This is a genomic window from Shewanella intestini, assembly GCF_018221465.1.
GTDB classification, from domain to species: Bacteria; Pseudomonadota; Gammaproteobacteria; order Enterobacterales; family Shewanellaceae; genus Shewanella; species Shewanella intestini.
In genome coordinates this window covers 31,911-147,253 of the sequence record NZ_JAAIKR010000007.1, presented here as the reverse complement: position 1 = coordinate 147,253, position 115,343 = coordinate 31,911, and the positions used below count along the sequence as shown (strand labels likewise).

93 protein-coding genes, 1 other RNA gene and 2 pseudogenes (1 of these 96 only partly in view) are annotated in these 115,343 nt (G+C 41.5%); 49 read left to right on the top strand and 47 right to left on the bottom strand.

From position 1 onward, the window contains the following. Positions 1-955 carry the end of an EAL domain-containing protein gene (locus G3R48_RS09320; RefSeq protein WP_153664657.1) on the top strand. Its footprint begins 3,569 nt before the window's first position, so 955 of the gene's 4,524 nt are visible here — the last part of the coding sequence; its start codon lies beyond the left edge, outside the window; it ends in the stop codon at positions 953-955. 167 nt (positions 956-1,122) lie between these two features. On the opposite strand, the gene G3R48_RS09315 is transcribed toward G3R48_RS09320, so the two are convergent. Continuing rightward, a complete protein-coding gene (locus G3R48_RS09315; protein WP_153664655.1) occupies positions 1,123-2,217 on the bottom strand; it encodes a branched-chain amino acid aminotransferase in 1,095 nt (364 codons plus the stop codon). A gap of 487 nt (positions 2,218-2,704) precedes the next feature. On the opposite strand from G3R48_RS09315, the gene G3R48_RS09310 reads away from it, so the two are divergent. Then, entirely contained in the window at positions 2,705-2,905 is a 201-nt protein-coding gene (locus G3R48_RS09310) for a cell division protein ZapB (protein WP_153664653.1), read from the top strand. Here the strand turns inward: G3R48_RS09310 and G3R48_RS09305 are convergent. From G3R48_RS09305 to G3R48_RS09275, 7 genes are all read right to left on the bottom strand, one after another. Further along, positions 2,902-3,114, bottom strand: a complete 213-nt coding sequence (locus G3R48_RS09305; RefSeq protein WP_153664651.1) for a DUF1107 domain-containing protein — start codon at positions 3,112-3,114, stop codon at positions 2,902-2,904. The two genes, G3R48_RS09310 and G3R48_RS09305, sit on opposite strands and share 4 nt — an antisense overlap. Positions 3,115-3,534: 420 nt before the next feature. Beyond that, positions 3,535-4,146, bottom strand: a complete 612-nt coding sequence (locus G3R48_RS09300; RefSeq protein ID WP_153664649.1) for a thiol:disulfide interchange protein DsbA/DsbL — start codon at positions 4,144-4,146, stop codon at positions 3,535-3,537. A gap of 158 nt (positions 4,147-4,304) precedes the next feature. After that, on the bottom strand, positions 4,305-5,432 hold the full coding sequence (locus G3R48_RS09295) for a serine/threonine protein kinase (protein WP_153664647.1): 1,128 nt from the start codon (positions 5,430-5,432) through the stop codon (positions 4,305-4,307). Then, complete coding sequence (locus tag G3R48_RS09290; protein ID WP_153664645.1) at positions 5,432-5,740, bottom strand: DUF3630 family protein; 309 nt, start codon at positions 5,738-5,740, stop codon at positions 5,432-5,434. The genes G3R48_RS09295 and G3R48_RS09290 overlap by 1 nt, the downstream gene beginning before the upstream one ends. Positions 5,741-5,912: 172 nt before the next feature. Beyond that, the gene (locus tag G3R48_RS09285) at positions 5,913-7,358 is read right to left on the bottom strand and encodes a protein adenylyltransferase SelO (protein ID WP_153664713.1); all 1,446 of its coding nucleotides are present in this window, start codon (positions 7,356-7,358) and stop codon (positions 5,913-5,915) included. Continuing rightward, positions 7,348-7,689: a hypothetical protein gene (locus tag G3R48_RS09280; RefSeq protein WP_153664643.1), complete on the bottom strand. Its 342-nt coding sequence runs from the start codon at positions 7,687-7,689 to the stop codon at positions 7,348-7,350. The genes G3R48_RS09285 and G3R48_RS09280 overlap by 11 nt, the downstream gene beginning before the upstream one ends. A 191-nt stretch (positions 7,690-7,880) precedes the next feature. Continuing rightward, a complete protein-coding gene (locus tag G3R48_RS09275; RefSeq protein WP_212593295.1) occupies positions 7,881-8,756 on the bottom strand; it encodes a hypothetical protein in 876 nt (291 codons plus the stop codon). 364 nt (positions 8,757-9,120) lie between these two features. Between G3R48_RS09275 and G3R48_RS09270 the strand changes: the two genes are divergently transcribed. Both G3R48_RS09270 and G3R48_RS09265 read left to right on the top strand, forming a co-directional pair. Beyond that, positions 9,121-9,516: a nitrous oxide-stimulated promoter family protein gene (locus tag G3R48_RS09270; RefSeq protein ID WP_153664639.1), complete on the top strand. Its 396-nt coding sequence runs from the start codon at positions 9,121-9,123 to the stop codon at positions 9,514-9,516. A gap of 209 nt (positions 9,517-9,725) precedes the next feature. After that, complete coding sequence (locus G3R48_RS09265; protein WP_228497455.1) at positions 9,726-10,259, top strand: lipid-binding SYLF domain-containing protein; 534 nt, start codon at positions 9,726-9,728, stop codon at positions 10,257-10,259. Position 10,260: 1 nt separating this feature from the next. Here G3R48_RS09265 and G3R48_RS17345 read toward each other — a convergent pair whose 3' ends face one another. The 4 genes from G3R48_RS17345 to G3R48_RS09250 all read right to left on the bottom strand — a co-directional run bounded on the left by G3R48_RS17345 (position 10,261) and on the right by G3R48_RS09250 (position 14,993). Continuing rightward, positions 10,261-10,389, bottom strand: coding sequence for a hypothetical protein (locus G3R48_RS17345; RefSeq protein ID WP_267253698.1), 129 nt, complete (start codon positions 10,387-10,389; stop codon positions 10,261-10,263). A 38-nt stretch (positions 10,390-10,427) separates the two neighbouring features. Then, positions 10,428-11,015: a hypothetical protein gene (locus G3R48_RS09260; protein ID WP_153664635.1), complete on the bottom strand. Its 588-nt coding sequence runs from the start codon at positions 11,013-11,015 to the stop codon at positions 10,428-10,430. Between the two features lie 234 nt (positions 11,016-11,249). Next, the gene (locus tag G3R48_RS09255; protein WP_153664633.1) at positions 11,250-14,288 is read right to left on the bottom strand and encodes a molybdopterin dinucleotide binding domain-containing protein; all 3,039 of its coding nucleotides are present in this window, start codon (positions 14,286-14,288) and stop codon (positions 11,250-11,252) included. A 9-nt stretch (positions 14,289-14,297) separates the two neighbouring features. Further along, entirely contained in the window at positions 14,298-14,993 is a 696-nt protein-coding gene (locus G3R48_RS09250) for a 4Fe-4S dicluster domain-containing protein (RefSeq protein WP_153664631.1), read from the bottom strand. A gap of 851 nt (positions 14,994-15,844) precedes the next feature. Here G3R48_RS09250 and G3R48_RS09245 point away from each other — a divergent pair. The 5 genes from G3R48_RS09245 to G3R48_RS09225 all read left to right on the top strand — a co-directional run bounded on the left by G3R48_RS09245 (position 15,845) and on the right by G3R48_RS09225 (position 21,649). Then, a complete protein-coding gene (locus G3R48_RS09245; RefSeq protein ID WP_153664629.1) occupies positions 15,845-18,064 on the top strand; it encodes a molybdopterin-dependent oxidoreductase in 2,220 nt (739 codons plus the stop codon). A gap of 10 nt (positions 18,065-18,074) precedes the next feature. Continuing rightward, on the top strand, positions 18,075-18,620 hold the full coding sequence (locus G3R48_RS09240; protein ID WP_153664627.1) for a 4Fe-4S dicluster domain-containing protein: 546 nt from the start codon (positions 18,075-18,077) through the stop codon (positions 18,618-18,620). Further along, on the top strand, positions 18,620-19,207 hold the full coding sequence (locus G3R48_RS09235) for a TorD/DmsD family molecular chaperone (RefSeq protein ID WP_153664625.1): 588 nt from the start codon (positions 18,620-18,622) through the stop codon (positions 19,205-19,207). Before G3R48_RS09240 ends, G3R48_RS09235 begins: the two co-directional genes overlap by 1 nt. A 114-nt stretch (positions 19,208-19,321) precedes the next feature. Further along, positions 19,322-20,392 carry a formate dehydrogenase subunit gamma gene (locus G3R48_RS09230; RefSeq protein WP_153664623.1) on the top strand — a complete coding sequence of 357 codons (1,071 nt, stop codon included), beginning with the start codon at positions 19,322-19,324 and terminating at the stop codon, positions 20,390-20,392. Between the two features lie 147 nt (positions 20,393-20,539). Then, positions 20,540-21,649, top strand: coding sequence for a porin (locus G3R48_RS09225; RefSeq protein WP_153664621.1), 1,110 nt, complete (start codon positions 20,540-20,542; stop codon positions 21,647-21,649). A gap of 87 nt (positions 21,650-21,736) precedes the next feature. On the opposite strand, the gene G3R48_RS09220 is transcribed toward G3R48_RS09225, so the two are convergent. After that, on the bottom strand, positions 21,737-24,121 hold the full coding sequence (locus G3R48_RS09220) for a YgiQ family radical SAM protein (RefSeq protein WP_153664619.1): 2,385 nt from the start codon (positions 24,119-24,121) through the stop codon (positions 21,737-21,739). A 208-nt stretch (positions 24,122-24,329) separates the two neighbouring features. Beyond that, positions 24,330-24,725, bottom strand: coding sequence for an MAPEG family protein (locus G3R48_RS09215; protein WP_153664617.1), 396 nt, complete (start codon positions 24,723-24,725; stop codon positions 24,330-24,332). A 181-nt stretch (positions 24,726-24,906) separates the two neighbouring features. On the opposite strand from G3R48_RS09215, the gene G3R48_RS09210 reads away from it, so the two are divergent. The 12 genes from G3R48_RS09210 to G3R48_RS09155 all read left to right on the top strand — a co-directional run bounded on the left by G3R48_RS09210 (position 24,907) and on the right by G3R48_RS09155 (position 44,536). Continuing rightward, complete coding sequence (locus G3R48_RS09210; RefSeq protein ID WP_212593294.1) at positions 24,907-26,127, top strand: threonine/serine exporter family protein; 1,221 nt, start codon at positions 24,907-24,909, stop codon at positions 26,125-26,127. A gap of 164 nt (positions 26,128-26,291) precedes the next feature. Beyond that, entirely contained in the window at positions 26,292-27,959 is a 1,668-nt protein-coding gene (locus tag G3R48_RS09205) for a ShlB/FhaC/HecB family hemolysin secretion/activation protein (RefSeq protein ID WP_194823895.1), read from the top strand. Positions 27,960-28,391: 432 nt separating this feature from the next. Beyond that, the gene (locus tag G3R48_RS09200) at positions 28,392-29,651 is read left to right on the top strand and encodes a YeeE/YedE family protein (protein WP_212593293.1); all 1,260 of its coding nucleotides are present in this window, start codon (positions 28,392-28,394) and stop codon (positions 29,649-29,651) included. A gap of 1,071 nt (positions 29,652-30,722) precedes the next feature. Further along, on the top strand, positions 30,723-31,412 hold the full coding sequence (locus G3R48_RS09195; RefSeq protein WP_153664615.1) for a 4Fe-4S dicluster domain-containing protein: 690 nt from the start codon (positions 30,723-30,725) through the stop codon (positions 31,410-31,412). Continuing rightward, entirely contained in the window at positions 31,400-34,438 is a 3,039-nt protein-coding gene (locus G3R48_RS09190) for a molybdopterin dinucleotide binding domain-containing protein (RefSeq protein WP_153664613.1), read from the top strand. Before G3R48_RS09195 ends, G3R48_RS09190 begins: the two co-directional genes overlap by 13 nt. 20 nt (positions 34,439-34,458) lie before the next feature. Next, the gene (locus G3R48_RS09185) at positions 34,459-35,436 is read left to right on the top strand and encodes a porin (RefSeq protein ID WP_153664611.1); all 978 of its coding nucleotides are present in this window, start codon (positions 34,459-34,461) and stop codon (positions 35,434-35,436) included. 602 nt (positions 35,437-36,038) lie between these two features. Then, entirely contained in the window at positions 36,039-36,506 is a 468-nt protein-coding gene (locus G3R48_RS09180) for a Fur family transcriptional regulator (RefSeq protein ID WP_153664609.1), read from the top strand. Positions 36,507-37,240: 734 nt separating this feature from the next. Continuing rightward, positions 37,241-37,963, top strand: a complete 723-nt coding sequence (locus G3R48_RS09175) for an ABC transporter ATP-binding protein (RefSeq protein WP_153664607.1) — start codon at positions 37,241-37,243, stop codon at positions 37,961-37,963. Then, positions 37,960-39,393 (top strand): DUF3526 domain-containing protein, encoded by a 1,434-nt coding sequence (locus tag G3R48_RS09170; RefSeq protein ID WP_153664605.1) that lies wholly within the window; start codon positions 37,960-37,962, stop codon positions 39,391-39,393. Before G3R48_RS09175 ends, G3R48_RS09170 begins: the two co-directional genes overlap by 4 nt. Next, complete coding sequence (locus G3R48_RS09165; protein ID WP_153664603.1) at positions 39,394-40,692, top strand: DUF3526 domain-containing protein; 1,299 nt, start codon at positions 39,394-39,396, stop codon at positions 40,690-40,692. It begins immediately after the preceding gene. A gap of 1 nt (position 40,693) precedes the next feature. Next, on the top strand, positions 40,694-42,832 hold the full coding sequence (locus G3R48_RS09160; RefSeq protein ID WP_194823894.1) for a TonB-dependent siderophore receptor: 2,139 nt from the start codon (positions 40,694-40,696) through the stop codon (positions 42,830-42,832). 432 nt (positions 42,833-43,264) lie between these two features. Further along, positions 43,265-44,536: a carbohydrate porin gene (locus G3R48_RS09155; RefSeq protein ID WP_153664599.1), complete on the top strand. Its 1,272-nt coding sequence runs from the start codon at positions 43,265-43,267 to the stop codon at positions 44,534-44,536. 473 nt (positions 44,537-45,009) lie between these two features. On the opposite strand, the gene G3R48_RS09150 is transcribed toward G3R48_RS09155, so the two are convergent. After that, positions 45,010-45,759 (bottom strand): cupin domain-containing protein, encoded by a 750-nt coding sequence (locus G3R48_RS09150; RefSeq protein WP_153664597.1) that lies wholly within the window; start codon positions 45,757-45,759, stop codon positions 45,010-45,012. A gap of 939 nt (positions 45,760-46,698) precedes the next feature. Next, positions 46,699-47,472, bottom strand: coding sequence for a TetR/AcrR family transcriptional regulator (locus G3R48_RS09145; RefSeq protein WP_153664595.1), 774 nt, complete (start codon positions 47,470-47,472; stop codon positions 46,699-46,701). Positions 47,473-47,810: 338 nt separating this feature from the next. On the opposite strand from G3R48_RS09145, the gene G3R48_RS09140 reads away from it, so the two are divergent. The 4 genes and pseudogenes from G3R48_RS09140 to G3R48_RS09125 form a co-directional block, all read left to right on the top strand. Further along, positions 47,811-49,334: a flavocytochrome c gene (locus G3R48_RS09140; RefSeq protein WP_153664593.1), complete on the top strand. Its 1,524-nt coding sequence runs from the start codon at positions 47,811-47,813 to the stop codon at positions 49,332-49,334. Further along, on the top strand, positions 49,334-49,702 hold the full coding sequence (locus G3R48_RS09135) for a cytochrome c3 family protein (protein WP_153664591.1): 369 nt from the start codon (positions 49,334-49,336) through the stop codon (positions 49,700-49,702). Before G3R48_RS09140 ends, G3R48_RS09135 begins: the two co-directional genes overlap by 1 nt. A gap of 58 nt (positions 49,703-49,760) precedes the next feature. Then, on the top strand, positions 49,761-50,888 hold the full coding sequence (locus G3R48_RS09130) for a porin family protein (protein WP_153664589.1): 1,128 nt from the start codon (positions 49,761-49,763) through the stop codon (positions 50,886-50,888). Between the two features lie 186 nt (positions 50,889-51,074). Beyond that, positions 51,075-51,395: pseudogene (locus tag G3R48_RS09125) on the top strand (transposase); the annotation flags it as partial. Here G3R48_RS09125 and G3R48_RS09120 read toward each other — a convergent pair. From G3R48_RS09120 to rsmI, 3 genes are all read right to left on the bottom strand, one after another. After that, positions 51,375-52,052: a DUF6538 domain-containing protein gene (locus G3R48_RS09120; protein WP_153664587.1), complete on the bottom strand. Its 678-nt coding sequence runs from the start codon at positions 52,050-52,052 to the stop codon at positions 51,375-51,377. The pseudogene G3R48_RS09125 and the gene G3R48_RS09120 overlap by 21 nt on opposite strands. A 67-nt stretch (positions 52,053-52,119) precedes the next feature. Next, positions 52,120-52,463: RNase P RNA component class A (gene rnpB / locus G3R48_RS09115), an RNA gene on the bottom strand. A 47-nt stretch (positions 52,464-52,510) separates the two neighbouring features. Further along, a complete protein-coding gene (gene rsmI / locus G3R48_RS09110; protein ID WP_153664585.1) occupies positions 52,511-53,353 on the bottom strand; it encodes a 16S rRNA (cytidine(1402)-2'-O)-methyltransferase in 843 nt (280 codons plus the stop codon). A gap of 88 nt (positions 53,354-53,441) precedes the next feature. Between rsmI and G3R48_RS09105 the strand changes: the two genes are divergently transcribed. The 4 genes from G3R48_RS09105 to dolP all read left to right on the top strand — a co-directional run bounded on the left by G3R48_RS09105 (position 53,442) and on the right by dolP (position 56,953). Beyond that, positions 53,442-55,265 (top strand): penicillin-binding protein activator, encoded by a 1,824-nt coding sequence (locus G3R48_RS09105; RefSeq protein WP_212593292.1) that lies wholly within the window; start codon positions 53,442-53,444, stop codon positions 55,263-55,265. A 104-nt stretch (positions 55,266-55,369) separates the two neighbouring features. Continuing rightward, a complete protein-coding gene (locus G3R48_RS09100) occupies positions 55,370-55,696 on the top strand; it encodes a YraN family protein (RefSeq protein ID WP_153664582.1) in 327 nt (108 codons plus the stop codon). Positions 55,697-55,796: 100 nt separating this feature from the next. Beyond that, complete coding sequence (locus G3R48_RS09095) at positions 55,797-56,390, top strand: phosphoheptose isomerase (protein WP_153664581.1); 594 nt, start codon at positions 55,797-55,799, stop codon at positions 56,388-56,390. Then, on the top strand, positions 56,387-56,953 hold the full coding sequence (dolP, locus tag G3R48_RS09090; RefSeq protein WP_153664580.1) for a division/outer membrane stress-associated lipid-binding lipoprotein: 567 nt from the start codon (positions 56,387-56,389) through the stop codon (positions 56,951-56,953). Before G3R48_RS09095 ends, dolP begins: the two co-directional genes overlap by 4 nt. A 31-nt stretch (positions 56,954-56,984) precedes the next feature. Here the strand turns inward: dolP and G3R48_RS09085 are convergent, their stop codons facing one another. Beyond that, positions 56,985-57,881 (bottom strand): DMT family transporter, encoded by an 897-nt coding sequence (locus tag G3R48_RS09085; protein ID WP_153664579.1) that lies wholly within the window; start codon positions 57,879-57,881, stop codon positions 56,985-56,987. Positions 57,882-58,017: 136 nt separating this feature from the next. On the opposite strand from G3R48_RS09085, the gene G3R48_RS09080 reads away from it, so the two are divergent. Continuing rightward, positions 58,018-58,917 carry a LysR substrate-binding domain-containing protein gene (locus tag G3R48_RS09080; protein WP_153664578.1) on the top strand — a complete coding sequence of 300 codons (900 nt, stop codon included), beginning with the start codon at positions 58,018-58,020 and terminating at the stop codon, positions 58,915-58,917. A gap of 37 nt (positions 58,918-58,954) precedes the next feature. On the opposite strand, the gene trpS is transcribed toward G3R48_RS09080, so the two are convergent. The 3 genes from trpS to rpe all read right to left on the bottom strand — a co-directional run bounded on the left by trpS (position 58,955) and on the right by rpe (position 61,438). After that, a complete protein-coding gene (gene trpS / locus G3R48_RS09075; RefSeq protein WP_153664577.1) occupies positions 58,955-59,953 on the bottom strand; it encodes a tryptophan--tRNA ligase in 999 nt (332 codons plus the stop codon). 21 nt (positions 59,954-59,974) lie between these two features. After that, positions 59,975-60,664 carry a phosphoglycolate phosphatase gene (locus G3R48_RS09070; protein WP_153664576.1) on the bottom strand — a complete coding sequence of 230 codons (690 nt, stop codon included), beginning with the start codon at positions 60,662-60,664 and terminating at the stop codon, positions 59,975-59,977. A 99-nt stretch (positions 60,665-60,763) separates the two neighbouring features. Then, positions 60,764-61,438, bottom strand: a complete 675-nt coding sequence (gene rpe / locus G3R48_RS09065; RefSeq protein ID WP_153664575.1) for a ribulose-phosphate 3-epimerase — start codon at positions 61,436-61,438, stop codon at positions 60,764-60,766. 559 nt (positions 61,439-61,997) lie between these two features. Here rpe and G3R48_RS09060 point away from each other — a divergent pair. Further along, positions 61,998-62,255: a hypothetical protein gene (locus tag G3R48_RS09060; RefSeq protein ID WP_323741265.1), complete on the top strand. Its 258-nt coding sequence runs from the start codon at positions 61,998-62,000 to the stop codon at positions 62,253-62,255. A 9-nt stretch (positions 62,256-62,264) separates the two neighbouring features. Beyond that, positions 62,265-62,444: a DUF2970 domain-containing protein gene (locus tag G3R48_RS09055; RefSeq protein ID WP_153664573.1), complete on the top strand. Its 180-nt coding sequence runs from the start codon at positions 62,265-62,267 to the stop codon at positions 62,442-62,444. 9 nt (positions 62,445-62,453) lie between these two features. Here the strand turns inward: G3R48_RS09055 and G3R48_RS09050 are convergent, their stop codons facing one another. The 9 genes from G3R48_RS09050 to G3R48_RS09010 form a co-directional block, all read right to left on the bottom strand. Next, positions 62,454-63,293 (bottom strand): Dam family site-specific DNA-(adenine-N6)-methyltransferase, encoded by an 840-nt coding sequence (locus G3R48_RS09050; protein ID WP_153664572.1) that lies wholly within the window; start codon positions 63,291-63,293, stop codon positions 62,454-62,456. Between the two features lie 91 nt (positions 63,294-63,384). Next, positions 63,385-64,950, bottom strand: coding sequence for an AAA family ATPase (locus G3R48_RS09045; RefSeq protein ID WP_194823893.1), 1,566 nt, complete (start codon positions 64,948-64,950; stop codon positions 63,385-63,387). 17 nt (positions 64,951-64,967) lie between these two features. Next, the gene (gene aroB, locus G3R48_RS09040) at positions 64,968-66,044 is read right to left on the bottom strand and encodes a 3-dehydroquinate synthase (protein ID WP_153664571.1); all 1,077 of its coding nucleotides are present in this window, start codon (positions 66,042-66,044) and stop codon (positions 64,968-64,970) included. 8 nt (positions 66,045-66,052) lie between these two features. Then, positions 66,053-66,568: a shikimate kinase AroK gene (gene aroK, locus G3R48_RS09035; protein WP_153664570.1), complete on the bottom strand. Its 516-nt coding sequence runs from the start codon at positions 66,566-66,568 to the stop codon at positions 66,053-66,055. 268 nt (positions 66,569-66,836) lie between these two features. Beyond that, positions 66,837-68,885 carry a type IV pilus secretin PilQ gene (locus G3R48_RS09030; RefSeq protein WP_153664568.1) on the bottom strand — a complete coding sequence of 683 codons (2,049 nt, stop codon included), beginning with the start codon at positions 68,883-68,885 and terminating at the stop codon, positions 66,837-66,839. Between the two features lie 21 nt (positions 68,886-68,906). Beyond that, positions 68,907-69,425, bottom strand: a complete 519-nt coding sequence (locus G3R48_RS09025) for a pilus assembly protein PilP (protein WP_153664566.1) — start codon at positions 69,423-69,425, stop codon at positions 68,907-68,909. Next, complete coding sequence (locus tag G3R48_RS09020) at positions 69,425-70,042, bottom strand: type IV pilus inner membrane component PilO (protein WP_153664564.1); 618 nt, start codon at positions 70,040-70,042, stop codon at positions 69,425-69,427. Before G3R48_RS09020 ends, G3R48_RS09025 begins: the two co-directional genes overlap by 1 nt. Continuing rightward, positions 70,039-70,623 carry a PilN domain-containing protein gene (locus G3R48_RS09015; protein ID WP_153664562.1) on the bottom strand — a complete coding sequence of 195 codons (585 nt, stop codon included), beginning with the start codon at positions 70,621-70,623 and terminating at the stop codon, positions 70,039-70,041. The genes G3R48_RS09020 and G3R48_RS09015 overlap by 4 nt, the downstream gene beginning before the upstream one ends. Beyond that, the gene (locus G3R48_RS09010) at positions 70,611-71,690 is read right to left on the bottom strand and encodes a pilus assembly protein PilM (protein ID WP_153664560.1); all 1,080 of its coding nucleotides are present in this window, start codon (positions 71,688-71,690) and stop codon (positions 70,611-70,613) included. The genes G3R48_RS09015 and G3R48_RS09010 overlap by 13 nt, the downstream gene beginning before the upstream one ends. A gap of 185 nt (positions 71,691-71,875) precedes the next feature. Between G3R48_RS09010 and G3R48_RS09005 the strand changes: the two genes are divergently transcribed. Next, positions 71,876-74,464, top strand: coding sequence for a penicillin-binding protein 1A (locus G3R48_RS09005; protein ID WP_212593291.1), 2,589 nt, complete (start codon positions 71,876-71,878; stop codon positions 74,462-74,464). Positions 74,465-74,560: 96 nt separating this feature from the next. On the opposite strand, the gene yjjG is transcribed toward G3R48_RS09005, so the two are convergent. From yjjG to G3R48_RS08990, 3 genes are all read right to left on the bottom strand, one after another. Next, entirely contained in the window at positions 74,561-75,250 is a 690-nt protein-coding gene (gene yjjG / locus G3R48_RS09000) for a pyrimidine 5'-nucleotidase (protein WP_153664558.1), read from the bottom strand. Between the two features lie 4 nt (positions 75,251-75,254). After that, positions 75,255-76,316: a phosphotransferase enzyme family protein gene (locus G3R48_RS08995; protein WP_212593297.1), complete on the bottom strand. Its 1,062-nt coding sequence runs from the start codon at positions 76,314-76,316 to the stop codon at positions 75,255-75,257. A gap of 66 nt (positions 76,317-76,382) precedes the next feature. Further along, positions 76,383-77,549, bottom strand: coding sequence for a hypothetical protein (locus G3R48_RS08990; RefSeq protein ID WP_153664554.1), 1,167 nt, complete (start codon positions 77,547-77,549; stop codon positions 76,383-76,385). Between the two features lie 282 nt (positions 77,550-77,831). Here G3R48_RS08990 and gmk point away from each other — a divergent pair, with 282 nt between their 5' ends. The 7 genes from gmk (at position 77,832) to G3R48_RS08955 (ending at position 86,711) form a co-directional block, all read left to right on the top strand. Then, positions 77,832-78,455 (top strand): guanylate kinase, encoded by a 624-nt coding sequence (gene gmk / locus G3R48_RS08985; protein ID WP_153664552.1) that lies wholly within the window; start codon positions 77,832-77,834, stop codon positions 78,453-78,455. A 62-nt stretch (positions 78,456-78,517) separates the two neighbouring features. Further along, positions 78,518-78,796 carry a DNA-directed RNA polymerase subunit omega gene (gene rpoZ / locus G3R48_RS08980; RefSeq protein WP_153664550.1) on the top strand — a complete coding sequence of 93 codons (279 nt, stop codon included), beginning with the start codon at positions 78,518-78,520 and terminating at the stop codon, positions 78,794-78,796. A gap of 13 nt (positions 78,797-78,809) precedes the next feature. Further along, complete coding sequence (gene spoT, locus G3R48_RS08975; RefSeq protein WP_153664548.1) at positions 78,810-80,915, top strand: bifunctional GTP diphosphokinase/guanosine-3',5'-bis pyrophosphate 3'-pyrophosphohydrolase; 2,106 nt, start codon at positions 78,810-78,812, stop codon at positions 80,913-80,915. A gap of 104 nt (positions 80,916-81,019) precedes the next feature. Then, positions 81,020-81,403, top strand: coding sequence for a RidA family protein (locus tag G3R48_RS08970; RefSeq protein ID WP_153664546.1), 384 nt, complete (start codon positions 81,020-81,022; stop codon positions 81,401-81,403). Positions 81,404-81,645: 242 nt separating this feature from the next. Next, positions 81,646-83,301: an AMP-binding protein gene (locus tag G3R48_RS08965; protein ID WP_153664544.1), complete on the top strand. Its 1,656-nt coding sequence runs from the start codon at positions 81,646-81,648 to the stop codon at positions 83,299-83,301. A gap of 315 nt (positions 83,302-83,616) precedes the next feature. Beyond that, positions 83,617-85,674 carry an ATP-dependent DNA helicase RecG gene (gene recG, locus G3R48_RS08960; protein WP_380714211.1) on the top strand — a complete coding sequence of 686 codons (2,058 nt, stop codon included), beginning with the start codon at positions 83,617-83,619 and terminating at the stop codon, positions 85,672-85,674. A 146-nt stretch (positions 85,675-85,820) separates the two neighbouring features. Further along, on the top strand, positions 85,821-86,711 hold the full coding sequence (locus G3R48_RS08955) for a DUF3014 domain-containing protein (RefSeq protein WP_153664540.1): 891 nt from the start codon (positions 85,821-85,823) through the stop codon (positions 86,709-86,711). A 139-nt stretch (positions 86,712-86,850) separates the two neighbouring features. Here the strand turns inward: G3R48_RS08955 and G3R48_RS08950 are convergent, their stop codons facing one another. The 4 genes from G3R48_RS08950 to G3R48_RS08935 form a co-directional block, all read right to left on the bottom strand. Next, positions 86,851-87,297 (bottom strand): thioesterase domain-containing protein, encoded by a 447-nt coding sequence (locus G3R48_RS08950; RefSeq protein WP_153664538.1) that lies wholly within the window; start codon positions 87,295-87,297, stop codon positions 86,851-86,853. Between the two features lie 8 nt (positions 87,298-87,305). Continuing rightward, entirely contained in the window at positions 87,306-87,788 is a 483-nt protein-coding gene (gene dtd, locus G3R48_RS08945; protein ID WP_153664536.1) for a D-aminoacyl-tRNA deacylase, read from the bottom strand. 10 nt (positions 87,789-87,798) lie between these two features. Further along, complete coding sequence (locus tag G3R48_RS08940) at positions 87,799-88,371, bottom strand: hypothetical protein (RefSeq protein WP_153664534.1); 573 nt, start codon at positions 88,369-88,371, stop codon at positions 87,799-87,801. 124 nt (positions 88,372-88,495) lie between these two features. Next, positions 88,496-89,470 carry a virulence factor BrkB family protein gene (locus tag G3R48_RS08935; RefSeq protein WP_153664532.1) on the bottom strand — a complete coding sequence of 325 codons (975 nt, stop codon included), beginning with the start codon at positions 89,468-89,470 and terminating at the stop codon, positions 88,496-88,498. Positions 89,471-89,573: 103 nt separating this feature from the next. On the opposite strand from G3R48_RS08935, the gene G3R48_RS08930 reads away from it, so the two are divergent. Together G3R48_RS08930 and G3R48_RS08925 are read left to right on the top strand one after the other, a co-directional pair. Continuing rightward, entirely contained in the window at positions 89,574-89,804 is a 231-nt protein-coding gene (locus G3R48_RS08930; protein WP_153664530.1) for a hypothetical protein, read from the top strand. Between the two features lie 17 nt (positions 89,805-89,821). Further along, the gene (locus G3R48_RS08925; protein ID WP_153664528.1) at positions 89,822-90,475 is read left to right on the top strand and encodes a DUF2959 domain-containing protein; all 654 of its coding nucleotides are present in this window, start codon (positions 89,822-89,824) and stop codon (positions 90,473-90,475) included. A gap of 339 nt (positions 90,476-90,814) precedes the next feature. On the opposite strand, the gene glnA is transcribed toward G3R48_RS08925, so the two are convergent. After that, the gene (glnA, locus tag G3R48_RS08920; protein ID WP_153664526.1) at positions 90,815-92,224 is read right to left on the bottom strand and encodes a glutamate--ammonia ligase; all 1,410 of its coding nucleotides are present in this window, start codon (positions 92,222-92,224) and stop codon (positions 90,815-90,817) included. Positions 92,225-92,697: 473 nt separating this feature from the next. Here glnA and typA point away from each other — a divergent pair, with 473 nt between their 5' ends. From typA to G3R48_RS08895, 5 genes are all read left to right on the top strand, one after another. Further along, the gene (gene typA, locus G3R48_RS08915) at positions 92,698-94,512 is read left to right on the top strand and encodes a translational GTPase TypA (protein WP_212593290.1); all 1,815 of its coding nucleotides are present in this window, start codon (positions 92,698-92,700) and stop codon (positions 94,510-94,512) included. A 164-nt stretch (positions 94,513-94,676) separates the two neighbouring features. After that, positions 94,677-95,180, top strand: coding sequence for a DUF4124 domain-containing protein (locus G3R48_RS08910; protein ID WP_153664522.1), 504 nt, complete (start codon positions 94,677-94,679; stop codon positions 95,178-95,180). Between the two features lie 173 nt (positions 95,181-95,353). Beyond that, a complete protein-coding gene (gene glnL, locus G3R48_RS08905) occupies positions 95,354-96,394 on the top strand; it encodes a nitrogen regulation protein NR(II) (RefSeq protein WP_153664520.1) in 1,041 nt (346 codons plus the stop codon). Between the two features lie 50 nt (positions 96,395-96,444). Then, entirely contained in the window at positions 96,445-97,866 is a 1,422-nt protein-coding gene (gene glnG / locus G3R48_RS08900; protein ID WP_153664518.1) for a nitrogen regulation protein NR(I), read from the top strand. Between the two features lie 2 nt (positions 97,867-97,868). After that, a complete protein-coding gene (locus G3R48_RS08895; RefSeq protein ID WP_212593289.1) occupies positions 97,869-98,387 on the top strand; it encodes a gluconokinase in 519 nt (172 codons plus the stop codon). A 131-nt stretch (positions 98,388-98,518) separates the two neighbouring features. On the opposite strand, the gene G3R48_RS08890 is transcribed toward G3R48_RS08895, so the two are convergent. From G3R48_RS08890 to plsB, 3 genes are all read right to left on the bottom strand, one after another. Continuing rightward, on the bottom strand, positions 98,519-99,304 hold the full coding sequence (locus tag G3R48_RS08890) for a VOC family protein (RefSeq protein ID WP_153664516.1): 786 nt from the start codon (positions 99,302-99,304) through the stop codon (positions 98,519-98,521). Positions 99,305-99,628: 324 nt separating this feature from the next. Further along, positions 99,629-100,885 (bottom strand): tryptophan permease, encoded by a 1,257-nt coding sequence (gene mtr, locus G3R48_RS08885; RefSeq protein WP_153664514.1) that lies wholly within the window; start codon positions 100,883-100,885, stop codon positions 99,629-99,631. Beyond that, a complete protein-coding gene (gene plsB, locus G3R48_RS08880) occupies positions 100,885-103,311 on the bottom strand; it encodes a glycerol-3-phosphate 1-O-acyltransferase PlsB (RefSeq protein WP_153664512.1) in 2,427 nt (808 codons plus the stop codon). Before plsB ends, mtr begins: the two co-directional genes overlap by 1 nt. 455 nt (positions 103,312-103,766) lie before the next feature. Between plsB and G3R48_RS08875 the strand changes: the two genes are divergently transcribed. Together G3R48_RS08875 and G3R48_RS08870 are read left to right on the top strand one after the other, a co-directional pair. Beyond that, positions 103,767-103,967 (top strand): hypothetical protein, encoded by a 201-nt coding sequence (locus G3R48_RS08875; RefSeq protein ID WP_212593288.1) that lies wholly within the window; start codon positions 103,767-103,769, stop codon positions 103,965-103,967. Positions 103,968-104,021: 54 nt separating this feature from the next. Beyond that, complete coding sequence (locus tag G3R48_RS08870) at positions 104,022-105,224, top strand: SVAGG family GlyGly-CTERM protein (RefSeq protein ID WP_153664707.1); 1,203 nt, start codon at positions 104,022-104,024, stop codon at positions 105,222-105,224. Positions 105,225-105,691: 467 nt separating this feature from the next. Here the strand turns inward: G3R48_RS08870 and G3R48_RS08865 are convergent, their stop codons facing one another. The 4 genes and pseudogenes from G3R48_RS08865 to G3R48_RS08850 form a co-directional block, all read right to left on the bottom strand. Continuing rightward, a complete protein-coding gene (locus tag G3R48_RS08865) occupies positions 105,692-106,663 on the bottom strand; it encodes a transposase (RefSeq protein WP_153664508.1) in 972 nt (323 codons plus the stop codon). 109 nt (positions 106,664-106,772) lie between these two features. After that, positions 106,773-107,231 (bottom strand): annotated as a pseudogene (locus G3R48_RS08860) (transposase); the annotation flags it as partial. 683 nt (positions 107,232-107,914) lie between these two features. Beyond that, positions 107,915-108,298, bottom strand: a complete 384-nt coding sequence (locus tag G3R48_RS08855) for a hypothetical protein (RefSeq protein ID WP_153664506.1) — start codon at positions 108,296-108,298, stop codon at positions 107,915-107,917. 26 nt (positions 108,299-108,324) lie between these two features. Then, on the bottom strand, positions 108,325-115,343 hold a 7,019-nt coding region (locus tag G3R48_RS08850), incomplete at its 5' end, for an RHS repeat-associated core domain-containing protein (protein ID WP_212593287.1).

Below are 115,343 nucleotides of genomic sequence, written 5' to 3'. Positions count from 1 at the left end.
CCTGACAATTTCGCCTTCAATTGGGATCAGTTTGTACCCTAACGATGCGACCGACACCACTAACTTAACAAAATACGCCGATACCGCGATGTATCACGCCAAATCTTTAGGACGCAATAACTTCCAATTTTATACCGAGAAACTCAACCACTATGCCACTCGCCATGTTCAGCTCGAAACAGGATTAAAACAAGCCATGCAGGCTGAGCAGCTCTATTTAGTTTATCAACCTAAATATGACGTTAAGACCCAAACAATTGTCGGTGTCGAGGCGCTTATTCGTTGGGAAAGCCCAGAGCTAGGGATCATCTCACCCACTGAATTTATCCCATTAGCCGAAGAAACTGGCATGATTAACCAAATTGGTCACTGGGCCATTAACCAAGCTTGTAGCCAACTTGCACAATGGCATCAACAAGGTTTTAATCAAATTTCCGTGGCGGTAAACCTTTCAGCAAGGCAGCTTAAAGCCGATATTATCTCAACAGTAGAAGTGGCTCTTGCAGTATCAGGATTACCTGCAAATGCGGTAGAACTAGAATTAACTGAATCAATGATCATGGGCAACCCACAAGATTCGGTAAATATTCTGTCGCAAATAAAAGAGTTGGGATTATCCATTGCCATTGACGACTTTGGTACGGGGTATTCAAGCTTGAGTTACTTAAGGCGCTTCCCCATTGATACCTTGAAAATTGACCGAGAGTTTGTGCGAGACATTACCGAAGATCCAGATGATGCCGCGATCACCAGCGCCATTATTACTTTAGCTCATAGCCTTGATTTAAACGTGATTGCAGAAGGGGTTGAAACCCCCGAGCAATTGTCATTCTTAAAAGAAGATGGCTGTGACCAAGTGCAAGGCTTCTTATTAAGTAAGCCTTTGTCTGCTGAAGAATGTTTAACGCTGCTTAATGCTGAAAGACTAAAAAAATTGACCTTACCACAGCATTAATGTGTCACATAAAAATGAACCGCAACACCGGGTAATAAACACAAACCATGCAATGAAACTAAAGGCTAAATGGATTACACAATCGCTTTGCGTTTTAAAAAGAAAACCGTTTGTATCAGCCACAAAAAAAGCGCCATTGAGGCGCTTTTATTTTTTCAGTTAAGGGTTTATGGTGCAACCCTAGCAACTTGCTGTACCCAACCTTCAGGAGCAGCTAACAATCCTTTTTGCATATCAGTATAAACCTGATAAATGCGTTTGATATTAGGCCCAACACTGCCATCTCCAACCGTGACAATACGACCATCTTCAAAAATATATGAGCTCACTGGCGAAACGACAGCAGCAGTACCAAAACCACCGGCTTCTACAATTTCACCGGCTTCAATATCAGCGATAAACTTATCTAACATCACCGTTTCTTGACGAATTTCACAACCTAAATGCTCACCTAATTCCATGATAGATTGTGACGTGATCGACTTTAAAATCGTGTCGGTAAATTTAGGAATGATCACCGTGCCATCTTTAAGAATGTGGAAGTGGTTCATTGCCCCTACTTCTTCAATTTGGGTATTAGTTGAATCAAGATACAACACTTGTGCAGCGCCATATTCAGCCGCCGCTTTACCCGCACGCAAAGAAGCCGCGTAGTTACCCGCCGCTTTTGATGCGCCTGTTCCGCCAGATACCGCACGATGGAACTCAGTGCTAATCAATAAACGAATACCTTTATTGACACCGCTTGCCGAGTAATATGCCCCTGATGGGCTTAACATTACGCAAAAGGTGTACTGCTCACTCGGGCTCACTGACAAACGATCTTCAGTGGCAAAAATAAAGGGCCGAATATACAAACAAGCTCCCTCTTGATCAGGGAACCATAATCGATCAACATCAATTAATGCGTTAATCGCATCCAGCTGCATTTGCTCATCAATATTAGGAATACACACAATATCTGCTGAGCGATTCATACGCTCAGCATTCTTATTTAAACGGAACGTGTAGATTTCACCATCTTGGTGCTTAAATGCTTTGGCACCTTCAAAAATAGATTGGCCGTAATGCAACGTCATCGCCCCTGGCGCCATTTCAAACGGACCATAAGGCACAACGCGAGGATCACGCCATTGACCATCTCGGTAATCCATCAAAAACATATGGTCGGTTCTATGCTTACCAAACCCGACATTACCCTCTGGTGTAAACTGCTCAGAACGGCGCTCTGAGGCGGGTTTTAAATTATATTTTATATCCATTGCATACCACCTTAAAAACAGAGCTTGCAGACTATGGACGCTTGAATCCAAAGTCAAGTTGTTGCGAAAAATCCTCACCTAAAATACGTCAATTGAATTGAACAAGCATTAACAAATTCACATCTCATCTAGGGTTTGTGAAGCAGCTTACGCTATTGGGTGTGATGACGCCTATGTGACTCGCCTTTCATCGCACGAAGACAATACCGAGGCGTTAATAAAATACCACCTTTCAAACCAATGCTGACTTGAAAAATGTTGATAGCATCTATTTTGGCTACCAAACATCAGTGCTGAGGGATAAATCATGCGAGTTGTTAACTTTTTAACGAGTACATTTTAACCCTCAAACTAACAAAGCAGAACAAATATACTGATTAGCTAATGAATTTAGGTTATTTTATCGCCACTTAGCTTTTATTGCTGTTCCAAGTACCGTAGACGCTGATAGAATCGGTATTCCATCCAGAAACTAATAGGACACCCCATGAGCCTTGAATTATTGTCCCAACTGGAAAACAAAATCCAGGCGACGCTAGAAAGTATTGAGCTACTAAAAATGGAGCTTGATGAAGAGAAGCAAAAAAATGAAGCGTTAACAGAAAAGAACCAACAATTACAGCAAGACCTTAACTCATGGAATGATAAGGTCAACGGCCTTGTTGGTTTATTGAATAATGAAGCTTAAGCTTGATTAACCTCGAGTCGTTGCGACTCGATTAAGGTATTAAGTTCTGCAATCGCCTTCCTTACTTTAGGGAGGCTTTTTTTTGGCATTAAAAAACGCCCGTTAGTAAACTCCAATTGACCAATGTCTTTTATCCAAATCACCCCAGTTAAAAAAATTCTTACGTGCTTTACAATCAACTTAGGAGCATAAACAGGAAATTCGCGCATATTGCCTCCAGCAAACTATTGCTAAAACATATCGAAAAAGTAGCTAATAATCATCCAACAAAAATTAGACCTAAGGTAGCTAAAAGAGGTTCAATTATTCTACAACTTTTTTATGAAAATCCTCTAAAAATCTCAGTGTCAGCATAACGACACTTGCTTGAAAATTGACGCGCTGATAGTATTTTTATCGTTACTCAGGGTAAAAACGAGTCCATTGACTCAATTCCGTTCTGCTTCGGCAAGCGGTTTTTTTTTGCCTTAAAATTAGTATGAATAAGGCATAAAAAAAGGAGCCCAAGGCTCCTTTTTAGCAATATGGTTACTGTCGTCAATAACCGCGTGTTTCATTTAAATTAGCCGCGACATGTGTTGTTGGGCTAATTTAACGATATTGCACTAGTTTATTTCTTTTGCGCTAGTTTATTTCTTTTGCGCTAAATAGTAAGCAATCTTAACCAGATCATCATATGACTTGATTGAACTGTTTTCAATGCGATATTTACCGTTAACAACAATTGAAGGTACGCCAGTTAACTGAGCATTTTCAGTATCACGTTTCATTTTTGACATTTGCGCGTTCACCATAAATGAATCAGCAGCTGCATCAAAATCTTTACCATCTACACCATTAGCAATGAACACTTTACGGATATCGTCACGGCTAACAAAATGTTGTTTTTTCTCATGGATAGCAGAGAAAAGCGCTTTTTCTATTTTAGCATCAACATTCAATTGATGCGCAACAGCAAAGGCACGAGACATTTCAACGCCCATTTCACGACCAATAAACTCAACATGCGCTTGATTAAACGTCACACCTTTAGGTAAATTTTTAACTAAGTTAGGCACAACCTCTTTTGAAAAATGGTAACAATGAGGGCAGAAAAATGAAAAGAACTCAGTAATTTCAGGCTTACTCGTACCAGGGCCGTTATTAATGACTGTGTAGTTAACACCTTCTTTATATTCAGCCGCATTGGCAGCCATTGGCGCAAGAAGCAATGCCGCAATAACCAATAAAACGTTTTTCATTTCGATTCCTTTTTTTGTGCAAAAATACAATGATTAACATGCATTAAGTGTTGCTATCATAATCTAGCCAGCCTATAGAGCTCAATGGCTTATTGCGAATATTTCTAACAAATAAGCTAAACGGGTTGAAGTAAATTTTTGTTCATCCCACTCTGTCACTAAAACAACGTCAGGCTAGGCTCATTTAAAGCACTGAGTTGTTCTTTAAACGCTAAGGTTTGCTGCTCCCAATATTTGACATCACCAAACCATGGAAAGTTCATCGGAAATGCCGGATCTTGCCAGCGCTTAGCTAACCAAGCGTTATAATGCAGCATTCGTAGTGCCCTTAATGGTTCAATTAAGGCCAATTGACGCTTATCAAAGTCAGCAAATTCTTCATACGCTTCAATCAAGATATCTAATTGTAATGTTTGTTGCTGCCTGTCTCCGGTAAGCATCATCCAAATATCTTGTATCGCTGGGCCTTGTTTGGCGTCATCTAAATCAACAAAACCTGGACCATCTGGAGTCCACAAAATATTACCTGGATGCAAATCACCATGCAGGCGAATTGAGGTAAATTCAACCTTATCCCAAATGGCTTTTGTGGCCGCTAATACTTGCTCAGCAACCGTAAAAAATGCTTGCTGCATGCTCGGTGCAACCCTATTAGACTGCTTCAAGTACATTAACGATGCATCACCTAAAATTGCCGGTGTTAATGCTTCACGATGCGCAAAAGGCTGCTGTTGGCCGAATTGATGGATACGGCCAATAAAGCGACCTGTAGACGCTAACTGTTCAAGGTTATCAACCTCAAAAGCACGTCCACCAATAGAGGGAAACAAGGCAAAGCGATAACCTTGATAAACATGTAAGGTGCGTTGTTCAATATTCACTGGCACGGCAATTGGCACTTCTTGCTCAGCCAATGCTAATGCATAATCATGTTCTTCTTGGATTTGTAAGTTCGTCCACCGCTCTGGTCGATAGAACTTCACCACATATCGTTGGCCACGATCACAACGAAATTGATACACCCTATTTTCGTAACTGTTTAACGCTAATAAACCAGTTTCAGGGTAAATGCCCACCGACTCGATGGCATCAAGAATGAGGTCTGGGGTTAACGCTTTATAATGAAATTGCGCGCCATTGTCGGCAGCGACCTGCTCATTATCACTATGCTGATGGCTAGTATCATGTCCACCATCAGCTTCATCATCTATACGATTGCCAAAATTAGCATTATCGTATTGTTCATCATCTAACCTTGCTTGGTCATTAGGAGTATGATTTTGCATTACGCCCTCGCTTGCGCTAATGGTTTAATTAACGCGGCTAAATACTCTATTACTTCACCGTCTTGTGGACGCTCTGGCTTTATCCAACAAATATTACCGTAAAACTCATAATGCATGACTAATCCAGTCCCTTCAAACATGAGTCGCCATTGATGTCTATCCGCTCCCCATTGACGTTCTTTAATCTCACAATCCATGGCCAGGGCTAATGGCTCAGCAAACTGTTCAAAGTGGTCAAAATCCACCTCGGCTTCAATCAATAAACTACTGTCGCTGTTATCAAATTTAACTGAAAAAATCTTTAACATGATTGGAGTTGTATTTCCTACGTGTATTACCGCCATAATCTAATGACTTTTTGGCTGTGCTGATTAGCGCTTACTGCGCGCTTTATTTTGGCGATGTTTATGGTGAGCGTAACCTTGACTGAGTACTTAAAGCTTTCTGAATGCTTTTTGGATTTACGCCCGACATCATAGCTTAGCTACTACAAGACATAATCAACCCTTGTCCCCATTCAGGTGGCCTTTTGGCAAAGTCCTCAAATTCAGCATGCTCAGCAAACGGCTGGGCTAATACTGATTGTATTTGTTTAAGCTTACGGTTATCACCACGCTCTTCAATATCAATTATCGCCTCTTGAGCCAAGTAATTACGCAGCACATACTTAGGATTAACTCCGTTACGCTGAGCTTGCCATTGCCTCATATCTGCCACATTACCGACACGTTGTTGATAACGGCTAAACCACTGGTCAAAACCGTCAACATCTATCATGTTGTCTCTTAAACTCGAATGCTGACTATGGATGTCAATTTGGCCAAACTGGCGCAATGACTGAGTGTAATCAAGCTGATTGGCTTCAAGTAAAGTGGTTAACTGGCCAATTAGAGTTAAATCTTGTTGATGCTGACTCACTTGATAATCAAACCCCAACTTTTGCGCCATGAGTTCAACATAATGGGCAACTAAATGGGTTTGATAACGGTTTAGCGCCGCCACAAGATCATCTGAGGCAATTACTGGCGATAACGCTTGGGCTAAACATTGTAAATTCCATAAACCAATGCCAGGTTGCTGGCCAAAGGCATAGCGGCCTTGGTGATCGGAATGATTACAAATGAAATCTTCTTTGAAGGTATCAATGAACGCAAACGGACCAAAGTCAAAGCTGTCACCGAGAATCGACATATTGTCAGTGTTCATGACCCCATGCGCAAAACCAATACTTTGCCAATGAGCAATCATTTTTGCGGTGCTTTCGACCACTTCATTAAACCACTGCACATAACCTGCTTTGTCAGCGCTAAGGTGCGGAAAATGCTGGGCTAACGTAAAGTTGACTAATTGAGTCAACTTTTCAGTTCGCCCTTGCTCGCTATGGCAAAAATACTCAAAATGCCCAAAGCGAATATGGCTTTTAGCAAGCCTTACAGTAATGGCGGCCTGTTCTTGGGTTTCACGCCACACAGGTAAATCAGAGCCAATAACAGCTAACGCTCTTGAGGTGGGAACATCAAGCGCCGCTAATGCTTCAGAAATTAAAAATTCACGCACGGCTGAGCGCATCACCGCACGGCCATCACCTTGTCTTGAGTAAGGAGTTGGGCCCGCGCCTTTTAAAGCAACATCCCAAGCTCCATGTGGACCCGTGGCCTCCCCCATGATAATTGAGCGACCATCTCCTAGCCTCGGAGTGTAACCACCAAATTGATGGCCGCTATACACTTGCGCGTAATAACTGGCATCAGGGGCGGCGATATTACCCGACAACTGCATAAGCAGTTCATCATTAGGCTGAGTTAAACCAATTAGCTTGGCAGCGTCATCACTCCAACCTAACCAATGTGGCTGGGTAATTGGCGTGGGATAAACCTGAGAATAAAACCCACTAAGCTGTTCAAAAAAATCTTGTTTAAAGTTCATCATGCTTTGAGCCCGGGATTAAGTTTTGACACGCAATCTCTCCCGTTTTTTCATCGGCAACACACATTTGACCACAAATATAAGCCTGTTGTGGTTCAACAGAGCTGGCATTTAATTTCAACAAGCCCCGACCTTTCGCTTGGCAGTGCTCAATAGAGTCATAATAGCCTTTAATAAATTGCTGTTTCACCATTTGAGTTGGCATTGGCTGCTGATCAGCAACGTAAAACAAGGTCCAATTAGGTGTTTGAATACAAGCGGTCAAGGCGCTGACAACACCAATTGCAAGGGCGAATTTAATGATGGCAGAACGAGATAATAAAGACTTCATAACGTTACTCAAACCTTTGTCGATGACGTGAATACGAATAAAAAAGCATAAAAAAACGCGAACCAGATGTCCGCGTTAAATCGGGTTAAGCGATATCATACCTTAACAGTCAACTATTGTGACTAAAAACAGTACGCTAATGAGTGAGTATCCGCTGCAATCAAGCCGTATTACTCACTCACAGACTATGCTCACACTTTAGTTTGCGCCTTTTCAATGCGCTTAATGCGCCCTTCAAAGCCAGTCACTGTGCCATCTGTTAATTGGTGTTCAAGCGCATGCTGACACACTGACACCGCTTGTTGAAACTGGCCGCTGTCGGTTAATAAGGTCGCTAAATGCATATGTGGCAAAGACTTAGCCGCGACATTGTCACCAATTTTATTTAATAATTGATAACCATTAATAAAGCGCTGCGTTAATGCCGCGCCATATTCAAGGTATTGCGGCTGTTTTCGCAGTTTATAGCAATGCGAAATAACATTTCCTAACGCCTGCATTTGGCTAATGGAATCGACCTCGGCCTGTTGATATTGTTCAACCGTGGCAATAAATGCATCACTTGCCCACTGCGAACTTGGAATATCTAACGCTTTAGTCGTCGATAAAACAGTTGGCTCTGGCTCTGGCTCTGGCTCTGGCTCTGGCTCTGGCTCTGGCTCTGGCTCTGGCTCTGGCTCTGGCTCTGGCTCTGGCTCTGGCTCTGGCTCTGCAGCGAGAGTAACCTCTTCGGCAACCACTAGTTCAACGTTTGGTTGTGTTTCTTGGTTAATTTCAGACCCATTTGACGCTAATTTCTCAGTGGGTGTTAACCCTGGCATGTCATTATCTGCCTCAGGCGACCCCTTAATGTCGGTTGCTATCGTATTATCAACAACCTCATCACCAACCGAGGTTGCCTGCTCTGGTTCAACCGCATCGTTTTTTTCAGCTCTAGGCTCGACTTGCTGCTCTTTAGTTAATCTGTCAGCGGTTGCGGATTGTTGTTCTTGCTTAGCCACTTTCTGTGAGCGTTTAAACAAATAGATAACAATGACAACTAACACGAGGAGTAAAATAATTTTCATGGTATCACCAGCAAAGCACACGTTATGTGTGACAGTTAATCGTTAAAAATCAACCGATCTAAATAAGTTAACCTCTTATTTAGGCGTTGTTTTTTTATACAAACAAAACCTATTTTTAAAGCATTTCCAACTACTAAATCAAGCTTTTAGCCAATTTAATTAGCATATATGGTTATTTTTGTTAATCCGCTCGTAAAACTCGCCGTTAAATTCATTTTGTGCGGTAGCTCATAATTTTTTGCGTCAAGGTTTGAGCCGCCTAACTAGGAGGCATAAACTATTAATACTTTAGTGTTTCACTAGGGTATTACCTATATCGAGGTATGCACCTGTTTCAGGTTTTGGTGGTAGTAAGGGGATAATCATGGCAGAGCGTGAACAACTTAACGGCAAGTTACTTTATGAATTTAATACCGTTGCCGCAATGGTCGAAATTTACTGTAAAGCACACCATAAAGACAAGCCAAAACACACCACTTGTGATGACTGCCAAGCCTTTCTCGATTATGCCTGCACCCGCTTAGATCGTTGCCCTTATGGCCAAAACAAACCAACTTGCAATAACTGTCCGGTACATTGCTATAAGCCGCATATGAAAGAACATGCGCGTGAAATCATGAAATTTGCCGGTCCAAGAATGTTGTTACCTCACCCAATTAGAGCCATCAAGCATTTATTGGCAGAGCGTCAACCTGTCCCTGGAAAACCTGAACAGGGGCAATCTAATCGCCATTTACGTAAAGCCAAGCAAGCCGATTAATCAATCGCATTAATTGCTAGTGCGACAGACTAAGCAAAAAGATGAAACTTTGGCAACGCATCGCTGATGTCAAAGTGCACCATTAACAACACCTCAACCAATACAATATATTCGCAACTTATGAATTTATGTTATCTTTGGTTAAATTCTTTTTATTTGAGGTTGTTATGGCACGAATATCGACAATAACGTTAAGTGCAATGATGCTTATGGCACTCCTGTTTAGCACACCCACGTTAGCCAAAGATAAATATCAACAAGCGCTCACTAACTTTAAAAAAGCCCCCGAAACTCGCCAATTAATTGCCAGCGCTTACGGTTATGCATTATTTCCTACCGTCGGCAAAGGTGGTTTTTTTGTTGGTGCTGCTTATGGTGATGGTCGAGTATATCGCGGCGGTGTTCACACTGGCGACTCGTCTTTATCGCAAATCTCTATTGGCTTACAACTCGGTGGTCAAGCATACAGTGAGATTATTTTCTTCCAAAATGCACAAGCTTATGAAAAGTTTACTAGCGGCAGTTTTGAATTCTCCGCACAAGCTTCAGCGGTGGCCATTAATGTCGGCGCAAGTGCTCAAACTGGCACAACGGGTAACTCGGCAGGTGCTGGTCAAGCAGGCAGCAACCATAATGCTACAGCCAGCTATGTTAATGGCATGGCGGTTTTTACCGCGGCAAAAGGTGGCTTAATGTATGAAGCGGCTTTAGCTGGACAATCTTTTACCTTTGACGCCAAATAACTTAGCTTCGATTAATGACTTTTTTAGCGACAACAAAAGCAATGGCAGTGGCGACTAAACCGACATGACGGATTAGCGAACGCCAGCGACAAAAAATGCGCCAATGATGGCGCATTTTTATGGTTACCATTTAACGTCTTTGTCTTACCCAAGCCGCTACAAATGGTGTTATTTATGTCCCCATGGGGTTGGCGGCAATGGCACTGGTTTGCTGAGATCAAACACCACTTCAAAGTTTCTGTTTTCACGAGTCAGCTGATAAGTAAACGTGTTGTCCGCAATCCCCATATGCCAAACATTGGTAACCGATGCCGTTAAGCCATTAGCGGTAAAGTTGGCAATTGAAAACGCATCTACAGGGAATGATTGCCAGTGAGCAGTGCCTTTGTCTGCCGTGTCGCCACCATACATAGTTACCGCATCTTCAGTACCGTCTTTGTGGCGATGATCATGCTTTAATTGAATACCTTGGTCTGACTTTGTTAGCACCCATGTACGCGAGTGATCTTCACCAACATGAAAGGGAATTTTAACTTGGTCTTTATCGCATTCACGTACATGCATGACTAAGTGTTGCGAAGCGAAGTCTTTATCAGCCGCATCTGTGCTGACCACTTTGCCCGCAAAAGCTTGACCACAATAAGCTTTAATATTTTCTAAAAAGGCATCTTGCTCTGCTGAAGCAGCAACACTCGTCAAAGAAAACACACTTGTTGATAAACCAAGTACCAGCATTGATAACGATTTTTTGACCATGTTGGTCTCCTGCACAAAATCAAACACGTTAGCATGGGTTGATAAATTCAAACTGAAAAAATTACATGATGCCAATGACTTGAAACCAAACAACTAGACAACTAGACAACTAGACAACTAGACAACTAGACAACTAGACACTGAAATGATGGACAAGCTCTATTAATTTGCCATAAAAAAAGAGGCTGAAAGTTCAGCCTCTTTTTATGGGTCTATTTAGCAATCAATGCAAGGTTATACTTTCACTAATTTAACTGGAATACCGTGACGACAGTTCGCCCCAGTCCAGTAGTCGTTAAGCATACTTGCTTGGCCTTTACGAGTTGGGTCATCAGGCACCATTTGGTTAACCGCAGTTCCTGTGCCACGTGCAGCAATAGCTGCCACAGTTTTACCATCGATAATACGAGTGTCGCCACCAAAACCTTGGTTATGACCAAAACCGTGCGACACGCAGACTGCGCCTTTAGCAACACCGCTATCTGCTTGCACAACACCTTGAGTCGGCTTGCCATTCGCGCTCACAATCTTAACTTCATCGCCGTCTTTTAAGCCTTGCTCATTGGCGGTTTCAGTATTGAGGTAAACATAGTTAGTTGGACTAATTTCGGCAATACGTGTAAACGCCACATTGAAGTTTGAACGTACCGTTGCTTTATAGCTTGAGAACAGCAATGGGTATTGCGCTGCTGGCCAATGTTTTTCCCATGTATCACCATTCCAAAAACGGTGTTCATGATACGTTGGCGTGCCAGGATAAAATTCACCAGAGAATGGATGACGCATTTGCGCCACATCTTGATGATAAATTTGCAGTGCTTTAGGCGCTGCCCCAGTCATGAATTCACCGGTGTAACGTGTTTCTGGTGCTTCATAATAGCCACCACGTGACAACAATGCTTCAACCTTGGCCGCTTCATCAGCAGTTAAACGGGTTTTGATTGGTGCCATTGCATAATCTAATCCAGCCCATTCACGGTCTTCAGCAGTGACTGTCGGTAATTGACCACATTGTTCAGCTACGTTGGCTAAATAACGTGCATGCCAGTCTTCAAAACATAATAAGTCAGCCGTACCGCCATTCTTCGTCTTAAGCGCATCTTTACCAAAACCTGGTAATTTCATTTTAAGCGCGATATCAATTAAGAATTGCTCCATACAAATGTGCTCACCGCGTTTAGTTAATGCTGTACGCGGTGTAACCATTGGCGATGCAGTGACAACAGCAAGGTTAATCGAACCCCACATACGGTCTGCTGCATATTCTTCAAGCATTGAGCGATCTGGAATGAAATAATCCGCATAACGGTTAGTTTCATTCATGTGGCAATCAATACCAATCATTAATGGCAGACGTTTAGGATCTGCAATACTTGCAAGCACTTCTTGGCTAATAGAGCCTGCGCTATATAAGAAGTTATTACGCCATGCGATAAACGCTTTAGCGGTATATGGATCGGCATTGGCGTGACTCGTCCATTGCTCTGCCGCATTCATTGCAGGCAAGACTTCATGCCATGGATTATCAGCTGGGTAAGGGTTTTTACCTTGGGCTAATTTTTGTTGGTATTCAGTTGAAGACTCATAGCTGCCATCGCGACAAGCATTAACTTGTGCGCTCACATCAACGCCGCCATCAATGTTGGCTAGGTCATATAAGCCTTCTAAACCACCGATACCCCCATTCATGTAAATAGCACCACCTTTAGCATCGTGAGAACCCGCTAAAGTGTTAAGGAGTGCCCAAATCCAGCCAATCACAAAACCATCAGAAGCACTGGTGCCACCGTTACCAGCAACACAAGACTTACGACCATAATGCGCTAAGTCTTTGGCAACTTGGCGCATATCCTCGATGCTAACACCACTTTGCTCTGCGTAGTGTTTCATTGAAGTACGCTGCGCTTCTTTACGTAATAAATGTAATGAAGATGCCACGTTGACTTTATGACCTTGCTTATTTTTAAGCGTGCGGCTAACAAATAACTCAGCGTTAGCACCTGACTCAGCTGAGACAAGTTTTTTAGTGCCCGCAGTTAAGATAAGCGCTTCATCGCCGCCAAGACCAAACTCAGACGCTTGAGCAAATTGGCGGTAACGTGGATGCTTAGGATCCATCACCACTAAATGGCCAGCATTGGTATGATGTAACTCACCAGCGGCTTCAGCCGCTTTTGGACTCGCACATTGCAAGCTCACTTTATTGAACCATTGCTCTTCTAACATGGTGCGAATTACACCAAAAGCGAATGCACCGTCTTTACCCGGTTTAATCGGTAACCATTTCGCGTTAGTGTCAGCAGCAACAGTCGTACGTAATAGTGGATCAACACACACATATTTAAATTTACGACCGACACGGCTATCAGCTAAACCACGGCCTAAACGGTTTAACGATACCCCAGAAGATCCTGGGCTTGTACCTAAGAATAAACCGTATTCAACGGCTTCCCAGTCAACATCGTTTAACCATTCTTCAAAGCCTTCAGCAACACCTAATGCGTAACCGGTTGCTTGCGCTGCACCACAATAAGCATGTTTAGTGCCTAAGTTTACTGTGCCCCAAGACTGCTGCATAAAGCGAGCGTAGAAACTACCACGCAAGGTATCTTCAGCGTTAAATGTGGCAAATAATTGGTTAGCTTTAGAACCAAACTCAGGGTGACCAGGTTTAATGAGTTCATCAAGATTACGTAACGCTTTTAAGCCATCAACGTGTCCTTCACCAAATAAATCACCACCTTCGAGGATTTCTTTTAGCGCTTGCTCATAAGAAATGGTTTCCCATTTACCTTCGCCACGTTTCCCCGCACGTTTAAGTACTTGCGTGATACGGCGCTCATCATCAACCGAGTCAACAGCACTTGAACCTTTAGCACACGTTGTTGCGCGGTTTTCAAGCCCAGCATCGCCAGTTAATGCAATGTAGCTATCTTTGACGCTGGTGCTTAATGGTAATGGCGATCCTGAGTTGTTTTCACAATAAGGGTTACCTACCACTTTCATCACTTTGTCGGTTTTCTCGTCGACACGAACACGTAAACCACAAACGTTATTACAAGTGAAGCAGCGTGAATAAGCAGTACGTACACCCGGTGTTTTTTCCCAATTACCAGCAGCATCTTTTTGATACTCAACAGCAATAGGGTGACCAAACTTAGACACATCTTTGCTGTGCACAGGGCCTACATAAGGTTTGTCACCACAAGCAACAGTGGCAACACTGGCGGCAGAAACTAAGCCTGCACGCGTGAGAAATTTACGTCTATCCATCATTTGCTCCTAACGTTGCCAATCAAGGAAGTTTAATTTTAAGATTTCTTGATCGTCTGCTTGTTCAGGCAAACCGATGTAGAAAATGTTCGGGTTAGTGCCCGCTTCAGCCAACATGGAATAAACTTTGTTGTCTTTTACTAATTGAGAGATTTTGCTTTGAGGATCGTTTAAATCGCCAAAGGTTCTTGCTTCACCAATACATGTTTCAACACACGCAGGTAATAGACCTGCGGTCACACGGTGAATACAGAAATTACATTTCTCAGGTGGGTTATTGAAGGTGTCATCTTTACGACGTGCACCATAAGGACAAGCATCAACACATTGTTGGCAATGAATACATTGCTCATGGTCAATGACCACAATGCCGTCTTCTTCGCGTTTAAAGGTGGCTTCAACCGGACAGATATCAACACAAGCGGGATTGACACAGTTATTACATTGATTAGGTACTGACAATGCAGCAAAACCATTTTCTTGTTCAACGGTGGCTTGAGTCACACGGGTACGACAACGTCCAGCCTCAGTTTGGTTTTCTACTGAACAAGAAACAGTACAAGACAGACAACCAGTACAACGACGCACGTCAAATACCATTGCCAATCTTTTTCCGGAAGTTTTGGCTTGTAATTGTGCACTGGGCACAAGAGCAAGCATGGCGCTACCCGCTGCCATTTTCAAAATGGAACGTCTATCTAACATAACTCAGCCTTAAAAAATCATAAAAACTTAAACTCAAATGTAATCACACTTGGACTTTTATATACTAACCAACATCACTCAGCTGTTTAATTCAACCCGAACAAAATAAGAACAGGTTAAAACAATCACGACAACTGTTATATTAAATTACGATAAATAATTAAACAGCTATCAAATCATGATAAACAATAAAACAGTTATTAAAAAACAAACTACCTAGTTAACCAACCTCGCCTCAATATATAGCAGGCATCTTTTAATATAGAACTCGATATTAAAAGAAAGGTAGGAAGCGTCAAAAAAAACGCTAACACACTTACTAAGAATAAACATAAAGAGATATCCACCAAAGCAAGAGACGACACTACCAAAAAATGTGAAACACCCTGAAAGCCAACTACTACAACGTATTATACGCTGCAAGCAACCCAAGAAACATTAAAAATGCCTCACAAAAGGAGGTACTTACTAATGATTAGACATGTGTCAAATTAATAAAATTCTCCTTTATTAAAGTGTGATCGGAAACACTGAATAAAATTCTAAATAAATAGATTATCCTTCCCGCAGCAAATGAATTAGTTAATTCCAATAAATTAAATACTGCCAACCTATATTATTAATAAAAATTCATTAAATTAAGTTAACAAAACAATAAAGTTTTAAATGTTGGATGTAGAACATAAATATGAATAAAAATTAATTAGCAGGGTTTGTTTAACTAGGAATTAATTAATTAACCTTTTTATACGTTTAACTATTTAAGCGTATTAATTTGCTGGTTTAACTTGATTACCAGCAAATAAAAAGTAATTAGCGGTTCATCGCCGTTATAAAAATGGGGAATATATATGAAAATCGATAGACGCGCATTCCTACAAGGTGTCGGAGCAACTTCGGTTGTAGGCACGTTGTCAGGCTTGGTGCCTGGTGTTGCAAATGCATCAACAGCACCACGTGGTGGCGCTCCAGAAAAGTTACTTAAACGCGAAGGTGAAATTAAATATCACACGTGTCAACGTAACTGTGCTGACCGCTGTTTGTTAAAGTTCACTGTTCAAAATGGCCGTATGACATACGTCGAAGGCGCCAGTGAATTGAAGAAAATGGGTACTGCTCCTTGTGTTAAAGGTACTGCTTATGTGCAATATACCTATGCAGCAGATCGTATTCTTCACCCAATGGAACGTGCAGGTAAAAAAGGCGAAGGTAAATGGCGTCGTATTACTTGGGATGATGCATACAAGAAAATTAGTGACAAGCTAAAAAGTATCATTAAAGAACATGGTGCTGATTCAATTCTTCCATACAGCTACTCTGGCCATGAAGGCGTTATCGGTAAATACGGCGGACCTAGCCGTTTCTTCAACGCAATTGGTTCACGTAAATTAGACCGTAAAGTGTGTGTATTCGCCGCTTACGAAGGTCTAACTGCGACCACTGGTACTTACCAAGGTCCAGATCCATATGACAATATTCATACCAATTGTTATATCGCTTGGGGTCAAAACGAAACAGCAACTAACGTACATGGTATTAAGTTCATCAACCAAGCGCGTGATAAAGGCGCTAAATTATTGGTTGTTAACCCAATGCGTACCCCGATTGCTTCTCAAGCTGATATTTGGTTACAACCAATTCCAAGTACAGATACTCACCTTGCAACAGGTATCATGAAGTATCTTGTAGAAAAAGATTTAGTTGACCATGAGTTCATTAAAAAGAACACCATAGGCTATGACGAGTTACTTAAACGTCTTGACGAAATGTCTTACGACGAAATTGAAAAAGTAACCGGTGTACCAAGACAGAAAATGTTTGAATTTGCTAAAGTTTATGGCGAATCTGAACTTTCAGTAATCCGTTTAGGCTACGGTATGCAACGTAACTATAACGGTGCTCGTATGTCTCGTGCTATCTCTATGATGCACGCAATTGCGGGTCAGTTTGGTAAAATTGGTAACGGTTTCATCTACGATAACACCCAAGCCGATGACAGCTTAAACTACTCTAAAGGCCGTGCGGATCATATCCATCCGAACCCTGATACAGTTGGTCATGTCAACATGACAGAGATTGCAAAAGCATTGCATCCAACGAATCCAACGGCTTATGGCAAACCAATCAAACCTATTAAGGCTGTGATTAACTACAACGGTAACTTCGTTGCAGTTGCGCCAGACTCAAATGCATGTCGCCGCGGCGCAATGCGTGATGACTTGTTCTTAGTTGTACATGATTTCTTGATGACAGATACCGCAGAACTTGCCGATATCATCGTACCATCAACAACTCAGTTTGAAATGCCAGACATGGGTACCGATTACAACTGGTATCACATGCAAACGTCTGAAAAAGTTATCGAGCCTTTAGGTGAATCTAAAGATAACTGGATATTCTTCAAAGAATTAGGTCAACACATGGGCGTTGGTCATCATCCAGAAATGCAAGTGGATTATGAACAAATTCTACGTGACTTCCTTGATACTGACATGCCTGCATTTAAAAATGCTGGTATCACTTACGATCAAATCATTAAAGAGAAGTTCGTAACAGTTTGGGAAGAAAAACCTTACCTAGCTAGCGGTAAATTCAAAACGCCAAGCGGTAAGATTGAGCTTTGGTCTCAAAAAATGAAAGACGCAGGTTACCACCCAGTGATCGACTTCGGTTTACCAGAAGACGAAATGATCCCTGAAGAAAAATCATTACCTTTCCGTATGATTTCTCCAGCGATTCCACAACGTGCTAACAGTGCTTTCTACAACGTGAAGTACATCCGTAACTTCCCTGCGTACATGGTGAAATTAAACACTGATGATGCAAAACGTTTAGGCATTAAAAATAACGACCGCATTAAATTGAAAAACCAACGTGGTGAAGCAGTATTTACTGCGCAAGTTTCTGGCCAGGTTCCAGTAGGAACCGTTATGACACCTAAAAATAACTGGCGTCGTATGAACCCGAATGACCCAGATGGTTCAACCAACGTCCTGACTACGGACAAGTTAACCGATATGGGTGGCTGTTCAGCTTATCACTCAACTCGTGTTGATATTACTAAGGTTTAAGGGGTAGAAAATGTCAGTAAATCATAAAGTTGGTTTTGTTTTCAGACAAGAAAACTGTGTGGGTTGTCAAGCATGTACTGTTGCTTGTCAAATCCATAACGAACTACCTGAAAACCACCGTTTTCGTAAAGTAGATCGTTACGAAGTTGAGCATAAAGATGGCTCTAAAGATGTGTGGTTATCACACTCTTGCATGCATTGTGAAAATCCAGCATGTCTCATGGTTTGTCCTACTAAGGCTTACCATACTCGTGAAGACGGTATCGTTGTGCTTGACCGTGAAAAGTGTGATGGCTGTGGCCTTTGTACTGAAGCATGTCCATATTCTGCTGTTAGCATTCGTGAAGACGATGGTAAAGCAGACAAATGTAACATGTGTGTCGAATTACTTGACCGCGGTATGCAACCAGCATGTGTATCAGGTTGTCCTGTAGAGTGTTTAAAAACAGGTAACTTGAATGAAACCTTGAAAAAACCTTCTGCAAGTAAAGAAGGCATTGGTTACACAGATAGCATCACAAAACCTAACATGGTGATTATTAAGGAACGTGCATAATGACGACTCAGTATGGTCCAACTGCAAACGCATACTATGCATTTAAATCAATGATGTATGCTCCATCTGCAAAGGAATCTATTGCAAGTTTAGTTGCTTATTTACAAGCAGAAAAACCCCAAAGCCCTTTGCTTGAAGAAGCGTTGAAATATGTCGCTGATCCATCGGAATTGGAGTATGACTTCAACCGCATGTGTATTGGACCGTACAAGTTGTTGGTTGCCCCATATGAGTCTGTGTACTTAAGTGGCAATCACATGGTTAACACCAAAGAAACTGCAGCTGTTGCTGATTTCTACCAACAAATCGGTCTTACCTTAGATGAAAAACAAGGTGAACCCGCCGACTATATTGGGAACGAACTTGAGTTTCTTTACTGTGTCCATGCATTAGCTAGCGAACAGAAAGCGGCTGGAAATGTTGAAAACGCAGCTGAACTGCAACTTATCGCAAATGAATTTATGCAGGCCCATTTAGGTCTTTGGTATGTTCGCTTTTGTGAAGGTATGCAAGCGCATGCAACATTAGCATTCTGGCGTTTACTGGCCACTGAGCTACACGATTTTATCACTGATCAAGTACAGTAATTAGTTGTTTAACTTACTGTAAAATTTGACGATATCCAGCCCTTGCTGGACCTAAAAATGGTTCACGGGGCGGTCCTTAGTGAAACGACAAATATTGTCGTAAAGGAGTTTTTCATGAGCAAAGCAATAAGATTATTTAGTTTTATTGTAATCAGCCTATTTGTCTCTTCTGCGGCAATGGCTGCTACTGCAGACAACGCAAAGCTGCAGCCACAAGAGTGGCAAAAAATTAATGTAGGCCCAGCCCAAGGTACTCACCATAAACTTGATGGTCACCCTGGATTTGAAAACCTACCTCACCAACAAACACTTGTAGGTGCAAACAATGGCGATTACAACTTAGTTGAAAGCCAAGGTATGCCACAACAAGCGGCAATGTTAATGCCTGCTGAACTGCCTGAAGCACAAAATGAAGCAACCTTAGGTTACCTTAACAACTCAGGTACTTTTGCGTTCTTAGAATTTGCAAGCATCTTCATTGTTGCTGGCCTATTCATTCTATTTGTTCTTTTCAATGGCATTTCACGCCTTGAAAAAGGTTTCTCTGGCAAACTTATCAAGCGTTGGTCTGGCTTTAGCATCAGCATTCACTGGTTAGGTGCTATCTCTTGTATCGCATTGATTTTCACAGGATTAGTCCTTGGTTTAGGTCGCTTCTACATTGAACCATCTACCAACGTATATGGTTGGGCTGGTTTAGTGGGTATTGCAAGCAGCTTACACGGATTAATGGCTTGGCCTTTCATCGTTGGCTACGTGCTAATGGTATTGGCTTGGTTCCCAAAACAAATGCCTGCAAGCTACGATTTAAAATGGTTTGCTAAACTTGGTGGTTACCTGAACTTTGGCAAAAAAGTTCACCCAGACGCAGGTTTTGCTAACGCTGGTGAAAAACTGTTCTTCTGGACCTTTGCAATTGGTGGCGGATTAATGGTGGCTTCTGGTCTAGTCATGATGTACCCAGAAACATTTGACGTGTCTAAAAACGCGGCAAATCTAATGCTTGCTATCCACATTACTGCAACCATCATCATCAGTGCATTTGCTGTAGTCCACTTCTTCATGGCAACTGTCATGTCAGAAGGCAGTATGAGCAACATGACTACCGGTTACTGTGATGAAAACTGGGCCAAACAACACCACAATGTTTGGTACAAAGAGCTTAAAGACGCGGGTAAAGTTTAACCAACCGCGTATTTAACACTCGCTCACCACCACTAGGTGGTGAGCATCTCAATCTATCTCCTGTATCAAAGTAATAGTGCGTCCTGCCCTTATGTCTCATAAGAGGTTGTTTTTTGCACATAAAATTTATTTATAAGAAGGTTATACATGAAAACTATTCAAACTTTAGTGGCTGTTGCCGTTAGTGCTGTTTGCTTCAATGCATCTGCTGCAGAGCAGTCTTTAGAACAGCAAGTTGCTACTTTGAACGCACGTGTTCAACAACTTGAATCTGTTAATGCACCTGCTGCAACAACGACTTCTTCTTTCAAAAACAGCTCTGTTAGCCTTTACGGTTCACTACGCCCTACTTTAACTCACAATACTGCCAATGAATCTAATTGGGATGTGGGTGATGCACTTTCTCGCATCGGTATTAAAGCCAGCACTCAAATTTCTGACGGTCTTTCTGTATTCGCTGACGGCGAATGGAGTGTAGACATGTCTCACAATGGTGATTTTGGTAAAGCACGTCTTGCTTACGTTGGTTTAGCAACTGATTACGGTTCAGTATCTATCGGTCGTCAACGTCCTGCACAATACACTGTAGTAGGTTCTTATGTTGATATCTTCAACAACAGCAACAGCCCATTTGGTTATAACGAAGCTGCCCCATTCTTCATGAGCAACTCTGTTAATTACCAAGTGTCTGCATCTGGCGTGACTTTCATTGCAGGTGCAATGTTTGATGGCGAGTACGGCGGAGCAACTGGTGGTAACAATGGCCAAACTGTTGACATGTATAACGTTGCAGTAGGTTATGACCTTGACAAATTGCACTTAGGTTTAGGTTATGTGTCAACAGAAAACACTGTTGGTCAAAACAAAGACTTACTAGGCGGTGTTGCAGCGTATAGCTTTGATAATGGCATTTATGTTGCTGGTAGCTACCAAGTAACTGATCACAATGTTGATCAATCTTGGAAAACTGCAGATGCACAAGACAACAACGGTCACACTGCTGATTTAGTTGCTACATTCCCATTAGCTGCGCATTACGATGTAAAAGCGGGTGTATCTCTGTTTGATGACGGTATCGACAATCTTTCAAGCCGTAAATTCAAAAGCTACAACACAACATTTGAATGGTTACCTGCATCAAACGTATGTGTTCACTTAGAATACTTACGCACAGATTTCGACTCAAGTGCAAAAGACACTGACAACGCTGTAACTGTCGGTCTACGTTACAACTTCGATATGACTTGGAAAAGCTAATAGCGCTTTTTAATAAGTGATACAAAAATGGCAACCTAGTGGTTGCCATTTTTTTATGCTTTATTGTCAATATCCGCAGTTACATAGCTAACGCTGATGTTTAGGCGTTGTGCCCCATACGTTTTTTTTCGAACGTTTTTGCTGTCCACCCGCTGACGACTTACCCTGCCCCGCTTTTGCTGGCGAGCCAGTACTGCCTTTACGACGTGACTGATTAGCGCTATTAGCATTAACGTTATTGGTATTATTTGCGCCGCTATTGTTTTTGCCTTTCTTACCACTGTTGCCATTGCCCGTTTTATCACTGTTTTTAGCATCTGTACGGTCTGTAAACTGGTTATCAGAAAAACGAGTTAAGCCTTTTTTACCATTGGCAACTTTGGCAGTGGGTTTATTTTTTTGTCCCCACTTGCCGCGATTCTTTTCATTACGGGTTTCTGGTGGCACCAAATGCTGCGGACCATTACCAATTAATGACTCTTTACCCATGGCAATTAATGCTTCGCGGATCATCGGCCAGCCTAATGGATCGTGATAACGCAACAAGAACTTGTGCAACTTACGTTGACGGCCTTTCTTAGGTACGCTCACTTGCTCACTGGTGTGCTTAACATTGCGCAATGAATTTAATTCAGTGTGATAAATGGTGGTGGCATTTGCCATTGGCGACGGATAAAAGTTTTGCACTTGGTCAAGTTTAAACTTCTGACTTTTAAGCCATAACGCCAAATTGACCATGTCTTCATCTGTGGTGCCAGGGTGCGCTGAAATAAAGTATGGAATTAAGAACTGTTCTTTACCGGCTTCTTTAGAGAACTTATCAAACAACGTTTTAAAGCGGTCATAAGTGCCCATTCCCGGCTTCATCATTTTACTTAATGGGCCTTCTTCCGTGTGCTCTGGGGCAATTTTTAAATAGCCACCAACATGATGTCGAGCCAACTCTCTTACATAATCAGGGTCTTCAGTGGCTAAGTCGTAACGCACCCCTGAAGCAATTAATACCTTCTTAATACCGGGTACATCACGCGCGGCGCGATATAAATCAACCGTGTGTTTGTGGTCAGTATTTAAATGGCCACAAATAGCAGGGTAAACACAAGACAAGCGTCGGCAAGTCGTTTCTGCCTTTTCACTTGAGCAACCTAAACGGTACATATTGGCCGTTGGGCCACCAAGATCTGAAATCACCCCTGTAAAACCGGGTACCTTGTCTTGAATGTCTTTAATTTCTTTAATAATGGACTCTTGCGAGCGACTTTGAATAATTCGCCCTTCATGTTCAGTAATCGAGCAAAATGAACAACCACCAAAGCAGCCGCGCATAATGTTAATCGACGTTTTGATCATGTCATAAGCAGGAATTTTTTCTTTACCGTAACGAGGATGTGGCACCCGTTTATAAGCCATATCAAAAACAGCATCCATTTCATCAGTATTTAATGGCCATGCTGGAGGGTTAACCCAAACACCACGATGTTGGTCGTGACGTTGGAATAACGCACGTGCACAGCCAGGATTTTGTTCTTGATGTAAAATACGCGACGCATGGGCGTATAGATATTTGTCATCTTTTACTTTGTCGTAAGCAGGCAATAATACGTAGGTTTTTTCCCACGGTTTTGGCCGTGATGGCTGCACCGAAATAGCTTTGGGCGCGTCGTTGTCGAAAATCTTTTTGTCTGTCGGCCCAGATAATTTTTCACAGCCAACATCATCAGCGCCATAAGGGTTAGGGATCGGATCAATTTTATGTAATTGGTCGATTTTACGTGAATCCATGCCTTTCCAACCCATTAAGGGATCGCGCAACATGACCGTGGTGCCGCGAATATCGGTCATTTCTTTAATGTTATCGCCGCGCCCTAAACGGTGGGCAATATCTATTAATGGTCGCTCGGCATTACCGTAAATTAAAATATCGGCCTTGGAGTCTGAAATCACACTCTTACGTACTTTGTCCGACCAATAATCATAATGTGCAATACGGCGTAAACTGGCTTCAATGCCACCAATCACAACAGGAACGTCTTTAAAGGCTTCTTTACAACGTTGGGTGTACACCGTGACCGCGCGGTCAGGACGCTTACCGCCAATATTGCCAGCGGTATAGGCATCGTCATGACGCATTCTTCGGTCTGCAGTGTAACGGTTAATCATCGAGTCCATGTTGCCCGCTGTCACCCCAAAAAATAAATTGGGGCGACCCAACTGCATAAAGTCGTCTTTATTTGACCAATCTGGCTGGGAAATAATCCCTACGCGAAAGCCTTGTGCTTCAAGTAAACGGCCAATCACTGCCATCCCAAAACTGGGGTGATCCACATACGCATCGCCAGTAACAATAATAATGTCACAGCTGTCCCAGCCAAGCTTCTTCATCTCTTTTTTAGACATGGGTAAAAATGGCGCGGGAGTGGTGCTATGCGCCCAATACTTGGGATAGGTAAATAAAGTGGATTCAACTTGCATGAAAGTAACCTAAACGTGAAATACAAATGCTGTAAAAACAGCCAATCGAACAACAGCGCGCGAGTATATACCCATGCTCAATAATAAGCGAGTATCCGCCCGATTTTCGCGGCTTTAATGACGGTAAACAAGGCTAAAAAAAAGGCGCTAATCCTATTTTTAGCCATTAGCGCCCTTTAATCGTTGATAGCTTAACGCGCAGTGTGCATTAGGCCGTGAAGAACATAACAATATTGGCAATCGATAACCCTAATAGCACCGCCCAAGTTAATATCACCCCCCAAAAGCGACCAAAATGAATGCCGCCATTGGTTTTAATTAACCCAAAAGCATGAAGCACTCGAGCAATAAGCCATACACAACCAAATAAGTGTAAGGCATAAGCGGGCACCCCACCGGCTTCTGCAAGCACAAATAGCAATAAGGCAAACGGCGCGTTCTCAACTAAATTGGCTTGTACTCTAATGGCGGTCGCTAACGGCTTGTGGCCGTCATCACCGATCCCCACTTTATATCGACGGCGCATTTTAATCACATATACCGTTAACACCATAAATAGCAGTGCGGTTAACGCCACATACAAGCCACTGACTGCAAAAGACATATTGATCCTTTTTGTTGTAATTATCCTTGATGATTTTCTATCGTGACAATTGTGGATAAAATAATCTACTGTTATTGAAAAATTTCACGTGAATCGACTATAAACCCCGCCTGCTTTCAGTTAGAATCGCCGCCAATATCAGCTGAGCTTAACCCCGCCATTAATAGAGTGATCACGCCAAGTGAATAATCAGGATTTTTTAATTAAACGCAGGTTTATTATTAAACTCGGCAAGGCCTTACATCAATTTGGCACCCCCGCGTACAGGCTCGAATCTCACCTACAAATTGTCTCTAAAACATTAGGTATTGAGGGCTATTTTCTTATTTCCCCCACTTCAATGACCTTTGTGTTGCAACATGACACCGAACAAGAATATAACCATGTTGCCCGCGTCAAACCCGGCGACCTTGATTTAGGCTCCTTAGCCAGAGCATTCGATTTGGTAGAAGAATTATGTTCAGGCCAACGCTCATTAGATGATGCATTAGCGCGTTTAGATGAAATCATCAATAAACCTAACCCTTATGGGCATAAATTAACCCTATTAGCATTTGGTTGTGGTTCAGGTGCTTTTGCCATGTTAATGGGGACGGGGTGGCACGATGTATTTTGGTCGGGTTTATTAGGTTTGATGGTATATGGCTTGGTATTTTGGGCAGAGCACTCAAAACGGGTCACCGAAATGCTCGAACCTTTAGCCGCAGTATTATGCGCCATTGCAGCTTGCGCGATTGCCACTATAGACCCAAGCATCAATATTCCGGTGGTGATTTTATCGGGAATTATTATCTTTATTCCCGGTCTTGCGCTCACTTTAGGACTGTCGGAGCTGGCCTCACGCGATTTAATCTCTGGTACGGGGCGAATAATGGATGCCGCCATGCAGTTATTTAAGCTCTATTTTGGGGCAATTTTAGGGATGACTATCGGTAACGCCATTTTTGGTAACGTCACCTTTGTTGAACCGGCGCATTTATCGATGTGGGAAACGTGGGCGGCAGTGCCTATCTTATCCATGGCGTTAGTGATTCTATTTAAAGCCAGATTAAAAGATGCCCCTTGGGGTATTTTGGCGGGTATTGTGGCCTTTTTCTCTGCCATTTTAGGGGGACTCTATCTGGGCGAATCCATCGGCATTTTTGTCGGTGCATTAGCCGTGGGGATTTATTCCAACTTGTATGCCCGCTGGATGAAAGCCCCGGTTTCCATCGCATTACTACAAGGCATTGTCATCTTAGTGCCGGGTAGCAAAACCTACATTGGCTTAAATGCGATGATCTCAGGGGAAGTGATGCTCAATCAAGTACATCTAGGCTCACAAATATTCCTTATCTTTATGTCGTTAGTGGCAGGACTCATTTTTGCTAACGTCGTCGTTCCGCCCCGCCGCGCACTGTAATTAACATGAAAGGGTGAGCTATTAATGGTAGCTCGACCCGCTTTTTCGCCGTCAATGTCCCACTAAAGATGTCATTAACACTTGACTCTTATCCTTATCAAGTGTGTTATTAATGAACACGATTTACGCGTAAATGGAAGAAATACAATAATAAAGGATTAATAATGAGATGTTATATCACCCTTGTGGGTAGTGTTATTTTATATTGCAGCTCATGTTCTTCTTATGCTTCTTCAACTGAGACCTCTAGTGCCTCTCTATCCGATACCACACACAGCCAGACAGAATTAATTCGCTCAAAAGTGGGCAATATCATTGTTGTCAGTCAGCCTATTTTTGACCTATCAGATCCGGAATCTTTTTTTATTCATCGCTGGGCGAATGCACTGCATATCAATACCCAAGAAGACACCATTTTAAACAATATGCCCTTTGATGTTGGCGATGAGGTCAATCAGCGCGAAATTGAAGAAGCGCAGCGCTTACTCAGAGCTGAAGCCTATATTCGCGATGCCAAAGTCACCATGACAACCGTAGATGATCCTGATAGTGATGCCACGCAGGCCAACGGCAGTAAACAAGTGATCATTGAAACATGGGATAACTGGTCATTACTGCCCACGGCAAGTTTTGGCAGCAGCGGCGGTGAAACCAAATTTTCATTTGGAATAAAAGAAGACAACCTTTTAGGTTTAGGGATTAGAACCCGTGTTAAGTATCAATCATCTGCCGACAGAACAGGATACAAGTTTGAAGTCACTGCGCCGTTTCAATGGATTAAACACGCCAAAGTCAGCGCCAGTTTTTTAGATAATAGCGACGGCACCGCAACCCACTTGGCATTTTATAAACCCTTTTATGCACTTAATACTCAGTACATGTACGGCGCAAAAGCGCTAGATGACACTCGCACTGACACTTTGCGCCAAAATGGGGTCGACATTAATCAATTTGAACATAAAACCGAATATGCCAACGTGCAATTTGGCTGGTTAGCTCAGCGCAATGAATACGACCTTCATCGTATTTCAGTCGGTGCAACATTCGACCGTAACACTTTTGACAACCTCAGTTATTTACCCGACAGTCCATTACCACAAAACCGTGAATTTGCTTATCCTTGGATTGGTTACGAGTACATTGAAGATGAATTTTCAGTGCTCAATAATATTTACTTAATCAGCAATAACGAAGACTTCAACTTAGGTTGGTATCATAAATTGCGCTTAGGTTTAGAGCTAAATGACACCAAGCAAGACCACCAACCTGGCTATCATGTTGACTGGTTTACCAGCCACGGTATCCGACATGATAACCACCTATTGTTAATGTCGCTCGATGCAGAGTTAACTCAACATACCGCGCAAGATGACCGATATAAAATTGCCCTGCGCAGCGAATACTTTTATCACATTAACCCCAAGTGGACGGCTTACAGTAAAATTCGATTAGCATCCTCCAAGCACAATTACCTTGATGACACCTTTGCTCTGGGCGATGACACCGGAATTAGAGGATATCCAAATGATTACCAATACGGTGACAATCAATGGGCATTCACTGCCGAACTGCGTAATTACCCTAATATTAATTTGTACCAATTAGCCAATTTAGGTTGGGCGTTGTTTTCAGATGTGGGCCAAGCAACAGGTGGCACCGATGACAATAACGAGATCAATGATGTGATCGGCAGTGTGGGTGTGGGTGCGCGGATTTACTCGTCGAAGTCCAGTTATGGCAACGTCGCCCATATTGATCTTGCGGTGCCATTTACTCAAGGTAATGAAATAAATGATTGGGAATTTCGTTTTCAGGTTAAAAACCATTTCTAGTCCAACTCTCGACTAAAAAACAAACACCAACACATGTCTGTTTTTAGCTTTTCCCATGCAAAACATGCTATACACAGTCTCTCAGACACTGCCCCAACTCAGTGTACAAACTGAAATATAAGTTAGCACTGCCGCCGTAACGGATATACCAACGCAAAATAATGACATTACACCTACAGTTTGGTTACTTTTATCACAATAAAAAAACTACACCACTATCAACAATGCCCCTTTTTTATTACTCATTCAAATTACATTTACACCAATAAAATCAAATGATTAATTATAACAAGCATGCTGGCAAGCATAAAAAACACGCATTTAGCCACTGACATATACCTTTTGCTTATAACGTATGTAGCAATCGATTATTGCCCTTAACAATATATCTCTACAATGCGCGAATTATCTCAATCATGTTAGGACAGTGCAGTGAACAATACTCGCCAACTTTATCTGGGTGTGGCCTTAACCGCAGTCGTTATCATTCTTGGAGCTATCGGCTTACAAGAAAGCGTATTTTTACGCTTATTACTTGGCTTAGCACTGGGTGTTGCGCTAACAAAAGGAGCAATTGGATTTGCAGGCAGTGTTAACCGCGCTTATCGCAGAGGGTCTACTCAGTTACTGCAAACCTTAATGGTGATGTTTGTTGTTACCGCCATTATCAATGCCGGTTTATTATATAACGCAGATCTGTCGCAGTTTGATTTATGGGTTAATCCAATCAATGCCGGCTTAATTATTGGCGGCTTAATGTTTGGTTTTGGGATGACGTTATCAAGCTGCTGTGCATCTGGAGTGATGGTTGAAATGGTCAGCGATGTGCCAAGAGCATTAGTTACGTTAATTGCTTTTGGACTTGGGGTCTTTATTGGCTTCCCGATTCAAGCAACATCACCGTTGATAACTGACACGTTAATGTCGTCATCTAGTTTTGCTGGCAAAGGGGTGTTTTTACCCGACTTGTTTGCTTGGGGGCCATTAAATGGTTATCTCATGGCCATTATCGTTACCGTTGCACTGGCATGGTTAACCATTGTACTTGCAAAAAAATATGAGCAATCACGTAAGCAAAACGGCACGTATTTAGGCGTTGCAGGCGAAAACACCAGACAACACTTAGCCGATGAACCACAACCAACAGGCTTTTTAGCTTCTTTAGGTAAGTTATGGACCATGAACTTTGCCGCCATTGTTATTGCGGTAATTTTTGGCGTGATGATGGCAACCACCTCTGCCGGTTGGGGCGCATCGACACCGTTTGGTATTTGGTTTGGTAAGCTATTAATGGCATTTGGCTTTAGTGCTGACACCTTAGCCGAGTTTACCCACAAACCTACTCAAATGTTTACTACTGCGTTTTTAGACCATGGCGTGTCAGTACAAAATATTGGCATTCTATTAGGCACGGCTTTCGCAGTTTTGTGGATGGGCAAATGGCGTTCACCATTTAAAACACATTACTCAATGAAACAATACTCATTATTTGCCTTTGGTGGCTTAGTGATGGGCTTAGGTACGCGTTTTGCCAATGGTTGCAATGTGGGCGCGCTGTACACCCCAATTGCTAACTTGTCGTTGTCAGGATGGATATTTTTTGGCGCATTAGTCATTGGTGGCATTTTAGGAAATAAATTTGCCCGTAAAACACAGTTAATTCCACCAGCACCTAAGCCGGTTTACTCATAAGACATGTATTGCATCAACAATTAAGGGGGATCAACCCCCCTTAATTGGTCGTGATGGATGACTGATAAAGTACCGAAGTGATTATAACAATCATGACTTTTCCCGCTTATTCCCAGCAATAAAATGAGCATTATAGGCACGACGTTTTTATCATCAAGTTCATCGCCGTTAATCTTACGCTTAAAAAAACCTTTGCATCTAAAGCTTGTGATCTTGCCGGATGTCCTGCAAATTCTCGTCCATTATCAGCGGTTATCGTCAGTAAATATTCCTTATAAGGTTTAAGCAAGTCGATAGTGGCCTTAGTTACGTTAAACGCAGATGTTGAATTCACTTTTTTGCTAAATAAAAGCGCGTCTTATGCGCTAACATCGTCACCATTGCCGCTGCACTAGGCTTATCTCACATGGTATCCATTTCCCCATCACCCACGCAGTTTCTCTCTTTTGCCCTCTCTGGCCGCGTATTTATTGATGCGACATATTACTGAATGTGGGATTTTTGCAAACACAGCAAACGACTTTCACTAATTAATCTGTTCTTTATCTATCAATAAGCGCCGCAATGATGAGCTGAATTTAGGTTCATTTAGTGTGGGATTTATTATTTTATTAGGTTAAATATCAATTTTTACATCTTGAAGTTTAATTAACCTATCCAACGAGAGACCCTCTGCAAAGCACCATCTTGATTTTTTACACAGCTAGTTTTTTAACCAATTATTATGCGTTTCAGTTTCCTAGTAATCTCCTTTTAATTTCATATATAACGCCCCTACACTAATTTAAAGTTAATTTTTATTTCGTATAAAAACTTAAAATTAAATTAAATGTAAAAATAATTACTTTCATCACAGAATAATGTTTTTAATGGTTAAGATCTAAATTTCAAAGTTGACCTCTTGCTATTCTTTTGTAATTTTTTTAATTTCAATTGAAATAAGTTTGTATGCATTCCGTGTAAAATGTTTGATTATTGTTTAGGAAGTGTTCAATTAGATTGCCTTGGTTATTTTTATAAAGGTAACAACTTATTTGCATATTATTTTTTAATAATTAAGTAAGGGTGAATATGTTTAATAGAAGACAGCTATTGAAGACGATGGGGGCTGGGGCTGTGCTCTCTTTTGTACCCTATTCAGCTATTGCATCACACGCTCAATCAGGTACACGCTGGGGAATGGTAATTGATTTACGTCGCTGCACAGGATGTCAATCTTGTGAGGTCTCCTGCGCAATAGAAAATAACCTAGATGAAGGTATAAATAGAAATAAAGTCAAACGTTTATCTGTTGGAAATAAAGATAAAAAATCACTAATGGTTCCCATGCAATGTGGCCAGTGTGAGCAACCAACTTGCGTTCCTGTATGTCCAGTAGATGCCACATATAAAGCTGATAATGGCATCGTTGTTGTTGATTATGATAAGTGCATTAAGTGTGGTCGTTGTGTTAAAGCATGTGCTTATGATGCTCGCTCGATGAAGGGCAGAAAAAGTGCTCCTGAGAAATGTAATTTCTGTTATCAGAGGCTTGAAGCAGGATTATTACCAGCATGCGTTGAATCATGTATTGGTTCATCAAGAGTATTTGGCGATTTAAATAACCCAACAAGTAACGTCTCTAAATTATTAAAACAAAATAAAGCATTCGCTTTATTAGCGGAAGAAAAAACAAGTCCTAATGTTTTTTATATTGGCTTACCTGAAAAACTAAATAACAAGAAAATAATTAAACTTGATGAGGTTGAATGGCAGCGATGATAGATAAACATAAACGAAATATATTAAAACTAGGTGCTGTAAGTTCTCTTTTACCTATGGTGGGATGTACAGCTAATAAAAATATTACAGAGTCAAAAAATACAAAAAATACAAAAAATATTACAGGAAAATCACTTACTCCAGAGTTTTCAATTAAAGATGGGAAATTAATAACAAATCCAGATGTTATTACCGGATTTGCTCGTTGTTGGGGTTGTTTTGATAACTGCAGTATCAGAGTCCGTATTGATAAGAACTCTGGTAATGTACAACGCGTTTCTGGAAACCCTTATTGTCCTAATAATACCTACCAACCAGCAGCATTATCTACACCTGTTGAAGATGTATATAAAAAGTTAGCCGATGAAAACTCAAACCTGCGAGCAACAACTTGTGGCCGCGGCACTGCAGGTGGTGATGCCGTTAATAGTAAGCAGCGTATTACATCTGTCCTAAAGCGTGTTGGTAAGCGTGGTTCCCAGCAATGGCAGCGTATTTCTTATGAGCAAGCAGTCAATGAAATAATCAATGGTGGTAATTTATTTGGTGAAGGACATGTTGACGGTTTAGCTGCTATTAACTCAGATAAATTAGCAAATCCAAAAGATCCATTGTTTGGACCAGCATCAAAACAATTATTGTTTAGTTATAACTCCGAAGTACAAATCAGAACTAATTTACTAAGAAGATTTGCATCTCAATATCGTGCATCCCTTGGGAAGAAGTCTGCTTATTGTGGCGCACAACAGCGTATTGGTATTCAAAGGGTATTCAAGTCAGGCGTATTTGCTGGGGCTGCGCATGCACACCCAGATATTGACTTTGAAGCCGGTGCTGATGGATGCGAATTTGGTATTTACCTTGGTACTACGCCATCGAATTCGGGTAATAGCCTTAATACGTTAGGAGCACAACTAGCTAAAGCTCGAACTGAGTATGGTTATCAATATATTGTTGTCGATCCAATCTTACGCAATGCAGCAAACTTTGGTACAGCAGCTCAATGGCAACCCATATTACCAGGCCGTGATACACCTTTCTTGTTTGGTCTGATGCACCATATTTTTGAAAATGATTTATATAACAAGAAACACCTTGAAAATACTAATGAAAAATCTGCAAAAAAAGATGGAGAACTTCATCATACGAATGCTTCTTATTTAATTATTCAAACAGGTAAAAATGCTGGCAAAATTTTGCGAAATAAGCAGGGGATTGCATTAGTACTATCTGACGGAAAATTATCTGCAAGTGATGCTGTAGAACATGGCGATTTATTTGTTGATCAAAAGGTCGCTTTTGATGGGGAAACATATGATGTCGTTAGCTCTTTAGCTCTTTTGCGCCAAGAAGTTTACCGCACTGATATGGCTGAATATGCCCGCAGAACAGGGATTTCGGAAGAACGTATTAGAGATATTGCAACACAATTTACTAATCACGGAAGAAAAGCGGCAATAATGTTGTCGACGGCCTCAAGTAGTGCTGATGGTACGATAACGGGCTGGGCTACGGCAATATTAAACATGCTGATAGGAAGTCACAATGCAAAAGGAGGAGCTTGTTACTGGCATGGTGCTGTTTCTGGCTTAAAGGGTGTTTATGATCTCGCAACGGTTGAAGGAGGATATGGAAAAGCTGATTTAGGTGTTTCTATAAACCGTGAAGGTAAATATGAGCTTTCTGCAGAATATAAACGCAGAAAAGCGACTGGCAGCCCTTATCCATCAACGGATCCTTGGCCTGAAACTGCACCTGTAGAAAATACCGCAGAAATGTTGGTTTCACATGTACATCAACGTCCTTACAGCCTCAAAGCCTTCATATCATGGCGTGCTAATGTGCTTTATGGTGCTTCTGGTTTACCTGATGAAGTTTTTGATGCCTTTGCTGACCCCCATGGGAAAAATGGTATCCCATTAGTGATCGGGATAGTTGATCAAATTTCTACTACGGCGCTGTATTCAGATTACTTGATCCCAGATTTAGTTCATTTAGAAGAGCCAGCAATAGATCGACATTGGGGAAGTGAACGTAAAAGTGTGTCGGCATCTGGTCATTTGTTGGTTCCAAAAACCGATAAAGCTAACGATGGTGAACATATTACGATGGAAAAATTTTTAATAGATGTTGCCAAAAAACTTAAATTAAAAGGTTTTGGTGATAAGGCTATTAAAAAGTCAGATGGTTCCTATGTAGATCTTCATAGCGAAGCACAATGGGCATCTTATTGTTTAGCCAACTGTGCATCGAATATTGGTGAAAAATTACCAAAAGCCTCAGCTAGAGATCTTGAGTTGACTGCAACCAAATACTCTATGCGCAATATCTACTCTAATATCACCCCTTCCGAAGCGAAATTAGTAGAAAGGTTGCTATCTCGTGGAGGTTACTACGACGAAAGCCCTCGCTATAACGGCGAGTTTCAAGCAGGAAAACCAGGTTTGTGCTTGAACATATATAACGAGGGTTTAAACACATCTATTGATTGTTTTTCTGGAAATAAACGTGCAGGAATTCCGACCTATGCGCCTAATGCGTTTTGGAATGGGGAGACTTGGGAACAACACTGGAAGAAAAGTGAGTTTCCAGTATTAATGAGTTCTTACAAACCGACTTTCCGCTCACCTTGGTCAGTAAGTTATCACCGTACCGTTGAGTTTAGTCCAACTAATTATATCTATATGCATCAAAAAACAGGCAAGGAGTTGGGGCTTGCAAATAATGACATAGTTAACGTAATTAGTGCCAATAAAAAGCCGGCTCAAGGACAGTTAAAACTTGTTGAAGATATTGTTCCTGGGGCAATTTCAATTGCCATGGGCTTTGGGCATATAGCCTACGGTGCCAATGATATTACCATCGACAATACCGTCATTAAAGGAGATACCCGCCGTGGAGCAGGAATTGCTTACAACCCAATTGTACCTTGTGACCCAACTAGAAATGGTGCATCTCCGCTAGTGGATATTCATACATATGCGACCTGCCGACATGGTATTCCAGTAAAAGTTGTAAAAGCTTAATATAAGTTAAGGGAATAAAAATGAAAAAAGTTTTAGCAGTAATGCCATTAGTACTATGTGTTAATGCAGCAATGGCAAACGAAATAAATCATGACAGTAAATTTTATGGGGAACTCGGCGTCGCAGCAGGGAAAATGCATGGTACGGATCTAGATGTAACGGCTTATCATGCTGACGTTGGCGTTAAAGGATTAATTAAATATGATTTGATTCAAGTTCACTATTTCGGTGAGCTTAAATATCAAACTCAAGCTAATCAGCTTGATATCGATCCATTAACCATTAGTGATAGTAAAGTCGCCATCCAAACTGACTATGGTACAGCTGTGCTCGCGGGTCATACTAAATCCGGTATATATGCTGATTTATATTCGCCTGTTAATATCCACGAAGTAAGTACAGGTTCGCCATATAGTCATGACCAATTATTCCAACAAGCAAAATATACTAAAGGTGCTGTCGGTTATGCATCTCCGAGATGGAATGGTTTACAGTTTAAAACAGCAATTATTACTGCAAATAATGATAATGATGAAAACTTAGATGTTTTACGTTTATCGGCATTGTATACAAAAGGTAATTTGAAGATCGCGGGTAATTTAGCAAAAATTGCAGCAAAGCAAGTAGCTCAAGAGGATGACTATGATCGTTGGTCGATAATGGGTCAGTATAAGTTTGATAATTTTGAGATAGCGGGTTTAGTTGAAATTAATGAGAATAGCCCTGCTGGTGATAATCAGGTTTATGTTGCAGCAGTTAAATACTTTATTGATAACATTGAAGTGCGGTTATCACATCAATATCGACTTTGGGAAGATGCGGATCCAATAACCCATATCAAACCGGATGCTAACCAATTAACAACGGCCGGATTGCATTATCACTTTAGCGATAATTTTGGGGTATTTGTTGAAGGTTCTATGTATTCAGATCCTATCGTAAAATCTAATTATATTAGCGATGATAATATTAACTTAGGTTTTAAGGTTCGTTACTAATCGCATAAGCTGATTTTTATATTGTAGTAAGAATAAAGTGAAAATAAGAGTCAGGTATGATTTATGCCTGACTTTTTATTTTCAGCCGCTGCACTAGGCTTATCTCACATGGTATCCATTTCCCCATCACCCACGCAGTTTCTCTCTTTTACCCTCTCTGGCCGCGTATTTATTGATGCGACATATTACTGAATGTGGGATTTTTGCAAACACAGCAAACGACTTTCACTAATTAATCTGTTCTTTATCTATCGATAAGCGCCGCAATGATGAGCTGAATTTAGGTTCATTTAAATCAGTTTTTTGTGTCGCAATCCCCATAATAAAAAACGTAAGAAACATGTGAAAAACTGGTGAAAAGCACTAATATTAACCACGCTACTTATGCTTAAGCCTCACCCAAAACCATCATTCAAAAAAATATTTATCAACTTTAAAATCAATACCTTGCGCATCAATTACTGACAACACATGACAAGTTGTGGTGATTAACACATGACGCTAAAAAATGAGTGTCAAGTCGGTTTTTTTAACGGTTGTTATTTACAATTACAAAACAAAACTAAATAATAGCGCCAAAATGACTTCTATCGAGCTGAGTAATGTCGAACAATAATAAAGCCGCTGTTTTGGCAAAAGCTGAGCAAATATGTCTCAACCATAATGTAAAACTGACCGCGAAAAGAAAAAACGTCTTAGAAGTATTACTAGACTCTAATAAACCATTATCAGCTTATGACATTGTTGATATCTATCGAACAAATCATCAAGAAGCATTGGCCCCAATGTCAGTTTATCGGATGCTGGATATCCTCAGCAAACTGCCATTAGTACACAAGCTGTCATCAGAAAATAAATACTTGGCTTGCTCACACATCACTTGTGACCATGACCATGAATTACCCCAATTTTTAATTTGTAAAAGCTGCGGCAAAGTTGCCGAAAAAGGCATTCAGTCGAATGTGGTCAACGCTTTGCAAAACAGCATTAAGCAAGCTGACTTTCAATTGATTAACTCGCAAATTGAATTGCAATGTTTATGTAATGATTGCGCCAATGCCGATGAGTGAATGCTAACCTTTTAAGTCACTACTCTTCATTGCTCAGTTAACTAAGCTTGCTGCTTGATTGCCCTATCAATCAAGCAATCAACCAATCAACCAATCAACCAATCAACCAATCAACCAATCAACAAATCAAGCAATCAAGCAATCAAGCAATCAAGCAATCAAGCAATCAAGCAATCAAGCAATCAAGCAATCAAGCAATCAAGCAATCAAGCAATCAAGCAATCAAGCAATCAATCAAGCAATCAAGCAATCAAGCAATCAAGCAATCAATCAACCAATCAATCAACCAATCAATCAACCAATCAACCAATCAACCAATCAACCAATCAAGTAATCAAGTAATCAAGTAATCAAGTAATCAAGTAATCAAGCAATCAAGCAATCAAGCAATCAATCAAGCAATCAACCAATCAACCAATCAACCAATCAACCAATCAACCAATCAAGTAATCAATCAATCAATCAACCAATCAACCAATCAACCAATCAACCAATCAACCAATCAACCAATCAACCAATCAAGTAATCAAGTAATCAACCAACCAATCAAGTAATCAAGCAATCAAGTAATCAAGTAATCAAGTAATCAAGTAATCAGTCTGGTAAACAAAACCCACATTTAAAAAACATTTACACTTCAATCGCTCACATTTAATTTACAGTTAAAATGTTATGTTGTAACATCCCGCCAATAAGTTATTTTGACATGTTCAGCTAACAATTAGAGAAAGTTAATGCAAAAAGAAATGGTTGTAGCTTCATCTTTATGTGTGCGTTTCGCCCAACAAGTGGTACTTAACAACGTTGATTTTACCGTAGCTGAAGGTGAAGTGTTTGCCTTGTTAGGGGGAAATGGCGCAGGTAAATCTACCGCACTAAAAACGTTTTTAGGCACCATTACACCACTAAGTGGCTCAGCCACGGTAATGGGAATGTCAGTAGCAGATGACATTGACAGCATCCGCAGTAAAGTGGCCTATTTGCCTGAATCAGTCATGCTGTATGGGCATTTAACAGGCATGGAGAACATTCGTTACTTTTTATCATTAGCCAATATCACCAGAACTGACACTGAAGTAGAACAAGCCTTAACCCGCGTAGCACTGCAATCTAGCGCATGGCACAAAGCCATGTCTTTTTACTCTAAAGGGATGCGCCAAAAAACGGCAATTGCGCTCGCATTGCTGCGCCAAGCCCCCGTATTATTTTTAGATGAACCAACATCGGGCTTAGATCCAAACGCCATTGACGAATTCAACCATCTTATTGCGACCTTAGCCAGTGAAGGCACAACCGTATTTATGGTCACCCATGATGTGTATGGCGCTTGCCAAATTGCTCACCGTATTGGTTTGTTAGACAACGGAAAAATTGTCGGCATGTTTGAACGTGGCGAGCAAAGCAGCATCGACACCGAAGTGGTTCATGCCGCCTTCTCGAAGAGAAACAAACGATGAGCATAATTACCCAAGCCACCAACGATGAGTGGCGTTTTTGGCATAGAACCAAACTCGCTACCACCATTATTATTATTGGTACGCTGCTGACGATTTTCTCAGCCATTGTTAACTCATTTAGCATGCATGACGCCAAGCATGAACGTGAACATTTACAACAAACGGCTGAGTCTCATTTTGCTGAGCAACCTGATCGCCACCCGCATCGCATGGTGCATTACGGTCATTATGTGTTTCGCAGCCCCTCACCGTTAAGCATTATTGAGCCCGGTGTTGATGCCTTTACAGGAACGTCCATCTTCTTAGAAGGACACCGACAAAACAGCGCCATGTTTTCAGATCAACGCCAAGCATCTGGCATGACACGCTTTAGCAGCTTAACACCGAGCTTTTTATTACAAATATTGGTGCCACTTTTCATCATTATGATTGGCTACGCCAGTGTCACCCGCGAAAAAGAAGCCGGTACGCTCAATATTATGGTTACCCAAGGCGTCAATTTGTGGCATTTGTTAGTGGGTAAATATTTAGCCTTGGTTAGCTGCGGTTTACTGATGCTATTACCTTTGGTGATTGCTGCCTTATGGGCGAGTGCTCAAGGCGAGTCACTGTTAGTGTCTAGCGCATTTGTTGCCGGTTACGTGCTGTATATTTTGATATGGAGTGCCATTGTCATCACGGTGTCTGCGCTGAGTTCAAAAAGCAGTGCTAGCTTTGCTACCGCGGTGGGTTTATGGGTGGTGTTATGTATATTGTTACCGCGTATTGGCAGTTCAAGCGCCGCGGCTATTGCTCCCTCTCACGGCAAGTTAGAAGCTGACTTTGCCGTATTAGAGCAGCTAAGAAAGCTCGGTGATGGTCACGATGCAGCCGACCCCGCTTTTGAACAGCTTAAAAAGGGCTTATTAGAGAAATATAACGTCAGTAAGATTGAAGACTTACCGATTAACTTTCGCGGCGCAGTGGCAAAACACTCTGAAGCTAAGCTAACAGATCTGCTCAATGATTTTGCCGAGCAGCGCATGCAAGAAGAGCTCAATCAAGCAGAAATTGCGCGTCAATTTGGCTGGCTGACCCCAGCAACGGCTATCCGTTCATTCTCAATGATGATTTCAGGCACCAGTTTAGAAACGCATCACCGTTTTCTGCGCGAAGCCGAAACGTTACGTTTTGAGTTTGTGCAATCTCTTAATCAGGTACATCAAGACAAACTCACTTACGCAGCCGACATGAACCGCCTAACCAATCAAGAAACCTCAAAAGCCTCACGAGTAGACTCGAAAAACTGGCAAGTATTATCTGAATTTAATTTTGAGCCTGACCAAGCCACAACAAGGCTTGCGCGAAGCTTGCCTTATGCGCTGCAACTGCTTTGCTGGGCAGGCTTAATTGGATTTGGCTTACGTATGGCTGTGAGAAGGATCCGCTAAATGAGTTTATTATCGAATGTAAAAAGAGAAGCTTATTTTCTCTCAAAGCAACGTTATATCTGCGCCTTTATATTTGTTGCCTTGCTACTGTCTATTTTTTCAGTGTGCTCAGGCATCAACGAAACCCAAACCCAACAGGCCACCATTGAGCGCTTAAAACAAAAAGATACTCTTGATAGAACCACCGTGCAGGCTCAACAAACTGACTATGGCAGCGCTGCCTATTATAGCTTTCACCTCACCTACTCCAATCCGTCCGAAATGGCGTTTGCCGCGATGGGGCAACGTGACATTTACCCTTGGAAGCACCGTATTCGTATGCTGGCTATTGAAGGGCAGATTTATGAAACCGACGCTGAAAACCCAGAACTGTCATTTTTAGGTAAGTTTGATTTTGCATTTTTAATCAGTGTACTGCTGCCGCTATTTGTCATCTTATTGCTGCATGATCTTCGCGCTTCAGAGCGTGAAGCTGGCCGTTATGACTTATTAATTACCACCGCGAGAAAACGTCAGCAATTATGGTTATCACGTGCATTAGTGATTTGCAGCGCCTTGTCGATTGCCATACTCGTGCCCTTTATCATTGGCGCCTGGTACTCAAATGCACCACTCACTGCAATTGCCCTTAGTGTTGGGGTTGTCATTGCTCATCTTATTTTTTGGATGCTAGTTACGCTGTTATTCACCGCCAGCAAAACCGCCGCCAAACAAAGTTCGGCACAAACTGCTTCGGTATTACTCGCCTTTTGGCTTGGCGTCACCGTTTTAATGCCTGTTGTCAGTGACATTGCCATTGAGGAAATGGTGCCAAGCCCTAATGGCGGCGAGATTGTATTAGTACAACGAGAAGCCGTAAACGGTGCCTGGGATCAGCCTTTTGAAACAACTTGGCAAGCCTTTTTAAGCCGCTACCCACAATGGGCACATGGCACGCATATGGATTCGTTATTTGAATGGAAATGGTATTACGCTTTCCAGCAAGTCGGCGACCAAAAAGCCCAACCCCTCTCAAATGAATACCGTGATGCCATTATTAAAAAGCACACTCTCGCGGGCTACTTTTCACTATTTTCGCCGCCAATGTTAGCGCAACGACTCATGTCATCTATTGCCGAAACAGACACGTTGGCGTCGTTAAAGTATGAACAAACCGTGCGTGATTATCATCAAGCATTACGGTTGTTTTATTACCCATTGCTATTTAATGAAACCGCATTTAGTCAGCAAAAATTATCTGAAATACCCGAGTTTTCACTATTTGAAGAACGCTCAACCCAAATTAAGGAAAATAACTAGTATGAACCAAGGTCCTTTTTCTCAACAAATAACCCCATTAACTTTGGCTATTTTTGTTGCCTTATCGGTACCAACCGTCGCCACAGCGGCGCAGCAACCAAGCTCTGCCCAGCAAGATGTTGAAGTCATTCAAGTAAAAGGGTTGCGTAAGGCTTATAGAGGAAATACTCAAGAACAAGACTTGCCGCAATCTATCTCGTCATTGTCTTTTGATACCTTGCAAGCAACGGGGATTACCGGCCTGCAAGACTCGCTAGATCTCATCAGTGGCGTCACACGCCAAAATGACTTTGGTGGTTTGTGGGATATGTTTGCAATTCGTGGTTTTGCCGGCGATGAAAACTTACCTTCCGCTTACTTAATTAACGGCTTTAGTGCTGGACGTGGCTTTAGTGGTAACCGTGACATGTCTAATGTTGAAGTGATGGAAGTGATAAAAGGCCCAAGTTCTGCTTTATATGGCCGTGGCGAACCTGGCGGTACGGTGAATATCATCACCAAAAAGCCGCAATTTGATCAACATGGTTATATTAAATTTACAGCTGGCAGTTTTAATAGTTATCGCACCGAGGCTGACTTTACCACCGGCATCACTGACGATATCGCCTTTAGAATGAATGGCGCTTATGAAGATGCACAAAGTTACCGCGACACCATTACCAGCAAAAAAACCGTCCTCACGCCGTCATTTTTATATCAATTAAGTGACGATACCGTCATGAGTTATGAACTTGAATACCTCAATCAACAAACCCCAATGGATCGCGGTGTGGTGGTCGTTGAAGGTAAAGACTTTTCCAGTTCAAACTTTTATGGTGAAACTGCTGACGGCCCTGTAGAAATTGCTGCTATGGGGCATCAATTTGAGCTGCAGCACGACTTTGCCGGCGATTGGGCAATGAACGCAGGATTAAGCTACCGCACCTCTTCATTTGAAGGCAGTGTCACTGAACCCCGTTGGTATGACGCTGATACCGATAGCATTATTCGCCAACGCCGTTACCGCGACTTTGATGCAAAAGACTTATCTGGTCGGATTGAATTTAGTGGTTCAGCACAAGCTATGGGGCTGCAACATAACTTATTAGTTGGCGCTGATGCCTACGATTACCAGCTTGATCGGATTATTTTGCGTTATCGCCATAACACTGCAGCGGTTGGCAGTCCTGAAAGCGATCCAGATTATTACGCCATCGACTTTGACAACCCAGAATATCGCGATGTATTACCAGAGATGATTGATAACACATCGGATCTTGAAAAGCAGCGCGGACAAGGTGTTTACCTACAAGACCAAATAGACTTGGCGACGAACTGGAAGCTAATGCTTGGGGTGCGTTACGATAACTTTAGCCAAGATATTACTTATCGACTAGACGATGATCGCACCACCAGCATCACCAAATCATACGTTAATCCGCGTGCTGGTTTAGTGTATTCGCTGTCCGACTCAACCCGCCTTTACGCCAGCTATTCAGAAGGCGCGCGCCCAAACTCAGGCACTGACGCCAGTGGAAATGGCCATGATCCAGAAGAAAGCAAATCTTATGAAGTTGGCTTTAAGTGGGATTTGGCCGCCCAAGACTTTAGCGGCACCTTGGCATTATTTAGCACTGAAAAAGCAAATATTTTGGCAAGTAGCCCAAAAGGTGACGGCACCACTGAAGCCATTGGTAAAGCCAAAAGTAACGGCCTAGAGCTTGATATGTCTTATAAGCTAACCCCAGACACGGATGTGTCATTGGCATATGCGTATATTGATGCGCAAAATGCCAAAGAAATTACCCTTTGGGATTGGTACATCATTGAAGAAGGTGCGCGGTTAAATAATGTGCCTGAACACAGTGGTAGCTTAATGGTGCGCCAATATATGCAGTGGGGACAATATGAAGGCAGCGGTGGCTTTGTTGTGCAGTATGTTGGCACTCAGCTTGGCGACTTTTTAGAGCAAGACTATGAACTGCCTAACTACACACTAGTGAACTTATTTGCCAATGTTAAGTTGTCTCACAGCCTTGAGTTAAACCTTAATATTAATAATTTACTTGATGAAGAATACTACGCTAACTCGTATTCATCAGCATGGACGATGCCCGGCGAACCCCGTTCATTTAAAGCCAGTATTAAATATTTATTTTAAGTCTTTATGTTAAGCACTTTTGCTCTACATTTTGGCTACGCGCTTTTGATTAAGTGCTGTTAACTACATACTTAGTTGACTTAAATTAGCACTGACAAAATGAAAGGCCTCACATCACCGTGAGGCCTTTTCATATAAAGGCGTTACTCAACAAAGCAAACAATATAAACGCACTAATTTTTTTGATAAAAAATCAATTAGATCATAAATATCAACGAACAATTACGGTTAACAACAACTCAACAGCATGATTTTTTATGCGCTAAGCTGTCTCGGTTTGATGAGAAAAGACAATATGATTAAGTCTAAATAACAAAGCGGCGGCGCAAGAAGCAAGTGAATGGTGACACCTTGATTTAAACATTTCATTAGCAATTAATATAAAAATGCTAACATGACGCATATATTATTTACCCCCCTATAGGAAATATGATGACTCGTTATACACTTGCCGCGGCTTGTATTGCATTGGCATTAGCAGCTAATGCCAACGCCAGCGCTGTTGAAGAAGAACTCAAAACCCTCAAACAACGCATTGAACAATTAGAAGCACAACAAACGCAAGCAACCGAACAACAACGACAAGTTGAAGTTGATAACGACGTCCGCAAGGAAGTCGAGGTCGTTGAAACAACACAAGCTAAAGTAAACTTTGGTGGCGCGGTACGGGTTAACTATTCCTATGAAGACTTTAATGATGCCAATGCTAATCGCGGCGGCGACTTTGACTTTGACCTATTCCGTATTGATGTCTCTGGCAGCTACGGTGACTTAATATATTCAGCTCAATATCGTTGGTTTGAATACATGAACGTAGTTCAACACGCTTGGATGGGTTATAACTTTGATGACAATCAACAAGGTAAAATTGGTGTCACTCAAGTCCCCTTTGGCCTGTTGACTTACGCGTCAAACAACTACTTTTTTAGCTCTAACTTTTATCTCGGTCTTGAAGATGACCACGATATGGGCCTGCATTACACTTATAAAAGCGATGTCAATCAATTTGATTTTGCCTTTTACAAAAATGACGAACAAGGTGGTATCGATGGATATGTGTCAGATCGCACCGACCGCTACGCCTATGATGTTGTGGGCATTCGCTTAGACGGTGAAGGCGCTTTTGACGAACCAACAGAGGGTTATGAAGCTGGTGAAGTAAATACCTTTAATCTACGTTACGCCCACAAGTTTACCTTTGATAAGCTCGCTCTTGAACTCGGTGGCTCTGTGCAAGCTGGCCAGTTGGAAATAACAAACGGTACTGACGGTGATAACATTGCTGCTGCAGTCCACGGTATTGTTGATTTTGATCGCTGGAACGTAAAATTACAGGTAACAGATTACAGCTATGACGTTGACGGTATGGATGTTGACCGCATTGTGGTTGCCGCCTACCACTTCTATGACTCTATCCCAGCACAAGCGACCACTTACATCGCCAATGTTGCATACAGTTTACCTGTCAATTTAGGGCCGGTATCTAACTTAACTTTTTATAACGATTATTCCCTTGTAACAGGTAAGTCGGCATCACTTGAAGACACCTTTATGAATGTCACCGGTATGGCAGTTTCTGCCGGTGGTTTATACACCTATTTTGATTTTGTCGTGGCTAAAAACCAACCCTTTATTGGCGGCTCTATGGTTGGGGATGGTGATATAAATAAGCGCTTTAATATTAACTTTGGTTACTATTTTTAACCCTGTCTTTTACTAACAATCATCTCTTTTTACAGTGCATTCAATGTACATCAACCAGCCCGTTTACCTTCCGGTAAACGGGCTGGTTGATTTATTAAGTAAGCAGGCCAATAAGTCAACTTAGCCAACAAATAGTAAGCGCCTATTTTTACTAATTTTTTAAGGTTTATTTTTACAAAGCGTCTTAGAAAAGCTTGCGTTACGACTCGATATAAAACTCCGCCTCACTGGATGAGGGGCTTACCATGTGATTAATGTCATTTCAAAAGACAAATGGAATATGTCCCTAAATAAGGGAGGAAATATTGACCAGCAAAGCCATAACGCTTGGATGATATTCACGTTTGACACGTTGGTTTATTTCAGATTTTGTACTAAGTAGAGAAATGAGGTGTGAAGCAGCAATAACACTTAAAAGGGCCCTTGCGGGCCCTTTGGTATTAAGGTTTATATTTGATGAAGAGGTTTATCGTTTACTTTTTGAAGAAAGCTTCGTTTGTACCATATGGGCCTAAGTTTAGGTCGCGTTTACGGATTTTATTGAGTCGGTCGAATGCTTCTTCAGCGACACGTAGGTTTTTCACATCTTTGCGCCAGTAGTACTTAAAGCCGTCAAAGTGAGCATTGTGTGGATACCAGTAAAGTACACCGAAGCCTTTGTCACTTAAGATTGGCGTATTATGAAGTGTCGCACCTGGAATGTAGAAGTATTGACCTTTAGATATTGTTTGGAACTTGTTTTGTGCCAATGTTTTGGTTTCACCGTTTGTGACGAAATAACATTCTGGTTGGCCGTGGAAGTGTGGCTCATGATCTGACTTACCGCCATCGGTAATACCAATCACAATTGGGCTGTCAGATAATTCTTTCCAAATGTAACCAACTGGTGATTTAGACTTGTCACAGTCTGCAATTTCTGAAATGTTACCGTTGTCATCAAGTGATTTACAAAACTGTTGAGTAGCTGGAATACTGGTGTTTGACTTAATCGTTGTAAAGTCAATTTTACCTGCTTGCCAATCAGCAATATAAGCTTCAACTTCTGGGTTAGCACACGGTTCAGGCATCGTATCTTGTGGTGCATATGGTGAACTGTCCGCAGGGATAGGTGTCATTTGCTGATATGGAAGTTGTGCATGGTCGTACTGGTACTCTGGTTGTTGAGCAACAGCGGCGGTAGACGCTAATGCAGCAAGACCGACTATCGTTTTTAGTTTCATCATTCTTATCCTATTTTTAATTGGCGCAGCCTAACCTGCGATATTGTGCTCGTTTTAACGGGCTTGAAGTAACAATAAAGCGATAATGACGTTGTAAAGTTGAATTAGATCACGCAGCAGTTTTACCAGTAAAATTATTCGCGAGCTTAGTCGCGAATAATCTTTTTATAACAATGATATTTATCTTGCTTTACGCTTTTAAAAGAAAAAAACCACCTTATTGAGCGCGAAGCATAAATTCACCACCCAAAAATTAACCTGTCTGGTTGTGCGTAAAATACCGGTTCAAATACGCCATTTTTATCGTGTTTATCACCCCTTTCACTTTCATCTAAATGAGGGACTGTTTTTATTGCATCTATTGCATAGAAGTATTTTCAAAGACACGGGTTACAACGCAGGTGTCATACTTCGTTTTACGTCCTGCACCAGAGTAAGTTGGTTGGTGAGGCAACCAGCATAGTCCCTTTGACTCCCAACATAGTCACTTAGGCTCCCAATGCCAGTCATGCCCGCTTAAGGGTAAAAGAGATTGGTATCGTGCCAGCGATATAAGACAACATCAGCCTAATGAACCGGCGGATGTTTACACTGGTTATCGCTGTCCGCTTAAGGAGTCTCGTACGGTCGTCATTTCGCTGGCAAGCTAACCTGTGGCGCTAAAACCACAGAGAAAAGCCAACAACTCACGGTATTAAGTCATGTTGAACAACGCGCACTATGGCCGCCCTGATACCCAGGGGCACAGCGTTAAGATTTTTGGGTTGCGGATAAATCGGAGTGAGTGTGAGTCAACGGTCAAAAAAAGCCGCATGCGCAGCGTTGCTGCATTGTGCAGATGGCTTGTTTAACGCTAAACATATGTTTTTCATTTCAATTGGCATGGTGCCAGAACTACTGCAACTTTTGTTAACTAATATACATCTTAGATTAAAAGCGGTTTTAGCGTAAACAAGGGCTGTGGGTATCAACCGTGTCACATTTCATGGCACTACAAACGTCGCAGCTTATATGGTCACGATAGTGTTTATCAAAGAAATTCGAACTTCTTTGCTCAAGCAACTCAAACAGCTCAGGAGTAATAGGCTTAGCCCACTTATACTGACCCATTAATTTTGCCAAATGACGATAACAAGTCTCACGGCGATGAGATAAATATTCCGGCTCAATCAACTGACTTTCAAATTGCGTTAATGACCCCGTTAGATAAAAAATAATCCCCTGAACCAACTCTTTCACTTCTCGCGAAGTGGCGTCTAACTCCCCTTTTGCAACAGCCTCATTAAGTGATTGAGTAAACCAACCCCAAAATGCATTAATCCGTTTTTTAAAGCGTTCCACTTTTTCATCACTGGCTAATTGCCAAACCATGGTATTTACCGATACTGAACGCAGTGTAAAAAAGCTTTTACTGCGTTTAATTGTTTCAAATGTAAATAAAATGGGTAACAGAACTTTTTCTTGCGCAGTTAAATCTGGAAATTTATCAATAAATATTGGCAAGTGATTAAAAGTCGCACTGCGTAGAAACAAGCAAACAAGTATATCTTCTTTACGTTCGAAAAATTTGTATAACGTGCCAGTAGAACAGCCGACGTCTTTTGCTAATTGAGAAAATTTGAACGATACAATCCCCTGCGACTGAATAAGTTGCTCCGCCGCATCAAGTATTTGATTGCAACGAATCATAGGCAGGGTTTCTGTGGGACATTTCATTTATAACAGCCAACATTTTTAATAAGCGCAATTATGTACTTTTAACAATGATGAATTACAGATAGTGCTTTATTAATCGAGATTCAGTTCACGTTAATATCCCTTTGTTACCAAGGTTTGTGAGTTACGTCATACCAACATTACCAAAACAACTGAGATCGCCACTCTAAATTTGTTCACATTTTCACACCCCACTTAGTACATCATTAACAGAGAAAATTTATTCGAGATGTCACTCACGAATAAATTTGTCAGTGAAAAAAGGCCGTGACTTAGTTCACCTTTACCCACCCAACTTGCGTTTACATTTACCTCATGCCTATTTCGAGGACAATAAAATGCAAGATAGAAGAAATTTTTTAAAATTAACGGCTGGCGCTGCTGTGGGTAGCTTAGCAGCAACACTGCCTGGTACAGTGCAGGCAAAAACATGTGGAGAAATCCACTGGGATGAAAACGCTGACGTGATAATTGTAGGATCTGGCTTTGCTGGTCTTTCTGCAGCGCTAAATGCGAAGCGTCAAAATCTAGGTTCAGTACTTGTTTTAGAAAAAATGTTAGTCATTGGCGGTAACTCTGCCGTCAATGGGGGCTGGTTAGCTATCCCTAAAAATCCAATTCAGCTCGCACAAGGCATCAATGACGACTCTCCAGAAGAGTTAGTCAAAGACCAAATTAAATCTGGCCGTGGCATGCAAAATGATGCGGCATTGCGGGTTATCGCTAACCGCGCTTTAGATGCATACCATCTGTGTATTAATACTGGCGTTAAATTTCGTGAAGGCTTTAACATCCAAGTGGGTGGTCACAATAAAGCGCGTGCTATGCGAACTCAACATGGTACTGGTGGCGATATTACCACCAAGCTGTATGAAGCAGGCGTAAAAGAAGGTATTGATTACCGTCTACAGCACTATATCGAAGATTTCATTATGGACGGCCAAAAAATTATTGGAGTGAAAGTCCGTAAAAACTACCGTTTTCCAGATCTCACCACCGGTAGTACTATTTTTATTAAAGCGAACAAAGCCGTTGTACTTGCTAACGGTGGCTTTGCTCGCAACATGGCATTACGCGCAGCCGTTGACCCTTCTCTAGATCCAACACTCGATTGTACTAACGCACTCGGCGCAACAGGTGAAGTAACCCTAACCGCGATGGCTCACGGCGCATTGCCTGTTCACATGAACCTTATCCAAACAGGCCACTGGGGTTCTCCTGATGAAGGCGGTTTTGGTTGGTCAAACGCATTATTATCTATTGGCTGGCACCGAGGTGTCGCAATTAGTGTCCTCAACGGTAAACGTTTTATGGATGAGCGTGCCGATCGTAAGACTTGCTCTGAAGCCATTATGAAAAACCGTTATGCTGATAACAGTCCCGCTTACCCCGTGGTGTTCTTCAACCATGACAAATACGCCAAAGATGACCGTGTCGTCCGCGCTCTACGTGATAAAATGGCTTGGAAAGTTGATTCATTAGATGAACTTGCAGCTAAATTCAATATTCCTGCCGCTGAACTTAAACGCAGCGTGGCTGAATTCAACCAGCACGTTAAAAACCGCAAAGATCCGCTATTTAACCGCAAAATGGATACCGCAGAAGTACTAACAGGTCCGTTTGTTGTGTCGCGTATTTGGCCCAAAGTGCACTACTGCATGGGGGGACTAAAAACCGATTTAGATGCTCGCGCTATTGACGGTCGCTCAATGGCACCCATTCAAAACCTTTACGCTATCGGCGAAGCAACAGGCGGCATCCACGGTGAGGCTCGTTTGAGCTCAACCTCATGCCTAGAATGCCTAACTATGGGCATCGTCGTAGCAGAAACCATCAAAGCAGACATTCAAGGAGCCGTGTAATGAACAAGTTATTACTAAGCATACTACTTAGCATTTCAGTATCTGGCACCGTTATGGCTGGCGATTTAATCCATATAAAAGGCAACACTCAAGGGCGGTCAAACCACGAGTTTATCTACCAAGATGGTTGCCAAACATGTCACCAAGGTTCGGGGAAGAAAAATGCTACCGATAAAGCCTGTGTCGAATGCCATGGTGATATCAACAGTATTCCAGTCGATGAAAGCAAGCTGGCAATTCCAGCCGCTAATCCACATAAGTCGCTGCATTTCAATAAAGGTGCAAGTTGTTTAGCGTGTCACGCTGAGCATAAGAAGCAAGCTCCGGTTTGTGCAGAGTGTCACCGAACTTGGTTTAAAGAGATGTGATTTTGACGAAAGAATGTATAAAACCTAAAAACTAAAAACTAAAAACTAATAGGGAATAATGATGAAAAAAAATACAAAATTTATGTTGTCACTTGTGACTACAGCAATCTTACTTTCAGGTACAACACATGCAGCGGAACAAACTGAAGATGGTATTAAGCTAGGCGGCGCAGTGCGTGTTAACTACGCTTATCGTGACTATGATCAAGTTAACAAAGATAAGATGGGTGACTTATACTTTGACATGGCAGCAATCAAGTTCGACGGTAAACGCGGCAACTGGGGCTTATCATCTGAATACCGTTTCACATCTGGCACTAATTACATCAAATACGGTTATGCCTACTATGATTTAAATCCTGATTGGCAATTACAGTTTGGTATCAACAAAGTGCCTTTTGGTAATCGCGACTTCATATCAAACAGCTACTGGTTTGGTATTCCTTATTACCTTGGTTTTGAAGATGATCATGACACCGGTATTAAAGCGGTTTATAACAATAACGGCTGGCACACCGACCTCGCATTTTATAAGGGTGCTGAGTACGGACCTAAAGAAAACAAACGTTATTCAACTGACATCTACACAGGCACCATTAACGGTAATGACTATGCCAACGAAGAAACAAATCAGTTTAACGCGCGCCAAACCTACACTTTTGAACATGAAGGCGGCGAAACCACAATTGGGGCGTCATTACAATACGGACAAATTTATAACAGCAACCTAGAACAAAATGGCGACCGTTATGCAGTAGCGTTACATTTAGACAGCAGCTATCAAGGTTGGAATTTACAACTACAAGCAATGCAATATGAATACGACGACAATGAGCACGAAAACACAATCGGTGTTTCAGTCGTTAGCTGGCAGTACGAAATTGCTTCAAAAGGTCAAGCATATAACCTAAACATTGCCAAAACCATTCCAACAAAATGGGGTAGCCTTAAGTTCTACAACGACTTTGGTATTATGACGCCAGATGTCAGCGATGATAGTTTCGATAATAGCTTGCAAAACGTTACTGGTTGTGCGATTTCAGCAGGCCCAACTTACACTATGGTTGACTTTGTTATGGGTAAAAATATGACCTTCTCTACGGCTAACAACGACCATGTTGGCCTACCAGAAGTAGGCGACGACTGGGATAAACGCATAAACATTAACTTTGGATACTACTTCTAATAACTGAACGTTCCGTTCAATGATTAGGTTACGGCTAAGCAAATGTTTTGCACCAGAAACACGTAACAAACATTTGCTGACGTAACAAGGTTAATCCGCGTTATCAACAAAAGCGAAGTGGATATCACTTCGCTTTTGTTATTTCTACACAAAGGGATGGTTGCAGTTACACCTGAACTTGGATAAATTAATAATAAAGAAGCGAGTTCATTAGTTGGTGTTGCACCAATGAATAAAGAAAGTGGTCACTTCAAAGGCCAAAGAAAGATACAAGGTGGACGGCATCAGGTCAGGACTGTTTTGTATATGGCAATGATGTCAGCCATACAGTCAAATCCTGTTTTCAAGGCAACTTACCAACGTTTAGTCACAGCCGGAAAACCAAATAAAGTGGCCATTATTGCCTGTATTAGAAAGAGGGTTGTAACGCTGAATTCGGTGCAAAGAGATGGTGTAATGTGGCTAGTGCCAAAAGTTCAAAGTAAGCTATTGACCCCATCTAGCTAACATCAACTGGTAGGTAGCTTTATTACTCCTCAGAATCTCCTTAGACCATGGGCTTTTTGACTTCGTTTTCCATTCTACGAAGTCCTCCCAAGCTACACTTAATAAATACAGCTTATCTTCCTTAGTGTTTGTATTTAAAAGCTCCCTAGCTCGACAGAGTAATGTGTCATGCTCAACACATCGACCATTTCGCAACCTCGACTCCATGGCTTGAATCAAGCGTAAGGCTAGGTTTTCATAATCAAGAAGTTCAGTGCTGTCTGAAGGAGGTAGAGTTTTGATGTTGTAATCAGAAGGAGTAAACCTTCCCCCACCATTTTTTAAACTATCCCTTAACTCACTATCCATCACATCAAAAACTGGAGCCCAACGACCTTCAGGTAGTCTTTCATGCGCTTCAAGTCCATCTATTGCTGTGTAATCAGTTAATTCGGCAAACAATTGTGATAAAGCTGGAGAGGGATGTTTCATTGCGTTAATTCTCTTAATAAGCAATTTTTTGTTAGCGACTTTTGACAGAGCCTCGAAATAAGAATTTGTAGCAAGTGACTTCTTTGTCTCTTGCTGACCAAGATACTGCTGAAATCTATAGGGGATTCTGTAGCGGAAATGAAAGATGTTATTTCGTAATTGAAGATAGTCATTGTTCCAACTCATGTACCAACCTGTGTTCCAAAAATGGATAACAAGCTAAAACACAAGTTAGAACAACCACATACTTAATAGGTTGAGTTGGCCGATAAGCCGGGTCCTGTCGTGGACAGTTATTCATCTAGGCCTGCAATCGCTCACAGGCTCAAGCGACCTACCCGGTCCCAACGCGAGCAGCGCCATACGGGACCCTATTTGGTCTTGCTTCGGGTAGAGTTTACCTTGCAACCAACTGTTACCAGTGGTCCGGTGCGCTCTTACCGCACCCTTTCACCCTTACCAACCGAAGTTGGCGGTCTTCTCTCTGCTGCACTTGTCGTCGGTTTACACCGCCCAGGCGTTACCTGGTACCCTGCTCTTTGAAGCCCGGACTTTCCTCCCCGTTCTTGCGAACGCAGCAACTGTCTGGCCAACTCGGCGCGGATTATAACGGTAAGCACCAACAAACACCAATAAAAGATCGATTACAGACCGATTTCTAAACCGTACTTATAAAGCGTGTTCTTTTTAATATCGTAAATTTGCCCAGTTAATGCGGCCGCTTTTTTCAGTGGTAGCTCTTGGCATAAAATCGTTAAGGTATTAATCACCACGGTTGAAAGCTCTAATGTGGCTTCAGTTCTAAAGCCATGACACATAATGACAATTTCACCGCGCTGTTGATTAGGGTCAGCTTCCACCTTTTGTAGCACTTGCTCTGCCGTGCCAGACAAAAAGGTTTCAAAGGTTTTCGTTAGCTCACGCGCCATTACAATTTCACGGTCTCCACCAAGGGTCGCCACAATAGAAGTTAAACTGTGAATAATGCGGTGTGGCGACTCATAAAATATCAGTGTTCTTGGATCTTCTTTTAATGCCGTTAATTTATCAACGCGGCCTTTTTCTTTAGCCGGTAGGAAACCTTCAAATGAAAAACGATCAGAGGGTAAGCCTGAACCACTTAACGCGGTGATAGCAGCACACGCTCCGGGCAATGGAATAACACGGTGGCCAGCCGCGCGGACATGGTTCACTAAATGGTAACCGGGGTCTGAAATCAATGGCGTACCGGCATCTGAAATTAGCGCCACCGATTGCCCTTCATTAAGCTGAGACACAATCCAATTGGCTCGGTCACGCTCATTATGATCGTGCAATGCCGTTTTACGGGTTTCGATACCAAAGTGACTCAATAATTTGCCACTGTGACGGGTATCTTCACAAGCTATCAAATTAACTTGGTTTAATACCTCAATGGCTCTGGTACTGATATCATCTAAATTACCGATCGGCGTCGGAACAATGTAAAGAGCGGTGGTGTGCTCCATAACTACCTCATAATGAATTGACCTGAGACTTTCGCCAATCGAAAGAGCAGGTTAAACTATTGCCAGCATATTAACAGAGTAAAGCCTTGTGTTGAAAAGACTGACAGCAACTAAAATCGTTTGTGCGCTACTATTATCGGCGTTTTTGGCTGGCTGTGCTAGCAAAACGCCGCTTCCAACCATCAAGATTGACAGTTCTTTGGTGTCAGTTGAGTACGCGGCAACCAAATATCTCACCGCAGCGAAAAATAGCGCCATGCCAGAGCTGCGCGATCGCTATTTATTATTAGCCGCTCATGCATATATCAATGACGGTAATACCGAGGCAGCGAAGTCAATTTTAACCTCTATGCTGCCCAATATGGTGACAGCTGACACCATAAAAGCGGAACATTTATATTTAACCACCCGCATTATTGATAAAACGCAGTCAGCAGATGTGGCTTTAGCTCAGTTTAATTACCCTCAGCAGTGGCGTTTACCTTTGTGGCAAATGGCTACGTATCACCAATATAAAGCGCAATTGTATAAGCGTAATAACCAACCCATTGATCAAGTACGCCAACTGAGTTTACTGAGTCAGTATTTACCTAAAGATGAAGCGGTGCTGGTTAATGATGATATTTGGCAGCGCTTACAACCGCTGCATGAAGCAACTTTGCACGCCTTTATGAACGACACCAGCAACCCTATTTTTTCTGGTTGGTTGCAATTAGCTTATATTGCTAAACATTATGCGGTGTCACCAAGCCAATTAGTGAAGTATTTAGGCCAATGGCAGCAGCAAAACCCTAATCATCCAGGCGCGGTAAAACTGCCCTCAGACTTAGAGAAAGCCTTAAGCGCCAAGCCATATAACCCACAAAAAATAGCCGTATTATTGCCGTTATCGGGTTCACGTGCCTCTGTTGCCGCACCGATTAAACAAGGTATTGTGGCCAGTTATATTACTAGGCACAACCAAGGGGTAAAAATTCAATTTTACGATACTGAAAAAGGCATTGAGCAAGTTTACCAGCAAGCGCTTGGCGATAACGTCGACTTTATTATTGGCCCTTTATTTAGCAATGATGTTGAGAAAGCCTTGGCGATAAATGAACAAGCACAATCAACAATACCGCAGTTATTTTTAAACCAAGTTGAAGATATCCACAGTCAACCCAATCAGTTCTACTTTTCACTGTCACCAACGCAAGAAGCGAGTGATGCCGCCGTAAAAATGTTTAATGACGGCATTAAAAACCCGCTTATTTTTGCTAGCAATAACAGCATAGGTAAACGCATGGCAACCAGCTTTGCACAAGCTTGGCAGCAAAAAGCGGACACTGAAGTTGAAATACATTATTACGATGCGGGCGATAAAATGAAGCTCACGGTAAAAGATGCCTTAGGCGTAAAAGACAGTGAAGCCCGCATTAAGCGCATGAAAGAAATACTCGGTAGCACCCTAAAAGCCGATTTTCGTTCTCGCCAAGACATCGACGCCATTTACATGGCTTCTAGTGCCAAGGATTTAATCTTACTAAAACCATTTTTAGACGTGAACTTTAGTATTTCGTCACGCCCAATTGCCTTATACACCAGCAGCCGAGCACGCATAAACACCGACGTGAGACAAAACATGCGTGAACTCAACGGCACAATGCTCAGTGATATTCCGTGGTTAATGCAAAGCAGTGATGAAACGCGGATGGTGGCAGAATTATGGAGCCGTTGGAGTAACAGTAAAAAACGCTTATTTGTGATGGGCTTTGACGCTTATGAGTTAATTAACCGCTTAGCCCAAATGCGCGCATTTCCAGGGTATCAACATCCTGGGCGCAGCGGCATGTTAACCGTCACACCTGAGGGGGTTATCAACAGACAGTTATCGTGGGGTAAATACATTAACGGCCAACTAAAGCCATTATAATCGGTATGTTAAGCATCAAATAACGACGATTTTACAGCTCAATGTTGATTAATTCATCTATGGTTAACCAGTGAATTAGTCAACATGGATGTAAACATAAACTCATGAATAAGGGACAAGCTGCTGAGCAGCAAGCAAGACACTATCTAGAAAAACAAGGGATGATATTTGTCGCCGCCAATGTGCGATACCCATTTGGCGAAATAGACCTCATCATGCAGCAGCAATCAACCTTGGTATTTGTAGAAGTAAAGTACCGCTCGTCAACTCAATTTGGCGGTGCACTCGCAGCGTTGTCAAAAGCGCAAATAACCAGGATCCGGCGTGCTGCTGACCATTATTTACAACGAAACTCAATCACCCCAGCCTGTCGATTTGATGTCATCGCCATCACGCCACAACAAATCAATTGGCTACAAGGGTGTTTTTAATTTCTTTTAATTACCCGTGCCATGATTTATGGCATTATATGCCGAAAGTTCAAAGTAGTAATCATCATCAAAATTTAGTTTTAATGTGAAGGATAGTTAGATGTTAGAACGTATTAAAGACAGTTTTACCGAATCAATCCAAACCAAAATTGATGCCGCTGAAGCCTTACCGGAGTCAATTGAAAAAGCCGCAGAAATGATGGTGCAATGTCTACTTGGTGGTAATAAAATTCTGTCTTGTGGTAACGGTGGTAGTGCTGGTGATGCGCAGCATTTTTCAGCTGAATTGCTAAACCGTTACGAAATAGAACGTCCACCACTACCTGCTATTGCGCTTAGTTGTGACACCTCAACGATTACCGCAATTGCTAACGATTACAGCTACGATGAAATCTTTTCTAAGCAAATTTTAGCGCTGGGTCAACCGGGTGACATTTTGCTGGCAATATCTACCAGTGGTAATTCTGGCAATGTCATTAAAGCAATGGAAGCAGCGCTAAGCCGCGACATGACCATTGTGGCCTTAACAGGTAAAGATGGCGGCGCAATGGCTGGCTTAATGAGTGCTGGTGACGTTGAAATCCGTGTACCTTCAAATGTAACTGCACGTATTCAAGAAGTCCACTTACTGGCGATTCATTGCCTATGCGACAACATTGATCGCACACTGTTCCCGCAGGACGAACAGGCATGAGAAAACCCCTTACAGTCATTGCACTTGCGTTGTTATTACAAGGCTGCGCCAGTGCACTTCTGGTAGGAGCGGTCAGTGGTGCAAAAATGGTCAATGACGAACGATCTATGAAAACGCAGCTTAACGATACCAATGCTGATTTTGATATTGTGAGCGCTTTGTCTAAAGACAACGATCTTAAAGAGCACACGAATATCACTGGCGTGGTGATGAACAGCAATGTGTTGATGATTGGTCAAGCGCCTAATTCAGCTCTGCGAGACAGAGCTATTGCTATTGTGCAAAAGCTCAATATTGGCGGCAAAATTCATAACCAGATTAGAATTGGCAACCCAACCTCATTTACCAGTCGCAGTAATGATGCGTGGATCACCACTAAAGTTAAGTCACGAATGTTAAACAACAATGACTTAGACGTGACCCGTATTAAAGTTGTCACCGAGAACGGTGAAGTATTCTTACTCGGACTAGTCAGTCGTCCACAGGCCGATATTGCTGTCGAAATCACTCGCCACACAACCGGCGTAAGAAAAGTGATAAAAGTATTTGAATACATAGAATAAAGCGACCCAAGGTGGCTTTATTCTTATCCGTTTATTCTATTGAGACCTTAGGTTGTTGCAGGATTATTTTATTCACCCGACTCTTTTGCCATTTTATCATTGCCCAAGGTAAAATTAATGACGGTAGCACTATCAGTGCAGCCCCAAACCAGCTTAGGGCATCAAGCCATTCATCAAACCATAACCAACCAAAAAACACGCAAAATAATAATCCAGTATATTCGGCAATCGCAATATCACTGGCCTGTGCTTGACGATAAGCTTTGACGCAAAACCATTGATAAATCAATAAAAAGCTATTACTTAACACGGCTATACCCACCATATGCCAAGATACCGACACACCGCCAAACGCAACGGCGATAATAACAACCAGCGGAATACTCAATAAATTGTAATAGATTAATGTGCTCGTTGGGCTTTCTGTCGTCGGCAACTTTTTAATCGTGAGTTGGTTTATCGCAAACGAAAAGGCACTCACTAATACAATCACTCCATACCAATTAATTTGAGTCGGCTTAAGTAATATTAAAATACCGACAAAACCTAAAAAGATAGTCAACCATTGGACGATCGACACTTGCTCTTTTAAAAAAAACGCCCCCATGATGACAATAAGAATAGGGCCGGCAAAAAACAATGAACTGGCCGTTGCTAATGGCAAGCTCATTAATCCAATAATAAAGCACATGCCCCCTATGGCACCGATGTTTGAACGAAAAAAATGGAGTGTTAAATGTTGAGTTGGTGCTTTTTTAGTCGTAAGCCAAAATGGCAAAACCATTAACACAGACAAACATTGCCTGATTAACAAGAAGCTTGCAGCATCAGCATTATCTGGTAACCATTTAACCGACACATCATAAAGTGCGCTAAATACATTACCCACAATCAATAACCCTACACCTAACAGCACTGCCGGTTTCATCTTTTGCTCCCACATTAATTAGGCGAGCATCATATCGGTCTCGAAAATGAATAAAAAATGATGTTTTTTGCCAAGGTATGAATTAAATTTATACCTAAGCATTAAGCCATTAGTTATTTACAAGGCGATAACAACCATGCGTAAACTTCCTCCATTAAGAGCACTACAAGTTTTTGAGGCTGCAGCCAGACATTTGAACTTTTCACATGCTGCAGCAGAGCTATGCGTCACCCAAAGCGCGGTATCTCATCAAATAAAACAGCTTGAAAATTACTTTGGCGAAACCTTATTTCAACGCCAAGGAAGGCAATATCAGCTCACGGAAAAAGGCGATATATTATTTGAAGAATTGGAGTCGTTATTTAATCAACTTAACGATTTAAGTATGAAAATAACTGGTGAGCAAAATCAAAAGCTACGTTTAGCGGTATTTAGTTCATTTGCCATAAAATGGTTAATTCCGCGCTTAGGTGACTTTAAAAAACAGCACCCTCAATACAATATTCGTTTGAATATGATCACCGATGAACCGACATTAACCGATACCATTGCGGATATGTTTATTTGTGGCCGAGATGATCAACCCGGTTTTTGGCAAACAACACTCCACCATGAACGACTCATCGCGGTATGCAGCCCTGAGTTTATCGATAAGACAGTCGAGGTGTCATTGCCATGGTTTACTCGCCAACCATTACTGGTGGTCGATGAGCCAGGGTTAGGGTTAGATTGGGATTTTTGGGCTCAACAAAATCAACTAACCTTGCCCACAAGTCAGCAACGGCACATTTTCAGCCATGTATTATTAGCTATTGAAGCGGCAACTGCAGGCCAAGGTGTTGCATTGGCGTCAGACTTTATGGTCGATAGTGATATCAAAGCCGGTAAGTTAATAGCACTCAATTTACCCGACGTGTTCACCCATTTTAAGTTTAATTTTTTATGTAAACAGCGCAGTAAAACTCACCCAGCTATTCACGCATTTATCGTATGGCTTCAGCAACAAGTTGCAGATGAAAAAAAGGCCAACACATAGGGGTGTTGGCCTTAATAATTTTAAACAAAGCAGATACTTAAACAAGTAAACCGATTTTTTCATATACCGTTTTAATGGTTGCATTGGCACGAACTCGCGCTTGATCTGCACCTTGCTTTAGCACTTCATCTAAGTAGGTAGTATCGGCTCTAAATTCTTTAAAGCGTGCTTGAATAGGTGCTAGCATTTCAACAACGGCTTCACCTGTCGCGCCTTTTAAGTGGCCATACATTTTGCCTTCAAAGTCTTTTTCAATTGACTCAATTGACTGACCGTTACACCCTGACATTAAGCTCATTAAGTTAGATACACCAGGTTTGTTTTCTTGGTCAAAACGCACAACAGGCGGCTCTTCGCTGTCAGTCATCGCCTTTTTCACTTTCTTTAAAATGGCTTTAGGATCTTCAAGTAAGCTAATGACATTATTACGGTTATCATCTGACTTAGACATTTTTTTCAATGGCTCGTGCAGTGACATCACCTTCGCACCCTGCTTTGGAATAAACGCTTGAGGTATTGCAAACGTGTCGCCGTAAGCATTATTAAAACGCGTTGCAATGTCTCTTGTTAATTCAAGATGCTGCATTTGATCTTGGCCAACAGGGACTTCGTTAGCTTGATATAACAAGATGTCTGCAGCCATTAAAACAGGGTAGTCATATAAGCCCACGTTAATGTTATTAGCATGCTTTTGCGACTTGTCTTTAAACTGAGTCATACGATTAAGCTCACCCATTTGGGTATAACAGTTTAATGCCCAGCTTAATTGCGTATGCTCTGGTACGTGCGACTGCATAAATACAGTGCTTTTTTTCGGGTCAACACCACAAGCTAGGTAAATAGCTAATGTGTCTAAACATGCTTGGCGCAATGCTTGAGGGTCTTGGCGTACGGTTATTGCGTGTAAATCTACCACGCAATAAATACAATCATGACTATCTTGCATCGATACCCATTGACGTAATGCGCCCATATAGTTGCCGATGGATAGTTCGCCTGAAGGCTGCGCACCGCTAAATACGATGGGTTTAGTCATGTAAATGTTGCTCCAAATAAATTAATTTAAAAGTAAGTCGCCAATTTGCGCAAAATCATCACAAACGGCTTGTGGCGAACTTAGGCTAATATGTTCACCGTAGTTGTAGCCATAGGTCAAGCCTATTGCTGCTACTTTTGCAGATTTTGCCGCTAAAATGTCATTTTTCGAGTCGCCGACCATTAATAGTTGCGATGAAGCTAGCTGCCACTGTGAAAGTAAATGGTTTAAAGGCATTGGATCTGGCTTCATTTTTTCAAGCGAGTCTCCACCGAGTACGATATCGAAAAAGTGAGATAAACCAAATGAATTAAGTAATGGAATGGTAAATTCGTAAGGCTTATTGGTTACGACAGCCATCTGATAACCGGCCAGTTTTAAGTGTGAGAGTGTTGCTAATACATTCGGGTATAGTTCGCTATGCTTTTCAAGATGCAAACCATATTGCTGCATAAAACTGGGCATGGTTTGCTCAACAAGGACGTCAAATTCAGCAGACTTTGTCATCTCAGGCTGAACATGGGCTAACGCACGTTGCATTAACACCTTGGCTCCGTTGCCAACCCAACTTCTAACCTGAGCAGTCGTCACACTGGCTAAGTCCATTTGTTGTAAAGTTGCATTGGTCGCAGCGGCTAAGTCAGGCACACTGTCAATAAGCGTCCCGTCTAAATCAAAAGCAATTGCTTTAATTGAACTCCAATTTGTCATGATCTACCTCTAAGAAGGTGTTGCAAAGCATCGGTATAAAGACGATAAAAGCAGTGAACGTTACATTCACTGCTTTTACATAACTGAGCTAAAATTTGATTACTTATCGATACTATTTAACTGCACACGCATTTCATCAATGACTGTTTTGTAATCTGGCTGACTGAAAATGGCAGAACCGGCTACAAACATATCCGCTCCAGCCGCTGCGATTTCAGCAATATTATCAACCTTAACCCCACCATCGACTTCAAGGCGTATATCATATCCACTCGCATCGATGCGCTCACGCACTTGACGTAACTTATCAAGTGTTGATGGAATGAAAGATTGACCACCAAAACCTGGGTTAACAGACATCAATAAAATAACATCAAGTTTATCCATAACATGGTCAAGGTAGTGCAATGATGTAGCAGGATTAAATACCAGACCCGCTTTACAACCACTTTCTTTAATCAGCTGTAACGTACGGTCGACATGCTCTGAAGCTTCAGGGTGAAAAGTAATAATAGATGCACCGGCATCAACAAAATCTGGAATGATTCTATCAACGGGTTTAACCATTAAATGAACGTCAATATCCGCTGTCACGCCGTAATCACGTAAAGCTTTACACACCATTGGGCCGATGGTTAAGTTCGGTACATAATGATTGTCCATTACGTCAAAGTGAACCACATCAGCGCCAGCATTTAGTACTGCGTCAACGTCTTCCCCTAAACGAGCAAAGTCAGCCGACAATATTGATGGAGCAATTAGAAATGGGCGCATGATCATCCTTTAATGCAAGGTAAATAGAATTAAGTGACGTCATTTTACTCCTTGATGCCATTTGCCTCTAGTGTAATTAGCACATTTCTAGCACACGCGAACACTTTTATCACAGTGCCACTGTGCTTATCTCAGATAAGTCACTCATTACTTCTGCAGAGGTTATTGACTTTACAATGAGTAACCGTAACGGATTAAGCTGAAGAGTTACTTCAGTGATAACATTGATGTTATTAGTATTAACAAAGCATTATATATTTAATTGACAACCTACTTAGTCAATTTATTGATATATAACCACTTAGAAAAAACCATGCTCATCAAGTAACTAGCATGTAATAATAAAGTGCAATACTTACAACAAAGCGTATCCATTTTATTAGTGATTTTGTTATACTGGTAAATAGGTAATAAAATCTGCATTCTGAATGCAAATTCCGACAAGGATATTGTGATGCCACAACAGCAAAAATGCTCAATCCTATCAAGGATTAAGACACACGTGCTTAAACTGACAATAGCCGGTTTTGCTGTCGTTTCTGTGGTATTTGGAATTACTATGACAAGCTCGGATTCTCAAACAAGTTTTCTTGCCAGTGCTTGCGATTGTGAGACAAACACCTCATATAACTCTACTTTACCGAGCAGTCACCCAAGTAACCGCTGTGCAACTCAAAATAATGATGTAAGTTGGACCAATTGGTTATCGGGTAATAGCCGCTCAAGCCAATTCCATTTCATTGATTTACTCGAACTCATTCACGGTCATAAACAAAAACCATTACCAGAATTACCTGGTTCTCAAGTCACACAGTAGATATTTTTTATGTCTTTGTGGCGGGTTTTTACTAGTACTTTAGCCGCTTTTATTGGTATACAAACAGAAACTCGACGACAGCAAGACTTTAATACTTCGTCACCGATACCGTTTATCATCATGGGGATCGTTCTCGCCATTGCATTGATATTGGTGTTAATGTTTATTGTCGACCAAATTCTCAGTTAACCAATCGCGTTAATATTCGTCGTCTTGATAATGATGGTCATACAATGCAATGATTTCATTAACCTTATTGCGACTACTGCCTTTTTGGCTAATATTACGCTGTACGGCAACCGTTGAATGGTTGGCGCCGCGATATAGCTCCCGAGTCAACGGAATATCATGATTACTAATCACCACAGGTATATTGCGTTTATGCGCAATATGGCGTGAATGGCGAGCTAATAAAGCCTGATCATCTAAAGAAAACCCTTTACCCACATAAGTCGTAAAACTTGCAGTAGTAGAAAGCGGCGCATAAGGTGGGTCGCAGTAGAGAACATCACCTTGCGTTGCTAATTCAAATGCTTGTTCATAGCCAATACATTTAAACTCAGCTTTAGCTGCTTTGTCTGAAAAAAATCGAATTTCTTTTTCAGGAAAATAAGGCTTTTTATAAGAACCAAAAGGCACGTTAAAGCCGCCTTTACGGTTATATCGACATAGTCCATTAAAACCATGTCGATTCATATATAGAAAATACACCGAACGAAGAAAGGGATCTTGACTCGCGTTAAACTCAGTACGAATGTTGTAGTAAGCATCTTTATTGTTCATACTTTCTACAAAAAGCGCTTTGGCCGCAGCAATGTATTCTTCAGGCCGTGTTTTGACAATATTATATAAGTGAATAAGATCCTGATTAATATCACACAGTAAATACTTATCGTAATGAGTATTGAGAAATACTGACCCAGCACCAACAAACGGCTCAACTAACCTTTGCCCGTGTGGCAAATGTTTAGCAAGTTCATCTATGAGTTTATATTTACCGCCAGCCCATTTTAGGAAGGCTCTATGCTTTTTGGTCATTTACTGGGGTGTTGTCAAAACAAGAAGCACAAGATTGTACTCTGTTTAAGTGGATTTATCATTGCCTAATCACAATTAAATACGCTTTGAATTATGACAAATTAACCGAAACTTTGTATTGCGATAAATCTTGCCACTTTCTTATCCAAGGTGCTGATAAACCATACTTTGCTTGTAATTTTTTTGCCGTTTTCTCCGCTTCTACTGCAGAGTGATACTGACCAATCAGAAGAATATATTTAGATTTATACTCGCGTAAATACACATTCTCCTCAGCAGCTAGTTTAGATAAATAAGGCTGTAATGATTGACGTTTACTGACACTAGCTAATTGTAACGTGTAACCATCAACAGGTGTTTGAAGGTCAACTTCATTAATATCGTTTCTCGGTTCGATAATAGATGCTTGCGTAGGAGTTGAAGTTTTATTTGGCTCTTTGTCAGATTCAATTGTACTAACAGGTTGTGGTAATTCTACCGATGCCGGCTTAACTTTATCTTGGTGATGTGTATCCGAATATTGTTTTATCAGCGCTTCTATGTCATGCGTATTTTTAGGCGTGAATAAACTCGACAGCCCTAATTTTTGAGGATGTGGTGGCCTAAGTACCGTTAAAATATCAACATCGTATTTACGAGAAGCATGTCCTGAAAGCTGCCTAGAAACAGCTTTAATGCGTGATAAATGCGCTTGTGAATTAATTGAACGCTGCTGATTATCAGCAGCTTCAGCTAATTGATTCCCTATACAGAAGTGACAAGCAGCTAAGTAATCGTTCGCCCATTGTTTGATTGCTTCACTAGCTTGCTTTTTAGCTAATGTTTGTTGAACAGTTAACCCTGCCTGAGCTTGAAGTGTTGACGGCTCAAGAGTTGATGATTGAAGAGTTAGATGCTCATAGCCGGCAACAATACCGGCAATGACAACCAAGGCGACCATAAAACTGGCTATCGGTTTTAACCATTTTCGCCAGCTAGCAATCACTTCTTCTTGAGGTGAAAGTGCTAACGACAGTAATTGCAATACTTCCTGCGGCGTTCCAGTTTGCTTCTCTAATTTTGCGCGCACAATTTCACGTGGGATAAATGGTGTTTGGCCACTGCGTGACAATAAAGTTTGGTATAAACCTTCTCGCTCAGAAATATATAAAGGTTCAATATCCACTTGCAGTAGCTCATTGCGCAGTTGCTTGTTCAATTGTTGTGATAACAATGCCCAATGCTCAGGTTCACAGGTTAATGTGACCGTCACATATTTTCCAGCGCATTTGATTTGGCTTAACAAAATGCATTCAGCCCAAATTTCCATTGGTAATAAATGCGCATCATCAATAATGATATGCAGTGGTTTTTGCAGGCTAGATTGAATCTTTAGCACCGTGTCCATTAGCGGTACTTCGTCATCGAATATAGGAGAGTTAATCAATTGAACCAGAACTTTACGACGGATTTCTGCAGCATCAACATGCTTGGGGCATAAAACGAGCGCGGAGTTGTAATGGGTTAGCTCTGTCGCTAGCACAGTAGCTAAGGTGGTTTTCCCTGAGCCTGAAGGGCCACATAAAACAGACAGATGATCACCGTAACTTGCTAGATGCTGCAAGCGATGAACAATAGATTCTTGAGAGGGTAACAGTAAAAGTTCTTCTGCCGACACACTACCACCTAGTAGCTCTATGCGCCTTCAATTACCTGTTGCAAAAGTAATTCGCTGACATCACTAAAAACGTCTGCTTTACCAATTTCGGTTGGTAAAATAAGACGAATTTGCCCTGCTAATACTTTTTTGTCCCGGCGCATATGTTTAATAAAACTGTCAAAATTCATTGATGTTGGTATTGCTGTTGGTAAATCAAATGCACGATGAATTGCAATTATACGACAGACAATTGACTCATCAACCAAATTTAGACGCTGTGCCGTTTTAGCAGCAAGAACCGTACCGACAGCAACAGCTTCACCATGTAACCATTGACCATAGCCCATTTCTGCTTCAATTGCGTGACCAAATGTATGCCCAAGATTTAACAGTGCACGAACACCGCGCTCCATCTCATCCTCAGCAACAACCTCAGCTTTAATTTCACAACATCGTTCAATGGCATGGCTCAATGCCACCGTTTCGAGATTTTTTAAAGATTCAACATTGGCTTCTAGCCAATAGAAGAATGCTTGATCCCAAATAATGCCGTACTTAATCACCTCGGCCATGCCTGCTGCAAATTCATTTGCAGGTAAGGTATTTAAACAATAAGTATCAATAATCACTTTTTGAGGCTGATAAAAAGCCCCGATCATATTTTTACCTAAAGGGTGATTGACTGCGGTTTTTCCGCCAACAGAAGAATCTACCTGAGACAATAACGTAGTGGGAATTTGAATAAAATCAACACCACGTTGATAACTTGCAGCTGCAAACCCAGTCATGTCGCCAATTACCCCACCACCTAATGCTATTAGTACACAATCTCTGGCGAAATTATGTTCAAGCAATGCAGTGAAGATAAAATTTAAATGTTCTAGGTTTTTATATTGCTCGCCATCAGGAAGAATAACGGATTCAACACAAGCACAAGCCACCAACGCCTTTTGCACTTTATTCAAGTACAAAGGCGCAACGGTGTCATTTGAAACAATAAGAACTTTCTTATTAGCTAAGTTATCGTTAAATAACTGGCCAAGCTGCATAAGGTCCTGGCCAATGTAAATGGGATAACTTCTCTCACCTAAATCGACCTGAATCTGTTGCATCTTTTTCCTTAGAAGCCTAATTGCTCTATGATTTGGTTTGCGACGATTTTTGCGCTTTGCTCGTCGGTTTTAACGATAACATCTGCGATCTCTTCGTAAAGAGGGTTACGGACTTCAGCTAAATTCTCAAGCACTTCACGTGGGTCATCTACTTGTAATAGTGGACGACGTTTATCACGTTGTGTACGCGCAACTTGCTTATCAATCGTTGTTTCAAGATAAACAACGATACCGCGAGCGGAAAGATAATTGCGAATATCTTTGCTTTGAACCGAGCCACCGCCTGTAGCAAGAACAATACCTTGCCTTTCAGACAGGTCAGCGATAACTTGAGCTTCGCGACGTCTAAAGCCTTCTTCGCCTTCAACATCGAACACCCAGGCAATATCTGCACCTGTGCGTTGCTCAATCTCGTGATCTGAGTCGTGGAAATCTAAATGCAGCATTTGGGCCAGATGGCGACCAATTGTGCTTTTGCCTGCGCCCATAGGGCCTACCAGAAAAATATTACGTTTTTCAGCCATTTCGGATACGTCTGAATCTTATTTGAAAAGAGTGCCTTATCGACCTTACAGTAGAAAGCCGACCTATATATTACCTTGCTCTATTGAGACTTGACGGGGGATTATCTCAGTTATGACCTATTGCTGGCAAGTCATCAGTAACATTTAACGTGATTTTTTATCATTAATGTAAGTGACCATCCACGTTAGTTTATGAAACCAGCGATAAGCGTATAATATTTAAACATAAAAAAACCAACCATTTCGGTTGGTTTTTTATATTGCTACTTTAAAGCTTTTCAGAAACAATCTTTGGTGTCACGAATATCAATAACTCTTGACGCTCGTTAGTATCAGATGAGTTTCTAAACAAGAAACCTACCAACGGAATATCACCTAAAACAGGAACTTTGCTCACTCGACTAATTAGATTTTGTTGGTAAATACCACCAAGGACAATCGTTTCACCATTATCTACAAGCACTTGCGTTCCAATGCGTTGAGTATCAATCGCAACAGCCTCACCCGTTGCTGTTTGCACGGTTTCGCCTTGAGAGTCTTGAGTTATCTCTAGATCTAAAATAACGCGATTATCCGGTGTAATCTGCGGTGTTACTCGCAATGATAAAACCGCTTTCTTAAAGGTAACTGATGTTGCACCACTAGAAGCTGATTCCACATACGGAATTTCTACACCTTGCTCAATGTAAGCCGCTTTCTGGTTAGATGTGGTAATACGCGGGCTCGCAATAATCTCACCTTTGTTCTCTTGCTCTAACGCGCTTAGCTCTAAATCTAATACAGTACCATCAGCTAACTTAGCTACATGGAACGCAATACTTGTAGAGTTAGCTGCTGCAGAAGGTAAATTAACATTTAATCTGTCGCCTAAGCTAGGAACCAGACCATTGGCAATGTCCGCTGCACCTTCAAGTGAACCAGACGTGCCCTTTGTACCTTGTTGATCTGTAATACCCCAACGAATACCTAAATCTTCAGACACATTGTCTTTCACTGTCACCATGCGCGATTCAATTAACACTTGTTTAATTGGTATATCTAACACGTCAGTCAAGCGATGAACATTTTCTAATGTTTCTGCAGTATCTTTAACTAATAAAGTATTGGTACGTTCATCTACCGCAACACTGCCACGACTAGATAATAAACTTGAATCATCACCCTTAAGTAACTCAGCTATGTCAGAAGCTTTAGCGTAGTTAATTTGAATATATTCAGAATATAATGGCGCTAATTCCTTCACCTCTTGTTTATTTTTAAGGTCGTTACTTTCACGAAGTGCTAACTCTTCGCTTGGTGCAACCATTAATATATTGCCTTCAATACGCTTATCTAAACCTTTAGTTTGAAGAATTAGGTCTAGTGCTTGATCCCAAGGCACATCGTCTAGTCGTAAGGTAATATCACCTTGAACTGTGTCACTGGTGACTAAGTTAAACTTATTAAAATCAGCAATAATCTGCAATACAGTACGCACTGAAATGTTCTGGAAGTTTAATGAGAGTGACTTACCGTTATATTTTTTATCTTCTTTGGTAACAGATACTCGCTCAACTTTATTGATGTCGACTTTAAATACATTGCCGTCTTGTTTTGAATTAAAGTCATATTTACCATCAACATCAATCACAATACGGGTCGTCAGATCATCTTTAAACGTTTCAAAGCTTTTAACCGGTGTAGAAAAGTCTTTAACGTCCATAACGTAAAGTAAATCATCACCAATATCTGTATTAAAGAGTTTCACCTCTAACTTAGAACCAACAAGTTGTACATTAGCTGCAACGGTTGGGTTATTCAGATTAATTAATAACTCGCCACCGCCTGTATCATTACGACGAAAATCAATGGTTTCAACTTTGTTTACAAAAGGATTAGCACCTTTTGATGAATCTATTGAAGCGTCGTTAATTGTTAATCTATAGGTATTGCCAACCACTTTCCCTTGATAAGGTTTAATATTATCAAGCGCAACAGTCACCTCTAAATCACTGGCTTTTTGCTTAGTTGATAATGATTTCACGCCCACTAAATCAACGGGGAGATCATCTTTAGCCAAGTTAGAAATAGTGTCTTCAAAACTTAATGATATTTCAGTTGGTTTAGCTGATAAATCTAGTTTTGGAGCAGCGATATCAGACTCGAACACCAATTCAACTTCAAATTGGTGATCAACAGCCGTGTGATACTTCACATCAAGTAAACGGTTAGCAGCAAGCGCGTTAGGCAATACTCCAACAGCTAAAAATACACTTAACAGTGTTTTGAAAAATGTCGCGCTTATGCGTCTTGCATTCATCGTGGCAGAAGATTTCATTATTCCCTCATCCTTCGCACGTTATTGACCAGAAAGTTCTAAGCTGCTTGGCCTTTCAGCCCAACAACCTGAACCATCAGGAATTAATTCTAATATTTCAATATATTTAGGTGTCACTTTTGAAATACGACCATTATAAAGACCTAAATACTCTCCTTCACCCACTCGATAAACACTTGAGTCTGCAGTTTCAACTAACGCCCAAATATTATCATTCTCACTCAAGGTGCCGCGCATTCTCAGGTTATCAAGTGCATATGTTTCAAGACGACTCTTACGTCGTTTTAAATCAGGTTGTAAACAGTTTTTAGAAGTATCAATGACTTCTTCAGTCAGTTCACGAGAAGGTGGCACAAACGGACTACGCATTAACTCAGCTTGATATTCAAAATGCTCAAACTTCGGTGTTTCTTCCAACGGAGGAATGCGAGCAACATGTTGCGCTTTCGTGGTGGTCACAAATAGCTCTAAGTCACTGTGATCGCCAATGCACCCAGTTAAAATAAACAATGGTGCGATAATAAGAGGTTTAATTTTCATTATTTACCTCCTTTTTTCGCCGTAGCAGACAATTCAGCACCTTCTTTAAAACGATAGGTTTTAGCTAAGATATCCATCGATAACTGCCCGCTGTCAGTACGCTTGATTACAAAGTCATGCAAGCTGACAATACGTGGAAGCTTTGCAATTCCGCTTACCATTTTGCCCAACTCGTGATACTCACCAATAACACTCATTTTAATTGGGAATTCAATATAGAAATCTCTGACTATTTCATCTTCCCAATCTAAGCTATTAATGCGTAAACCAGAGTCTGTTGCAACAAACGTAACATCATCAAGTAAGCCTGGCATTTCATTTTCAGATGGCAGCATTTTCAATAATTCAGCAAACTGCGCTTCCATGATAACCAGTTGTTCGCGATACAGTTTTAAATTAGCCGCTAGGCGATACTTGGTTTGAAAATCATCACGTAATGTTTGCTCTTGACGCTGCTCTGCTTCCATCGCGTTAATGGCATCAGAAATAAACAAATAATAGCTTGCTGCGATAACACAAATAGATAAGAAAGCCGCAAAAACAATCTTTACTAACTTGGGCCAAGCACCAATATTTTCAAAATCAATATCATTAAACTGGTCTAGATCGAGGTTCATTTTCTCGCTCCTCTTTCTGTTGCAGTTTTATCACTTGGCAACACTTCTTTGATGGTAACTCGAAGTCTAAAACGTTGTAATTGTCTTAATTCTTCACTTTGAGTCACTATCGACTGCATACTCGGGTCATGGAGGTAAGCTGATGTTTTAACCTTACGCATCATGTTTGCCACATTGTTATTCGATTCACTGCGCCCTTCTATCCATAATAGGCTGCCTTTCTTCTCAATGCTTGAAAGATATATGCCAGCAGGGACAATTCGAACCAGTTCATCAAGAACATGTGTTGGTAAATTACTTGATTGTTGCAAGTCGAGAATAATTTCAGTACGGCGCTCAATATCTTTTTTGCGCTCAGTGATTTTTCTAATTTCGGCAATTTGTTTATCCAATAAACGTATTTCAGAACTTAGATAATCATTTCGCTGACGTTGATCGTCGGTCACTAATTCAATAAAACCTAAAAATAAATAGATTCCCAAAGAAGTCACTAAGAAGACTAATGCCAAAACACCGATATAATCTCGTTTTTGCTTTTCCCTTGATTCTTCACGCCAAGGTAATAAATTTATGTTCGCCATTGAGCATAACTCCTTAACGCTAGCCCACAAGCAACCATGTATTTACCGATAATAGGTTCTAATTCATGTTTCACACTTTCTTCGGCATGCAAGCAACCTTGAAACGGGTCTGCCACAATGGAGTGAACGCCCAATTCGGATGTCAGCAACGCAGCCATACCTTCAAGAGGTGCGGTTCCACCCGACAACACAATGTAATCCACTTTTTCTTTGCCACTCGCTGTACAGTAAATTTGAATCGTACGCTTAATTTGCTGCAACAATTGAGTTTGAAATGGTGAGAGTACTTCGAACATATAATTTCTAGGCAGTTGATTGGAGACTTTTGCAGTTTCAGCCTCATCATATGTCATCCCGTAAAAGGAAAGTATTGATTGAGTATAAAGATCCCCACCAAAAGCTTGCTCACGAATAAAGCTAGTTTCACCATTCTCAACAACCGCAAAGGTTGTCATATTTGAACCAATATCAACCATTGCAATAGACTGAGCTTTAGCCCCTTCAGGTAGCTGAGCGTAAATAAGCTCAGCCGAGCGACCAAGTGCATAGGCTTCTACATCAACCACCTTTGCATCTAATTCAATGGTATCAAGAAGATCAATTCGCGAATCAATATTTTCAGTTCGACATGCACTTAGCAATACATCAACTTTGGTTGGGTCAGTGGCATTCTCATTGAGCGTTTCAAAATCAATACTGACTTCATCCAAAGAATATGGAATTAAGTTGTCTGCTTCGATTTCAATTTGGGCTTCCATTTCTTCTTCATTTAATGAAGCGCCCATATAAATAACCTTGGTCATTACAGCTGACCCAGATACAGCCACTGCAGCATATTTGGCAGATTTAGGCAGTCCACGCTTAATTTGCTGCAAAGCATCTTGCACCGCATCAGCGTCACGTATTTCATGATCAATAACCGCACCTTTTCTCACTGGCGCAGTTAAATAGTTTTGAATTTTGAATCCATCCGCAGTCTTGCTCAACAAAATGGCTTTAACTTCATGAGACCCAATATCAATCCCAACCATTTGTGGAGCCTGACGCTTCCATAATTTAGAAAGCATAGTCCTTCATCACATTCTTATTCTCTTTTTAAAAAGAGATTAGCACAAAATCAACTCGTTATAAGTATTTGTATATAATGTTTCAACAATTTACAAATACTATTTCAAGTATACATGTTTTTACTTCAACTAAAACTATCACGCTTATATACTATTGCCCTTATTTAAGTTTTTAGGATTTTCACGTGAAATGGTTTAAACGTCTTCTTATTGCATTTTTTAGCCTTACATTACTCGGTATAGGGGCGATCGCTGCAGCTTACTACTATGTATTACCTGAACTACCTGACGTGAACACGCTTAAAACGGTTAAGTTACAAACACCTCTTAGAATCTACAGCCAAGATGGATTATTGATTTCCCAATTTGGAGAAAAACGCCGGGTACCGATTGAATACGAGGATGTTCCCAAGCAACTGATCAATGCGGTATTAGATACTGAAGACGCTCGTTTTTTTGAACATCACGGTATTGATCCAATTGGTATCATACGAGCTGCTGTTATCTTAATCACAACAGGTAAAAAAAGCCAAGGAGCAAGTACAATTACCCAGCAAGTAGCACGCGGTTTCTTTTTATCTAACGAAAAAACTTACATTCGTAAAATAAAAGAAATCTTTTTAGCATTAAAAATTGAAAAAGCATTAACAAAACAAGAAATTCTAACACTCTATTTAAACCGTTCATTCTTAGGCAATCGTGCTTATGGTGTTGGCGCAGCAGCACAAGTTTATTACGGAAAAGAACTAAAACAATTAACCTTGCCTGAAATGGCAATGATAGCAGGCCTTCCTCAAGCCCCATCTGCAGCTAATCCCATTCGTAATCAAAGGCGCGCAATGACTCGCCGTAATTGGGTATTAAGCAGAATGCTTGAAAAGCGCAACATCACTCAAGCGCAATATGAGCAGGCCAAACAGGCCCCTATTACTGCTAGATATCACGGTGCAGAAATTGACCTATACGCCCCTTATATTTCTGAAATGGCCCGTGATTACATGATCCAAAAGTACGGCAAAGAAGCGGCGTATACCAATGGTTACAATGTCTACACAACGATTTCATCGGACCTACAACGTAAAGCTCAAAAAGCGTTGCGTAACAATGTCTTTGCTTATGACCAACGCCATGGATACCGTGGTGCAAAACAAGTGTTATGGACCGACAAACCATTCACATCGGAACAAATTAAATCCGCACTTAAAGATAGCCCGGTCATTCAAGGCATTACCCCTGCAGCCGTTGTCGCTGTACATGAAAAATCAGCTGATTTTATCACCAAAAATGGCGATTTAATTACCGTTCCGTGGTCTGGTTTAAAGTGGGCAAGAAAGTACATTTCAGATACACGCCAAGGTAGACCACCTAAACAGGCTAGCGAAATATTGAATATTGGTGAACAAACTTGGGTTAGAAATAATGGCAAAGAGTGGCAATTATCCCAAATACCACAGGTATCAAGCGCAACGGTTTCATTAAATCCCCATGACGGTGCAATTGAAACCCTAGTCGGTGGCTTTAGCTTTAATCAAAGCCAATTTAACCGCATCACCCAAGCAAAACGTCAATTAGGCTCTAATATCAAGCCGTTTATTTATGCAGGCGCAATTGAAAAAGGCTATACACTAGCAACGCTCATTAATAATGCCCCGATTAATAAACCAGACACACGACAAGGCACTGCTTGGCGGCCTAAAAACTCACCTGATGTTTATGGCGGTCCAACTCGCTTACGAGTAGGTTTGGCACAATCTATCAATGTTATGTCAGTAAGAACATTGCGCTATGTTGGCATAAACGACACTATCAAAGGTCTCACACGCTTCGGTTTTGAAGAAGACGACTTACCACGTAATGAATCATTAGCTTTAGGCTCACCATCTGTCACGCCATTACAAGTCGCTCGTGCATTTAATACCTTCGCAAATGGCGGCTACCTTGTTGATCCTTATTATATTTCATCGATAACTGATTCCTACGGAAATGTGATTGAGAAAGCCTCACCAACGATTGCTTGTAAGCCTAACCCTGAACCAACGGCTACGTCACCAACAGTCGATAGCAATGATCCTTTTGCTGCAATGTCACAAGAATTATCGGCAATTGAATCTGATTCTTCTCACCTTGTTGATACAACAACTGAACAAGCTGAGTCATCACAAACAAGTCATTTTTGTCAGGCTGATGAGACAAATATTGCCCCGCAAGTCATTACTGAGCAGACCGCCTTTCTAATTACACAAGCGTTAAAAAGTGTTATTTGGGGTGGGGGTAATTGGAGCAAAGGCACTGGTTGGAATGGAACAGCTTGGCGTGCGGCTCGTTTAATTAAACGTCACGATATAGCAGGTAAAACGGGGACAACTAATGAATCACGTGACACTTGGTTTAGTGGTTTTAATCCGACAATCACCTCTACATTTTGGGTAGGATTTGACGACCATAACCGCCAGCTAGGACGTACTGGTTGGCTTGCAGACGGACCTGAAGGACAAATATCGGGTGCTGAAGCCGGCGCTAAAACCGCAGGACCAGGCTGGAATCACTTCATTAATGAAGCACTAAAAGGCACTAAAGAATATCCATCCATTCCGCCGCAAGGAATTGTTAGTGCAAGGATTGATCTCACAACAGGCAAGCTTACCCGTAAAACAGACTACACCACTTCGTTTGAATATTTTGTTGATGGTACTCAACCGACAGAATATACAAATGAGGCACCTGAAACAGACGAGATATTTATTGATAATTCTGATGAAGATTTATTTCAATAAATTAATTGAGCTAGAATAAGCGACTTATTAAATGAGGTTATTATTAAAAATAATAACCTCATTTAAATTAAACACCCTTTTTAATATCAACGGTGCTTATTTTCTTGGACTAAATAACCATTGTTGTAATTGCGCTAAATGATTAACTTGAAATGTAGGATTAATATTGCCATTTACTGCATTTTGATGATTTAACCAACACGTTTTCATACCAGCATTAATACCACCTTGGATATCTGAAACTAGGTTGTCACCAATCATCATTATTTCTTGTGGCGAAGCATTTCCCAATAACTCACGCGCATATTCAAAAATAGCAATATTAGGCTTTGCCACCCCCACCTCTTCAGACACCACTACATGTTTAAAGTATTTATTTAGACCTGTTTTATTTAGCCTTGTTTGCTGTAATTGAGTAAAGCCATTGGTAATGATCCCCATTGAAACATAAGGGCTCACGGCATCAAGTAACTCAACAGCTCCGGGTAATGGTTGGCAGATATCTGCCATCGCACTAAGAAAACCTTCATTTAGCTCTTGTGTTGTGCAAGCAAGCTTATCTGCCCAAACAGTAAACCTTTGGTGTTGAAGAGTAACAGCGTCTACTTCTCCATCTTGGTATTTAGCCCATAATGGTTTATTAAGCAGTTGATATTGCTGAAAATCAGCCTCAGTAAACTGCACGTTATAGCTTGTAAACATACGCTGTAAGCCGGCAAAAGCATCAAAACGAAACAAGGTTTCATCAGCATCAAATAACAACCATTTAAATTGCTCAATTCTCATATCATTACTCAAAAAATACTTTTAAATGAGTTTCTTGTTCCAATAAAGAAGTAAAAATAGTTAGTTGGTTAGCAGCTCGATCTAAATTATGATTAGGTCGATGCGTCGCAAAATACACATCACCATTAATAAAATCGGTTAAAAACCGGCATCCAAGCATTAGCGCCATCGCCTTTAATCCTACCCATAGGCTGTGCTTTTCAAGTGGTGTAATTACGCCATCGAGTTCTTTAATATAGGTTTTGGCAGCGGCTTGGATTATTTCTGGGCGCGCGATGACATTTTCCAATGCCGCCGAGTCTTCTGCTTCAGGAGAGCAAAAAGCTCGTACCATGTCTCCAAAGTCATACATCAGATAACCTTGCATACATGTATCTAAATCGATCACAGCCATACTCGACATATCTTGAGTATTAAACAGCATGTTATTGATTTTGGTGTCGTTATGACAAATACGCAGAGGCAGTTTAGTTTCTAAGTCTTGTATTTCAGTTACCAATTCTGCTTGTTGTAAAATCAACTCAATCCAAGATTGGCATTCAGTTAATCGATTCGCTTTATTGTCACTAACAGCTTGCTTTAATTGATTAATACGAGCAGGTAAGTCAAGGAAGTTAGGAATAACATCGTCAATTAATTCAGGTGATAAATCACTTAACGCCGCAGCAAAATGTCCAAATGCACTCGCCGCCATAATCGCTTCCGATTGATTTTCAACAACTTCAATAGTTTGACTGTTTGGCAAAAAGCTAATCGCACGCCAAAAGCCTTGCTCTTTAAAGTCTAAAAAAGCTTGTCCACTAACAGTTAATATCGGCTTGATCACGTCTAATCGATAGTCATTATTAGCTTTTTTTCTGACTAAATGACCCGCAACACTTAATGCGTTCGCTATTAGTACTTCAGGTTGCTTAAATACTTGGGTATTGATGTTTTGTAGTACTATCGAACGATTGTCTGTTTGGACTAAAAAAGTACGATTAATATGACCATTTCCCAACGGAGACAGTGTTGCATCAGCAAGGCCATACATGGGTAAAACCTGTTGGCGAATAAACTCCATTATTTAATCACCCCGCTGCCATGTTTTGTGCGGGTTCTGATATTTTTCGTCACTATGACTCCCAATCATTTATAGCTCTTTTGCAAACTCAGGCAGGCTCATTAACGCCGCTTGACTGCCTTTTAAATTGAATTTGTAACCACATAAAGTAAAGCTGCCGCGCATGGCAATATCAGTAACAATGGCACGATTATCTAAAGGTGAAAAACGAGCTTCAATACCTGAATCACTCATTAAATCGACGGTTAATGGTCTATAAACATTTTGGTTATTAAACGTCATCTGTTGACAAGCCGACTCACCTTTTGCTGTCGCTAATTTCCATAAGTTATGCGCCTGACCTTCATCTCCCAGCCAGCGAATAATTAAAATATCGGCCTCTTTTACTACCCAAAAACCATCAGGTACTTTTACTGAAATCCGCTTAATGGCTACTGGTTGCACTTCTTTTTCAATTACATTCTGGCCGTTATTGGTAGCGCTTTTACTCCCTAACTGTGAAGCAACATAGCCAATTACAGTTAATATCACAACTGCAATTACCATCGTAATGATGGTGAGCAACAACCGCTTATGGTCACGACACCACAACCCTACTTTCTGCTTTTGCTTAGTAAATGATGGCGTTTGAAACGCAGAATAGTTATTGGAATAAGGCTCACTTTCAAATTGCGATTGTTGTGCAGATGATGTTTCAAATAACGGTTCGGCAGAAAAATCAGTATCCAATGGCTTAGCTGCTTGAGTATTTCCGTCAAGCAATGACGCCTGCGGCTCGTTAGATTGATCATTAGCACTAATAAAAGGGTCTTGTCTTTGCTGCCTATTTTGCACTTTTTCTTGTTCAGCAAGTTTGGGGCCGTAATAACCTTGCACAAAACCGTGCACATTTATTTTACTTGGTTTAACGCCAATCAGTGCCACAAACACGACAAATAAAAGGAAAAATACCCCACCGAACCAAAATGAAATGCCTAACAACGGTATTAATGCAATAAAAATTAATAATAAAGGTGACACGACCATACTCGGTTTAAAACCTTTAATTGCCTTTAAGCGTCGATAGTTTGCACATGCAGCAATGGTTGCAAACCCGAAAGCGACAACCAAACTAAATCCATTTTGATAAAAAATGGCACTACTTAACAATGTCAGTATCAACATGGTGATATTTATAGCGACAAACCGCCAAGCAGTGTCAAAACCTTTAAGGCAGAATAATGTTGAAAACAACATGTTTTTAGTTCCCTTACAGCGAGTAAAATTTCAATACATTCGATGCTACATGGCACCGTTTAACAACTAGGCGAAGTAAAAGCTGAGTAATCGCAAAGCCTACACAACATCATGCCCACAACACCAGTGTCATAGTCTAGAAATGTAGTTTTAACACATAATTATTATCTGTTTATCAATCCAGTGGCCTGCAGCTGACAATCGAGAGTTTGTATAGCCTTAACCTATATGAAGTGACTATAATCAATGCCTATCTTTAATTTATTGAAAGTTGCAAAAAATATGAACGCTCGTGGAAACCTATTCATAGTCTCAGCACCCAGCGGCGCCGGTAAATCATCTTTAATTTCGGCACTCCTCAAAAATAACCCTCAAGACAAGCAAGTTTCGGTGTCTCACACCACTAGACCGCCTCGTCCGGGTGAAGAAAATGGGGTTCATTATCATTTTGTGGCAACCGAAGAATTTAAAACACTCATTGCCGATAACGCATTTTTTGAATGGGCAGAAGTTTTTGGCAATTACTACGGTACTTCTAAACACGTTATTGAACAAACACTTGCAAAAGGTGTTGATGTCTTTTTAGACATCGATTGGCAAGGTGGTGAACAAGTTAAAAAAATTATGCCCGAAGCCATCAGCATATTTATTTTACCGCCATCAAGAACAGAATTAGCGCGTAGATTAACAGGCCGCGGACAAGATGCTCAAGAAGTCATTAACAAACGTATGGCACAGGCCGTATCTGAAATGTCTCACTACAATCAATATGATTTCCTCATCATTAATGACGATTTCGACACAGCATTAACCCAATTTGAGACGATCATCGCCAGTCAACGACTAACCTGTGCTAGTCAGAGCCATGCACAAAATGATATGATTGTTGATCTATTGGCAGAATAAACGCCTTAGTGTACAATTTTGCGTCATTTTTTCACTATAAGAAATAACTGGAGTTTTAAGATATGGCACGCGTAACTGTAGAAGACGCCGTAGAACAAATCGGCAACCGTTTTGACATGATCTTGGTTGCAGCGCGTCGTGCACGCCAAATCGCCGTTCAAGGTAAAGACCCAATGGTTGAAGAGATGAACGATAAGCCAACGGTTATCGCCCTTCGCGAAATCGAACTAGGCTTAGTAACATCTAACACCCTAGATGCTGACGAACGTCAAACTGTGCGTGAACGTGAAGCAGCAGAGATTGCAGCCGTTGCTGCCATCGCTGAAGGTCGTACAATCTAAGGAGTAGCACCACTTGTATCTGTTTGAAGGTCTAAAGGAGTCTGCGTCCAGTTATTTAGAACCGGCGCAATTAGAATTACTCAAGCAGGCCTACAAGGTTGCGCGAGACGCCCATGAAGGCCAAATGCGCACAAGTGGTGAACCTTATATAACCCACCCTGTTGCCGTTGCCCGTATCTTAGCGGACATGCGTCTTGATTATGAGACGCTAATGGCAGCATTGCTGCACGACACCATTGAAGACACTCCCGTGACTCAAGAAGAGTTAGCTGAGCTATTTGGCGTAACCGTAGCTGAGTTAGTCGAGGGAGTCTCCAAGCTAGACAAAATTAAATTTCGCGATAAGAAAGAAGCACAAGCAGAAAACTTTCGCAAAATGATGATGGCAATGACGCAAGACATCCGCGTTATTTTAATCAAACTCGCCGACCGAACCCATAATATGCGGACGCTCGGGGCGCTTCGTCCTGACAAACGTCGCCGTATTGCCCGTGAAACCCTCGAAATTTATGCACCAATTGCCAATCGCCTTGGTATTCATAATATTAAAACTGAACTAGAAGACTTAGGCTTTCAAGCCTATTATCCAATGCGTCATCGGGTAATTAAAGAAGTTGTAAAAGCAGCCAGAGGCAATCGAAAAGAGTTAATCAACAGCATTGAAAATGCAATTGAAACACGACTTGAAGATACAGGCATTAAGGGCACAGTAAAAGGTCGAGAGAAAAACCTTTACTCTATTTATCGTAAAATGAAGAGTAAAGAGCTGCAATTTCAAGAAGTCATGGATATCTATGCCTTCAGAGTGATCGTCGATACCATTGATACTTGTTATCGAGTATTAGGTACTATGCATGGCCTTTACAAGCCCCATCCAGGTAGGTTTAAAGACTATATTGCTATCCCTAAAGCCAATGGTTATCAATCATTACATACCTCTTTATTTGGCCCTCATGCTGTTCCTGTTGAAGTGCAAATACGCACCGAGGAAATGGACCACATGGCCGACAAAGGGGTTGCTGCCCACTGGATGTATAAAAGCAGTACTGACGCGTCACAACAATCAACCACTCAAGTTCGCGCCCATAAATGGATGCAAAGTTTATTGGAACTGCAACAAAGTGCCAGTAGTTCATTTGAGTTTGTTGAAAACGTTAAGACAGAACTCTTCCCTGACGAAATATACGTTTTCACACCTGAAGGACGTATTTTAGAACTACCAGTCAATGCCACTCCTGTTGATTTTGCTTATGAAGTGCATACCGATGTGGGTAACACATGCGTGGGGGCACGAGTTAACCGTCAAGCTTATCCATTAAGCCAGCCGCTAATTTCAGGGCAAACAGTTGAAATTATTACTGCAAAAGGGGCAAGACCCAATGCCGCTTGGCTAAACTTTGTCGTAACAGGCAAAGCCCGTGGCAAAATTCGCCAAGTGCTTAAAAGCTTAAAAGGCGACAACGCGGTTGGTTTAGGTAAACGCTTACTCAATCATGCTTTAGGTGATAAAGATCTTGATGATCTTCCAGCCGAACAGATTGAACGTGTAATACAAGATACCAAGCATGATGATTTAAATTCATTACTTGCTGATATTGGTTTAGGTAATGCAATGAGTATTGTTATTGCTCAACGTTTATTAGGCCAAGACTTACAATCTAACGACGATAAAGACACTAAGGTTATGCCTATTAGAGGCGCTGAAGGTATGTTGGTAACTTATGCCAATTGTTGTCGTCCTATTCCTGGTGATGCCGTTATCGCTCATGTGAGTCCGGGCAAAGGTCTTGTTGTACACATGGAAAATTGTGCCAATATTCGCGGTTACCAAGGCGAACCTGACAAATATATTTCGGTTCAATGGGATAATGTTGAAGGGCTTGAATACCATGCCAACTTACGAGTTGAAATTGTAAACCACCAAGGAGCATTGGCAAAAATCACTTCAATCATTGCCTCTGCTGACTCAAACATCAACAACATTAGTACCGAAGAGCGCGACGGCAGGATCTACCTCATCAACCTGCGTATTTCAGTAAAAGATCGCGTCCACTTAGCCAATGTTATGCGCCGAATTCGAGTATTACCGGAAGTCTTGCGCACCTCAAGAAATAGATAATATAATCAATATTTAGCGACGACCTTCGTACATGAGAGTTCGTCGCTAAATGTATATTGGTCGTCACGCTGTCACCATCCCTATCGAATTTAAGAGAGAAAAACATGGCGCAGAAAATAATTATTGCAACCGACAAAGCACCTCAAGCTATTGGTACTTATTCACAAGCCGTACGCGTAAATAATACGGTTTACCTTTCAGGTCAAATCCCGTTAGTTCCAAGTACAATGACGATGGTAAGTGACAATTTTGACCAACAAGTTGTTCAAGTATTCGAAAACCTAAAAGCGGTGTGTGAAGCTGCTGGCGGTAGCTTAGAAGATATCGTTAAACTCAATATCTTCTTAATCGATTTATCGCACTTCACCACCGTTAATGAAATCATGAGTCGTTACTTTACCCAACCTTATCCCGCGCGTGCTGCTATAGGTGTTAAACAGCTCCCTAAAGACTCATTGGTTGAAATGGACGGCGTAATGGAGCTATAAAACTCTCCAACTTAATGCCCATCACCAATAAAAGGCGCCCGTTGCGCCTTTTTTGCGCTTAATCAACAGCAAAGTGTAGAGTTTTTGCTCAAAAATAGACTGGCATCTAACGTACAACCTGTTAAGTTAGTGTGAGCTATGTCATATTTAGTTAAGATTAAAGTTTGCGACAGATCACAAAATTAATCATACTAATTTTAGCCATACTCCGATAAATAACTATAAATAACATGGAATTGTCGATGGAAAACGTGATTAAAAACCCAATAGAAATGCTGTCTCATTGGGTAGAGACACAAGGAGATAACGTTTATCTTCGCCAGCCAATTAATGGCAAATACGTCGAATTTACTTGGAAGGAAGTCCAACAACAAGTATACCAAATAGCTGGTGCACTTCGTCACCTTGGGTTAACGCCCGGTGATAAAGTCGCCATTTTGTCTAAAAACTGTGCTGAATGGTTTATCACCGATTTAGCACTGATGCACGGCGGTTATATTAGTGTTCCTATTTACCCTACCGCCAATGCTGACACCATTCGCTATGTCATCGAACACAGTGGCTGTAAAGCTATTTTTTCAGGCAAACTTGATCATTGGGCAGAACAAGAATCTGGCGTCGGCGGCGACTTATTGCGTATTGCAATGCCTTACGACACCATGCCAAGTCAATATTCTTGGGAGCAGCTACTAAACTTAGCGCCACCGTTAGTTGATTCGCCAACCCCAAGTCCTGAGCAAGTAATGACCTTAATTTATACCTCAGGTTCAACAGGCAAACCTAAAGGTGCCATTCAAACATTTGCCGCTTATGCATGGACATGTAACGCCGTCGTGCGTGACTTAAAAACCGATACTCAAGAACGCCTATTATCTTACCTGCCTTTAGCCCATATTACTGAACGTGTTGCGATGGAAGGATCTTCTTTTTATTCTGGTTCAAGTGTGGCTTTTGTTGAAAGCCTTGATAGCTTTGTTGAGGACGTACAACGTTGTCGCCCAACAGTATTCTTCTCCGTACCTCGTTTATGGACCTTGTTCCACTTAAACATTGTCAACAAAATTGGCGAGAGCAAGTTAAACCTATTATTAAAAATCCCAATCATCAGCAGCATTGTAAAGCGCAAAATTCATCAAGGACTAGGCTTAGAGCATTGCCGACTTCTTGGGTCAGGCAGTGCACCGGTGCCAGCAACGTTACTAGAATGGTATCGAAAAATTGGCTTAAATATCAGTGAAGCATGGGGAATGACTGAAAACTGTGCTTACTCAATTATTAACTATCCATTTAACTCCGCCAAAATAGGCACGGTAGGTCGAGCAATTGAAGGCTGCCAAGTACGCCGCACAGATGAAGGTGAATTGTTAATAAAAAGCCCAGGCTTAATGCAAGGTTATTACTTGCAAGAAGAAGCAACTGCAGCTGCCTTTGATGAAGAAGGTTTCTTCTTTACCGGTGACTTATGCGAGATTGACGAAGACGGCTTCATCAGTATTACTGGCCGAGTAAAAGACAACTTCAAAACCTCTAAAGGTAAATATGTTGCGCCAGTGCCCATTGAACGCAGATTAGCTCAAGACACTCATTTAGAGTTAATTTGTGTTATTGGCTCTGGTTTACCTCACCCTGCGGCATTAGTACAGTTATCAGAAGGCGCATCGAAACAACCACGTGAAGAAGTCAGAGCATCGTTAAAAGCAACGCTTGATAGTGTGAACCCTAACCTTGAGTCACATGAACATGTTGATGCAATGATTGTCACCAATGATGCTTGGACAGTAGAAAATGACATATTAACCCCTACGTTAAAAATTAAACGTCATGTTCTAGAAAAGCAATTTAATGGCAAAGCTGAAGGTATTCGCGGTGCTAAAGTCGTCTGGGAAGACGAAATTTAATCGCCTCTTTCTGTCTAATTGAACATACCGCTTAATGCGTTCACGCGGTATGTTCAATTTCTATTTTTAACGCAACCTCGATGCTCATCGGCACAAAACAGCTCATCCCTTTAACATCCATTACCGCACTTACCACATAGCTTAATTCACAAACTATTCGTGCAACACCTTTATACAATGATTGTTTATAAGCAACATCCTGCCGAGATAAATTCCTTTTTGTAAACCTTGCCAATCAATAAATCTCTGATAAGATAAAAACACATGTATATATTTACAGTAATCGGATATAAGTAATTGTTGCAGCTTGCTCTCATGCCAATAACCGAGTTAAAAGGTGTTGCCAAAAAAATGGCTGAACGCTTAAATAAACTCGGCATAAAAACCGTGCAAGATATCTTATTCCACTTACCATTAAGATACGAAGACCGCACTCAGATTTACCCCATTGCCGCATTACAATATGGCGGTTACGGCACCATTGAAGGTGAGATTCAATCGACCCAGATTATGCCCGGTCGCCGGCGAATCCTCACTTGCACCGTCCGAGACAACAGCGGTACACTCACACTGCGTTTCTTTAATTTTTCCATGTCACAGCGCCACGCCATGGAAAATGGCGCCATGATTCGCGCCTACGGTGAAATACGCAGAGGTAAGCACCAAGCTGAAATTATTCATCCTGAATACAAAATAATTCAAGCTGGTGACAGTGCACCATTAAGCGAAACGCTCACACCAATCTATCCAACAACCGAAGGCTTAAAGCAAGCGAGTTGGATTAAATTAACCAATGAAGCATTAGCGTTATTGGCACAAGGTGGCCTGACAGAACTGCTACCGAGCCACTTGCACCCGAACAATTTAAGTTTGCAGCAAGCATTAACTCTGGTTCATCGCCCACCAAGCGACACCAACCCAATATTGTTTGAGCAAGGCTCTCACCCGGCACAACAACGCCTTGTCCAAGAAGAATTGCTAGCCCATAATTTAAGCATGCTAAAACTTCGTGCCCGCGGTCATAAAGATAATGCAACTGCGATTGCTGGCACCCAACAACTCATTAAACCATTTCTTAGCGCACTGCCTTTTCAACCTACTGCAGCTCAAAATAGGGTAGTAGGCGAGATAAATATCGACTTAAACCAGTCCCATCCCATGATGCGTTTAGTACAAGGTGATGTCGGTTCAGGTAAAACACTGGTGGCAGCATTAGCCGCCCTCAAAGCCATAGAAAATGGTCATCAAGTGGCATTAATGGCCCCAACAGAATTATTGGCCGAACAACACGCCAATAACTTTAAAGATTGGTTTGAACCGCTGAATATAAAGGTAGGTTGGTTAGCTGGAAAATTAAAAGGCAAAGCCAGAGCCGAGTCATTAGCTAATATCGCTGATGGTACAGCACAAATGATTGTAGGGACCCATGCCATTTTCCAAGAGCAAGTTCAATTTACCAAATTGGCGCTAATAATTATTGATGAACAACACCGCTTTGGAGTACATCAACGTCTAGAGTTGCGCGAAAAAGGCATTAAACAAGGATTTCATCCGCATCAACTTATTATGACTGCAACGCCAATCCCAAGGACATTGGCCATGACAGCATATGCTGACTTAGACACCTCGATTATTGACGAGCTTCCACCAGGACGCACCCCCGTATCAACAGTAGCGCTACCTGACACAAGACGACAGCAAGTAATTGATCGAGTGAGAAAAGCCGCTCTTGAAGGCAACAGACAAACTTACTGGGTATGCACCTTAATTGAGGAGTCTGAAGCCCTTGAGTGCCAAGCCGCAGAAGACACCGCACAAGAACTCATTATTGCTTTGCCTGAATTAAAAATAGGCTTAGTTCATGGGCGCATGAAAAGCGCCGAAAAGCAGCAAATAATGGCTCAATTTAAAGCTGGCGAACTACACTTATTGGTTGCTACCACTGTTATTGAAGTTGGCGTTGATGTTCCTAATGCCAGCTTAATGGTCATCGAGAACCCTGAACGCTTGGGGTTAGCGCAATTACATCAGCTTCGTGGCCGTGTTGGGCGTGGCAGTGTCGCCAGTCATTGTGTATTAATGTATAAAGCACCACTTTCACAAACTGCAACTAAACGTTTAGGCGTTCTACGCGACAGTAATGATGGCTTTGTCATTGCACAAAAAGATCTCGAAATTCGAGGTCCAGGTGAAGTGTTAGGCACACGCCAAACAGGTTTAGCCGAGTTAAAAATTGCTGATTTGGTACGAGATCAACATTTAATACCTAATATTCAAAAACTGGCCGTCCATGTTAATCAACAAGTGCCAGAACACGTCGATGCATTAATCCAGCGCTGGCTTGGCGATAAAGAACAATTTGTTCAAGCATAATCATTTAGCGGGAATAACTGCCCAGAAAGTGATCGAGATTATATATTATTAATTAACTTTGCTTACCTCTAGACAAGCACCAGTAAAGTTGCAGAATAAGTAGAGTCCCCTTTGACAAAAGTGTCATAAAATTAAAAGGAAGTCGTATGCAAGCCAACCAAGATGACCGAGCGACACCAGTGCCGTCATCAAACACAGGCAATAACCTTGCACTGATTATTGCAGCAATTGTAATCGCACTTATTGCGGCTTATTTTTATTTTGCCAATAAACTAGACTCACAACCTCAGCCAATAGAAATTGCACCTGTACAATTACCCGCAATGGCTCCAGAAAAACCAATAGAGCAACAACCTATTGAAGAAGTTATTCCCGAGCAACCTGACGTTGATGTCGCACCAGTGATACCTGCAACAGAACCAGAAACGGCGCAATCAACACCAGAACCATTACCACTACTCAATGCCTCTGATGATTATTTAGTTCAAAAAACCACAGCAGTTGCTGATGGCATGGATATACAGCCACTTGTCATTAAAAAAGACATTGCGCGACAATTTGTGGTGTTTGTTGATAACCTAGCCCAAGGCGAATTGATCCGCAAAGCGAGTCCTTTAAAAGCCCCTGAAAGACAATTTGTCGTCAGCGATGTCACCAACAAAACGTATCTAAATCCAGATGGATACCGCCGTTATGACATTTATGCCAACTTTATCAGTGAACTTAGCCCAAAAGCATTAGTTGCGACTTATGAACAAACAAAACCCTTGTTTAAAGAAGCATTTGAAGAACTAGGCTATGGTAACAGCATTAATTTTGATGAGCGTATGCAGCAAGCATTTAGTCAAATATTAAACGCGCCTATCATTGAAGATCCAATTGAATTGTCAACCATCAGCGTTAACTACCAATTTGTTGACCCACAACTTGAAGCATTACCAAATGCACAAAAATTAATGATAAGAATGGGTCCTGAAAACACCAAAAAAATTCAACATGCCATTCGTGTATTACGTCAACAAATGCCAAATAACTAATGGTTTGTCGTTCGCCCCTAGCAAAGACCCACTTGCTAATAACGCATAATAAAAAGCGTTAATCCATAAAAAAATAAAGCCACTTTTACAGTGGCTTTGTTTTTTATAATCAGCTGTATGCAGTTTTTATCAACCTAAGTTAACTTGCCTTTGGCAAACAAACATATCGACCAGTAAAGCTCACGCATACCTTGCCTTTGCAGATAAGCTCAACATTTAAATTAACCCTAATGCGTTTACCGCGTCCTAGCGCATCAACTTGTGTATCTAATGGCCAACTCACCTTAGCAATGGCATCTTCTGACACTGGTTGATGGTATTTAATGCTTGCATCGGCAAGGACAATATCGCCAATAATGTTTTTCTTCTGCAAGGTAAGCCAGACCAAGCCCCATCCGGTTAATGTCATTAAGGTATAAATACTGCCAGCAAACATCGTTTGATGGAGATTAATATTCGGACTCAGTGGCGCAGTCACGCATAATTGCTTATCAATAAAACTGATAGGCTTAACCTGCATAAACTGGCTTAGCGGTATTGTGTCATACCAAGTCTGTTGCAACTGTTGTAAAAGTTGAGCAGCCATAAGTCACCTTAAACCGTCAAATTAAACGTCACAGGCCCATCATTAACTAACGCCACCTGCATATCTGCACCAAAGCTTCCTGATTCAGTTTGCACCCCTAAATTATTGCACTCTTGCACAAATGCTTCATACAAGACTTGGGCCTTATCTGGCGCCGCGGCTTTTGAAAAACTTGGGCGTAATCCTCGCTGAGTATCAGCCGCTAAAGTGAATTGTGACACAACCAATAGCTTGCCGTTAACCTGCTGTACATTCAAATTCATTTTGCCATTTTCATCGCTAAAAATACGATACTTAATGACTTTAGCCGCCAGCTTTTGCATGCTTTGTTCATCGTCACACGCTTCAACGCCAAGCAGCACCAATAACCCAGTATTAATACTGCCAATTGTTGCAGTTGTAGCAATGTCTTGCTGATGAGTACCATCTAAAGCCGTGCCAACTGCCACAGTGACACTGGCTTGCTTTACTCGTTGTATTAAAGCTATCAAAGTATTCCTCTTAAATTCCTTGTGGGTGTTGCATCAAAGGTAAAGGCTTAATTAATTCTTCGGTATTTTTGGGGAAAGAACGCCCAACTTGACGCAAACCTTCATCGGTCCAAAGCATGAAACGGCGTAATTCTTCGAGATCAATCTTTTGCACGAACGTAGCTGCACTTTGAACTTGAATAATAGCGCCGTTTTCACGGATCAAAAATTTAGCAAAGTTGAGTTTTTGATTAAGCTGACCAATGGTCAATAACAAATCTTTACTACCATGAAGTTGTGGATGCACCGCGAAATAGCGATTGGCTAAAATTCTATCAATGCCTTTATCATTCATGTTTGCTTGAAGCACAAATTGTTGCTCACCAAATTGAATCGCAACCCGATTACTCCCTACTTTTTCAACTAAATAGTTGGCTTTAAGTAATGACAAATACAGCTGATTTGCTGCTTGTTCATTATCCATCCCAGTCATATCAATCGCAGTAGGCACCACTTGGGTTTGACTATCAGTAATAGATTCATTGTTCGTTGTTGCACAAGCCGTTAGACCTAACATGCAAATAACCAGTAAGCACTTTTTCATTATTATTCCTTATAAATGACGGTCGAATCCGCCTAACTTGCGTGATATAGATTAACAACCTAAATCACTTCCTTTTACCTAGACTTCAAGGCTTTGACTTTGCAGCATAATTACCTCAACGCCCTTATGAACCCTGTTTTTTTGACATTGAGTTAGCCTCTACTGTTGCTGAGATATTTTGGGCGGTATGGGCGGTATCAGGAATCGCAAAAGGCGATGCCACCTGAGCAGTAACGCCCTTTTGTTTTTGTTCAGCAATCGCTAAATACTCGGGAATGGACGCAGTTATTTCGGCACCAAAGAGCACAATTAACCAAGACAAATACACCCACACAAATAAAATTGGGATGACGGCTAATGCGCCATAAATGGCTTCATAACTGGGGAATTGCGTCACATAAAAAGCAAAGCCTTTTTTGCCTGCTTCAAACAACACCGCAGCAACAATAGCGCCTAAAAGCGCATGCGAAAAATAAACCTTTTTATTAGGGACAACAGTATAAAGCAGCAAAATAGATGCCACAGAGAACAACATTGGTAGCCGCTCAACCAACCAAGTAACAAACCCAGATAAGTCTGAGCCACTGAAAAATTGCAATGACACCACATATGACGTTGCGACCAAACTGGCACCCACTAAAACTGGACCTAGGGTCAATACCATCCAATACATTGAAAATGACACCACATATGGGCGTTTTTCTGTTACCCGCCAGATATTATTGAGCCCTTTATCAATGGCAGATATCAATAAAATCGCAACCACACCCAGGGCGATAATCCCCACAAAAGTGCCCTTAGAGGCATTACCAACAAACTCGTTAATATACACTTGCACTGTATCGCCCGCAGCAGGTAAGAAATTGTTATAAATAAAATCTTCTATTCTCCCCCTAATGCCTTTAAATACTGGGAAAGCAGAAAGCATCGACATGGTGACTGCCACCATTGGCACAAGAGACAGTAATGTCACATAAGCTAAGTGCCCAGCACGAATATTAATTTGATCGTCTTTTAATCTTTGCTTTAAATACATTAAAAACTGCCAAAATCTTTTACCAACATGCTGGTAAGCGGCCACATCAAATTTAAAGGCCATAGTCATCCTTTGTTTTATCTAAGAAGTGAAAAACCATTGGTATTCACGGTGCAACTTCGTACAATGTTATAACATAATTTGCACGATTTAAGGGAGTAGATTCATGTCACAACAAGGTTCTGCCGGTAATATCCTTGCAGCATTAGCAAGTGTATTTTGGCCCGGGTTAGGACAATTATTACAAGGTCGCATTTTTATTGCGATTATCTTTTTTTGCGTCACTGTTGTTGGTTATTTTTTCTGGGCGTTAATCGTCCCCTTTATTATTGCGGCACTATTCCATTTATGGAGCGTAATTGACGCCGCAAAATTCAAACCGACTAGTCAATTGTAAACAAATAGGAACTCACAATGAAAAAATGGATTTCACTAACCGTACTTAGCGGTGTGCTTGTGCTTAGCGGTTGTCAAAGTGCCTATTACGGCGCAATGGAAAAAGTCGGTTATCACAAACGCGATATCATGGTTGACCGTGTTCAGGATGCAAAAGAGTCTCAAGAAGAAGCGCAACAACAATTTAGTTCTGCACTTGCTGAAATGCAGGCGCTATTAGCGTTTGATGGCGGTGACCTAGAAACCGCATACAATAATGCCAAAGACGAATACGAGTCAGCTCAGGCAGCTGCAGATGATGTTTCTAACCGAATCGACAAAGTTGAAAGTGTTGCCGAAGCATTGTTTGATGAGTGGGAAACTGAAATCCAACAAATCAGTAAAGCTAGTTTACGCCGTAATAGCACAGAAAAATTAACTCAAACTCAGCGCTCTTACCGTTCATTGGTAAAAAGTATGCGCCGCGCAGAATCAAAAATGCCACCCATATTAACGGCAATGAAAGACAATATGCTGTATCTAAAGCATAACCTTAACGCGCAAGCCATTGGCGCAATTAAAGGTGAGTTTGCTATCCTTAAAACGGATATTTCAAGCCTTATCACTGAAATGAACAAGTCTATTACTGAATCAAATCAATTTATTGAAGCAATGGAAAGCTCATCTTCATAATGCATTTACTGTCGCGTAACTAAATAACTTAAACCGTTAAAGCTTGCTTTAGCGGTTTTTTATTACCTCAAAATCAACATAGCCTACTTATCGACTAAAACATCATTAAGTGCATAACTTACAAATGCTTAGCTTTATTTATTGACCGCCGAGATTAATAACTAGCAACTAAAGGCATACAATAACGCTATGCGTAAAAGAGATATTGCTGACTAATTGGCTTTTGGCTTTTGGCTTTTGGCTTGCAAGAACGTTAGCAAATAAGGCAATAAAAAAAGCCCCAACATGACTGTCAGGGCTTAATGTTAATGAGCAGTAAGCTGCTAATTAATCACTACATTATAGGCTGTAGTATAATTGGAATTCCATTGGATGAGTGGTGCGAGAAACTTGCTCACACTCATCAGTTTTAAGGGTGATATAAGACTCAATAAAGTCTTTAGTAAATACATCACCTTTAGTTAAGAATTCATTATCTGCAGCTAGACATTCAAGTGCATTTTCCAATGAAGTCGCAACTTGAGGGATCTCAGCGGCTTCTTCTGCTGGTAAGTCATACAAATCTTTGTCCATTGCATCACCAGGGTGGATCTTGTTTTGGATACCGTCAAGACCAGCCATTAATAGTGCAGAGAACGCTAAGTATGGGTTAGCAGTTGGATCTGGGAAACGTGTTTCAATACGACGTGCTTTAGGGCTTGGTACCACTGGGATACGGATTGAAGCACTGCGGTTACGCGCTGAGTAAGCAAGCATAACTGGCGCTTCAAAATGAGGCACAAGACGCTTGTACGAGTTAGTACTTGGGTTAGTGAATGCGTTCAAAGCACGAGCGTGCTTGATGATACCACCGATGTAGTAAAGCGCTAATTCACTTAAACCTGCGTATTTGTCACCAGAGAATAAGTTAACACCATCTTTAGCTAAAGATTGGTGAACATGCATACCGCTGCCGTTATCACCAACAATTGGTTTAGGCATAAAGGTTGCTGTTTTACCAAATGCATGAGCTGTATTATGAACAACATACTTCATGATTTGAATTTCATCTGCTTTGTTTGAAAGCGTATTGAAACGAGTTGCGATTTCGTTTTGACCCGCTGTTGCAACTTCATGGTGATGCGCTTCAACAACTTGTCCTAATTCTTCAAGAATTAAACACATTGCACTACGAATGTCTTGTGAAGAATCGACTGGTGCAACAGGGAAATAACCACCTTTAACGAAAGGACGGTGACCGGTGTTACCTTCTTCATAGCTAGTGCCTGAGTTCCAAGCGGCTTCTTTGTCGTCAATTTTAACAAAGGTGCCTGACATGTCAGTACCGAACTTAACATCATCAAATAAGAAGAATTCTGGCTCTGGACCAATTAATACTGTGTCAGCAATACCTGTAGACTTTAAGTATTCTTCTGCTTTTTTCGCAATTGAACGTGGGTCACGGTCATAACCTGTCATTGTTGCAGGTTCTAGAATGTCACAACGAATTAAACCAGTAACGTGTTCAGTGAAAGGATCTAAAAGAAATGAAGATGCATCTGGCATTAATACCATGTCAGATTCGTTAATGCCTTTCCAACCGTTGATAGATGAACCATCAAACATTTTACCATCTTCAAAGAAATCTTCGTCTACTTGGTGAGATGGAATTGAAACGTGCTGCTCTTTACCTTTGGTATCGGTAAAACGTAAATCAACAAACTTAACTTCTAGTTCTTCAATTTGTTTTAATATTGATGCAACTGACATTCGTAAGCCTCCGGTAGGGTAAGGGTTGTCCCTTAAAATAATCTTGTGTTCGTCAGACTAAATAAAATTGGTCTTATTCCGAATTTGCTCTAACAAAGCGAGGATCATGCCAACATCACAAGTTAATGAAATTAAACAATTTAAAAATAATTACTTGTTGCTGCAAGGCTGCTTTGCACAAATTCAGTGCACCACTATGCTCCTTGATGGTGCAAATGTCCATTTGGGTGCAGCGCTGTTTTAATTAAATTTTTAACATTCATCACGCTGTCACCTTAGATGTCGACAATGGTGGTTATTTCAGCATAAACCGCTATTTATTGTTTATTTAGTATAAAAAACGAAGTGTTCAAAAATAATCCTATCTACTGAAGCCTCGCTGGAGTAGAATGGCACGCTTTTTTATAGAGACTATACTCATTTAGTTTTTATAAAGTCCTATTTTTTATTTGATGGTATTAGAGGTTTTATCCGTGTTAGAGAATTTACGTAACATCGCCATTATTGCTCACGTTGACCATGGCAAAACGACCTTGGTAGACAAGCTATTGGCTCAGTCAGGCACCCTTGAAAGCCGAGGCGAAGCCGCAGAACGTGTAATGGATTCTAATGATCTTGAGAAAGAACGTGGTATCACCATTCTGGCTAAAAACACTGCCATCAAATGGAACGACTACCGTATTAACATCGTAGATACTCCAGGCCACGCCGATTTCGGTGGTGAAGTAGAACGTGTTCTTTCTATGGTCGATTCTGTTTTACTCTTAGTTGACGCAGTTGATGGTCCAATGCCACAAACTCGCTTTGTAACTAAAAAAGCATTCGCTCAAGGTCTTAAACCAATCGTTGTGATTAACAAGATTGACCGTCCTGGCGCACGCCCTGACTGGGTTATCGACCAAGTATTTGATTTATTCGATAACCTAGGTGCAACTGATGAACAGTTGGATTTCCCTATCGTATATGCTTCAGCATTAAATGGTTTTGCTTCTTTAGATCCTGATGAAACAAGCGAAGACATGACACCACTTTTCCAAACAATTGTTGAAAAAGTTTCTTCACCAGATGCTGATGCTGAAGGTGATTTCCAAATGCAAATTTCTCAAATCGATTACAACTCATATGTCGGTGTTATCGGTATTGGTCGCATTAAGCGTGGTAGCATTAAAACTAATCAACAGGTGACTGTTCTTGGCGCTGATGGCAAAACTCGTAACGGAAAAATGGGTCAAGTTTTAGGTTACATGGGCCTTGAACGTCATGAAGTTGAAGAAGCTAATGCTGGTGATATTGTAGCGATTACCGGTCTTGGTCAACTACAAATTTCAGACACTATCTGTGCTCCAACAACAGTAGAAGCGCTTCCTGCATTGTCTGTTGATGAACCTACATTAACAATGACTTTCCAAGTCAACACTTCTCCTTTCGCTGGTAAAGAAGGTAAATACGTAACCTCACGTAATATCCTCGAGCGTCTTGAGCAAGAATTAGTACATAACGTTGCATTACGTGTTGAAGAAACTGATTCACCAGATCGTTTCCGTGTATCAGGTCGTGGTGAGCTTCACCTTTCAATCTTGATTGAAAACATGCGTCGTGAAGGCTACGAGCTAGCTGTATCTCGTCCAGAAGTTATCGAAAAAGAAATCGATGGCGAAATGTGCGAACCATACGAAACGCTAACTGTTGACGTTGAAGAAGAACATCAAGGTGCGGTAATTGAAAAATTAGGTACACGTAAAGGTGACATGCGTGACATGCAGCTAGATGGTAAAGGTCGTGTACGTATCGACTTCGTTATCCCTAGCCGTGGCTTAATCGGTTTCCAAACTGAATTCATGACTGCAACTTCTGGTACAGGTCTTATCTACCATTCATTCGACCATTACGGTCCAGTGAAAGGCGGTGATATTGGTCAACGTGCTCGCGGTGTGTTGATTTCTAACGCAACAGGTAAAGCACTGACTTTCGCATTATTTAACCTTCAAGAACGTGGTCGCCTATTTATTGGTCATGCCGCTGAAGTATATGAAGGTCAAGTCGTTGGTTTACACGCTCGTGCAAATGACTTAACCGTTAACTGTTTGAAAGGTAAGCAACTTACAAACATGCGTGCATCAGGTACTGATGAAGCACAAGTACTGACTCCACACATCGAAATGACACTTGAGCAAGCGCTTGAATTCATCGATGATGATGAATTAGTAGAAGTAACACCGGAAAACATCCGTGTTCGTAAGCGTTACTTAACTGAAAACGAACGTAAGCGTCACAACCGTGGTTCTTAATCATTTTAAATGATGAGAAAAACCCGCTTAGGCGGGTTTTTTTATACCTTAAATATTCATTACACACGCTCGATATGACAAATAAAGGCGACTTTATATGCAAGGCTGATTTTTATCACAGAAAAGACTAGTATAACCAAATGATAATATTACAAGGGATCAACATGCGGCTCATCATTCTAATCACCCTGCTTACCTTGAGTTTTAGCAGTTTTGCTGCCGTTTATCGCTGGGTAGACGAAAATGGCAAAGTACACTACTCAGACGAACCACAATCCAATGCTTCTGAAATGGAGCTCAATAAAAACACCCAAAACACCATCTCAATTAATCCGCCAAAATTACTCAATAACAATTCCAACCAAACCAACAGTAATATCAACTATAGCGTGGCGATCCTCAGCCCGAGTGAAGAGGCAACAATACGCAGTAATACCGGCACAATTAAAGTATCGGCCAGTATCAGCCCCAGATTACCGCAAGGCGCCTTTTATACTTTGCTTTTAAACGGACAAATTAAGGTACAACCTCAGGCATCTAGCATGTTCACGCTAAGCAATGTCGATCGGGGGGAACACACCATCGTGGTGAATGTCGTGACCCAAAACGGCAAAGTCCTTGCATCTAGTTCTCCAAGAACGATTTTTCTTCATCGAGCCTCACTGTAAGATGTTAGTTATTTATCTAACATAAAAAATTAATCAACTTAAAAACAAACAGTTAATACAATATATACAGATTGATTAATCCTAAGTGAAGCCGATCAAGTTGGTTGCGTAATGCACCAACTTGGTGCACCATAGTGGTGCAGTTAAGTCGCAACCCTCACTTTGGATGACCAATGGATACCAACAATCTACTCAACCACTTAGTTACCGCCGTACTTGTTATCGACAGGCAATTAAGGCCATGTTTTGCTAATGCTGCTGCAGAACAACTGCTTGGTATCAGTCATCATAAATTATTAGAACTGCCTTTACCGGAGCAGTATCACTTCATGGGTGTTGAGAGCCAAATCCTGATCGATGCAGTCATTGACAGTCAAAGCCTTACCGTGAACACCACATCATTAGTCACCCAAGACGGTCAAAACCACACCATTGATATCACGCTGATCCCGTTAGAAAATCAGCAACAATTAAGCTTATTAGAGTTACGTCAAGTTGATCAACAGCGGCGTATTCATCAACAACTGAATATGGATGCCCAGCAACAAGCTGCACAATTTTTAGTGCGAAACTTAGCCCATGAAATAAAAAACCCTCTGGGGGGATTACGCGGTGCTGCACAGCTATTGTCACGCGAACTCAGTTCGCCTGATTTAAAAGAATTCACGAGTTTAATTATTGAGCAAGCAGATAGATTACGCAGCCTTGTTGACCGCCTACTTGGGCCGCAAAGGCCCACTGAGCACGCACAACATAATATCCATCAAGTGCTGCAAAAAGTCATCACCCTAGTCGAGTTTACATTACCTAGAAATATCACTTTAACTCGGGACTATGACCCATCCATTCCTGATAACGAAATGGACCCGGATCAAATGCAGCAAGCGGTCTTAAACATCGTACAAAATGCCATTCAAGCATTAGAAATGCTAGGCGGTGACATTGTCATCAAAACCCGCACCCAACATCAAGTAACCATTGGCAGTAAGCGTTATCGATTAGTGCTTGCCGTATCCATCATTGATAACGGCCCGGGTATCGCCCCAGAACTAATGGACACCCTGTTTTATCCAATGGTGACAGGTAGAGAAGAAGGGTCTGGTTTAGGGCTGTCTATTGCTCATAACATTGCCCGGCTACATGGAGGCCGAGTTGACTGCAACTCTGCCCCAGGGCAAACAGAATTTACAATTACATTACCCCTACAGTCGTAAAAATACCCAATAAATGCACTATCACGATGAAAGCCGTGTGAGGAAATAACATGAATATAAGTGAAAAAGTTTGGATCCTCGATGACGACAGCTCCATTCGTTGGGTGTTAGAAAAAGCCTTAAAAGGCGCTAAAATCACCACCGCGAGCTTTGCTGCTGCCGAATCGCTTTGGCAAGCTCTGGAGTCATCACAACCGCAAGTTATTGTGTCTGACATACGAATGCCAGGAACAGATGGCTTAACATTGCTCGAACGCCTTCAAACGCATTATCCACACATACCGGTCATTATTATGACTGCCCATTCAGACTTAGATAGCGCCGTAAGCGCTTATCAAGCTGGGGCGTTTGAATATCTACCCAAACCTTTTGATATTGATGAAGCCATTGCTTTAGTTGAACGAGCAATTACCCACGCTAGCGAACAAAGCCCAGTTTTAGAGGCAGACTTAAACGAAACAGAGGTTAAAACACCCGAAATAATTGGCGAAGCACCAGCTATGCAAGAGGTGTTTCGTGCCATTGGTCGCTTATCGCGCTCATCGATTAGTGTCCTTATTAATGGTCAATCCGGAACAGGTAAAGAATTGGTTGCTGGCGCACTCCATAAACACAGTCCACGCAAAGATAAATCTTTTATTGCTCTAAATATGGCTGCCATTCCTAAAGACTTAATTGAATCAGAGTTATTTGGCCATGAAAAAGGCGCATTTACTGGCGCAGCTGGCGTTAGGCAAGGCCGATTTGAACAAGCCAACGGCGGCACCCTGTTTTTAGATGAAATAGGCGATATGCCACTGGATGTGCAAACACGGTTGTTACGTGTATTAGCCGATGGGCAATTCTATCGTGTTGGTGGTCATCAAGCTGTTCAAGTCGATGTAAGGATTATTGCCGCAACCCACCAAAACTTAGAAGTGTTGGTTCAAAAAGGGTCTTTTCGGGAAGATTTGTTTCATCGTTTAAATGTGATTCGGGTGCACTTGCCGCCATTATCACAACGCCGTGAAGACATTGCCCAACTTGCCAATCATTTCTTAAATTCTGCCGCACAAGAAATTGGGGTTGAACCTAAAATATTAACCAAAGAAACCGCCGTTAAATTGTCGCAATTAGCTTGGCCAGGCAATGTAAGGCAGTTAGAAAATACCTGCCGCTGGTTAACAGTCATGGCATCAGGGCAAGAAATATTGCCGCAAGATTTGCCGCTGGAACTCACTCAAGATCCCGTTAAAAACAGTGCTGCCCACATTGAAAACGATAATTGGCAAGCAGCTCTTGCTGCGCTGGTAGATGAAAAACTCTCTGCAGGAGAGTCTGATTTGCTCACTGAAATTCAGCCCGCATTTGAACGCATTTTATTGGAAACCGCGCTTAAACATACACAAGGGCATAAGCAAGAAGCGGCTAAACGTTTAGGCTGGGGTCGAAATACCTTAACCCGTAAATTAAAAGAACTGTCAATGGAATGATGATGAACAATAACCCACAAATTATTGTCGTTATGGGTGTCAGTGGCAGTGGTAAATCAACCTTTGCCACTGAGCTAGCTACCCGACTTAAAGCTAAACTTATCGACGGTGATGACCTGCACCCGAGAGTAAATATCAATAAAATGGCCAACGGTATCGCCCTAGATGACACCGACAGAGCACAATGGTTAATTAGAATTAACGACGCCATTTACAGCTTGCAGCATAAACATGAGTCAGCAGTGATTGTTTGCTCCGCGTTAAAGCAGGCTTACCGCCAAGCAATAAGGCAAAATAATCAATCCATCACGGTTATCTATTTGGCTGCGGAACAAGCGCTTATTGAGCAACGTTTATTACAACGCCAAGGACATTTTATGAAGTCATCAATGATTGATAGTCAATTTGCTGCGCTAGAGCCCCCACACCAAGAGCCATTAACAGTTACTGTTAATGCCAATCAAAATCTTGCAATGATGCTAAAAGATGCGCTGCAACAATTATCTCACCAAGCAAGTTAGTACTGTTACATTGTGAACTATGCAGAAAATATATTGCCCGCAGTGTAATATGATTCGCCCGAACAATTATCTCAGATAACCATCATCACAAGCATAAGTCCTCCACAAGACGCTAATGCCCAAAACTAATGTTATTCATCTTGACGATTATCTACAGCAATAATAGAAAATACCGCCCCTTGCGGATCATTAAGTACAGCAAAGCGCCCAACCTCAGCAATATCCGTTGGCGGCACACAAATTGTTGCGCCTAACGCTTGGGCTTTATTAGCCATATCATCACAATTATCCACATCAAAATAACTCATCCAATGACTGGCAATATCACCCCATTCAGCCGTCATCGCAATCATACCGCCAACGGCTTGTTCAGCCACCAACCATTGAGTGTAATCAAACTCGCCCATTGGCACTGTGCTCATACCAAAACCCAACACCTGTTGATAAAAACGTTGCGACTTTTCAGGCACTCGACAAGCCAACTCTACCCAACAAAGTGTGTTGGCAATATGCTGATGTTTAATACCATGATGACTCATGGCTTGCCACACTGAAAAGCTCGCGCCCTCTACGTCCATCAATACTGCCATTCGCCCAGCATCACCCACATTATGTGGCCCAATAACCAACTGACCGCCAGCAGTTTTAGTGCGCTCAATGGTGTCATCTACATTGTCGACAGCAAAATAGATCATCCAATGACTCGGTGTATCTTTGGCCATTTCTGCTGACATTTGATACATAGCAGCAACCTCTCCTGCTGCAATCTGCATTGTGGTGTATTGCCCATCAGGTGTTGGCATATCAGTCGCTTCCCAACCAAATAACTGTTGATAAAATGACTTAGCCGCTTGCCAGTTGTGAGTTGCTAACTCAACCCAGCAAGGCTGCCCTTGAATATATGAATCCACTTTCATGTTGAAATCCTCCTTGGCAATGAGTATCGACAACCATGTACGACCTTCTCCAGCAACCACCCGATTACCGCAAGCGTTTAGTTATGCCAGCGCAATATAGTACTTAGAGTATTTAGGTGTGTAGCTTGGTATTTTATGGTTAACGAGTGATATAAAGTGACATATTAATCATAGTCTAAACGGTTTATTTACCGCTCTTTTTTACACTAAATCATCCACATTGATTAAAGGTTTAATAGCCGCATCCATAAAAAAAGAGCCTTCAAATGAAGACTCTTTCTCAATGATAAAATCAAATGCGTGAATGCAGTCCTTTTATAAAACTTACTTGTAAACCGGCAAAATATCCGCCATGGCCAGTAAGTGACACGCTGCCGTCACTGCGCCAAATAACACCACAATATAAATCAGCGCATTACCGCCAGGGACTTTATAACCCTGACTATCAGGATATAACTGTCGCACTTTGTATGCTAATAACCCTGGTACAATTACCGCCCAAATTGTTGCCGCTAACGCCGCAAAACCGATGGCAATTAAGAACCCATTTGGGAATAAAATCCCCAAAATAGTCGGAGGAATAAAGGTAATGGCAGCAGTCTTAACTCGGCCGCTACGGGAATCATCAAAACCAAATAAGTCAGCTAAGTAGTCAAATAAACCTAAGGTTACCCCTAAAAATGATGATGCCACAGCCAAGTTAGCAAACAAGGTTAACATGCTGTTTAGCCAGTCGCTTTCAATCACCCCAGTTAATGAAGCAACTAACACGCCCATATTGCCGCCCTGAGCAATAATATCGGTAAACATGCTGCGTGAAATATTGCCCATGGTGGCTACTAACCAACACACATAAATTAATAACGCGATAAAGGTACCAATGAAGATGGCTTTGGTGATGGTTTTAGGGGCATTGCCATAATATTTTACCAAGCTTGGTACATTGCCGTGATAACCAAAACTGGTTAAACCAAATGGAATGGCTGCCAACATATAAGGTAAAAATCGTGCTTCACCGTCAGGCTGAGTTAACGCTGGAATATCTATTTCAATCAATAAATTACCAATTGCTAAAAAGAAGGTAATCACCATACCACCAAGCATAATGGTAGTAATCCTATCGACAGCTTTGGTGCTAATTAACACAATAGATGCCAATACCACAGCAAAAATTAATCCAGCTGCACTTTGAGGCAATTCAACACCAATATTGCTTAAGCTATGGTTCACAATAGAGCTACCACCACTAATGTAAGCATAAGTTAAAATATACAAAACAAAGGCGATAGAGACACCATTCACCACTCGCCAAAACTGCCCCAACACCTCTTTAGTTAAGGTGTCAAAACTCGCGCCCGGTTTAAAGTGAAGATTAGCTTCAAGTAAAAACAGCCCTGATAACAGCATGCAAAACCACACACCAAGCAACATGAGTATCGAATAACCAAACCACATTCCCGCACCGACAACGGGCAAAGAGAACATGCCCGCCCCAACGGTTGTACCGGCAATAATCATTGCGCCACCCAGTAATGACTTAGCTTGTGGGCCATGCTTTGCCCCATCCATATGATTGGCCATTAAACTTTCTCATGCTCCGCAGCAACGCTGTCTACAATGGTTTGTCTTACTGATGAACGTTGCAATTGGTTAACGTGATCGCGAATCCTTACAACATCAACATGAGGCTGAACCGCGCATAAATATCCCAGATTTTTTAACTTAACACTCAAGGTGTTATATAACTTTTTGTCATAAAACTCTGGGGCAGTAATACCATGTAATGCCCCTAAACGCTGCGCTAACAAATGGCTTTCACGTTCTAGATCTGAACGCTCTAAATCTGGTTTCATGGCCAATAAATTAAAGATAATCGCATAACGTTGCATGGTTTCACTGACGGTTTCTGCAAGTAACATTAGCTGCGTAATATGTGCAGGATTTGGGGTAAAGATATTATCCCCTTCAATTAACCCTTCTTTGCTCATCTGCGCCAGGATGTTATCGATATACTCATCAACATCATCAATATTCATAAACAACTCCGCTTTTAACAGCGGGTATAAATCGGCAACAACATCATGAATTTGTTGACGCTGACAATCTTCAATTCGCACTAAGCAACTGGCAATTAACGAAGGAACAATAAGTAAATGAATAATATTATTACGGTAATAACTCATGGTGATGGTTATGTTTTCATCGATAGAAATAATCTCACCAATGCCGTCTTTTTCTGAAACGAATTTATTCAGTGATAAACACTGATTAACTATCGACTCGCCAGAACCGTCGACCACTGAGGTGAAGTTGGTGTACGGTACGTTATTTAATAAGCGTAAATATAAATCAAGCTGCTTCTCTAACTGACTCCGCTCTAAAGCATTTTGCTCAGAAGCTAGCAGCACTAACGCACCCAAAGTCACTGACGATACCGCTGCCGCGCCATTAATATTGGTCATGACTTTGGTTGCTAAGCCATTGACAGCAGGCGTGAACCAAGTTGGTTTTTGTTCTGCATCTTTAGCAGCTTCTTCACGCCAATCTGGTGACTGTTTATTAAGGTATTGTTGTAAGTTAATCGGCTCACCAAAATTGACATAACCATTACCAAAGTTACCCAATTTACGAATTGCACCAAATACTTGCCACACTGATTCTTTTTTCTTTTTCTTACCACTTAATTCTTTATGGTACGTTGCCACTTCCATCACATGGTCATAGCCTAAATAAACTGGAACTAAGGTAACAGGGCGCTCAATACCACGCAGCACACTGTTTACCGTCATCGCCAACATACCTGTTTTAGGCGCAAGTAAACGTCCAGTACGTGAGCGTCCACCTTCAGTGAAATATTCCACCGAATAACCTTTGGCAAAGAGTTGGTCTAAATATTCACGAAAGACAGCAGTATAAAGTTTGTTACCGTTGAAACTGCGGCGAATAAAGAAAGCACCGCCACGGCGGAACATAGGACCCGCAGGCCAGAAATTAAGATTGATACCTGCCGCAATATGTGGCGGAACCATGCCTTGATAATAAAGAATGTATGACAGTAACAAGTAATCCATGTGGCTACGATGACACGGCACATAAACGATTTCATGGCCATCATGGTGCAACTGACGAACTTGTTCTGCGCCGCGAATTTTAATGCCGCTATACAGTTTGTTCCACAACCAAGTTAAAAATCGCTCTGCAATGCGCACCAAACTGTCTGAATAATCCGCTGCAATTTCATCAATATAACCAATGGCAGATTGACGCGCTTTTTCTTCAGAAACTTTCTTATTTGCCGCTTCTTCTTTAATGGCTTTTTTTACTGACTCAGATTTAAGCAAAGAATTAAACAGCGCTTGACGATTTGGCAACTGCGGGCCAGTCATCACTTTACGTTGACGCCCAAAATGTACCCGCGCAACACGCGCTAATTTGTGGCCAATGGCTTTATCTGAACCATGCTCATCTGCCATATAACGTAGTGACACGGCATTAGAAAATTGCACAAAATTATGTCTACCCAAAAACATTATCATCAGCCACTTGCGCAACCAAGTTGGGTTTTGGCGCTCAAGCACTGCCGCTTTCATGGTGTCATCTTCTTTTCCTGGAGTGCGGCCCCAATATAGGCTGACAGGAATAAGCTGAATATCTAACTCTGGACGCTGGCTATGTAACGACAATAGATTAGTAATGCAATCGATATAGCTTTCACCATTATCACGTTGACCAAAAAGCGGCTTTTTACCTTCAAGGCATACCACTCTTGGCACTTGCACGCCATCCACTTCAAGCGACAGATAAGGACTTGGCATACCTAAGTCAGCGGTAATTTCGCTTAGTGCTGCAGTGTCGCTGATTGAGTCCGTTTTTAATACGTAAACTATCGGTTTGTTTTTGTCGAGATTTAAGTCCGCAAAAGGCTCTTCTGGGACAACAACAGTATGTACCATCCACTTTTGAACCCAGCGGAGTGAACGCAACAATATCGAATCTGGTTTTGACATAATTATGATTATTTATTTGTCATCAAATAGTGCCGCATAGGATAACAGAATATCAAGGTTATAGACTATGAGTTATGTATTAGCGTTTGTGCCAAATGACCTCATACGTGGTCAAATTCTACTTTAGCACCGATTATTTTTCGGGGGGATTACCGGCTCACTGCCAGTACTGACTGACTATTGTCAACATGTCGACCGTAAACGACGACCGAGCGCAGCTAACTGTCAAAAATGGCTGAGCGCCTAGCCATACCTATCTGATTTAATCACTTCATATTTCACTCTTGATAGTCATCAAGTTTTTCGGCTGTGTTCAATTCATAAAAATAATAGATAAACGACCAAATTAGCACTTTTTTGTATATCAGAGCTGAATTTGGTTGATTAATCGCCCTTTAATCTATCAAGCCATACATTAGAATTGAGTCGTGTTGCTTATATTAATTATGGGTGGCATGTTAGTTGCTCAAGGATCATTTTCTACATGGACACCAACACAAATTAATTATGTGGAAGGTTTATCTTCTAGTTCAGAAGGTATGACGTTATGGAGTACGGATAACGAATATTGGATAGGTCGTTTTTCTAGTAATCACAAAACATTTGTGACAAGTAAAGAACAAGGGAAGTTGTTTAAGATTGTTGGTTATAAATAATTCAAATTCGCATCACTTTTGGTGCTTAATTAATTAAAGTAAGAAAAATAATATATGAAAATTTTAAATACATTTATAGGTTTAGGTTTAGGTCTTCTTTCGGTAAGTGCGTTTGCGGTTGAACAAGTTGATGTTTTGTTTCTTGTTGAACCAAAAGCGTATGAGTCCGTGAATAAGGAAGATTTAAACAAATTGATTGAAGCTCAAATATCAACTGCTAATTCAATTCACAACAATGCGGGAACTGGTATTAATTATCATGAAATTGCAGTTGTGCCGTGGGTTGATAATAGTGTGGGAGATAATATAGAACAAGGACAAAGTTTTGTAGGTAGTTCTGGGGATATAATGTATTCAATACCATATTCTGAAACTCAATACAATGAGGCATTTCCTTCTCTACCTATTCATTATAATAATTTGATGAATAGTTTAGCGAAGAAATATCATGCTGATAATGTTGTTTTTATTGCCTCTCCATCGTCAAGAAATGTAGGTGATGTAACTCAGATTGGGAATGCTATTCAAAGTTGGGGGGTTGTTGTAACTCTTGGTGGGTTACAAAACTCGTCAACATTGCTAACTCATGAATGGGGACATAATTTAGGGCTTGGGCATACTTCGGAAGAAGAATGTTCAAAAAAACAATATGTGATGTGTGCTATTGCGTCTGAGTCTCCTGACACTGCGTTTATAGAATCAGATGTAAAGGACATGAAAGGTGTGATGGATGGTACAATTGATCCGTATTCTACGAATCCTTGGGTACTTGATCATCGTCTTTTATCTCACTATTCAACTCCTATGAAGAAGTTGGTTAATGTAAATTTGAGTATTGAAAAAACAATACTTGATTATACAATTAACTCAACAGAAGTGGTTTTAGAATTAAGTGAACCTTTGGATCATGAAGTTTCTATTGAGCTTTATACGGAATCAATTAATGCTATTTATGGGGTGAACTACGATAAAGATATTTATCATCGTGTTACGTTCGCACCGGGGGAAACGAAAAAACGGATTGATGCAAATGTAACACATACAGGTAAAGACGTTTCATTTAAAATAGGTGCTAGAAGAGGCTTAGATTTGAATGATTCGAATGTTGTTACTGTAACCGTTAAATCTAATCCTAAATTAAAAGTAGAAGTTAAAACAGGTAAAAGTAGTAAAGACAGTGGTGGTAGCCTTGGCTTCTATTCTCTCTTTGGTCTTCTTTTATTAAGTTTTTTAAGAAAAACTAATACTAATGTTTGAATTGCTTTTAACTCAATAAAAAAAACCGTTTCGGTTTTTTTTATTGCTCTTTTAAAAATCGTTTTCAGTGAAAACGGTTAACGTTTGATAGAAACGGTATCATTTCTTGACTCTGAAATTGATTTTTAAATTATTTGAATAGTAAAAACAAAAACCTGCAATTTATTGCGGGTTTTTTATTTGGCTATATATATAAACAAGCCACCCATTATCAATCAATAAAATAGCGGCCTTTTGGTATGCTATCAAGTGAACTCACCTGTTTGAGTAGTCGTTGGTTTGGGGAGTCTATTGATTTAGCAAGATTTGTTGCTATTTCGGCGTATTCAGCTGATATTGTCCGAATTTAATTCGGCACCAAGCTGTCCATATTGGAATACTGGAAGATTGATTAGATTAAGCGATTTGCTTTGTTGCTACCGCTGTTGATGTCAGTTCAGAAAGAACCTATTTAGTAGCATACCCATTTAATGAAAATATCGGCAGCTTGTGGCGAAGTGCCGTCGTCGCTTTTGTAAATGCTCACAGTATTTTGTTAACTCTTGCAGTGAACCTACTGGGCCATGAAATAGCTGCCCGAACTCGGTAGCAAGTTTTAACCAGTTGACCTGATTGATGTTTAGTCGATTGAGTATTTTTGAGCTGCTGGCCTTGATAGCACCGCGTTTATCATCACGAATAACCCGTCCTGTATCATCAACTAATTCAAGATAATCCTTTAATGAAAACGCAATGCCTTTGGGTTGATTAGCACGTTCATTACCAATAAATGGCAGTAAGGCTTTAGGCTGTTCGCCTTTTAACGCGGCTTTTGTGCGTTGCTGAATACTGGTGTAGTCTGATTGCTCTGGTGTGGCTGCCATGTTGGCACGTATGGGGTTTAAGTCCACATACGCCATACAGGCTAATACTGCAGCTTCATCTAATAAGGCTTGAGATTTAAATCGTCCTTCCCAGAAACGACCTGAACAATTATCTTCTTGGTTCGCTTGTCTGGCAATAGGCTCATTTAAGCAGCGCATAAACCAAGAGATATCACATAATCGACTTCTATATATGGCGATGGTGTGTTTTAACCTTACAACTTCATGGGATTCAATCAACTGACCTTTAGCAAATTTATGGGTTAACACATCGCCTTTAAATAACTTATGCCATTGAATTACTACATCTCGGTCACTCCAATGATTTACCATTTCAATATCAATGTGTAACACCACATGCAGATGATTAGACATCACCGCATAAGCTGCTACATCAATGGCAAACACATCCGTCAGTTCAAGAATGAGTGATTCAATCCATCCACGTCTGTGGTCATAGTTGTTACCTGTGTATTTATCATCACCACATAAGAAGGCGCGGCGAACCACGCGGCTACAGCAATGATAATAAGGGGTGTCTTCAAGGCTAATTTGGCTTCTACGAGGGCGCGGCATCATAACCTCCTTGTTTAATGCTCAAATCAAGCTTAGTAGGAAGTCACGATTGATGCCATTAACTATGGGTGTCTATGTATTTTCCATTAACTATGGGTGTCTACGTATTTTGGTACGCTTGTCTGGCAATAGGCTCATTTAAGCAGCGCATAAACCAAGAGATATCACATAATCGACTTCTATATATGGCGATGGTGTGTTTTAACCTTACAACTTCATGGGATTCAATCAACTGACCTTTAGCAAATTTATGGGTTAACACATCGCCTTTAAATAACTTATGCCATTGAATTACTACATCTCGGTCACTCCAATGATTTACCATTTCAATATCAATGTGTAACACCACATGCAGATGATTAGACATCACCGCATAAGCTGCTACATCAATGGCAAACACATCCGTCAGTTCAAGAATGAGTGATTCAATCCATCCACGTCTGTGGTCATAGTTGTTACCTGTGTATTTATCATCACCACATAAGAAGGCGCGGCGAACCACGCGGCTACAGCAATGATAATAAGGGGTGTCTTCAAGGCTAATTTGGCTTCTACGAGGGCGCGGCATCATAACCTCCTTGTTTAATGCTCAAATCAAGCTTAGTAGGAAGTCACGATTGATGCCATTAACTATGGGTGTCTATGTATTTTCCCATGGTTAAAAATAATATAAACACGGTTCAATTTAAATAGATTCTACAGATGTAGAATCTCACCCACTCTGACCACACAATCTTTTATCCTTGACCGCGAGTCTACTCGGTATTGACCACACATTCCGCCATCAGTGAACAGCTAAAAATCTACGCGAGGGAATTAATAGAGTATAGCCGATGGCTTCAAGCAGCCAACTCACGACCGAAATGCGGCGAGAGAGTAGCAGAACCTATGATAAAAATGCACAGAGCTGTGTGCTACTGGCTAACAGAATGGGTTATAGATTTACTCACCGCTAGTGGCGCTGGTGTCAATTGCACAGGCTTCTGTTTCTAACTGACTGCTTCTACTGGTGAGCAAGGCTCGGGCCGCTGGATAAATGGGGCAAGCAGAAAGAAAAAAGTCCCGCCGATTATAAAATGGGCGAGACCAGTATTTTACCGTTAATGCTCAACATTTAGGATGGGTGGTACCTTATTATTTAGCGATTACTGCCGTTAATATTGAATCCCTCCCCCAAATTGCCCAAAATGTGGAGCAATTAACTATGCCCGCCCATGTTTATTTTAATTGTAGGTGGCTATATAAATACACTTAATAGTATAAATCAGCGACTCCCCAAGAAATAAGAGTAAAAAACACTGATATAACAAAGTAAATCAAGTTGGAATAAAGCTTTTCCTTTTTTATTTCGGTAGTATTCATTAGATTTGCGTCAGGATAAAGAGTGTCATCACCCATCCACTTATTAAATATTATTATATATAAAAAACCACTGAAAATTGGCGCAACCCCAACGATTAAAAATAAATTACCAAAAAAAACAATGCTTACATATACACTCAATGGTAGTGTAACCAATGCTAATATTAAACCAATGTTTATCTGAGTAAAAAACATAGCCTTGTTTTCTCCCCATGCTAGTTGATGCCCAATGTAAGCTCCCCTAACAAAAAACCTAAACACACTAAATAACATAAGCATTACCTTAATTAAAGTTCAATTTAAAATTTTGGGAATAGATTAAACGGGTTTTGGGTATAAGGTAACTGGTTTTCTGGATGTGCATATCTATTTTCAAAGTGCTTAACAACATCCCTCTTGAGCTGAATAATTCCTGTGACATTTCTATCTTTACTATAATTCATATCGACTACCCCATAAACTGTTGCTGCAGCTAAACCATATGGAGAGCTCGTTCCAGCTTTTATAGCTGCAATATCAAGGAAAAACTTTGTAATCCCCTCAGAAGTTGATATGTGCCCCTGATCGACATTATAAAAATTTGACGCAAATGAATGTCCTAAAATTGCCCAGCCAGTTATACCACCAATTATTTTCCCCATAGTTCCTATATTATTTAGACTATAAGAACCTGCAGATTGCGAAGCCCCCCTGATAGTTGTCCACTCATTCATGGTAGCTCCTGTTGCAAATAATGCTGTTGCAGCCCCTTTAGTAGATACTAGCGAATTACCGCTAAAAGCTAGGTCTGCCGCGGCTCCGGCCGTCGAGGCACCAGAAAGAAAATTCCCCGCACCAATAGACTCGTATGTATCAATTGCTTTTTGAGCAAAATCGACTTTTTGAGTTCCTCCCTCGTTTTGCGTTTGAGTGCTATCTTTATTAGATACACTTTGTAAACTTCCAATCGTGGCACTTGTTATTTGTCCACCACTGATTTTAGCTGAAAATGACTGCGTAGAGCCATTCGAAAATGCTGTTCCTGATACCCCAGTTGTAACTGAGCGTTTAAGGTGTGAACCCGTTACGGAAACCTTTTCTGTTTCTTTGGTATATTCAATTTTCTCTAATTCTGGTTCCGCTTCATACCCCGTTGGATCTGTTCCACTGAGCGGATTATTCATAATATACGAATACGGGTTAACACTTTGTGTCGACGTCGGTGATTGAATAAACGGGTCCACCGACATAAAGCGGCCCATATTGTAATCGTACACCCGACCGTTCATATGAATAAGTTGCTGTTCATTCAAATGCTCATGGTCAGTAAAGCCACGACGATTACGGTTGGTATCAACTAAATCCCCTAAGCTGCCCGCGACACTTGCCGAAGCTGTGCGACCAAACGGGTCGAAGTAACGCTGGGTGATGATATTACCCTGATGGTCAACCATGGTCGTTGCACTACCTAACCTGTCTCGCAAGGTATAGAGCAGTTGATGGCTGCGCTCTGGCGTATAACTGAGCACCGCAATATCACCGATATAAGCGCGCCAGCTGCCGTCATTATCTGATTCGAACAACTTGTCGACATAATGGGTCTTAGTGGTCGTGCCGCTGACTGTACGTGTTTGCAGGGCGCGCATATTATCGCTGCCGTACACAAATCCTGTACTCGTGTTGCTACCTGGTCCACGACCAATAATGCTCAAGGGTTTATCCAGTGCATTGTAAGTCATGGTGAGACCATCCCCACTGACTAAGTTACCACGCCTATCGTAACGGAACTGAATTTTAGTGCCATTAAGCTTAGTGATAGCGCACACTGCATTTGGCCCGGCGTTACTGTTTGAGGCACAGCTACTATTGTATTCATAAGCGTTAGCGGTATTGCGGCTGTAGTCGGTCTTTTTAAGCAGATTACCCACCGCGTCGTAACCATAATCTACAGTCGCTGCAAACGGCGTTACGCTATCATAGAGCGCAAATCCTGCATTACTGAAACTATATTGCTCTAGGCGATTTAAGTTGTCGTACTCATAGTGCTTCTCTAGCCCTGTGATGGCATTACGTTCATCGGTAAGATTCATAAAGCTATCGTAATGGTCGTAATAATGGCTATGTAACACGCCTAGGTTACTACTGACCTGAGTGTTGGCCATCGTGCCTTCACTGTTATAACGACTGGTTTGCTCAAGCAGAGTGTTTGCCATCTGGCTACCTGTGACATGCCCAGCGGCGTCCATGTCGGTCACGGTGCGATAGATGTACCCCGATGCAGCATTACGAGTCTGATTCAGGTAGCCACTGTTGTTATAACGATACTCTAAAGTTAAGCCATTGGGATAGGTCAGGCCTTTAGGGCGACCATAAAAACCGTCGTATTGATGGCTGATGGTACGAGTGACATTATCACCGCCAGCACTACTAGCGACCTGAACTGAACTTGTGGCTAGCTGTAGCGCATTGGTATACGTGTAACTACGTGTAATACCGTTTTGTGACTCACTGCTGAGCATGCCTTGCTTGAGGGTATCCCAAGTGTAGCTTGCACTCCCGTCGGCATTGCTGCCCGTTATGGCTTTTGTTGTGATACGCCCTAAGGTATCAAGTGCAAAGGTCTGGGTGACCAGATTGGCATCGGTTTGCTTATCCAGTTCACCAAGTGTGTTATAGCCAAAGATGGTGGTGCCTTGGTTAGGGTCAACAACCTGAGTTTTATGGCCGAAACCATTGTAGCTAGCGACTATCTGCTGCTCATTGGCGTCTTGTATTACCAGCGGTCGCCCTGCGCCATCATAGGCGAAGCGGTTACTGTTATCATCAGCATCAATGGTTTCATACAGTAACCCTTGCATGCCGTAGGTACGCGACATGGTGCGGCTCCCAACGGTGATGTCGGTCTTAAGGCCGCTATAGTCATAGGTGGAGATTAAGCCGCCAGATTCACCATTGGGTAAACTGCGAGCCCTTGGTCTATCGAATGCATCAAAGTCACTGAAAACTGTAAATTCGGCCGTATCACCACTGAAATAAGGTAAAGACTCATGAGTTAAGTGCCCTAGGCTATCGTAACGCTTGTCTAGGTATTGATAATTGCTGCCGTCAAAAGCTTGAGTCGCACTGCGTAAGCTTCGACCTAAACTGTCAAGATATACCTCTTGAGTCGGCATACCCGCTGATGTTGAACGAGTTAACAAATGCGCATGGCTCGGCGCATGGCTGCCACTTGCCGCTAATAAGTAGCGAATATACTTGATTGGACTACCTGTTTGACTTAGCTGCACTGGGCGGCCGATAGCATCATACTCAGTTTCAGTGATGATACTGTTGGGCGCAGTGACTTTAGTCGGTACGCCGAGTCCCATATTGTATTCAGTGGTCGTCAGATGATTTTTAGCATTGGTTACTTGATAAGGCAGGTAACCATCGTCAGCTTGACTGGTGCCATCTTTGGTATACGTAAAGGAAGTCGTTCGTGCCGTTAATGCACCACAACTGCTGGTTTGACCTGTGACACTGACCTCTGTCGGCAAACCATATTCATTAAATGTGGTAGCTTCAACTCGGTCACAATTGCTCCCCTTGGCAGTATAACTGACATTAGTCGGTTGATGATGAGCGCTATGCCATGCATTTATAGTTAACAGTTGCCACTGTTCAGTATCAGCAGTTAAATACGGGTCATTTGCCCAACCGCGCTCAGTGACGTTAGTGGTGGTTTTTTTCGAAGCAAACTTCCTCAAGAACCAATTATCAAGATCCGCTGTAAAGTCTGTTTCAATAACGCTTTGATATCGGTTGGCGCCGCCATCGACAAAGTCAGTGACAATTTTAGTGCGTTTGCCAATATTACCATGCTCGTCTACACCCGCTAAATCGACAGTCTGCTCAACACTAGAGCGCTGCTCACTGGCCCCACTTAGACCATAGCTATGGGTGAGCGTGTTGGTGTTGATATTGTGATATACACCTGTGAAGCTGTGTTGCGGATTATCAGCCCACGCTTGCGTGGTGGTCGCGACGGTGGTGCCAGCCACTTTCACGGTTTGCGACTCAAGTAAGCCTACCTGTGGAAATTTCTGCTTAAACACCGTTTGGGTGGTTTTATTGCGAGCAACGTCCTTTTCTATTATTTCTCTAAAGCCTGTAAAGCCTCGGCCTTGTAGGTTATATATTGCGCCTTTATAGGCGTATTCGGTCTCATTAGTGCCGCCAATACCATTACTTTGTTCAAAGGACTGCACGACATACATGCTAGAGCCAAAGTGGATATAACCATCACCGACATATTCGTGGTCGGTCTGGTACATCTTGGTTTGACCGGCGCTGGCTTCGCCTGTTGAGAGCGGACGATAACGCCACGAGCTTTGATTGCCAATGCCGTCCGTAACAGATTGGAGGTAGTCGACGGACTTATAGTCACTGTTAGTTTGTGCATTTCCTGAGCCGAAGTTTCTTGTCATGTAGGCTCCGTAGTTTTCTCCCCACATTGATGAACTAGGGTCTTGTATCCAGTGAACATTATTACCAGCTGTACGCCGAGGACCATAAGTAGTTAATAGATCGATAAGACCATCACCAAATAGATCCATAAACCTTGCTTGATGAGCTGAGCCAATAAAATCACTGCTTGATCGAGTTAGTGCGTATCCCCCATTACTCTGAAGTACAAACTTAATAGCATCATAGCGGTAAATTGAATCGTCATAATCCGCAGTGTTTATTGCCGTCGTGGGAAAGTCGGCTGTTGAACTTGTCCTGATATCTTTATAGAGGGCATCTCCACAGCGGGTTTTGAAACCTGCTATAGGTTCACCGACTTTTGCACAAGCTGTTATAAGCCGCTCGCCTGGAAGCATCATTTCTGAAGTTCCATCAAGATCTATATCGGCGAATTGAATGCTATTGAAGAACTTTGGATAGTAAATATCAAAACTCTCAACTGGGCCTAATGCTATTGCATGTTGACGTGTTTTTAGTTCGACATCACCGCCGAATTCTATCCAGCTTTCAAATGCCCCACCGATATTGAGTAAGTAACCTAACTGTCTGCCAGAGCTATTATGTTGCCACGCAATGATGTCAGGCAAGCTATCGCCATTAATGTCCGCCATCATATGGAAAAAACTCATTTCACTTTGATTGGAGTTTACCAAAAGACTAGGGGCAAGAAGGGAACTATGTTGAAAGTTAGCGGGGGAACTTTCATTAAGTAAAAAATGACTCAAACGTGCAACAGGTACACTACCTAACTGATTTCCTCCCACATAGGAAACTAAAAAATCAGTTAAGCCGTTACCATCAATATCACCAACTAGAGATAGTGACTTTGTTGATCTAAATATGTTTCCAGAGCTAGCTTTTGGTGCTCTAAATAGTTCTTGTGATTCAGTAAATATTTTATTTGCTGCAACTTTCTGATAATTTGATTGATTGAAATAAACTCGCCAAACATCGTCTCCAGAGTCGTACTCTTTTAGAACCAAATCTATTAATCCATCACCATCGATATCACTAGCTCCAATAATAATATTTTTGGAATCTGATGGTGTATAACTTAACCCTGTAGATTGAAAGCTTAGTGTATCGTCACTAAAGTCAATCCACAGTTGACCATTGATAGATGTATGTACATCAATTTTTCCATCTAGGTCTAAATCAAAGGTACTACAGTTGTACCTCCCCATTGCGTATTCGTAATGACAGGTTTTCTCTGATGTAAATCCATGAGTGCCTTTTAACTCTTGTTCTGCATTAGTGAAATAGTCAGGAAAATCAACAGTACCATCCCCATCAACATCCCCATGAGGTTGGAATTCGTGAATTTTGACTTTATCCTGAAAAACCTGTTGTTCTCCAATCGTTAGTGGAGCCGTTTTGGTTAAAATATCCTGATTATTACTTGACCAGTTTAAATTGGTGTTTTTTGTGCAAGACTCTATACCTGTTTTGTAGCCACACTGCTGCACTGAATCAAGCAAACTACGAGAGCTTGCGTTACTTGATTTATACGTAATGCTATATTTAGACACAATATCACTGCCATATTGTGTATTAATCTGTTTCAATCGACGTTCTGTAACCAATTTACCTCCAGCTAGATAGCTGAGACGAGTGTCATTGCGGTTTTCATACTTAAACTCAACAACTCTATCCCCCTCTGTACCTGCTGAGCCCGTATAGTAAATTTTCGATAACAGATGCTCACCAGCAACACTGGTATCATATTCATAATCTATGGTGTTGTTGCCCCCCGCCCAAGACTCCTGAGTCACTTTCCAGTTTAGGGTTGTGGCTAAACCTACAGGGGCAAAGCGGCTATTGGCATTGGCACCATAAGTTGCAGTTGAGCCATCAGGGCGGTGCACTGTAAAGTTAGTTGATGAACTATTAATCCCACCAGATTGGATAACTTTGACAAAGCTGTCCATCTCGGTGCGGTATTCAGTACCACTGGTGCCATAGGTTCCTGAAGTAATAAGTCGCTGGCCATTGAAACAGAGTCTGTCGGTGTTGGCATTGAAGGTCACCGAACGAGTGAAACCATCTTGGGCATAGGTTGCCCCACAACGGCTAATACCAGAGCCTGCATTGAGCGACCAGCCAACTCCTGCAACGCCATTACCACTTTGCGAGTTATAGCTTAGCGATACTTTTGGCTGAATACCGCCGCGCCCAGGTGGCAGGTCAATTGGGATTTGGTAACTGGCTTGGCCGCCAGAAACGCTGGCTTGGCCTTTTAATGCTGCCGTGCTTAAATCGACAGTTTGAGAAGGCTCTGAATCACTGCCACCCGCATCGGTAACGGTGATCTGTTTTGTTTGCCTCCACGCAGGCGGTAAAGTTACCGTTACAGTAGATGAGACTTTCCAATCACTGCAACCTGATGCATTACATGCATTGACTCTGTACTGGTAACTGCCATCGGTATTGACCACGTGATCAAAGCTTATATCCTCTTGAGAAGCTAAATTTGACCAAACGCCGTTATTTACACTTTCTTGTAGCGTATAGATTGTGGCTGTAACCACTTGGGCCCAGCTAATCGTATAACGGCCATTGGTGACTGTTGAGGTTGGCGTCGCGATACTGGCTGGAATTGAAGGTGATAACAATACAGTGGTGACAGATGAAGTTCGATATCCACCACTTAAAGATTCATACTTTGCTTTCACTCTGTATTGATATGTATTCGTCGATAAACCTGAAACTGCTTTACTGGGCGCTGTCCCCGTATAAATACTTGCCCAAGCCCCTGAGCCAATTTTTTGCTCTAGTTGGTAACCTGTTGCACCTGAGACGGCTGCCCAGCTGACGGTATACGCCCCATCAGCAT

Excerpts from the sequence above, each read along its gene's own strand:
- G3R48_RS09275 (WP_212593295.1), bottom strand. The coding sequence starts at position 8,756 with ATGAAAATTATTTTACTCCTCGTGTTAGTTGTCATTGTTATCTATTTG.
- rpe (WP_153664575.1), bottom strand. The coding sequence starts at position 61,438 with ATGCGCCCATTTCTAATTGCTCCATCAATATTGTCGGCTGACTTTGCT.
- G3R48_RS09300 (WP_153664649.1), bottom strand. The coding sequence starts at position 4,146 with ATGAAAAACGTTTTATTGGTTATTGCGGCATTGCTTCTTGCGCCAATG.
- glnA (WP_153664526.1), bottom strand. The coding sequence starts at position 92,224 with ATGTCAGTTGCATCAATATTAAAACAAATTGAAGAACTAGAAGTTAAG.
- G3R48_RS08965 (WP_153664544.1), top strand. The coding sequence starts at position 81,646 with ATGGAAAACGTGATTAAAAACCCAATAGAAATGCTGTCTCATTGGGTA.
- G3R48_RS09240 (WP_153664627.1), top strand. The coding sequence starts at position 18,075 with ATGTCAGTAAATCATAAAGTTGGTTTTGTTTTCAGACAAGAAAACTGT.
- G3R48_RS09180 (WP_153664609.1), top strand. The coding sequence starts at position 36,039 with ATGTCGAACAATAATAAAGCCGCTGTTTTGGCAAAAGCTGAGCAAATA.
- G3R48_RS08875 (WP_212593288.1), top strand. The coding sequence starts at position 103,767 with ATGTTAGTTGCTCAAGGATCATTTTCTACATGGACACCAACACAAATT.
- G3R48_RS09255 (WP_153664633.1), bottom strand. The coding sequence starts at position 14,288 with ATGGATAGACGTAAATTTCTCACGCGTGCAGGCTTAGTTTCTGCCGCC.
- G3R48_RS09145 (WP_153664595.1), bottom strand. The coding sequence starts at position 47,472 with ATGAAATGTCCCACAGAAACCCTGCCTATGATTCGTTGCAATCAAATA.
- aroK (WP_153664570.1), bottom strand. The coding sequence starts at position 66,568 with ATGGCTGAAAAACGTAATATTTTTCTGGTAGGCCCTATGGGCGCAGGC.
- G3R48_RS09235 (WP_153664625.1), top strand. The coding sequence starts at position 18,620 with ATGACGACTCAGTATGGTCCAACTGCAAACGCATACTATGCATTTAAA.
- G3R48_RS09170 (WP_153664605.1), top strand. The coding sequence starts at position 37,960 with ATGAGCATAATTACCCAAGCCACCAACGATGAGTGGCGTTTTTGGCAT.
- G3R48_RS09060 (WP_323741265.1), top strand. The coding sequence starts at position 61,998 with ATGACAAGCTCGGATTCTCAAACAAGTTTTCTTGCCAGTGCTTGCGAT.
- G3R48_RS09315 (WP_153664655.1), bottom strand. The coding sequence starts at position 2,217 with ATGGATATAAAATATAATTTAAAACCCGCCTCAGAGCGCCGTTCTGAG.
- G3R48_RS09215 (WP_153664617.1), bottom strand. The coding sequence starts at position 24,725 with ATGTCTTTTGCAGTCAGTGGCTTGTATGTGGCGTTAACCGCACTGCTA.
- G3R48_RS08970 (WP_153664546.1), top strand. The coding sequence starts at position 81,020 with ATGGCGCAGAAAATAATTATTGCAACCGACAAAGCACCTCAAGCTATT.
- G3R48_RS09205 (WP_194823895.1), top strand. The coding sequence starts at position 26,292 with ATGAGATGTTATATCACCCTTGTGGGTAGTGTTATTTTATATTGCAGC.
- G3R48_RS09270 (WP_153664639.1), top strand. The coding sequence starts at position 9,121 with ATGGCAGAGCGTGAACAACTTAACGGCAAGTTACTTTATGAATTTAAT.
- G3R48_RS09080 (WP_153664578.1), top strand. The coding sequence starts at position 58,018 with ATGCGTAAACTTCCTCCATTAAGAGCACTACAAGTTTTTGAGGCTGCA.
- G3R48_RS09165 (WP_153664603.1), top strand. The coding sequence starts at position 39,394 with ATGAGTTTATTATCGAATGTAAAAAGAGAAGCTTATTTTCTCTCAAAG.
- G3R48_RS08990 (WP_153664554.1), bottom strand. The coding sequence starts at position 77,549 with ATGTTGTTTTCAACATTATTCTGCCTTAAAGGTTTTGACACTGCTTGG.
- rsmI (WP_153664585.1), bottom strand. The coding sequence starts at position 53,353 with ATGGAGCACACCACCGCTCTTTACATTGTTCCGACGCCGATCGGTAAT.
- G3R48_RS09155 (WP_153664599.1), top strand. The coding sequence starts at position 43,265 with ATGACTCGTTATACACTTGCCGCGGCTTGTATTGCATTGGCATTAGCA.
- G3R48_RS09175 (WP_153664607.1), top strand. The coding sequence starts at position 37,241 with ATGCAAAAAGAAATGGTTGTAGCTTCATCTTTATGTGTGCGTTTCGCC.
- G3R48_RS09260 (WP_153664635.1), bottom strand. The coding sequence starts at position 11,015 with ATGGTCAAAAAATCGTTATCAATGCTGGTACTTGGTTTATCAACAAGT.
- G3R48_RS09055 (WP_153664573.1), top strand. The coding sequence starts at position 62,265 with ATGTCTTTGTGGCGGGTTTTTACTAGTACTTTAGCCGCTTTTATTGGT.
- G3R48_RS09310 (WP_153664653.1), top strand. The coding sequence starts at position 2,705 with ATGAGCCTTGAATTATTGTCCCAACTGGAAAACAAAATCCAGGCGACG.
- glnG (WP_153664518.1), top strand. The coding sequence starts at position 96,445 with ATGAATATAAGTGAAAAAGTTTGGATCCTCGATGACGACAGCTCCATT.
- G3R48_RS09305 (WP_153664651.1), bottom strand. The coding sequence starts at position 3,114 with ATGCGCGAATTTCCTGTTTATGCTCCTAAGTTGATTGTAAAGCACGTA.
- trpS (WP_153664577.1), bottom strand. The coding sequence starts at position 59,953 with ATGACTAAACCCATCGTATTTAGCGGTGCGCAGCCTTCAGGCGAACTA.
- G3R48_RS09220 (WP_153664619.1), bottom strand. The coding sequence starts at position 24,121 with ATGCAAGTTGAATCCACTTTATTTACCTATCCCAAGTATTGGGCGCAT.
- G3R48_RS08930 (WP_153664530.1), top strand. The coding sequence starts at position 89,574 with ATGTCACAACAAGGTTCTGCCGGTAATATCCTTGCAGCATTAGCAAGT.
- G3R48_RS09015 (WP_153664562.1), bottom strand. The coding sequence starts at position 70,623 with ATGGCGAACATAAATTTATTACCTTGGCGTGAAGAATCAAGGGAAAAG.
- gmk (WP_153664552.1), top strand. The coding sequence starts at position 77,832 with ATGAACGCTCGTGGAAACCTATTCATAGTCTCAGCACCCAGCGGCGCC.
- mtr (WP_153664514.1), bottom strand. The coding sequence starts at position 100,885 with ATGGCCAATCATATGGATGGGGCAAAGCATGGCCCACAAGCTAAGTCA.
- G3R48_RS08910 (WP_153664522.1), top strand. The coding sequence starts at position 94,677 with ATGCGGCTCATCATTCTAATCACCCTGCTTACCTTGAGTTTTAGCAGT.
- G3R48_RS09295 (WP_153664647.1), bottom strand. The coding sequence starts at position 5,432 with ATGCAAAATCATACTCCTAATGACCAAGCAAGGTTAGATGATGAACAA.
- G3R48_RS08865 (WP_153664508.1), bottom strand. The coding sequence starts at position 106,663 with ATGCCGCGCCCTCGTAGAAGCCAAATTAGCCTTGAAGACACCCCTTAT.
- G3R48_RS09150 (WP_153664597.1), bottom strand. The coding sequence starts at position 45,759 with ATGATGAAACTAAAAACGATAGTCGGTCTTGCTGCATTAGCGTCTACC.
- glnL (WP_153664520.1), top strand. The coding sequence starts at position 95,354 with ATGGATACCAACAATCTACTCAACCACTTAGTTACCGCCGTACTTGTT.
- G3R48_RS09120 (WP_153664587.1), bottom strand. The coding sequence starts at position 52,052 with ATGAGTTGGAACAATGACTATCTTCAATTACGAAATAACATCTTTCAT.
- rpoZ (WP_153664550.1), top strand. The coding sequence starts at position 78,518 with ATGGCACGCGTAACTGTAGAAGACGCCGTAGAACAAATCGGCAACCGT.
- aroB (WP_153664571.1), bottom strand. The coding sequence starts at position 66,044 with ATGCAACAGATTCAGGTCGATTTAGGTGAGAGAAGTTATCCCATTTAC.
- G3R48_RS09230 (WP_153664623.1), top strand. The coding sequence starts at position 19,322 with ATGAGCAAAGCAATAAGATTATTTAGTTTTATTGTAATCAGCCTATTT.
- G3R48_RS09140 (WP_153664593.1), top strand. The coding sequence starts at position 47,811 with ATGCAAGATAGAAGAAATTTTTTAAAATTAACGGCTGGCGCTGCTGTG.
- yjjG (WP_153664558.1), bottom strand. The coding sequence starts at position 75,250 with ATGAGAATTGAGCAATTTAAATGGTTGTTATTTGATGCTGATGAAACC.
- G3R48_RS09135 (WP_153664591.1), top strand. The coding sequence starts at position 49,334 with ATGAACAAGTTATTACTAAGCATACTACTTAGCATTTCAGTATCTGGC.
- G3R48_RS08940 (WP_153664534.1), bottom strand. The coding sequence starts at position 88,371 with ATGAAAAAGTGCTTACTGGTTATTTGCATGTTAGGTCTAACGGCTTGT.
- G3R48_RS08870 (WP_153664707.1), top strand. The coding sequence starts at position 104,022 with ATGAAAATTTTAAATACATTTATAGGTTTAGGTTTAGGTCTTCTTTCG.
- G3R48_RS08890 (WP_153664516.1), bottom strand. The coding sequence starts at position 99,304 with ATGAAAGTGGATTCATATATTCAAGGGCAGCCTTGCTGGGTTGAGTTA.
- G3R48_RS09250 (WP_153664631.1), bottom strand. The coding sequence starts at position 14,993 with ATGTTAGATAGACGTTCCATTTTGAAAATGGCAGCGGGTAGCGCCATG.
- G3R48_RS08950 (WP_153664538.1), bottom strand. The coding sequence starts at position 87,297 with ATGGCTGCTCAACTTTTACAACAGTTGCAACAGACTTGGTATGACACA.
- dolP (WP_153664580.1), top strand. The coding sequence starts at position 56,387 with ATGAGAAAACCCCTTACAGTCATTGCACTTGCGTTGTTATTACAAGGC.
- G3R48_RS09195 (WP_153664615.1), top strand. The coding sequence starts at position 30,723 with ATGTTTAATAGAAGACAGCTATTGAAGACGATGGGGGCTGGGGCTGTG.
- G3R48_RS08955 (WP_153664540.1), top strand. The coding sequence starts at position 85,821 with ATGCAAGCCAACCAAGATGACCGAGCGACACCAGTGCCGTCATCAAAC.
- G3R48_RS09095 (WP_153664581.1), top strand. The coding sequence starts at position 55,797 with ATGTTAGAACGTATTAAAGACAGTTTTACCGAATCAATCCAAACCAAA.
- plsB (WP_153664512.1), bottom strand. The coding sequence starts at position 103,311 with ATGTCAAAACCAGATTCGATATTGTTGCGTTCACTCCGCTGGGTTCAA.
- G3R48_RS09030 (WP_153664568.1), bottom strand. The coding sequence starts at position 68,885 with ATGAAATCTTCTGCCACGATGAATGCAAGACGCATAAGCGCGACATTT.
- G3R48_RS09185 (WP_153664611.1), top strand. The coding sequence starts at position 34,459 with ATGAAAAAAGTTTTAGCAGTAATGCCATTAGTACTATGTGTTAATGCA.
- recG (WP_380714211.1), top strand. The coding sequence starts at position 83,617 with ATGCCAATAACCGAGTTAAAAGGTGTTGCCAAAAAAATGGCTGAACGC.
- G3R48_RS09285 (WP_153664713.1), bottom strand. The coding sequence starts at position 7,358 with ATGAACTTTAAACAAGATTTTTTTGAACAGCTTAGTGGGTTTTATTCT.
- G3R48_RS09265 (WP_228497455.1), top strand. The coding sequence starts at position 9,726 with ATGGCACTCCTGTTTAGCACACCCACGTTAGCCAAAGATAAATATCAA.
- G3R48_RS17345 (WP_267253698.1), bottom strand. The coding sequence starts at position 10,389 with ATGGTAACCATAAAAATGCGCCATCATTGGCGCATTTTTTGTCGCTGG.
- G3R48_RS09050 (WP_153664572.1), bottom strand. The coding sequence starts at position 63,293 with ATGACCAAAAAGCATAGAGCCTTCCTAAAATGGGCTGGCGGTAAATAT.
- G3R48_RS09085 (WP_153664579.1), bottom strand. The coding sequence starts at position 57,881 with ATGAAACCGGCAGTGCTGTTAGGTGTAGGGTTATTGATTGTGGGTAAT.
- G3R48_RS09010 (WP_153664560.1), bottom strand. The coding sequence starts at position 71,690 with ATGCTTTCTAAATTATGGAAGCGTCAGGCTCCACAAATGGTTGGGATT.
- G3R48_RS09190 (WP_153664613.1), top strand. The coding sequence starts at position 31,400 with ATGGCAGCGATGATAGATAAACATAAACGAAATATATTAAAACTAGGT.
- G3R48_RS09290 (WP_153664645.1), bottom strand. The coding sequence starts at position 5,740 with ATGTTAAAGATTTTTTCAGTTAAATTTGATAACAGCGACAGTAGTTTA.
- G3R48_RS09130 (WP_153664589.1), top strand. The coding sequence starts at position 49,761 with ATGATGAAAAAAAATACAAAATTTATGTTGTCACTTGTGACTACAGCA.
- G3R48_RS09025 (WP_153664566.1), bottom strand. The coding sequence starts at position 69,425 with ATGAAAATTAAACCTCTTATTATCGCACCATTGTTTATTTTAACTGGG.
- G3R48_RS09225 (WP_153664621.1), top strand. The coding sequence starts at position 20,540 with ATGAAAACTATTCAAACTTTAGTGGCTGTTGCCGTTAGTGCTGTTTGC.
- G3R48_RS09280 (WP_153664643.1), bottom strand. The coding sequence starts at position 7,689 with ATGAAGTCTTTATTATCTCGTTCTGCCATCATTAAATTCGCCCTTGCA.
- G3R48_RS08925 (WP_153664528.1), top strand. The coding sequence starts at position 89,822 with ATGAAAAAATGGATTTCACTAACCGTACTTAGCGGTGTGCTTGTGCTT.
- G3R48_RS09020 (WP_153664564.1), bottom strand. The coding sequence starts at position 70,042 with ATGAACCTCGATCTAGACCAGTTTAATGATATTGATTTTGAAAATATT.
- G3R48_RS09245 (WP_153664629.1), top strand. The coding sequence starts at position 15,845 with ATGAAAATCGATAGACGCGCATTCCTACAAGGTGTCGGAGCAACTTCG.
- G3R48_RS08855 (WP_153664506.1), bottom strand. The coding sequence starts at position 108,298 with ATGTTATTTAGTGTGTTTAGGTTTTTTGTTAGGGGAGCTTACATTGGG.
- G3R48_RS09070 (WP_153664576.1), bottom strand. The coding sequence starts at position 60,664 with ATGACAAATTGGAGTTCAATTAAAGCAATTGCTTTTGATTTAGACGGG.
- G3R48_RS09160 (WP_194823894.1), top strand. The coding sequence starts at position 40,694 with ATGAACCAAGGTCCTTTTTCTCAACAAATAACCCCATTAACTTTGGCT.
- G3R48_RS08895 (WP_212593289.1), top strand. The coding sequence starts at position 97,869 with ATGAACAATAACCCACAAATTATTGTCGTTATGGGTGTCAGTGGCAGT.
- G3R48_RS08935 (WP_153664532.1), bottom strand. The coding sequence starts at position 89,470 with ATGGCCTTTAAATTTGATGTGGCCGCTTACCAGCATGTTGGTAAAAGA.
- G3R48_RS09100 (WP_153664582.1), top strand. The coding sequence starts at position 55,370 with ATGAATAAGGGACAAGCTGCTGAGCAGCAAGCAAGACACTATCTAGAA.